General features: G+C 72.9%; 86 protein-coding genes, 1 tRNA gene and 1 riboswitch (1 of these 88 only partly in view). Of the genes, 32 read left to right on the top strand and 55 right to left on the bottom strand.

All coding sequences use genetic code 11. The features are described from left to right. Positions 1-125 precede the first annotated feature (125 nt). Complete coding sequence (locus AB0881_RS05065; protein WP_366614320.1) at positions 126-701, bottom strand: RNA polymerase sigma factor; 576 nt, start codon at positions 699-701, stop codon at positions 126-128. Positions 702-904: 203 nt separating this feature from the next. On the opposite strand from AB0881_RS05065, the gene AB0881_RS05060 reads away from it, so the two are divergent. Further along, complete coding sequence (locus tag AB0881_RS05060; RefSeq protein ID WP_366614318.1) at positions 905-2,488, top strand: GMC oxidoreductase; 1,584 nt, start codon at positions 905-907, stop codon at positions 2,486-2,488. A gap of 27 nt (positions 2,489-2,515) precedes the next feature. Then, a complete protein-coding gene (locus AB0881_RS05055) occupies positions 2,516-3,088 on the top strand; it encodes a TetR/AcrR family transcriptional regulator (RefSeq protein WP_366614317.1) in 573 nt (190 codons plus the stop codon). A 58-nt stretch (positions 3,089-3,146) separates the two neighbouring features. Here the strand turns inward: AB0881_RS05055 and AB0881_RS05050 are convergent, their stop codons facing one another. Next, complete coding sequence (locus tag AB0881_RS05050) at positions 3,147-6,716, bottom strand: protein kinase (RefSeq protein WP_366614316.1); 3,570 nt, start codon at positions 6,714-6,716, stop codon at positions 3,147-3,149. A gap of 500 nt (positions 6,717-7,216) precedes the next feature. On the opposite strand from AB0881_RS05050, the gene AB0881_RS05045 reads away from it, so the two are divergent. Further along, entirely contained in the window at positions 7,217-7,648 is a 432-nt protein-coding gene (locus AB0881_RS05045) for a Fur family transcriptional regulator (protein WP_366614314.1), read from the top strand. A gap of 28 nt (positions 7,649-7,676) precedes the next feature. Beyond that, a complete protein-coding gene (gene katG / locus AB0881_RS05040; protein ID WP_366614312.1) occupies positions 7,677-9,905 on the top strand; it encodes a catalase/peroxidase HPI in 2,229 nt (742 codons plus the stop codon). Between the two features lie 102 nt (positions 9,906-10,007). Here katG and AB0881_RS05035 read toward each other — a convergent pair whose 3' ends face one another. Together AB0881_RS05035 and AB0881_RS05030 are read right to left on the bottom strand one after the other, a co-directional pair. After that, positions 10,008-10,442 (bottom strand): Fur family transcriptional regulator, encoded by a 435-nt coding sequence (locus AB0881_RS05035; RefSeq protein WP_366614310.1) that lies wholly within the window; start codon positions 10,440-10,442, stop codon positions 10,008-10,010. 66 nt (positions 10,443-10,508) lie between these two features. Then, a complete protein-coding gene (locus AB0881_RS05030) occupies positions 10,509-10,844 on the bottom strand; it encodes a HEAT repeat domain-containing protein (protein ID WP_366614309.1) in 336 nt (111 codons plus the stop codon). 303 nt (positions 10,845-11,147) lie between these two features. Between AB0881_RS05030 and AB0881_RS05025 the strand changes: the two genes are divergently transcribed. Both AB0881_RS05025 and AB0881_RS05020 read left to right on the top strand, forming a co-directional pair. Beyond that, positions 11,148-11,516: an RNHCP domain-containing protein gene (locus AB0881_RS05025; protein ID WP_366614307.1), complete on the top strand. Its 369-nt coding sequence runs from the start codon at positions 11,148-11,150 to the stop codon at positions 11,514-11,516. 10 nt (positions 11,517-11,526) lie between these two features. Next, positions 11,527-11,934: an RNHCP domain-containing protein gene (locus AB0881_RS05020; protein ID WP_366614305.1), complete on the top strand. Its 408-nt coding sequence runs from the start codon at positions 11,527-11,529 to the stop codon at positions 11,932-11,934. Positions 11,935-11,985: 51 nt separating this feature from the next. Here the strand turns inward: AB0881_RS05020 and AB0881_RS05015 are convergent, their stop codons facing one another. From AB0881_RS05015 to AB0881_RS05005, 3 genes are all read right to left on the bottom strand, one after another. Continuing rightward, positions 11,986-12,795 carry a VOC family protein gene (locus tag AB0881_RS05015; RefSeq protein ID WP_366614303.1) on the bottom strand — a complete coding sequence of 270 codons (810 nt, stop codon included), beginning with the start codon at positions 12,793-12,795 and terminating at the stop codon, positions 11,986-11,988. Positions 12,796-12,928: 133 nt separating this feature from the next. Beyond that, the gene (locus tag AB0881_RS05010; RefSeq protein WP_366614301.1) at positions 12,929-13,900 is read right to left on the bottom strand and encodes an alpha/beta hydrolase; all 972 of its coding nucleotides are present in this window, start codon (positions 13,898-13,900) and stop codon (positions 12,929-12,931) included. 127 nt (positions 13,901-14,027) lie between these two features. Next, on the bottom strand, positions 14,028-14,948 hold the full coding sequence (locus AB0881_RS05005) for an NADP-dependent oxidoreductase (protein WP_366614299.1): 921 nt from the start codon (positions 14,946-14,948) through the stop codon (positions 14,028-14,030). A gap of 112 nt (positions 14,949-15,060) precedes the next feature. Here AB0881_RS05005 and AB0881_RS05000 point away from each other — a divergent pair, with 112 nt between their 5' ends. Continuing rightward, a complete protein-coding gene (locus AB0881_RS05000; RefSeq protein WP_366614298.1) occupies positions 15,061-15,642 on the top strand; it encodes a DUF1707 domain-containing protein in 582 nt (193 codons plus the stop codon). A gap of 62 nt (positions 15,643-15,704) precedes the next feature. On the opposite strand, the gene AB0881_RS04995 is transcribed toward AB0881_RS05000, so the two are convergent. After that, positions 15,705-16,817 carry an FAD-binding oxidoreductase gene (locus AB0881_RS04995; RefSeq protein WP_366614296.1) on the bottom strand — a complete coding sequence of 371 codons (1,113 nt, stop codon included), beginning with the start codon at positions 16,815-16,817 and terminating at the stop codon, positions 15,705-15,707. 166 nt (positions 16,818-16,983) lie between these two features. On the opposite strand from AB0881_RS04995, the gene AB0881_RS04990 reads away from it, so the two are divergent. Both AB0881_RS04990 and AB0881_RS04985 read left to right on the top strand, forming a co-directional pair. Continuing rightward, positions 16,984-17,190, top strand: coding sequence for a hypothetical protein (locus tag AB0881_RS04990; RefSeq protein WP_366614295.1), 207 nt, complete (start codon positions 16,984-16,986; stop codon positions 17,188-17,190). Positions 17,191-17,266: 76 nt separating this feature from the next. Continuing rightward, the gene (locus AB0881_RS04985) at positions 17,267-17,848 is read left to right on the top strand and encodes an AAA family ATPase (RefSeq protein WP_366614293.1); all 582 of its coding nucleotides are present in this window, start codon (positions 17,267-17,269) and stop codon (positions 17,846-17,848) included. Between the two features lie 60 nt (positions 17,849-17,908). On the opposite strand, the gene AB0881_RS04980 is transcribed toward AB0881_RS04985, so the two are convergent. From AB0881_RS04980 to AB0881_RS04960, 5 genes are all read right to left on the bottom strand, one after another. After that, complete coding sequence (locus tag AB0881_RS04980) at positions 17,909-18,799, bottom strand: M56 family metallopeptidase (protein ID WP_366614292.1); 891 nt, start codon at positions 18,797-18,799, stop codon at positions 17,909-17,911. Positions 18,800-18,801: 2 nt separating this feature from the next. Next, positions 18,802-19,158, bottom strand: coding sequence for a BlaI/MecI/CopY family transcriptional regulator (locus tag AB0881_RS04975; RefSeq protein WP_366614290.1), 357 nt, complete (start codon positions 19,156-19,158; stop codon positions 18,802-18,804). Between the two features lie 87 nt (positions 19,159-19,245). Beyond that, positions 19,246-20,694, bottom strand: a complete 1,449-nt coding sequence (gene argG, locus AB0881_RS04970) for an argininosuccinate synthase (protein WP_366614289.1) — start codon at positions 20,692-20,694, stop codon at positions 19,246-19,248. Between the two features lie 61 nt (positions 20,695-20,755). Further along, the gene (locus AB0881_RS04965; RefSeq protein ID WP_366614287.1) at positions 20,756-21,685 is read right to left on the bottom strand and encodes a LysR substrate-binding domain-containing protein; all 930 of its coding nucleotides are present in this window, start codon (positions 21,683-21,685) and stop codon (positions 20,756-20,758) included. A gap of 46 nt (positions 21,686-21,731) precedes the next feature. Then, positions 21,732-24,836 (bottom strand): BTAD domain-containing putative transcriptional regulator, encoded by a 3,105-nt coding sequence (locus AB0881_RS04960; protein ID WP_366614286.1) that lies wholly within the window; start codon positions 24,834-24,836, stop codon positions 21,732-21,734. Positions 24,837-24,950: 114 nt separating this feature from the next. On the opposite strand from AB0881_RS04960, the gene AB0881_RS04955 reads away from it, so the two are divergent. From AB0881_RS04955 to pepE, 3 genes are read left to right on the top strand one after another with little or no spacing between them, the layout of a single operon-like run. Beyond that, positions 24,951-25,361: a hypothetical protein gene (locus AB0881_RS04955; protein ID WP_366614284.1), complete on the top strand. Its 411-nt coding sequence runs from the start codon at positions 24,951-24,953 to the stop codon at positions 25,359-25,361. A gap of 47 nt (positions 25,362-25,408) precedes the next feature. After that, complete coding sequence (gene add / locus AB0881_RS04950; protein WP_366614282.1) at positions 25,409-26,413, top strand: adenosine deaminase; 1,005 nt, start codon at positions 25,409-25,411, stop codon at positions 26,411-26,413. 21 nt (positions 26,414-26,434) lie between these two features. Then, complete coding sequence (pepE, locus tag AB0881_RS04945) at positions 26,435-27,154, top strand: dipeptidase PepE (RefSeq protein ID WP_366614280.1); 720 nt, start codon at positions 26,435-26,437, stop codon at positions 27,152-27,154. A 42-nt stretch (positions 27,155-27,196) separates the two neighbouring features. Here pepE and AB0881_RS04940 read toward each other — a convergent pair whose 3' ends face one another. The 12 genes from AB0881_RS04940 to AB0881_RS04885 all read right to left on the bottom strand — a co-directional run bounded on the left by AB0881_RS04940 (position 27,197) and on the right by AB0881_RS04885 (position 40,423). Further along, entirely contained in the window at positions 27,197-28,129 is a 933-nt protein-coding gene (locus tag AB0881_RS04940; RefSeq protein ID WP_366614278.1) for a DUF1177 domain-containing protein, read from the bottom strand. A 37-nt stretch (positions 28,130-28,166) separates the two neighbouring features. Beyond that, complete coding sequence (locus tag AB0881_RS04935) at positions 28,167-28,844, bottom strand: AroM family protein (protein ID WP_366614277.1); 678 nt, start codon at positions 28,842-28,844, stop codon at positions 28,167-28,169. A 2-nt stretch (positions 28,845-28,846) separates the two neighbouring features. Next, positions 28,847-30,136, bottom strand: a complete 1,290-nt coding sequence (locus AB0881_RS04930; RefSeq protein ID WP_366614276.1) for an alpha/beta fold hydrolase — start codon at positions 30,134-30,136, stop codon at positions 28,847-28,849. Further along, on the bottom strand, positions 30,136-31,227 hold the full coding sequence (locus tag AB0881_RS04925) for a hypothetical protein (RefSeq protein ID WP_366614275.1): 1,092 nt from the start codon (positions 31,225-31,227) through the stop codon (positions 30,136-30,138). Before AB0881_RS04925 ends, AB0881_RS04930 begins: the two co-directional genes overlap by 1 nt. Positions 31,228-31,233: 6 nt before the next feature. Further along, the gene (locus AB0881_RS04920) at positions 31,234-32,889 is read right to left on the bottom strand and encodes an OPT/YSL family transporter (protein WP_366614273.1); all 1,656 of its coding nucleotides are present in this window, start codon (positions 32,887-32,889) and stop codon (positions 31,234-31,236) included. Positions 32,890-32,901: 12 nt separating this feature from the next. Beyond that, complete coding sequence (locus AB0881_RS04915; protein WP_366614272.1) at positions 32,902-33,672, bottom strand: IclR family transcriptional regulator; 771 nt, start codon at positions 33,670-33,672, stop codon at positions 32,902-32,904. Between the two features lie 229 nt (positions 33,673-33,901). After that, positions 33,902-34,954, bottom strand: a complete 1,053-nt coding sequence (locus AB0881_RS04910; protein ID WP_366614271.1) for an SUMF1/EgtB/PvdO family nonheme iron enzyme — start codon at positions 34,952-34,954, stop codon at positions 33,902-33,904. Beyond that, complete coding sequence (locus AB0881_RS04905; protein WP_366614270.1) at positions 34,951-36,285, bottom strand: radical SAM protein; 1,335 nt, start codon at positions 36,283-36,285, stop codon at positions 34,951-34,953. The genes AB0881_RS04910 and AB0881_RS04905 overlap by 4 nt, the downstream gene beginning before the upstream one ends. Beyond that, positions 36,278-36,934, bottom strand: a complete 657-nt coding sequence (locus AB0881_RS04900) for a hypothetical protein (protein WP_366614268.1) — start codon at positions 36,932-36,934, stop codon at positions 36,278-36,280. The genes AB0881_RS04905 and AB0881_RS04900 overlap by 8 nt, the downstream gene beginning before the upstream one ends. A gap of 33 nt (positions 36,935-36,967) precedes the next feature. After that, entirely contained in the window at positions 36,968-37,714 is a 747-nt protein-coding gene (locus AB0881_RS04895) for a hypothetical protein (RefSeq protein ID WP_366614267.1), read from the bottom strand. Positions 37,715-37,901: 187 nt separating this feature from the next. Beyond that, positions 37,902-39,515, bottom strand: coding sequence for an ABC transporter permease (locus tag AB0881_RS04890; RefSeq protein ID WP_366614266.1), 1,614 nt, complete (start codon positions 39,513-39,515; stop codon positions 37,902-37,904). After that, positions 39,512-40,423, bottom strand: coding sequence for an ABC transporter ATP-binding protein (locus AB0881_RS04885; RefSeq protein ID WP_366614265.1), 912 nt, complete (start codon positions 40,421-40,423; stop codon positions 39,512-39,514). The genes AB0881_RS04890 and AB0881_RS04885 overlap by 4 nt, the downstream gene beginning before the upstream one ends. Positions 40,424-40,565: 142 nt before the next feature. Between AB0881_RS04885 and AB0881_RS04880 the strand changes: the two genes are divergently transcribed. Next, the gene (locus tag AB0881_RS04880; protein WP_366614264.1) at positions 40,566-41,336 is read left to right on the top strand and encodes a TetR family transcriptional regulator; all 771 of its coding nucleotides are present in this window, start codon (positions 40,566-40,568) and stop codon (positions 41,334-41,336) included. Positions 41,337-41,399: 63 nt separating this feature from the next. On the opposite strand, the gene AB0881_RS04875 is transcribed toward AB0881_RS04880, so the two are convergent. Together AB0881_RS04875 and AB0881_RS04870 are read right to left on the bottom strand one after the other, a co-directional pair. Continuing rightward, on the bottom strand, positions 41,400-41,834 hold the full coding sequence (locus tag AB0881_RS04875; protein ID WP_366614262.1) for a hypothetical protein: 435 nt from the start codon (positions 41,832-41,834) through the stop codon (positions 41,400-41,402). A gap of 62 nt (positions 41,835-41,896) precedes the next feature. Continuing rightward, positions 41,897-43,264, bottom strand: coding sequence for an MBL fold metallo-hydrolase (locus AB0881_RS04870; RefSeq protein ID WP_366614260.1), 1,368 nt, complete (start codon positions 43,262-43,264; stop codon positions 41,897-41,899). A gap of 108 nt (positions 43,265-43,372) precedes the next feature. Between AB0881_RS04870 and AB0881_RS04865 the strand changes: the two genes are divergently transcribed. The 3 genes from AB0881_RS04865 to AB0881_RS04855 all read left to right on the top strand — a co-directional run bounded on the left by AB0881_RS04865 (position 43,373) and on the right by AB0881_RS04855 (position 46,531). Further along, positions 43,373-43,642, top strand: coding sequence for a metal-sensitive transcriptional regulator (locus AB0881_RS04865; protein ID WP_366614258.1), 270 nt, complete (start codon positions 43,373-43,375; stop codon positions 43,640-43,642). Between the two features lie 1,357 nt (positions 43,643-44,999). Further along, complete coding sequence (locus tag AB0881_RS04860) at positions 45,000-45,662, top strand: thioredoxin domain-containing protein (RefSeq protein ID WP_366614257.1); 663 nt, start codon at positions 45,000-45,002, stop codon at positions 45,660-45,662. Further along, positions 45,659-46,531, top strand: coding sequence for a cytochrome c biogenesis CcdA family protein (locus AB0881_RS04855; protein ID WP_366614255.1), 873 nt, complete (start codon positions 45,659-45,661; stop codon positions 46,529-46,531). The genes AB0881_RS04860 and AB0881_RS04855 overlap by 4 nt, the downstream gene beginning before the upstream one ends. Before the next feature lie 194 nt (positions 46,532-46,725). Here AB0881_RS04855 and AB0881_RS04850 read toward each other — a convergent pair whose 3' ends face one another. After that, positions 46,726-47,388 carry a response regulator transcription factor gene (locus tag AB0881_RS04850; protein ID WP_366614253.1) on the bottom strand — a complete coding sequence of 221 codons (663 nt, stop codon included), beginning with the start codon at positions 47,386-47,388 and terminating at the stop codon, positions 46,726-46,728. Then, positions 47,376-48,482: a histidine kinase gene (locus tag AB0881_RS04845; RefSeq protein WP_366614252.1), complete on the bottom strand. Its 1,107-nt coding sequence runs from the start codon at positions 48,480-48,482 to the stop codon at positions 47,376-47,378. Before AB0881_RS04845 ends, AB0881_RS04850 begins: the two co-directional genes overlap by 13 nt. 283 nt (positions 48,483-48,765) lie before the next feature. Here AB0881_RS04845 and AB0881_RS04840 point away from each other — a divergent pair, with 283 nt between their 5' ends. Together AB0881_RS04840 and AB0881_RS04835 are read left to right on the top strand one after the other, a co-directional pair. Beyond that, complete coding sequence (locus AB0881_RS04840; protein ID WP_366614251.1) at positions 48,766-49,953, top strand: alpha/beta hydrolase; 1,188 nt, start codon at positions 48,766-48,768, stop codon at positions 49,951-49,953. Between the two features lie 198 nt (positions 49,954-50,151). Further along, complete coding sequence (locus tag AB0881_RS04835; protein WP_366614250.1) at positions 50,152-51,909, top strand: hypothetical protein; 1,758 nt, start codon at positions 50,152-50,154, stop codon at positions 51,907-51,909. An 89-nt stretch (positions 51,910-51,998) separates the two neighbouring features. On the opposite strand, the gene AB0881_RS04830 is transcribed toward AB0881_RS04835, so the two are convergent. Together AB0881_RS04830 and AB0881_RS04825 are read right to left on the bottom strand one after the other, a co-directional pair. Continuing rightward, a complete protein-coding gene (locus tag AB0881_RS04830; RefSeq protein WP_366614248.1) occupies positions 51,999-53,393 on the bottom strand; it encodes a cytochrome in 1,395 nt (464 codons plus the stop codon). 159 nt (positions 53,394-53,552) lie between these two features. Then, a complete protein-coding gene (locus AB0881_RS04825; protein WP_366614247.1) occupies positions 53,553-54,104 on the bottom strand; it encodes an HXXEE domain-containing protein in 552 nt (183 codons plus the stop codon). 418 nt (positions 54,105-54,522) lie between these two features. Here AB0881_RS04825 and AB0881_RS04820 point away from each other — a divergent pair, with 418 nt between their 5' ends. Further along, positions 54,523-55,698 (top strand): FKBP-type peptidyl-prolyl cis-trans isomerase, encoded by a 1,176-nt coding sequence (locus AB0881_RS04820; protein ID WP_366614245.1) that lies wholly within the window; start codon positions 54,523-54,525, stop codon positions 55,696-55,698. 399 nt (positions 55,699-56,097) lie between these two features. Then, the gene (locus AB0881_RS04815; protein WP_366614244.1) at positions 56,098-59,052 is read left to right on the top strand and encodes a transglycosylase domain-containing protein; all 2,955 of its coding nucleotides are present in this window, start codon (positions 56,098-56,100) and stop codon (positions 59,050-59,052) included. A gap of 86 nt (positions 59,053-59,138) precedes the next feature. On the opposite strand, the gene AB0881_RS04810 is transcribed toward AB0881_RS04815, so the two are convergent. Then, positions 59,139-59,531, bottom strand: coding sequence for a hypothetical protein (locus AB0881_RS04810; RefSeq protein ID WP_366614243.1), 393 nt, complete (start codon positions 59,529-59,531; stop codon positions 59,139-59,141). A 50-nt stretch (positions 59,532-59,581) separates the two neighbouring features. Then, a riboswitch (SAM riboswitch) is annotated at positions 59,582-59,696 on the top strand. A gap of 60 nt (positions 59,697-59,756) precedes the next feature. Between AB0881_RS04810 and AB0881_RS04805 the strand changes: the two genes are divergently transcribed. The 4 genes from AB0881_RS04805 (at position 59,757) to AB0881_RS04790 (ending at position 66,916) form a co-directional block, all read left to right on the top strand. Beyond that, a complete protein-coding gene (locus AB0881_RS04805; protein ID WP_366614242.1) occupies positions 59,757-61,103 on the top strand; it encodes an aminotransferase class V-fold PLP-dependent enzyme in 1,347 nt (448 codons plus the stop codon). A gap of 179 nt (positions 61,104-61,282) precedes the next feature. Then, positions 61,283-65,416 (top strand): SseB family protein, encoded by a 4,134-nt coding sequence (locus tag AB0881_RS04800; RefSeq protein WP_366614240.1) that lies wholly within the window; start codon positions 61,283-61,285, stop codon positions 65,414-65,416. Then, complete coding sequence (locus AB0881_RS04795; RefSeq protein ID WP_366614238.1) at positions 65,413-65,781, top strand: hypothetical protein; 369 nt, start codon at positions 65,413-65,415, stop codon at positions 65,779-65,781. Before AB0881_RS04800 ends, AB0881_RS04795 begins: the two co-directional genes overlap by 4 nt. A gap of 133 nt (positions 65,782-65,914) precedes the next feature. Then, positions 65,915-66,916 carry a hypothetical protein gene (locus tag AB0881_RS04790; protein ID WP_366614236.1) on the top strand — a complete coding sequence of 334 codons (1,002 nt, stop codon included), beginning with the start codon at positions 65,915-65,917 and terminating at the stop codon, positions 66,914-66,916. A gap of 10 nt (positions 66,917-66,926) precedes the next feature. Here AB0881_RS04790 and AB0881_RS04785 read toward each other — a convergent pair whose 3' ends face one another. Both AB0881_RS04785 and AB0881_RS04780 read right to left on the bottom strand, forming a co-directional pair. Beyond that, a complete protein-coding gene (locus AB0881_RS04785; protein ID WP_366614234.1) occupies positions 66,927-67,745 on the bottom strand; it encodes an RNA methyltransferase in 819 nt (272 codons plus the stop codon). Positions 67,746-67,781: 36 nt separating this feature from the next. After that, the gene (locus tag AB0881_RS04780) at positions 67,782-68,873 is read right to left on the bottom strand and encodes an endonuclease/exonuclease/phosphatase family protein (protein ID WP_366614233.1); all 1,092 of its coding nucleotides are present in this window, start codon (positions 68,871-68,873) and stop codon (positions 67,782-67,784) included. 242 nt (positions 68,874-69,115) lie between these two features. Here AB0881_RS04780 and AB0881_RS04775 point away from each other — a divergent pair, with 242 nt between their 5' ends. From AB0881_RS04775 to AB0881_RS04765, 3 genes are all read left to right on the top strand, one after another. Further along, positions 69,116-71,521, top strand: a complete 2,406-nt coding sequence (locus AB0881_RS04775; RefSeq protein ID WP_366614231.1) for a substrate-binding domain-containing protein — start codon at positions 69,116-69,118, stop codon at positions 71,519-71,521. Between the two features lie 297 nt (positions 71,522-71,818). Next, positions 71,819-73,333: a sigma-70 family RNA polymerase sigma factor gene (locus AB0881_RS04770; RefSeq protein WP_366614229.1), complete on the top strand. Its 1,515-nt coding sequence runs from the start codon at positions 71,819-71,821 to the stop codon at positions 73,331-73,333. Between the two features lie 286 nt (positions 73,334-73,619). Beyond that, on the top strand, positions 73,620-75,050 hold the full coding sequence (locus tag AB0881_RS04765) for a sigma-70 family RNA polymerase sigma factor (protein ID WP_366614227.1): 1,431 nt from the start codon (positions 73,620-73,622) through the stop codon (positions 75,048-75,050). Positions 75,051-75,110: 60 nt separating this feature from the next. On the opposite strand, the gene AB0881_RS04760 is transcribed toward AB0881_RS04765, so the two are convergent. Further along, complete coding sequence (locus AB0881_RS04760) at positions 75,111-76,196, bottom strand: phosphotransferase family protein (protein WP_366614225.1); 1,086 nt, start codon at positions 76,194-76,196, stop codon at positions 75,111-75,113. 467 nt (positions 76,197-76,663) lie between these two features. On the opposite strand from AB0881_RS04760, the gene AB0881_RS04755 reads away from it, so the two are divergent. After that, complete coding sequence (locus tag AB0881_RS04755) at positions 76,664-77,440, top strand: hypothetical protein (RefSeq protein WP_366614223.1); 777 nt, start codon at positions 76,664-76,666, stop codon at positions 77,438-77,440. Here AB0881_RS04755 and AB0881_RS04750 read toward each other — a convergent pair. Beyond that, a complete protein-coding gene (locus AB0881_RS04750; protein WP_366614330.1) occupies positions 77,394-78,725 on the bottom strand; it encodes a PLP-dependent aminotransferase family protein in 1,332 nt (443 codons plus the stop codon). The two genes, AB0881_RS04755 and AB0881_RS04750, sit on opposite strands and share 47 nt — an antisense overlap. A 119-nt stretch (positions 78,726-78,844) precedes the next feature. On the opposite strand from AB0881_RS04750, the gene AB0881_RS04745 reads away from it, so the two are divergent. From AB0881_RS04745 to AB0881_RS04735, 3 genes are all read left to right on the top strand, one after another. Beyond that, the gene (locus AB0881_RS04745; RefSeq protein WP_366614221.1) at positions 78,845-79,498 is read left to right on the top strand and encodes a pyridoxamine 5'-phosphate oxidase family protein; all 654 of its coding nucleotides are present in this window, start codon (positions 78,845-78,847) and stop codon (positions 79,496-79,498) included. Positions 79,499-79,522: 24 nt separating this feature from the next. Further along, entirely contained in the window at positions 79,523-80,122 is a 600-nt protein-coding gene (gene orn / locus AB0881_RS04740; RefSeq protein ID WP_366614219.1) for an oligoribonuclease, read from the top strand. A 58-nt stretch (positions 80,123-80,180) separates the two neighbouring features. After that, positions 80,181-80,256, top strand: a tRNA-His gene (locus tag AB0881_RS04735). 161 nt (positions 80,257-80,417) lie between these two features. Here AB0881_RS04735 and AB0881_RS04730 read toward each other — a convergent pair. The 15 genes from AB0881_RS04730 to AB0881_RS04660 all read right to left on the bottom strand — a co-directional run bounded on the left by AB0881_RS04730 (position 80,418) and on the right by AB0881_RS04660 (position 93,783). Next, entirely contained in the window at positions 80,418-81,395 is a 978-nt protein-coding gene (locus AB0881_RS04730) for a restriction endonuclease (RefSeq protein ID WP_366614218.1), read from the bottom strand. Between the two features lie 157 nt (positions 81,396-81,552). After that, entirely contained in the window at positions 81,553-83,067 is a 1,515-nt protein-coding gene (locus AB0881_RS04725) for a site-specific integrase (RefSeq protein WP_366614216.1), read from the bottom strand. A 43-nt stretch (positions 83,068-83,110) separates the two neighbouring features. After that, positions 83,111-83,416 (bottom strand): hypothetical protein, encoded by a 306-nt coding sequence (locus tag AB0881_RS04720; RefSeq protein WP_366614214.1) that lies wholly within the window; start codon positions 83,414-83,416, stop codon positions 83,111-83,113. Between the two features lie 389 nt (positions 83,417-83,805). Next, the gene (locus AB0881_RS04715; RefSeq protein WP_366614212.1) at positions 83,806-85,386 is read right to left on the bottom strand and encodes a hypothetical protein; all 1,581 of its coding nucleotides are present in this window, start codon (positions 85,384-85,386) and stop codon (positions 83,806-83,808) included. Next, positions 85,383-86,294: a bifunctional DNA primase/polymerase gene (locus AB0881_RS04710; protein WP_366614210.1), complete on the bottom strand. Its 912-nt coding sequence runs from the start codon at positions 86,292-86,294 to the stop codon at positions 85,383-85,385. The genes AB0881_RS04715 and AB0881_RS04710 overlap by 4 nt, the downstream gene beginning before the upstream one ends. Then, positions 86,291-87,154 (bottom strand): hypothetical protein, encoded by an 864-nt coding sequence (locus AB0881_RS04705; RefSeq protein ID WP_366614208.1) that lies wholly within the window; start codon positions 87,152-87,154, stop codon positions 86,291-86,293. Before AB0881_RS04705 ends, AB0881_RS04710 begins: the two co-directional genes overlap by 4 nt. Further along, the gene (locus AB0881_RS04700; RefSeq protein ID WP_366614206.1) at positions 87,151-87,351 is read right to left on the bottom strand and encodes a hypothetical protein; all 201 of its coding nucleotides are present in this window, start codon (positions 87,349-87,351) and stop codon (positions 87,151-87,153) included. Before AB0881_RS04700 ends, AB0881_RS04705 begins: the two co-directional genes overlap by 4 nt. Further along, positions 87,348-87,695, bottom strand: coding sequence for a hypothetical protein (locus AB0881_RS04695; RefSeq protein ID WP_366614205.1), 348 nt, complete (start codon positions 87,693-87,695; stop codon positions 87,348-87,350). Before AB0881_RS04695 ends, AB0881_RS04700 begins: the two co-directional genes overlap by 4 nt. 83 nt (positions 87,696-87,778) lie before the next feature. Next, positions 87,779-88,096 carry a hypothetical protein gene (locus AB0881_RS04690; RefSeq protein WP_366614203.1) on the bottom strand — a complete coding sequence of 106 codons (318 nt, stop codon included), beginning with the start codon at positions 88,094-88,096 and terminating at the stop codon, positions 87,779-87,781. A gap of 217 nt (positions 88,097-88,313) precedes the next feature. Next, positions 88,314-90,560, bottom strand: coding sequence for a hypothetical protein (locus tag AB0881_RS04685; protein ID WP_366614201.1), 2,247 nt, complete (start codon positions 90,558-90,560; stop codon positions 88,314-88,316). Positions 90,561-90,666: 106 nt separating this feature from the next. After that, positions 90,667-91,008, bottom strand: a complete 342-nt coding sequence (locus tag AB0881_RS04680; RefSeq protein ID WP_366614200.1) for a hypothetical protein — start codon at positions 91,006-91,008, stop codon at positions 90,667-90,669. A gap of 35 nt (positions 91,009-91,043) precedes the next feature. Beyond that, a complete protein-coding gene (locus AB0881_RS04675) occupies positions 91,044-91,988 on the bottom strand; it encodes a hypothetical protein (protein WP_366614198.1) in 945 nt (314 codons plus the stop codon). Continuing rightward, on the bottom strand, positions 91,985-92,326 hold the full coding sequence (locus AB0881_RS04670; RefSeq protein WP_366614196.1) for a hypothetical protein: 342 nt from the start codon (positions 92,324-92,326) through the stop codon (positions 91,985-91,987). The genes AB0881_RS04675 and AB0881_RS04670 overlap by 4 nt, the downstream gene beginning before the upstream one ends. Continuing rightward, entirely contained in the window at positions 92,323-92,505 is a 183-nt protein-coding gene (locus tag AB0881_RS04665; RefSeq protein WP_366614194.1) for a hypothetical protein, read from the bottom strand. The genes AB0881_RS04670 and AB0881_RS04665 overlap by 4 nt, the downstream gene beginning before the upstream one ends. Positions 92,506-92,667: 162 nt before the next feature. Further along, complete coding sequence (locus AB0881_RS04660; RefSeq protein ID WP_366614192.1) at positions 92,668-93,783, bottom strand: DUF2637 domain-containing protein; 1,116 nt, start codon at positions 93,781-93,783, stop codon at positions 92,668-92,670. Between the two features lie 209 nt (positions 93,784-93,992). Between AB0881_RS04660 and tcmP the strand changes: the two genes are divergently transcribed. After that, positions 93,993-95,183 (top strand): three-Cys-motif partner protein TcmP, encoded by a 1,191-nt coding sequence (gene tcmP / locus AB0881_RS04655; protein WP_366614191.1) that lies wholly within the window; start codon positions 93,993-93,995, stop codon positions 95,181-95,183. 51 nt (positions 95,184-95,234) lie between these two features. Here tcmP and AB0881_RS04650 read toward each other — a convergent pair whose 3' ends face one another. The 4 genes from AB0881_RS04650 to AB0881_RS04635 form a co-directional block, all read right to left on the bottom strand. Continuing rightward, on the bottom strand, positions 95,235-95,984 hold the full coding sequence (locus AB0881_RS04650; protein WP_366614328.1) for a phage Gp37/Gp68 family protein: 750 nt from the start codon (positions 95,982-95,984) through the stop codon (positions 95,235-95,237). A gap of 226 nt (positions 95,985-96,210) precedes the next feature. Then, positions 96,211-96,396 (bottom strand): hypothetical protein, encoded by a 186-nt coding sequence (locus AB0881_RS04645; RefSeq protein ID WP_366614189.1) that lies wholly within the window; start codon positions 96,394-96,396, stop codon positions 96,211-96,213. Beyond that, entirely contained in the window at positions 96,396-96,965 is a 570-nt protein-coding gene (locus AB0881_RS04640) for a hypothetical protein (RefSeq protein WP_366614188.1), read from the bottom strand. The genes AB0881_RS04645 and AB0881_RS04640 overlap by 1 nt, the downstream gene beginning before the upstream one ends. Positions 96,966-97,096: 131 nt before the next feature. Continuing rightward, a protein-coding gene (locus tag AB0881_RS04635) for a hypothetical protein (protein WP_366614187.1) crosses the window boundary here: on the bottom strand, positions 97,097-97,185 show its 3' portion. It continues 250 nt past the right edge of the window; only the last 89 of its 339 coding nucleotides appear in the window; its start codon lies off the right edge, out of view; it ends in the stop codon at positions 97,097-97,099.

Here is a 97,185-nt window from a genome sequence, read left to right as displayed (position 1 = left end):
GCGGGGCGCGGGCGCCGCGCCGGGGCCGCTCGCCGGCGCGGGCCCGCCAGTCGGTCCGCAGGGCGAGCCGGTCGGGGTGCTCCTCCTCGGCGAGGGCGGTCCGCATCCCGCGCAGGGCGTCGATCTCATCCATCGTTCTTCTCCTCGGGAAGGTGCTTGCGAAGCTTCCTGCGGGCCCGGTGGATCTTGGCCTTGACGGTGCCGAGGGGGAGGTCGAGCGTCGCCGCGATCTCCGCGTACGACATCTCCCCCCAGGCCAGCAGCAGGACCGCGCTGCGCTCCTGCGCCCCCAGCGAGGCCAGCGCCCCGGCCAGCCGGGGGCCGAGCGCCGCGGCCGAGGCCCGGTCGGCCGCCGGGCCGGCGAAGTCCTGCTCCGCGGGGTCCACGCCGCTCCGGGCGAACGCCCGGTACATGCGGGTCTCCTGCCGGTGGTGCCTGGCGATCAGGTTGCTGGCGATGCCCCACAACCACGCGCCGACCTCCGCGCGACCGTCGAACCGCTCCCGCCTCCGGAAGGCGGTCGCGAACGTCTCCGCGACCAGGTCGTCGGCCAGGCCGGGGCCGAGGCGCCGCCTGATGTACGCGTGGAGCCGCGGCGAGTGGCGGCGGAACAGCTCGCCGAACGCCTCCGGGTCCGCCAGGGAGGCGGCGACGATCTGCGGATCGTCCATCCCCTCCCCGACCCGGCTCACCATCGCCATGGGCGACTCTTCATGCTGCGTCCTCCGTGACTAGGGGGGTGCTAGGGGGCTGACACCCTCCTCTATCCCGAAGGCGGTCCCCCGGTTGCGTTCCGGCGGGCGGCGGTTCCCGTGGGGTAGCCGATCGGCTACCTTTGCCCCGGCTCCACCGATCATGTTCCGGCCACGGTCCCTCCCCGCACCCCCCCGACGTTTGGAGAGTCATGACCGAGATCAGCCGCCGTTCCCTGCTCGCCGGCACCGCCGCGACGGGCGCCCTGTCGGTCCTTGGAGCGTCGCCCGCCAGGGCCGCCAGACGCGGATCGGTGCCGGTGAGCCGCGAGGAGCGGCGCCTCGTGATCATCGGCTCCGGCTTCGGCGGCGGTGTGGCGGCGCTGCGGTTCGCGCAGGCGGGGGTGCCCTCGCTCGTCCTGGAACGCGGCCTCTGGTGGCGTACGGGCCCGAACGCCGAGACGTTCCCGCACGCGACCAGCCCCGACAAGCGCGCGATGTGGATGGGCTTGGATCCGGAGCTGTTCGGGATCCCGATGCCGGTCCACGACCCGTACACCGGCCTCCTGGAGCTGGTGAAGGGCGACGGGATGAACATCATGTGCGCCGCGGGCGTCGGCGGCGGCTCCCTCGTCTACCAGGGCATGACCCTCCAGCCGTCGGCGGACGTCTTCGAGGCGACCATGCCCGCCGGTCTCGACTACGGCCGGATGGACTCCGTGTACTACCCGCGCGTCGCCGGGATGCTCAAGCTCCGCACCGCCCCGGACGAGCTGATCGCGAGCCGGACGTACCTGCCGTCCCGGATCTTCGCGCGCAACGTCGAGCGCGCCGGCTACGAGCTGTCGAAGATCCCGATGCCGATCGACTGGTCCTACGCGCTGCGCGAGCTCAAGGGCGAGATGAAGCCGTCGTACACCAACGGCGACTGCTCCCTCGGCGTGAACAACGGCGGCAAGCACTCGGTGGACGTCACCTACATCGCCGCCGCGCAGGCGACCGGCCTGGTGACGGTCGCGACCCAGCACAACGTGACGGACGTGGCGATGGCGGGCGACGGCCGGTGGCAGGTCTCCGTCGACCGCATCGCCACCGACGGCACGGTGCTGGAGAAGAAGATCATCACCACGAAGGGGCTGGTCATGGCGGCGGGCGCCGCCGGCACCACCCGGCTGCTGATGCGCGCGGCGGCCAAGGGCCAGATCCCGGACATGCCCGACGGGCTCGGCAGCAACTGGGGCACCAACGGCGACCGCATCTACGTCTGGACGAACTTCGCCGACGACTTCGGCGTCCCGCAGGGCGGGCCCGTCGTCTACGGCAGCAAGGAATGGGACGACCCCGCCATCGCGAACACCGTCATCCAGGCGTCGCTGCCGCCGCTGCCCGCCAACCTGCGCTCCACCATGCTCGTCGGGTACGGCGTGAGCGAGGGCCGGGGGCGCTTCGTCTACGACTCGAAGAAGGACGATGCCGTGCTGCACTGGCCCAAGGGCGGCGACGCGAAACTGTACGAGCGGCTCCAGCGGCGCGCCTCGAAGATCGCCGGGCCGAGCTCGGTCCTCCTCGACACCAACGCGGTGGTCCCGTCCACCTGGCACCCCCTGGGCGGCGCCTCGATGGGGACCGTCTGCGACCTCGCCGGCCGCGTCCGCGGGCACCGCGGCCTGTACGTCCTGGACGGGGCGCTCATGCCCGGCACCACCGCGGCCTGCAACCCGTCCATGACGATCGCCGCCGTCGCCGAGCGGGCGGCCGACGAGCTGGTCGCGCGCGACGCCGGTACGGTCTTCTGACCCTCGCGCCCGCCGTAGGCTGCTGGGATGGTCAGCGGGGGCCGGCGGCCGGGAGAGGCGCGGGAGCGGCTGCTGGCCGCGGCCCTGGAGCTGTTCGCCCGGCACGGCGTGAGCGGGACGTCCCTGCAGATGATCGCGGACGAGCTGGGCGTCACCAAGGCCGCGGTCTACCACCGGTTCCCGAGCAAGGAGGACATCGTCTGGGCGGTGATCGCCCCGGCGCTCGCCGAGCTGGAGGAGGTGGCCCGGCGCGCCGAGGCGCGGCGCCGCCGGTCCGACCGGGTGGCAACGGCGCTGGCGGGCGTGGTGGACCTGGTGGTGGACAACCGCCGGCTGATGGCCGTCATCCTGGCCGATCCGGCGGTCGGCCGCCTCATCCGCGAGCATCCGACGCTGCACGCGCTGGAAGGGCGCGTCAACGCGATCCTCACCGGCCCGGATCCGGCCCCCGGGACGCTCGTCGCCGCCGCCATGGTCAGCGGCGGGCTGCTGGCGGCCGGGCTGGATCCGCGGCTCGCCGGACTGGACGACGACGCCCTCCGCCACCACCTGCTGGACAACGCCCGCCGCCTGCTCGGCCTCCGGCCGCCGCCCCGCTGAACGGCGGTGCCGCGGAACCGGTGCGCGCCCGCTCACCGGTTCCGCGGCGCCGCCCGGGTCAGCAGGTCTCGCGGTACTCGATCCCGCTGGGCCCGCCCACGTACCGTTCCCACTCCTGGCGGGACAGCTGCCCGGTCTCCTTGCAGAGCGTCTCCTTCAGGAGCCGGGGGCCGACGATGTGGGTGACGAGCGCCGCGTCGTCCTGGCCCACGCTGTGGACGCGCGTGCTGTCAGGGCTGAACGCCAGCGCCTGGATCACCGTGTCGGTGCTCGTGGTGTGGCCGGTGAGCGCGAGCCCGAGATGGCGCTGGGTCGCCACGTCCCAGATGTCGATCTTGCCGCGGATGTCGGCGGTGGCGGCCAGCCGGCCGTCCGGCGAGATCGCCGTGATCGGGGTCTTGTTCTTCGGAAGCCGGATCGGGCCGCCCTTCTGCTTGAGCGTCGCGGCGTCCCAGAAGGCGAGCGTGCTCTGGTCGCCGGAGCCCTCGACGGTCGCCAGGACGCCCTGCGCGCTGAGGGCCTGCACCGTGCGGCCCACCACGGGCGGGCCCGGCTCGACCAGCGTCCTCCCGGACGGGAAGGCGACCACACCCAGGTCACCGGTCGAGATCACCCGGCGCCCGTCCTTGCTCCAGACGATCCGCAGGTCCGGGCCTTCCGAGACCGATGCCGGCTTCTTCGGGCGGGCCTCGCCGAGCTGCCGTCCCGTGCCGGTGTCGAAGAACCTCAGCACGTGCGGCTTGATGGACACCAGCACGGCCACCGCCTTGCCGTCGGGCGAGAACGAGGGCAGCGGCCGGCCGCCGAGCGGCGGCGGTCCGGCGCCGACCACGGTCCGCTTGGTGCGCGACCGCACGTCCCAGATCTCGATCGTGCCGTCGCTGACGGGCAGGGCGAGCAGCCGGCCGTCGGGAGACAGCGCCATCCCCGGTTCGAGGGGACGGCCGACGCCGACGTCCCCCCGGCGCGTCCGGGACGCGGTGTCCCAGATCTGGACCACGTCCGGGCTCACCCGCACGGCCAGCGTCCGGCCGTCCTGGCTGATCGTCGAGTGCACGCTCAGCTCGGAGAACCGGAGCCGGCGGGTGTAGCCGGACACGTCGATCGACCGGACGCGGTCCTGGGAGTCGACGCAGCGCAGGCTCGTCCCGTCGCGGCCGAAGCGGGTGCCGCTGCACATGGTGTCGGGCGTGTACCGCAGGTAGTGCCCCTCGTTGGTGCCGGGCTGGGTGCTCCACAGCGTCATGTCGGTGGCGAGGTAGTTCCCGTCCCGGCTGAAATCGAGGTCGACGGCGGTGGCGCCCTTCGGCACCGCCAGCGTCGTCCGGATCTCGCGGTCGTGCGCGTTCAGGACGACGATCGTCTCGCCGACGCGGGTCGCGAGGAAGCGCCCGTCCGGGCTGAACGTCGTCCCGGCGAACTGCCTGGCATCGGCGAACGGGTACTGGTTCGGCGCGCTGTGCCGGCCCGGGACCTCCTTGCCGGTGGTGAGGTCCCACCAGGCCAGCCGCATGCGCCGCTCGCCGGTCTCCAGCGGCATGACCAGGTAGCGCTCGTCCGGGGGCATCGCCGGTCCCCACACGGTCGTCTTCCCCTCGGCACGGAACAGCTCCCGCCCGGTGGCGGCCTCCAGCACGGTGATCCGGCCGTTCGCCGTCTTGATCAGCTTTCCGCCGGTGGGGCTGAGGAAGAGCCCGGACCCGACCGCGTGCTTGTACGGCAGCGGGCTCGCGGTCCCCTTCGCCACGTCCCAGAACGTCATCGTGCCGTCGGTCTGGAGGGTGAAGAGGCGGCGGCCGTCCAGGGTGAGGTCCATCCCGACGAGCGGCGCGCCCTTGGCGTCGATCGTGCGCACCACCTTCCGCGCCTCGGGATCCGCGACGATGATCCTGGGCTGGCCGCGCTTCCAGAAGACGAGCGGGCCGCCGCCGGCGGGGTAGAGGTCGTTCCACGTGCCGTCCGTGCCCGGCGGCCGCCAGATGTCCTTCTCCCACTGCGAGTGCACGGAGAGCAGGGCGTCGTGCGTCTCGGGGGTGCTCCCGGCGAGGGTCCCGGCCGCCACGGCGAGGCGCCGCGCGAGGGCCGGGTCGCTGCGCCGCGTCTGGACGGCCTGCGCGGCGAGCTGCTTGCCCACGGCCGAGTCGCGCTGCGCGGCGACCTCCGCGTTCGCCTGGCTGAGGTTCAGGCTCAGCACGCCCGCGCCGCCGCCGGCGAGCACGGCGACCAGCAGCAGGCCGGCCAGCGCGGCCGTGACGATCGTCCTGGTCCGGGCCCGGTGCCGGGTCTGCTCGACCGAGGCCTCCAGGAACGCGCGCTCGGCGAGGTTGAGCGTGATCTGGCGGCGGCCGGTGGACGCCCAGCCGAGCGCCTCCTCCAGGCCCGACCCCTGGAGGAGGTCGGCGGGCCTGCGGCCGTTGGAGTCCCAGCGGCGGGCGGCGTCGGCCAGGGCGTGGTGGCCGTTCAGGCCGCCGCGCTCGGCCTCCACCCAGTCGCGCATGCGGGGCCACGCGCGCAGCAGGGCGGGGGTGCCGATCCCGACGGTGGCGCCGTCGGGACTGCGGAGCAGGCCGGCGTCGCCGAACGCGTTGAGCACGCGCCGCACGGTCTCGTCGCCGGTCTCGCCGTCCGCGAAGTCGCTCAGCGGGACCGTGCGCAGGACGTCGCCGGCCTCGGGGCGCGCGAGGACCATGCGGAGCAGGATGCGCGGGACGGCCTGCTGCGTGTGCGGGTCGAGCCCGCCGTACACCTGCTCGGCGAGCTCGGCCAGGGACGGGGGGAGCGTCATCGACGGCTGCGCGCCCTCGGCGGCGGCCTGCTCGCCCGCTTCGAGCGGGTCGCGGGCCTCGCCGCCGATCAGCCCGACGAGGATCTCCTCGGGCGCGGGCCGGGCGGCCGGGTCCTGGTTCAGCGCGGCGTCGACGAGCCCGCGGAGCGGCTCGCCGAGCACTCCGGTGTCCGGCCGGGTGCCGGTGATCTGGTGCATCAGGACCGGCAGGGTCTCGCCCTCGAACGGCGCCCTCCCGGTCGCCGCGAACAGCACGGTCGCGGCCCACGCCCACACGTCGACGGCGGGCGTGGCGCGCTCGCCGCGGAACAGCTCGGGGGCCATCCAGCGCGGGGTGCCCTTGAGCTGGCCGGTGGCGCTGCGCGACATCTCCTCGGTCTTGGCGATGCCGAAGTCGATGACGCGCGGGCCGTCGGGGCCGAGCAGCACGTTCGCGGGCTTCAGGTCGCGGTGGACCACGCCCGCGCGGTGGATCGACGACAGCGCGGTCGCGATGCCGATCGCGAGCCGGTAGAGCTCGCCGGAGCCGTACGCGCCGTTGTGGTCGACCCAGCCCTGCAGGTCGGGGCCGGGCACGTACTCGCTGACGATGTACGGGGGAAGGTGGTCCAGGTCGGCCGTGATGATCCGGGCGGTGCAGAACGCGGCGACGCGCTGGAGCGTCGCGACCTCCTTGCGCAGCCCGTTGCGGTACGCCTCGGTGACCGCGTCCGCGTGCAGTGCCTTGACGGCGACCCGGCCGCCCTGGGCGTCGTAGCCCTCGTAGACGACCCCCTGGCCGCCGGCGCCCAGGCGCGCCGCCAGCCAGTAGCCGCCGAGCTGGCGAGGATCTCTCTCACGCAAGGGGGAGACCATGTGTTTCGCATCCTCGGGAGTAGGTCGGAGACCGGCCGGGGACCGCTGGGGCCCGCCCGGCCGGTCCGGCGTGGCGAATATATAGATGCCGGTGTTCTTCTGGCAGGGGGCCCGGGTCCGATGTGACCACGGCCACCGGCGCCTCCTCCGGCGGGAGGCGCGCCGCGAGCGTCAGACGTCGCGGTTCCGGTCCCGCCTGCGCCGCTGCCGGGCCTGCCCGGCCGCTCCGGCGAGACCGATCAGCGCACCGCCGAGCGCCGCCGCCACGAGCACGCGCACCAGCTCCTCCATGAACCCTCCTTCAAAAGAACATTGTTGTTCTGTCGAAGGGGTACGACGGGGCCCATCGAAGCGAAGTTCGGTGAACGTTCGGGAAACCGATCATCCGGCCGCGCGCGGCGGGGTGATCACCAACCCGCCAGCCTGCCGTGCCCGGCGGCTCCATTTCCAGTCTTGACTCATTCAAGTTTATGGGCCAGTCTGTGGCCGTGGTCACACCCATGGACTACCGGCGGATGCTGCGCGAGGCCGCGCTGCGCGTCACCCGCCCCCGGCTGGCGGTGCTCGGCGCGGTGCACGCGCATCCGCACGCGGACACGGAATCGATCATCGATGCCGTCCGCACGGAGCTGCCCAGGGTGTCCCACCAGGCCGTGTACGACTCGCTGCACGCGCTCACGGCGGCCGGCCTGGTACGGCGCATCCAGCCGTCCGGCTCCGTGGCGCGCTACGAGTCGCGGGTCGGGGACAACCACCACCACGTCGTCTGCCGGTCCTGCGGCACCATCGCCGACGTCGACTGCGCCGTCGGCGAGGTGCCGTGCCTGACCGCGTCCGACGACGGCGGCTTCACGATCGACGAGGCCGAGGTCATCTACTGGGGCCTGTGTCCCGGCTGCTCCACACCTGAAGATTCCTGATCGACCCCGCTCCCCTGGAGGGAAACGCATGTCCGAGAACAGCGAGACCGTCGCTCCGAGCCCGGCGGAAGGCGAAGGCGGCTGCCCGGTGGCGCACCGGCGCGCGCCCCACCCGACGCAGGGCGGCGGCAACCGCGGCTGGTGGCCGGACCGGCTCAACCTGAAGCTCCTGGCCAAGAACCCCGCGGTGACCAACCCGCTCGGCGAGGACTTCGACTACGCCGAGGCGTTCAACAGCCTCGACCTGCCCGCCGTGAAGGAGGACATCGCGCGCGTCCTCACGGACTCCCAGGACTGGTGGCCCGCCGACTTCGGAAACTACGGGCCGCTGATCATCCGGATGGCGTGGCACAGCGCGGGCACCTACCGCGTCAGCGACGGCCGCGGCGGCGCCGGCGCGGGCCAGCAGCGCTTCGCGCCGCTCAACAGCTGGCCGGACAACGCCAGCCTCGACAAGGCCCGCCGCGTCCTCTGGCCGGTCAAGAAGAAGTACGGCCGGAAGATCTCGTGGGCCGACCTGATGATCCTGGCGGGCAACGTCGCGCTGGAGACGATGGGCCTGAAGACCTTCGGCTTCGCCGGCGGCCGCGAGGACGCCTGGGAGGCCGAGGAGGACGTGTTCTGGGGCCCCGAGACCGCCTGGCTCGACGACGAGCGCTACAGCGGCGAACGCGACCTGGAGAAGCCCCTGGCCGCGGTGCAGATGGGCCTGATCTACGTCAACCCGGAGGGCCCGAACGGCAACCCGGACCCGATCGCCGCCGCGCGCGACATCCGCGAGACGTTCGGCCGCATGGCGATGAACGACGAGGAGACCGTCGCGCTGATCGCCGGCGGCCACACCTTCGGCAAGACCCACGGCGCCGCGCCGGACCCGGCCAGCATCGGCCCCGAGCCCGAGGGCGCCCCGCTGGAGGACCAGGGCCTGGGCTGGAAGAGCACCCACGGCAGCGGCAAGGGCCGCGACTCCCACACCAGCGGCCTCGAGGTCACCTGGACGCCCACCCCGACCAAGTGGGACAACAGCTTCTGGGACGTCCTGTTCGGCTACGAGTGGGAGCTGACCGAGAGCCCCGCCGGCGCGCACCAGTGGCGGCCGAAGGACGGCGCCGGCGCGAACACCGTCCCCGACCCCGAGGACGGCACGCTGAACCGCCAGCCGATGATGCTGACGACCGACCTCTCGCTGCGCTTCGACCCGATCTACGAGCCGATCTCGCGGCGCTTCAAGGACAACCCGGAGGAGTTCGCGGACGCCTTCGCCCGCGCCTGGTTCAAGCTGACGCACCGCGACATGGGCCCGGTCGCCCGCTACCTCGGCCCCGAGGTCCCGTCCGAGACGCTGGTCTGGCAGGACCCCGTGCCGGCCGTGGACCACGAGCTCGTCGGCCCCGAGGACGTCGCCGCGCTCAAGGCCCGGCTGCTGGACTCCGGCCTGTCGGTCTCCCAGCTGGCCGCCACCGCGTGGGCGTCGGCCGCCTCGTTCCGCGGCACCGACAAGCGCGGCGGCGCCAACGGCGCCCGCATCCGGCTGGAGCCGCAGCGGAACTGGGAGGTCAACAACCCCAACGAGCTGGCGACGGTGCTGCGCACCCTGGAGCAGGTCCAGGAGGCGTTCAACGCCGAGCAGACCGGCGGCAAGCGGATCTCCATCGCCGACCTGATCGTGCTCGGCGGCTGCGCCGCCGTCGAGAAGGCCGCGAAGGACGCCGGCTTCGACATCGAGGTGCCCTTCGCCCCGGGCCGCACCGACGCGTCGCAGGAGCAGACCGACGTCGAGTCGTTCGAGGTGATGGAGCCCACGCACGACGGGTTCCGCAACTACCTCGCGAAGGGCAACGTGCTCCCCGGCGAGTTCCTCCTCATCGACCGGGCGAACCTGCTCACCCTGAGCACGCCCGAGATGACGGTCCTGCTCGGCGGCCTGCGCGTGCTGGGCGTGAACCACGGGCAGTCGGACCTGGGCGTCCTCACCGACACCCCCGGGAGGCTGACCAACGACTTCTTCGTCAACCTGCTCGACATGGGCACGGTGTGGAAGCCGACGTCCGAGGAGTCGGAGACCTTCGAGGGCCGCGACGCCTCCGGCAAGGTCAAGTGGACCGGCAGCCGCGCCGACCTGGTGTTCGGCTCGAACTCCGAGCTGCGCGCGGTCGCGGAGGTCTACGCGTCCGACGACGCCAAGGAGAAGTTCGTCACCGACTTCGTCGCCGCGTGGGACAAGGTGATGAACCTGGACCGGTACGACCTCGCCTGATCCGGTGATGGTGTCCGGGCCGGCCCGCGCGGGCCGGTCCGGGCTCCCCCGGACCGGACTCCCCGAACCCGGACTTCCTCGGTCCGGGTCGCCGCCCGGCGGTCAGCCGTCCGCCGGGCGGCACTTGGGGCACAGCCCCCAGAACGTGACGTCGGCCTCATCGACCAGGTAGCCGGCCTCGTCCACCGGGTGCATGCACGGCGGCTGCCCGAGGGCGCAGTCGACGTCCTTGACCGCGCCGCAGTTCCGGCACACCAGGTGGTGGTGGTTGTCGCCCACCCGCCCCTCGAACCGGGCCGGGCTGCCCGCCGGCTCGATCCGGCGGACGAGCCCCGCCGCGGTGAGCGCGTGGACGGCCTCGTACACGGCCTGGAGCGAGATGTGGCCGACGCGCTCGCGCACCCCGGACGCGATCGCCTCCACGCCGAGGTGGTCGCCCGCCCGGACGGTCTCCAGCAGCGCCACGCGGGCGGCCGTCACCCGCAGGCCGGCACCGCGCAGCTCCTCGGCGGGGGTCGGGGTCTGGGATGCGGTCATGGCCCCCAAAGTACCCGCACGACGCCGAAGCCCCCAAGACGGCGGCCGGCGAGCAGGCATCGGGCGTCAGGCGAGGAGGCCGTCCGCGTCCGCCTGCTCGAGGAGCCGGAGGGCCGCCCGGCTGTCGAGCATCTCCAGGCCGCGCACCGCCCAGAACCGCAGCGGCTCGTCCGGGCTCTCCAGCTGGCCCCGGAACACCTCCAGCGCGCGCTCCGACCGCGCCTCCGCGATCAGCTCCAGCAGCCGGCAGCGCAGGTCCTGGTCGTCCCGTTCGGCCGCGAACTCCGCGATCAGCTCGTCGACGTAGGCGTCGGCGTGCTCCCGCAGGAAGTCGAACGCTCTCTCCCGCACCCGCGGGTCCCGGTCCCGCATCCGCTGCATGGCCTGATCGAATCGCGACATGCGCCGAGCCTACGAGCCGCGGCGCCCGCGGAAAATCGTTCGCCCGCGCCGGCACGTCCTTGCTAGCCTGCACGGGATCCTGTCAGTCGGAAACTCCCGGGCCCTGGGGCCCTAGAAAGGGGCAGGTCGATGTCCCGGTCAGCGCCGTGCGCGCTTTGCCATGCCCCGGGCCTCCCCCGCCGCTGACGGACTCCTTCTTTCTCCCGCCGGCCGGACGGCCCGGTCTTCGACGGCCTGCCCAGGCGCGTGCGGCGCTCTTCCCGCCGCCCGTCCAGTGACCGATCGGCAAGGAGAAACCCTGCTGTGTCCAGCAATAAGGACATCCCCCGCTCAGTACTGAGCACCGAAACCTTCCGCTGCGTCCGCTGCGGCCTCAGCGTGACCGCCCACTCCCCTGACGGCGCCCGGCGCAACCACTGCCCCGGCTGCCTGCACTCGCTGCACGTCCGCGACCGCGACGGCGGGCCGTCCGAGTGCCGGTCGCGCATGGCCCCGATCTCGATCGCGGTGCTGCGCGACGGCGACTGGATGATCGTCCACCGCTGCGCCCGCTGCGGCGTGCTCACGTCCAGCCCCATCAGCGGTGACGACAACCAGCTCATCCTGATGCGGATGGCCGTGCGCCCGCTGGCGCAGCCGCCGTTCCCGCTCGAACCGTTCGGCGATCTCTGAGGGGGCGGCCATGGCACGGCGGAAACAGCCGCGGCACCGGCCGCAGAAGCGCAAGGAGGCACGGCAGGGGTGGCCGGGGCGGCGGGACACGTTCCGCTGCGCCGGCTGCCGCCTCGACGTGCCGCTGGACGCGCCGGGCACCGCGCACCGCAACCACTGCCCGCACTGCCTGACCAGCCTGCACCTGGACGCCCGGGTGCCCGGCGACCGGCGGGCGGGCTGCCGGGGGCGGATGGTCCCGCTCAGCCTCACCGTGCGGCCGGACGGTGAATGGATGATCATCCATCACTGCCTGGCGTGCGGCGAGCTCGGCGCCAACCGCATCGCGGGTGACGACAACGCGCTCGCGCTGCTGCGCCTGGCCACCCGGCCGCTCGCCGGCACCCGCCTGCTGGCGGGCGCCCGGCGGGCCGGCTGACCGGCCGGCGCGCGGCCCGGCGGCCCTCCGGCCGCCGGGCCGTCCGGCCGGTCAGGGGCGGGTCCTGATCGCGGCGCGGTCGCCGGGTTCGGGCGTGACGATCGCCAGGCGGGCGCCGGTGGGATCGGTCATCATCGCGAAGCGGCCGGGCTTGATGTCGGTGGGCGGGATCCGGACGCGGGCGCCGAGCTCGGCGGCCCGCGCGGCGCTGGCGTCGCAGTCCTCGACCCAGAAGTACGGGATCCAGTGCGGCGGGAACCCGGCCGTCCGCAGCACGTCCAGGGAGACCATGCCCGCCACCGACCAGTCGCCGACCTTGAAGTTGGTGTAGTAGGGCGGGGAGTAGTCGCGCTCCACCGAGCGCCACCCGAAGACCTCGCCGTAGAAGCGGCGGGCCCCCTCGAGGTCGTGGCAGGCCAGCTCGACCCAGCACATCGTCGACGGCTCGTCGGCGACGCCCGCGCCCTTCAGGGTGCCGGGCAGCCAGAAGGCGAAGTCGGCGCCCTCGAGGTCGGAGCACAGCGCCATCCGCCCGAGGTTGGAGACGTCGGTGGGCGGCATGAGCGTCTGGCCGCCCAGGCGGGTGACGGTGTCCAGCGACTTCCGCAGGTCCTCGGTGCGGAAGTAGCACGTCCAGGACGCGGGCTGCGCGTCGTCGGCGAGCGCCAGCATCCCGGCCACCTCGGGGCCCTGGACGTCCCCAAGGGTGAAGATCTGGTAGTCGGCGAGCCCCGGGAACGTCACCGTGTAGGCGTACCAGCCGAACAGCCCGCAGTAGAAGTCGTTGGACGCCTGGATGTCGGGGCTGGCCAGTTCCGCCCACGTCGGCCACCCGGGTACGTACCCGTTCACCTCCGGCATCGGCGCATCTCCAGAGGGCTCATGCAGACCACGCTAGGCGCGGCCGCGTAATCGCCTTGGCTGCGGCGGCGGCGAAAACCGCCAAGCCCGCCCAAAGCTTCGCCAAGTCCGGCCGTTCAGCGGCGTCCCGGGGTCACGCGGCCCGCCGGCGGGCGCCCGCGCCGGTGACCTCGCGGGCGAACGCGCCGATCTCCGCGATCGCGGCCAGGCCCTCCCGGGAGATGTCGGCGAAGACCTGGAAGACGTGGACCTGCCCCTCCCAGATCTGCAGGGTGCAGGGCACGTCCGCGGCCCCCAGCCGCCCGGCCATCAGCTCCGCGTCGGAGAGCAGCACCTCGACCGAACCGGCCTGGATCAGCACCGGCGGCAGCCCGCCCAGGTCGGCGTGCACCGGGCTCAGCCACGGATCGGTCAGCTCGGCGCCGGGGAAGACGACATGGATCATGTCCCGCAGCCGCGGCGCGGGGATGAACGGGTCGAGCGCGGCGTTGGCGTGCGCGATCTTGGAGGCGGTGTCCAGCTCGGTGAGCGGCGACAGGGCGGCGATCCCGGCGGGCCGGGGCAGCCCGTCCCGGATCGCGTGCAGCGGCGCCATGAAGGCGAGGTAGCCGCCGGCGGAGTCGCCGCCGACCACGATGCCGCCGGGGTCGCACCCCTCGTCCAGCAGCCACCGGTACGCGTCCACGCAGTCCTGGACGGAGGTGGCGATGGGGACGCGGGGCTGCATGCGGTAGCCGACCGACAGCACCGGCATGCCGGCCGCCTGGGAGATCCTCGCGATCATCCGGCGGTGGGTGCGCAGGCCGCAGGCGACGAACCCGCCGCCGTGGAAGTACAGGACGGCCTTGCCGGAGCCGCCGGTGACGCCGGGGCCGCGGACCCATTCGGCGGCGCACGGCAGCCCGTTCACCCGGGCGACCTTCGTGCCGCGCGGCGGGACCAGCAGCGCGGCGCCGAGGTCGAGCAGGGGCGCGAGGCGCAGCGTGGCCGGGCTCCACGGCAGCAGCGCGACGAGCGGCCGCACGAACCGCCGCATCACCCGTGCCGCCAGCCGCGCCCGCCGGCCGCAGCCGGAACGTTCCTCCACCGTGGGCGTGATCGCCATCCGCCGCTCCTCCTACGCGTCCCGTTCACGTAGGGGCGAGCGTACAGACCAAGTAAGCGTTCGGGTACGGCACCCTCGGCCCGCCCTCGGCCTGCCCTGGGCCGAGCGCGCCCGTCTGCGGGGCCCGTCAGGGGACGATGACCAGCTTGCCGCTGGTGTGGCCGCCGCGGCTGGCGTCGAAGGCCTCGCCGACCCTCTCCAGCGGGAAGGAGCCGGCCACCTTCACCTGGAGGCGGTGCCGTTCGGCGAGGCCGGCGAGTTCGGCGAGCTTCGCGCCGTCCGGGCGCACCCAGATCCAGTGGCCGCCGCGCTTCTCGACGGAGTCGTCGGCGATCGACACGTGCCGGCCGCCGCCGGCGAGGACGGCGAGGGTGGTCTCCAGCTGGCCCCCGACGAAATCGGCGACCTTCGTGACGCCGCCGGGGGCCAGGTCGCGGACGCGGCCGGCGAGGCCGTCGCCGTACGCGACCGGCTCGGCGCCCAGTTCCCGCAGGTGGTCGTGGTTGCGTTCGGAGGCGGTGCCGATGACGCGGGCACCGCGGGCGCGGGCGATCTGGACCGCGAACGTCCCCACGCCGCCGGACGCGTTGTGGATCAGGAGCGTGTCGTCCGCGCCCGCCTCCAGGCGGTCCAGGGCGCGGAGGGCGGTCATCCCCGCCAGCGGCAGCCCGCCCGCCTCGTGCCAGCCGAGCGCGGCGGGCTTGCGCGCCACCGCGGCGGCGGACACCGCGACGTACTCGGCGAACGTCCCCTGCCACACGACGTCCTTGCGGGCGTACGCCATCACCTCGTCGCCGGGCGAGAACTCCGGCGTGTCCGGGCCGGTCGCCCGGACGACCCCGGCCACGTCCCAGCCGGGGACGACGGGGAACACGGCGTCCATCATCGCGTCCAGGCCGCCGGCCATGACCTTCCAGTCCACCGGGTTGACCCCGGCCGCCCGCACCTCGATCAGGACCTGGCCGGGCCCGACCTTGGGATCGGGGACGTCGCCGGCCGTCAGCCGGGAGTTGTCGGCGGCATAGGCATCGTAAGTGGCGGCGCGCACCGGCCGGCCTCCTTCCGTGGGTCCTCCCGTGCCCTCCCTCCGTTCCGGGGAACGTAAACCCCGTTCCCTGCCAAGGAAGGCCCGGGCGGCCGCTCGTCCGTATGATCGGGGTATGACCGCCGATGTCCCGAACCTTCGCGTCTCCCACGCCGAGCGGGAGGCGGTGGTGGAGCGGCTGCGCGAGGCCGCCGGCGAGGGCCGGCTGGAGATCGAGGAGCTGGAGGCGCGGCTGGACGCGGCGCTGACCGCGAAGACGCACGCCGACCTGGCGCCGCTCGTCGCCGACCTGCCGCCGGTGGTGCCGCCGAGCGAGACCCCGCCGCTGGTGGTCAAGGGCGGGCTGAACGGCGCCTCGCGGACCGGCCGCTGGACGGTGCCGCCGCACATCAAGGCGTACGGCGGCGCGGGCGGCCTCAAGCTCGACTTCACCCGGACCGGCTGCCGGCTGCCCGAGATCGAGATCGAGGCGCACGGCCAGATGGCCGGCGTCACCCTCGTCGTCCCGGACGGCTGGGCGGTGGACACCACCGGCATGGACCCGGGGATGGGCGGGCTGAAGGACAAGACGTCCCCGGACCGGCGGCCCGGCATGCCGCTGGTCCGCCTCACCGGCAACGGCGGCGCGGCGGGCGTGGTCGTCCGCCACCCCAACCGCTGGGAGCGCCGCAAGCTGGAGCGCAACCCGCCGGACTGACCGCGCCGGCTTCCGCGCGGCCGAGGCCGGGCCCGGCCGCCGGAGGCGCTTCGGAACGAGCCCTACGCCGCGGGTCCGTCGAGGAAGCGGGCGGGGCGGTACGGGCCGAGGACGGCCGATTCGGCGCCGAGCACTTCGGCGGGCACCTCGCCGTACAGCAGGGCGGAGAGCGTGACGCCGCTGTGCGTGGCGACGACGTAGATCCGCGCGTGCTCGTCGGCGAAGCCGGCGACGGTGAGGCCGTCGGCGGGCATCGCCCGCTGCCCGACCCTGACCTGCTCGATCCGCGCGCCGGCGGTGGACGCGAGGACGCCCGCGAGCCGCTCCAGCATCTCCGCGCCGATCGCGGGCGCCGGCTCGGCGGCGGGGTCGGCGGTGCCGTCCAGGTCGAGCGCCTGGAGCTGGATCCGGCCGGCGCCGTCGGGCCGCAGGTTGAGCCGCCCGGTGGTGACGACGCGGGACAGCCGGGCCGGCACGGCCGTCGTCACGCCCAGGTAGCCGTTGGTGGTACGCCCCGACACGCGCGGATCGAGCATCGGCACGGCCAGCCCGGCGGACGCGGCGAGCTCCTGCGTCCACCGGCCCGCGCAGGTCACGGCGGTGTCGGCGGTGATCGTGCGGCCGTCCGCGAGGGTCAGCGCGACACCGTCCGGCGCGGACGAGATCTCGCGCACCTCGGCGCCGGTCTCGACGCGGGCGCCGCGGTCGCGGGCCTCGCCGAGGAAGCGGCCGAGCAGCCGGATCGGGTGGACGTGCGCCTCCTCCTGGAAGTACGCGTACTCGGCCCCGGCGGGACGGATCAGGTCCGGCTCCAGGTCGCGGGCCTCGGCGGCGGTGACGCGCCGTACCGGGTAGTCGCGGGCCGCCAGCTTGGCGACCCGTTCGGCGAGCCGCGCGCGGTGCTCGTCCCCGGCGGCGCACTCCAGGTTGCCGGTGGGGAAGAACCAGTCCGCTCCCCCTTCGGCGAGGGCGTGGTGCGCCCGCACGGCGGCGTGGTTGAGCGCGAAGTAGTGCTCGGGGTCCTTGTTGTTGGCGTTGATCCACGCGACCGACGTCGCGGTGGTCCCGGCGCCCGGGACGTCCCGGTCGAGCAGGACGACCTCCGCGCCGCGCCGGGCCAGCCCGGCCGCGACGGCGGTCCCCACGACGCCGGCTCCGATGACCGCGACTCGCACTTGGACGGCTCCTCACTCCCGGCACTCCCGACCGCTCACCCCGCCGGTGCCGGTCGTCGTAGTAGTACCGCATCCGGCCGGCCAGGACGAACCGCGCCGCGGGTGTGAAGCCGTCCGGAGGCGGGCAGCCATCAGCCGTACCGGCTCATCGGCCCTGGAGGTTCTCATGCTGGTCAAGTCGCTGCTCGGGCTCGTCAAGGGGATGCTGGCCGTCGTGACGGCGCTGGTCCCGGCGTCCGTCCCGGCGGTCGCCGCCGTGGCCGTGGTCGGCTCCACCGCCATGGTCGCCGCGGGCTGCGCGGACGGTGACGACGACGGCGGCAACGACGACAACGACCAGAACGACAACGATGACGGCGGCAACGACGACTGAGCCCGCCGCCTCCTGACGGCGCCGCCGGAGGCCGCCCGCGGCGAACATGATCGCGGGACGGTCTACTGTCTATTACGTGTGTAATAGCAAGGTGGCGCCGGACGCCGCGGAGCTCGCGTTCGCGATCGGTGACGTGGTGATCGTCTCCGGGCTGCCCGGAAGCGGGAAGAGCACGCTGATCGAGCGGGCGGTGGCGGATCTCGACGCCGCCGGCGGGCTCGTGGCGCGGGTGGACTCCCAGCACGTCCGGGACGCCTGGGAGCGCGGGCTTCCCGGCCGGATGCCGTACGCCGTGCTCCGGCCGGCGGTCCGCGTCGCGCATTACGTCCGCCTGCATCGCCGGCTGCGTCCGGACGGCGGCGCCGTCGTGCACGACTGCGGCGCACACCCGTGGGTGCGGCGGCTGGCCGCGTACCACGCCCGCCGCCGGGGCCGCCGCGTCCACCTCGTGCTGCTGGACGTGCCGCCGCGGGTCGCGCTGGAGGGCCAGGCCCGCCGCCGGCGCCGGGTCTCCCGGCGCGCCTTCCGGCGGCACGTCCGGGCGTTCGGACGGCTCGTCGCGGACGCGAAGGCGGGGCGGCCGCCGGACGGATGCCGCTCGGCCGTCCTGCTGGACCGGGACGCGGCGGACGCCCTGAAGGCGATCCGGTTCAAGTGATCCCAGTGATCCCAGTGCTTCGGGTGCTTCGGGTGACCTGAACGGCCCCTGCCGGCCGGTTCAGAGGAACGGGATGCCGAGGGCGTGGTCGAGCTGCCAGGCGATGAGGGCCATGCCGCCGGTGGCGAGGCCGGCGCCGGTGAGCGTGACCGGGCCGGTGACGGGGTTCTTCGGGGGCGGCGTGGCCAGCAGCGCCTCCACCCGCTGGACGACGCCGGAGCCGCTGAACGCCGGGAACGGGTGCCGGGCCGCGGCCGGCCCGGCGGACGCGGTGGCGGCCAGCGCCACCTGGGCGATGGTACGGGCGACCAGAGCGCGGTCGCCGACCGCCTCGGCGGCGTCCTCGTCGGCCCAGCGCTCCAGGGTGAAGCGCAGCCGGGCGTTCAGCCGCCGCAGCACCGGAACGGTGCCGGCGGCCAGGGCGCCGAGCGCGAGGTAGCGGTGGTGGCGGTGGCGCAGGTGGGACGCCTCGTGCTGGAAGACCACCCGCAGCTGGTCCCGGTCGAGGGAGCGCAGCAGGCCGCGCGAGACCAGCACGCCGCCGCCGCGGCCGGGGACGGCCAGCGCCAGCGGCTCGTCGGAGTCCACGACGCGCCGGGCGGCCCGCCGCGCCGCCCGGGTCTCGCGAACCGAGCGGACCGCGAGCCGGCCGAGCCCGGCCGCGCAGGCGCAGGTCAGCAGGGTGGCCGGGACGCCGAGGCCCGAGTGGACGGGGCGGTCGTCGCCGAACAGGGCCCATTCGGGCAGGTGCTCGGCGGGGCCGGGCAGCAGGGTGGCGGCGTAGTTGACGGTGACGAAGACCAGGGTGCCGATCGCGGTGACGGCCGTGGTGCCGGCGACGGTGGCCAGCAGGCGCGCCGACCAGGCGGGATGCAGCGGCGTCCGGACCTCGCCCAGGACGGCGCCGAGCGCGATCGTCAGCACGGCGGGCAGGAACGTCAGCCAGACCACGGCTAGGCCTCGGGGCCGCGCAGCACGGCGCGCAGCGCCCGTTCCTCGTCGCTGCTCAGGTTCTGCACGAACCGGCTCAGCACCGTGGAGGGGTCGCTGGCCAGCCGCAGGTGGTCGTGCATGCGGTCGGCCACCAGCCGCGACTCGTCCACGGCCAGCCGGTACAGGAAGTGGCGGCCCTGGCGGTCCCGGGTCACCAGCTGCTTGGCGTGCAGCCGGAACAGGATGGTGTTGATCGTGGTGTAGGCGCAGTCGCCGGGGATGCGGGCCTGCAGCTCGGCCGTGCTGACCGGGCCGTCGGCGTCCGCGAGCGCGGCCAGCACCTCGGCCTCCAGCTGTCCCAAAGGTCGTCGCGGCACAGGTCCTCACCCCCAGCGTCCCGGATCTCAGGCTCCGAGCAGGATATCCGGCCCCGCCCCGTCCCCCGGGCGGGGCGGGGCCGGGCGTCAGTCGTTGCCGGACTCCATGGCGGCGTGGTCGAGGAGCTCGTCCTCGCCGGGGGCGGTGCCGCGGGAGGCGATCGCCTCGGCGCCGCCCTCGGGCATCGCGCCGATCAGCCCGGTCGCGGCCGCCTGCGCGGCGCCGATCAGCATCGGCTGCGCGCTGCCGACCAGGCCGAGCCCGGCGTACTGCTCCAGCTTGGCGCGGGAGTCGGCGATGTCCAGGTTCCGCATGGTCAGCTGGCCGATCCGGTCGACCGGGCCGAACGCCGAGTCCTCGGTGCGCTCCATCGACAGCTTGTCCGGGTGGTAGCTGAACGCCGGGCCGGCGGTGTCGAGGATGGAGTAGTCCTCGCCGCGCCGCAGCCGCAGCGTCACCTCGCCGGTCACGGCGGCGCCGACCCAGCGCTGGAGCGACTCGCGCAGCATGAGCGCCTGCGGGTCCAGCCAGCGGCCCTCGTACATCAGCCGGCCCAGCCGGCGGCCCTCGGCGTGGTAGCTGGCGATGGTGTCCTCGTTGTGGATGGCGTTGACCAGCCGCTCGTACGCGGCGTGCAGCAGCGCCATCCCGGGGGCCTCGTAGATGCCGCGGGACTTGGCCTCGATCACCCGGTTCTCGATCTGGTCGGACATGCCGAGCCCGTGCCGGCCGCCGATCGCGTTGGCCTCCAGGACCAGGTCCACGGCCGTGCCGAATCGCTTGCCGTTGATCGACACCGGCCGGCCCTGCTCGAACGCGATCGTGACGTCCTCGGCCGGGATCTCGACGGCCGGGTCCCAGAACCGCACGCCCATGATCGGGTCGACGATCTCGATCCCGGCGTCCAGGTGCTCCAGGGCCTTGGCCTCGTGGGTGGCGCCCCAGATGTTGGCGTCGGTGGAGTAGGCCTTCTCGACGCTGTCGCGGTAGGGCAGGCCGCGCTCCAGCAGCCACTCGGACATCTCCTTGCGGCCGCCCAGCTCGCCCACGAACGCCGCGTCCAGCCACGGCTTGTAGATCCGCAGCGACGGGTTGGCCAGCAGGCCGTACCGGTAGAACCGCTCGATGTCGTTGCCCTTGAACGTGGAGCCGTCGCCCCAGATCTGGACGTCGTCCTCCAGCATCGCCCGGACCAGCAGGGTGCCGGTCACGGCCCGCCCGAGCGGCGTGGTGTTGAAGTAGGCGCGGCCGCCCGAGCGGATGTGGAAGGCGCCGCAGGCCAGGGCCGCCAGCCCCTCCTCGACCAGCGCCGCCCGGCAGTCCACCAGGCGGGCGATCTCCGCGCCGTACGCGGTGGCGCGCCCCGGGACCGAGGCGATGTCGGGTTCGTCGTACTGGCCGATGTCGGCGGTGTAGGTGCACGGCACGGCACCCTTCTCGCGCATCCACGCGACCGCGACCGAAGTGTCGAGGCCGCCGGAGAAGGCGATCCCGACACGTTCACCGACAGGCAAGGAGGAGAGCATCTTGGACACAGTAGGAGTATATGCACACTGCTGCATGACTATGCAAACCGATCAACCCGCACCGGCCGCGTCACTCCTCCTGGGTGAGACCCTCGGCGGCTTCCTGGAGGGCGTCGATCAGGGACTGGGCGGCCGGGCTCAGGCGGCGGTGGGCGTTGAGGGTGAGGCCGACGCTGTGGCCCACCGGCTCCAGGGAGAAGCCGAGGGTGGTGAGGCGGGGGTCGTCCGCGCCGATCAGGCCGGGGAGGGCGCCGATCATGTCGGTCTCCATGAGGAGCTGCCGGACGGTCAGGTACGAGGTGGCCTCGACGCGGTTCTCGGGCAGGTCGGCGCCGTTGCGGACGAAGAAGCCCTCCAGCTCGCGGCGGAGGGTCGTCTCAACGCCGGGGAGGATCCAGGGGTAGCCGCGCAGCTCCTCCAGGCCGATGCCGTCGCGGCCGGCGAGCGGGTGGTGGACGCCGACGATCAGCCGGATGGACTCCTGGTAGAGGCTGCGGCGGACGGTGTCCTCGGTGCTGGGGCTGGAGAGGCGGCCGACGATCAGATCGACGCGGCCCGCGGTGAGCTCGACCATGAGGGCCTCGGGGGTGGCCTCGCGGACGATCACGTTGAGCAGCGGGCGGTCGGCCTTGAGGTGGGCGATGGCCCGGGGCAGGAGGAGGTTGGAGCCGGCCAGGTGGGTGCCGACGACGACCTCGCCCCGCGTGGCGTCGGCCAGCTCCTTCACGTGCCGGGCGGCCTGGGTGAGCTGGGCCAGGACGGCGCGCGCGTGCTCGGTGAACGCCGTGCCGAAGTCGGTCGGGGTGATGCCGCGCGGGCCCCGCTCGTAAAGGGTGACGCCCAGGATCGCCTCAAGGTCGTGCAGACCGCGGGTGACGACGGGCTGGGTGACGTGCAGCGCCGCGGCGGCGCCCACGACGCTGCCCCGTTCGGAGAGCGCGTCGACGAGGACCAGGTGGCGCAGCTTCAGGCGGCCGTCGAGCAGGCGCGGAGTCTCCATGGAACGAACCTACTCCGTAATGGGTATTGCTCGGCGGTGGATCACGTCACGCCGGGCATACCGGCGGTCGCAGGTGCGCGTCGATCAGGGCGAGGGCGGCGGCGCGGTCCAAGCCGGCGCCGCGCCGGTGGGCGGCGGTGAAGGCGCGCTCGCCCAGCGCCTCCGTGACCTCGCGGGTCACGGCGGCGACGTCCGGATCGGCCGGGCTCGGGCCGCCGCGCAGCGCGGTGGCGGCGCCGAGCGTCTCGGCGGCGGCCGCGTGGTCGCCGCGGGCCGCGAGCAGGCCGGCCGTGGCGACGGCGGCGAGGGCGACGGCGGCCATGTCGGGGACCTCGACGGCCAGGTCGAGCGCGGCGGCGAGATCCCGGCGCGCGGTCTCCATGTCGCCCGCGCGCAGCGGGAGCCAGGCGGCCGAGGCCCGCAGGAGGCCGTCGAACGGCGGCATCCGCTCCGGCAGCGACGCCAGGTCGGCGCGCGCCGCGCGGTAGTGGTGCGCGGCCCCGTCCGGATCGTCCTGCCAGCGGGCCAGGTCGCCGAGGCCGAGCCGCGCCATGATCCGCCTGCGGACGGCCGTCCACACGGTGCCCGGGGCGAGCAGCCCGGCCAGGAGGTCCCGGGCCCCGTCCAGATCACCGCGCTGGGCCCGTACGGTCGCGAGCATCACCCGCTGAAGAGTCGCGTCGTCGGTGCTGCCCAGCTCGTCCAGGAGGGCGACGGCCCGTTCCAGCGACGCGGCCGCGCCGCCGAGGTCGCCGAGTGCCGTCTGGTCGTACGACAGGAACGTCAGCGACATCGCCAGCCCCCACCGCTCGCCCGCCTCGGCGAACGCGCCCGCCGCGGCGCGCAGGTCCGCCGCGTCCGAGCGTTCGCTCTGCATCATCGCCCGCATCAGCAGCAGCATCCCGGACGTCCACGCGTCGGGGTGCGGCAGCCACCGCGCGAGCCCCTCCAGCGCCGCGCCCTCGCCGGCGCCGGTCAGCACGGCCAGGCCCGCCCGGGCCAGCGCGGCGGCGGGATCGGCGGCCTCGCCCAGCCGCTCCCGTACGGCGCGCGCCGCGCCGGGCTCCGCCGCGCCCGACAGGATCGCGTTGATCGCGTAGTAGGCGGCCGCGGCGGCGGTCGCGCGCGGCGCCGCCGGGGCGGGGACGCGCAGGGCGAGCAGGAGCCGTTCGGCGGCCTGGACGTGGTCGCCCTGGATCGTCCAGAAGTGCCCGAGCGAGGCGGCCAGCCGGACGGCGGTGCCGGCGTCGCCGCGGCCGGCGGCCAGCCGCAGCGCCGCCATCAGGTTGACGTGCTCGCGGCCGAGGACGTCCAGCCAGGGGAGCTGGCCCGCGCCCGCCAGCCGCGGCTTGGCGCGTTCGGCGAGGTCGAGGAAGCAGGCGGTGTACGCGGCCTCCGCCTCGTCGCGCTCGCCGCTCTCGTCCAGCCGGCCCAGCCCGTACTCGCGGATCGTCTCCAGCATCCGGTAGCGCGGCTCGTCGCCCTCGACCTGCTGGAGGAGCGACTTGTCGGCCAGGACGGACAGCGCGTCCAGCGCCCGCGCGGGCGGGAGCCCGCACACGTGCGCGGCGGCCTCGGGCGTGATCCCGGCCGGGAAGACCGCCAGCCGCCGGGCGAGCAGCCGCTCCTCCTCGTCCAGCAGGTCCCAGCTCCACGCGACGACCGCGCGCAGGGTGCGGTGGCGCGGCAGCGCCGTACGCCCGCCGCGCAGCATCGGCAGGCCGTCCTCCAGGCCGGCGGCCAGCGCCCGGACGGGCATCGACCGCAGCCGGGCGGCGGCCAGTTCCAGCGCGAGCGGCAGGCCGTCCAGGCGGCGGCAGATCGCGCCGACGTCCTCGGCGTTGTCCTCGGTGACCGCGAACCCGGGGCGTACGGCGGCGGCCCGTTCGGCGAACAGCCGGACGGCCTCGGGCGGTTCGAGCGGGCTGACCGGGCACAGCGTCTCGCCGCCGATCCCGAGCGCCTCGCGGCCGGTGGCGAGGACCGTGAGGAGCGGGCAGCGCCCGAGCAGCTCCTCGGCGAGCCGGGCCGCCGCGTCGATGACGTGCTCGCAGTTGTCCAGGACGAGCAGCGTGCGCCCGGACGACAGCGCCTCGGCCAGCCGGGCGATCACGTCGCGGGGGCCCGGCGCCTCCAGCGCGGCGCGGCCCAGCGGCCCCAGCGCGGCGACGACCGCGCGCGGGACGTCCGCCGGGTCGGCCACCGCGGCGAGCTCGGCCAGCCACACGCCGCCCGGCGCCCGTTCCGCGTGGTCGGCCGCGACCACGGTCGCCAGCCGCGTCTTGCCCGCCCCGCCGGGCCCGACCAGCGTGACCAGCCGGCCGGCCGCGAGCGCGGCGCGGGCCCGCTCCCGCTCCGCGGTACGGCCGACGAAGCTCGTCAGCGGCGCCGGCAGGTTCCCCCGCCGCGGCGCCTCGGGGACGGTCCCGCGCAGGACGGCGACGTGCAGGTCCCGCAGCGCCGGGCCGGGGTCGCCGCCGAGCTCCTCGGCCAGCAGCGTCCGGTAGGCGTCGTACGCCGCCAGCGCCTCCGCCGTCCGCCCGCCGGCGTGCAGCGCGCGGATCAGCAGCTCGCGCAGCCGCTCCCGCAGCGGGTGCGCGGCCACCAGCTCCGCCATCTCCGCGACCAGGTCCGGCGTCCCGCCCGGGGCGGCGAGATCGGCCTCCAGCCGGTCCTCGACCGCGGCCAGCCGCAGCTCGTCCAGCCTGCGCCGGTGCGGTTCGGCGAACGGCGCGCCGCCCGCGTCCGCGAGCGCCTCGCCCCGCCACAGCCCGAGCGCCTCCCGCAGCACGGCCGCGGCCCCGGCCGGATCGCCGTCGCGCAGCGCGCGCCGCCCGGCGAGCGCCAGCCGCTCGAACTCGGCGGCGTCCACGGCCTCCGGCGGCAGGACGAGCCGGTAGCCGCCGCCCGACCGCTCCACCAGCCCCGCCGGCAGCGACCGCCGCAGCCGCGACACGTGCGTCTGGAGCGCGTTCGCCGGATCGTCGGGGCCGTCGCCGTCCCACAGGTCGCGGACCAGCGTCCCCGCCGGGACGGGCCGCCCGGCGTCCAGCGCGAGCCGCGCCAGCAGCGCCCGCTGCCGGGCGCCGGCGATCCCGATGGCGCGCCCGCCCGCCACGGCTTCGAGCGGACCCAGGATGTGCACGCGCATACCCGCCACACTGCCAGAAAGGAGCGATGGCTACGTCCCGGGTAATCGTCGGGCCGCGGGTCCGCTCCGTAACGTCGTGGCCATCAGCCAGAGACCACCCGGAAGGGGACTCCGATGACCACCTCGCACACTCCCGCCCGCGCCCTGTTCGCCGACGGCGCCCGCCTGCTCCGCGTCGCGCTGCGCCTGGACGCCGCCGTGACGGGCGTCAACGGGCTGGCCTACCTCGCCCTGGCCGGGCCCCTGCACGACCTGCTCGGGCTGGAGGCCGCGCCCTCCCGCGCGCTGGGCGCGTTCCTCCTGCTGTACGCCGCCGCCGTGTGGGCCGTCTCGCTGCGTCCGCGCCCGCTCGCCGTGACCGCGGTCGTCGAGGCGAACGTCGTGTGGACCGTCCTGAGCCTCGCCACCGCCGCCATGGGCTGGCTGTCGCTGAACGCCGTGGGCGTCACGTGGGCCGTGCTCCAGGCGGCGGTCGTCGCGGGCTTCGCCGCGCTCCAGTACACCGCCCTGCGGCGAACCCGCTGATCAGGACCGATATCGTCGGTTCAAAACGATCGATCGGTGGGGGAAGAGTGGACGAGTTCATCGCGGGGCTGCCCAAGTGCGAGCTGCACCTGCACATCGAGGGCACCCTGGAGCCGGAGCTGAGCTTCGAGCTGGCGAAGCGCAACGGCCTCACGCTCCCCCACCGCACCGTCGAGGAGGCCCGCGCGGCGTTCTCCTTCGACAGCCTGACCACGTTCCTCGTCGGCTACTACGAGGGCATGAACGTCCTGCTGACCGAGCCGGACTTCTACGACCTCGCGTCGGCGTACCTCGCGAAGGCCGCCGCGCAGAACGTCCGGTACGCCGAGATCTTCTTCGACCCGCAGGCGCACACCTCGCGCGGCGTCCCGTTCGACGTGGTGATCCGCGGGCTGCGCCGCGCGATCCTGGACGCCGAGCGCCTGCACGGCGTCCGCGCCCAGCTCATCATGTGCTTCCTGCGCGACTTCTCCGCCGAGTACGCGATGGCGACGCTGCTGGAGTCGCTGCCGTACCGCGAGTGGATCGTCGGCGTCGGCCTGGACTCCGACGAGCGCGGCAACCCGCCGGCCAAGTTCGAGAAGGTCTTCGCCCGCGCCCGCCAGGAGGGCTACCTCCTGACCATGCACTGCGACGTCGACCAGGAGAACTCGACCGAGCACATCCGCCAGGTCCTCCAGGTGATCGGCGTCGACCGCATCGACCACGGCGTCAACGCCCTGGACGACCCGGCCCTCGTCGAGGAGATCAGGCGGCGCGGCCTCGGCCTGACCGTCTGCCCGGTCTCGAACGGCTTCGTCACCGACGGCTCCAAGGCGGACGCGATCCGCCGGATGCTCGACCTGGACCTGCGCGTCACGATCAACTCCGACGACCCGGCCTACTTCCGCGCGTACGTCGCCGAGAACCTCCAGCTCGTCCGCGACGAGCTGGACCTGTCCCGGGACGACCTCGTCCGCCTCGAACGCAACGCCTTCGAGATCGCCTGGCTCCCCCGCGCCGTCAAGGACGCCTACCTCGCCGAACTGGACGCCTACGCACGGACCGCCTGACCAGCCGTGTTGAATTGGGGCATGGAGCTTTTTCTGCTGTCGAACTCGCGGACCCACGGCCGGGCGTACCTGGAGCACGCGACGGAGGAGATCGAGGACTTCCTGGGCGGGCGGCGGCTGGTGTTCGTTCCGTTCGCGTTGCGCGACCATGACGGCTACACCGCGACCGTCGGCGCGGCGATGCGCCCGCTGGGGATCGAGGTCACGGGGGCGCACACGGCGGCCGATCCGCGCGACCTGGTACGGGACGCGGAGGTCGTGTTCGTCGGGGGCGGGAACTCGTTCCGGCTGCTGTCCACGCTCCAGCGGACGGGGCTGCGCGAGGTGATCCGGGAGCGTGTCGAGGCCGGGGAGCTGCGCTACATGGGTTCGAGCGCGGGGACCAACATGGCGTGCCCGACGCTCCGCACGACCAACGACATGCCGATCGTGCAGCCGGAGTCGTTCGAGGCGCTCGGGCTGGTGCCGTTCCAGATCAATCCGCATTTCCTGGACGCCGATCCGGGCAGCACGCACATGGGCGAGACCAGGGAGCAGCGCGTCACGGAGTTCCTGGAGGAGAACGACGTCCCGGTGCTCGGGATGCGCGAGGGCGCGTGGCTGCGGGTGAGCGGGCGGAAGGCGGCGCTCGGCGGGACGACCGGGGCGCGGCTGTTCGCGCGGGACTCCGAACCGCGCGAGCTGGCACCGGACGCCGACCTGTCGTTCCTGCTGGAGACGCGACCGAAGTTCGACGCCTGAGAAAAAGAGGGGGTGCCGCCGCGGCGGCACCCCCTCTTTCCGTTACTTGCCCTTGGTCTGGAGGGCGGTCATCGGGCCGTAGAGGCCGACCAGCCGGTCGAACTCGGCGGCGTCGTGGAAGCGGACGGCGCCGCGGCCGAAGTCCTTGGCGACCTCGACGCAGAAGCGCGCGGCGGCGTCGACGCTGTACAGGTCGGTGGCGCCGGTGGCCGAGCCCGCGACGGGCGCGTCGGTGGTGATCGCCACGCCGACGACCGGGGCCTTGGTGGCGGTGGCGGGCTGCAGGATCGAGTTCACGTGGTACACGCCGTTGCCGTACGGGGTGATGTCCTGCATCGACAGCGGCAGCACGACCGGGGACCGGCCGGTGACCCGCTGCTGGACGGCGAGGAGGTCCTCGCTGATCCGCAGGATCCAGCCCTCCTTGACGGTCGGCGAGATCGCGAAGCCGACGTGGTTGACGACCCGGTTGCCCTTGGTGGTGTCGACCGCCAGGATCGCGTCCGCCGTGGTGTCGACCTCGTGCACGTTCATGTCCTCGATCTCGACGGGCGAGTCCATGAACGGGACGGGGTCGTGCGGCTGGGTGGGCGCGTCCGGGCAGATGTGCGTGCCGATCACCACGTCGCCGTCCAGGACGTCGCCGCGCCGCCGCATCTGGGCGAGCTTGGCCGCGACGGTCACGGCGGTGAGCGCGCCGTCGCCGTCCGACACGAAGCCGATCTGCTCGGGCCGGGCGCCGAGGCCGCCGAGCCGGCCGACCACGCTGAGCGTCGGCGCGTCGCCGCCGGCGGTGCGGCCCCGGGAGCCGGGGATCACCGCGCGGACGAAGTCGGTCTTGCCCTTGTCGCCGGTCACCGGCGTGACGACCGGGTCCTCGACGCCGTGCCGGCGCAGGAACTCGGCGACGGCCGCGCCGTTCACCGACGGGTCGTCCAGCAGGTCGAACGCCTCCAGCACGTGGGGCCAGCTCATCTATGTGTCTCCTTCTCTAGGAACGCTCGGAAAGCGATCACCGGTGCACCTCGCCGGCGAGCCGGGCGACGACCGTCCGGGCGAGCAGGACGGGCACGCCCGCCGCCCGCGCCGCGGCCGCGCGCATGTCCTCCGTGTAGCCCATGCAGTCGAGGACGACCCACCGCGCGCCGCCCGCCGCGAGATCCCCCGCGGCCGCGGCCACGGCCTCCGCCGCTCCCGCGGCGTACGGGGTGGCGGCGGCGACGTTGATCTCTCCGGCGACGTTCGACCACTTCGTCCGGCTCATCTCCTCCTGCTCGGGCAGCGGGCACACGATCCCGACCGGGTCGGCCGGGTCGCACAGGCCCGCGACGCCGCGCGTGAGGAGGCGTTCGGCGAACAGCAGCGGGCGCCGGTGCCGCAGCGGCGGGAACTCCCCCGTGCACACGATCACCGTGGCGTCCACGCCGCGCTCTTCGAGCCACGCGACGGCCGCCTCGACGCGCCCGGCCGTGCGGTCGTGGTCGAGGACGACGGAGGACCCGTCGGCGAGCCGCGTCGTGAGGACGTGCGCGGCGCCCGGGGCCGGGGCCAGGGCGGCGATCGCGTCGCCGTCCAGCCCGTCCAGGGCGCCGCGCTCGATCACCGAGGCCGGTCCCGCGCCCAGATGGGGCAGCATCTCGGGCACCATGTCGTCGCGCGGCGACTGCCCGATCGTGACCAGACCCAGCACCGTCAGCTCCCGTCCCTCGCCGCCATGTCCAGGAGGCGGCCGAGGACGTCGGTGCCCTCCTTCAGCCCGTCGTGCTCGTACTCGTTGGTGATCCAGGGCGTGAGCCCGCGGACGGCCGCGGCCGTCTCCAGCGAGTACTCCCGGGGGACGAACATGTCGCCGTGGTAGACCGCCGCGTACACGGGCACCTCGTTGGACCGCAGCCGGCCGAGGTCGTACAGCAGCGGCCAGTCGTCCTTCTCCGCGAGGAGGTGCGCCGCCTCGCGGAGCGGGACGAGCGCCGGGTCCTCGTCGAAGTGGAACGGGAAGAACATCTCGCCCGTGAACGCGAACGGCACGTTTCCGTTCAGCGCGAACTCCGGCCGCTCCCGGTAGGCGCGCTCGGCCGCCCACCGGGTCGCGCCGCCCTGCGCGTAGATCAGCTCCTGGAACACCGCGTACAGCGGCCGCGGCGCGACGCCGACGGCGTCCTGCACGCCCGCGAGGAACGTATCGGACAGCTCCGGCCCGCTCGTCCCCGCCACGAACGCCTCCTCCAGGAGGAAGTGCAGGGAGTCGAACCCGGAACGGGTGCCGAGGCCGAGGCCGAGCGACTGGAAGCGGCGCGGGCTGAGCCGTTCGCCGGTCGGCAGCCGCACGTCGTGGTCGCGCAGGTGCTCGGCGATCCGCGCGCACAGCTCCCGGTCGCCGGGGTGGCGGGCGAAGTACGCCTCGTTCCTCTCCAGCGTCCGGTCGAACGTGAGCCGGTAGACGTCCTCGGCCGTGCCGGTGAGCGTCGGCAGCCCGCCGGTGACGAACGACCGCCGCAGGCCCTCGGGGGCCAGCGACAGGTACGTCATCGTGATGAAGCCGCCGTAGCTCTGCCCGAGCGTGCTCCACGGCCGGCCGCCGTTGATCTCGTGCCGGAGCGCCTCGGCGTCCCGGACGATCGAGTCCGCGCGGAAGTGCGCCAGGTACGCGGCCTGCTCGGCGGGGCCGCCGGCGGCGGCGAGCGTCTGCCGGTTCGCGGGCGTCGAACGGCCCGTACCGCGCTGGTCGAGCAGCACGACGCGGTGCTCGTCCAGCGCGCAGCCGATCCACCCGCTCTTCCCCGGCGGCCGCAGCGCCTTGCCGCCGGGCCCGCCCTGGAGGAACAGCAGCCGGGGCAGGTCGGCGTCCGCCTTGGCGGCGGTCACGACCTCGCGCGCGTACACCTCGATCCGCGGCCCGTCGGGACGGTCGTGGTCGAGCGGGACCTCGATGACGTGGTCGGTGTAGAGCAGGCCGCCCTGCCGGAACGTTCCAACGATCATCAGTAGCCCGGGATGCCGAGGCGGTGGCAGATCTCGACCAGCTCCGGATGCACGTACCGGCCCTCGATCTCGATCGCCTCGCCGTCCAGGTAGATGCTCGGGTTGAGCATGCTGCCGTCGGTGTGCGCGGGCGCGATGAACGGGGCGCCGCCGATCCAGGCGCCCTTGGTGCCGAGGCCCAGCTCAACGCAGCCGAAGATGCGCTCGTCCTCGACGATCCGGCCGGTCGGCTGGGTCACGCCGGGGTTGAACCCGAGCGACCAGTGCGCGATCCGGTACATGTTCCGGCCCTGCTCCTCGTCCTCGGCGTTGCGCGCCTGGTCCTCCATCCACCGGCGGAAGATCGTCGCGTCGGTGCCGTCGCCCTCGATCGAGGTGACGGTCCCCTCGCCGACCTCCATCCGGATCGGGTTGCGGATCAGGCCGAGGTCGTTCGGCGGCCAGACCGCGCCGTCGAAGACGAGCACGCCCTCCTGGGTCTCCTCCAGCGGGTTCCAGGAGATCTGGCCGGCCAGCATCACGGTCTCGCCGGGCTTCTCGGCCGGCTTGCCGCGCAGGTTGATCGGCCGGCCGCCGTTGCGGGCGCGCAGGTCGGTGCCCGCCGGGGTGGTGATCCGCACCTCGTCGGCCTGCTCCAGCAGCCGCACCAGAGCCTTGCCGAGGTCGATCGTGCCCTGGAAGTCGACCCGGGCGACGGTGTCGACGAGCATCTGCACGTCCATGCCGGTCAGGTTGGCGTAGCGGGTGCCCTGCGCCATCGCCGCGCGGAACGCGTCCGAGTGCATGATGTACGCCAGCGCGTACTCGATCCACACCTGCGACCGGGCCACCGCGCCCGCGACCGGGCCGGGCGGCTCCATCGCCGAGGACGGCCGGGTCGGGTACCAGACCACCGTCGGGGTCGCCCCGGCCGCCGCCACCGCCTGCGCGGTCAGCTCCACCACCCGGTGGTCGGTGGAGGTGTCACCGGTGATCACCACGTCCTCGCCCGGCTTGACGAGCATGATCTCCTCGACGAGCTTGCGGGCGCCGAGCGCCGCCTCGTACGAGAGGTATTCGGGCCGGGACTCGATCCGGCTGGTGACTTCCATTCTTGGCTATCCCTTCACTACGCGGCTGACATCGGTGAGCGAGCTCCCGGCGATGAGACCGGAGCCGATCAGGTTGAGCTCCCCGCTCGCCTCCGGCCCGCGGACCCGGCCCCAGATGATCCGGAAGGCCAGCGCGCCGAGCACGAACCAGCAGGCGTACGGGGTGAGGATCAACAGGCCGGTGGCCAGCAGGACGCCCATCTGGCGTTCCGGCCCGCCGATCAGCTGGATCAGCGCGCCGGGGATCGCCCAGATGAGGATGTTGGTGAGCGTCGAGGTGTCGGTGAGGCCCCCGGCGACGGTGTCGGCGTAGACCTTCGACACCGGCGGGATCTCGTTGCCCTCGAAGTACGACCGCCAGGTCAGCGCGACCACGGCGAGCGCGACGCCGAAGCCGACCAGCTGGGCGATGTACTGCTGCTTGCGGCCGGCCTTCTCGACCAGCTTGTACGGGGTGCCGCCCTGGCGCAGGATCCAGCCGGCCTTGAGGTCGTACCCCATGTCGGCGAACGCGGGGCCGGTCGAGGCGACGTACGCGACGAACAGCGCCAGCGGAACGGTCGGGATCCCGATGACCAGGCCCAGCACCATGAAGATCAGCGTGACGGCGAACGCCGGGAACCAGCCGGAGTGCATCGCGGCCAGGCCGACGATCAGCTGGTGGACCAGGGCCGCGAAGCCGGCCAGCACGCACCAGCCGATCAGCTGGACCACCGACAGCTCGCCGAGGATGCCGCCGACCAGGCCGACGGTCAGCGCGCCGAGGAAGAACAGCACGTACCCCTCGGTCAGCGCCCGGCGCAGCCCGCGCTCGTCGACGGTGCCCTCCATCGCCTCGGGCTGCTCGGCGCCCACGGCGGTCTCGCCGGCGGCGCTCTCCTTCTCCGGCGACCGGCGCAGCAGCAGGATGACCGCCTGCACCAGCGCGATCAGGCCGGCGCCGACCATGAAGCCGTGCGGGATGTACAGCTCGTTCAGGTCGACGTCGAACCATTCCTTGCCGTACTGGTTGACGCCCAGCCCGACGCCGAACATGGCCAGCGCCCAGATGTTGCCGATGAGCGCGACACCGGCGGCCGAGAACGGCAGCGCGTTGCCCGCGATCTTGACGAACGAGCCGAGGAAGCCGACCAGGCCGCCGATGCCGAGGACCACGGCCTTCCGGCCGCCCTCGTCGCCGGCCACGATCGTCTCGGCCGCGGCGACGCCGGGCGGCCAGGTGGACCGGGCCGGGAACAGCTTGGAGTCGAAGATCCGGTACAGCACCCAGGAGTCGACGAACAGGCCGATCGCCGCGCCGAGCAGCATCGGCCACACCAGGTCGGAGCGGCCCAGGACGAACGGCACCGCGATCGGCACCAGCAGCGAGTTCGCGGCGGCGAACGTCGCGCCGGAGATCGCGCTCTGCACGAGGTTCTGCCGGTGCACCGACCGCATCTCGCGCAGCTTGCGCGCGGGCACCCGCGCGACCAGCATCGCGATGAGCGCGCCGATGACCGAGGTGTTGGCGGAGATGCCGAGCGTCGTCACCAGATGCAGGCCGATGAACGCGCCGAGCACCGACAGCACGACGGTGAGGACGAGGGTGACCGGCTCGAACGCGCGCGGATGCGACTCCGCGCCGTGCAGCCCGGCCCCCTTCAGCGATGGCGTGATGGACAAGGTGTTTCCTCGCTACTCTTCGGCCCCGCCGTCGAGCAGGCGGCTCAGCGTTTCCGCTGCTCCCCGTACCCGCGAGACGGTGCTGTCGATCTTCTCGGTGACACTCTGGTGCGGGCCGATCACGACCAGCGAGCCGATCACCTGGCCGGCGGCGAACACCGGCGCCGCGACCGAGGTGACGTTGAGGTCGTACTCGCCGTGCGACACCGCGACCCGCTCCGCCCTGATCCGGGCGTACAGCGCGAACAGCTCAGCGGGGTCGACGATCGTCTCGTCGCTGAACCTCTCCAGCGGGCCGGCGCCGAGGAGGCGGCGGGCCTCCTCGTCCGGATAGAACGCGAAGATCGCGTGCCCGGCGGCGCCGCCGTGCGCCGGGATCGTCTCGCCGACGGTGGCGGAGTACCGCATCGGCCCGTCGGCGTCGATCGCCAGCGCCGTCCGGTACGCGGCGCCGTGCGGGACGTTCAGGATGGCGCTCTCGCCCAGCTCCTGCGCCAGGGCGGTGAGCAGCGGCCGCGCGGCCGCCTCCAGGGACCCGCCCCGCTCGGCGGACCGGGCGAGCACCCCGATCGTGGCGCCGAGCCGGTACCGGCGGGTCTGCGGGTCGGCCAGGACGAAGCCGCGGTGCGCGAGCGTCGTCAGCAGCCGGTGCGTGACGGCCTTGTCCAGCTCCAGCTCGCGGGCCAGCTCGCTGACCCCCCACTCGGACCGGCGCCGGAAGGCCAGCAGCACGAGCAGGCCCCGATCCAGCGTCTTGGCCGTACCGCGACCCGGCTCGCCCACAAGACCACCCCTTACGTTGCGATAATCGCAACACCGTTGCAATTTCTGAGCCGAGAATATCCCCCGCCATCCGAAATCGGTCAACCCTTACGGCGGTGGAAACCTGTTTTTTACACAGCGGACCTGCGGGATCTCGGCAGATGCGCGGCGTCCGGCGTCCGAAAACCGTGCGGGCGCCGGTCAGGCGGGGAGGGTGGGAAGCGTGGAGGAAGGGCTCCTCAGCGGCCCTTCATCGGGCCAGGCGGCACAGGCGGAAGCCGATGTTGGGCGTCTGGCGCCAGGTCGGCCCGCCGCCGCGGTAGTCGGTGGAGACCGGGCGCGACATGCGGAACGAGACGGTGACGGTCTCGGCGCAGTCGGCCCAGGAACCGCCGCGCAGCACCCGCTCGGATCCGGTGCCGGGCCCGGCCGGGTCGGCCTCCGGCGAGTGGCGGTAGTACTCGGCGTCGTACCGGTCGGCCGTCCACTCCCAGACGGAGCCCGCCATCGCGTACAGGCCGTACCCGTTGGGCGGCTTCTCCCGTACGGGCCGGATCGAGAAGTCGTCGAAGCGGCCGAAGTCGCACCGTTCGGGCGTCGGCGGCTCGTCGCCCCAGGGGTAGCGGCGGCCCGGCAGCCCGCCGCGCGCGGCCCGCTCCCACTCCGCCTCGGTCGGCAGGCGGTAGCGGACCTTCGAAGTGGACAGCTTCTCGCCTAGGGCCACGGCATCGTCCCAGGGGACGCTGACCATGGGTTTGCGGTCGTAGCCCCACGGGTCGTCGGACTCCCGGGGCGGCTCGCCGAAGCGCCGCTCCGGGCCCGGCCCCTCCCCCTCGCGCCGTCCCCAGAGGCGGGGGTCGTGCGCATGCCAGCCGATCGCGCGGGTCGTGGCGTCCTCGCAGTACTGGAGGCGGATCTTGTTCGTGTCGTACAGCCCGAACGCGTTCTCGGGCCGCTCCTCCGGCATGCCCACGGGAGGCGGGACCCAGCCCATGAGGGCGCAGTACGCCGACCAGCTGACCGGGGCGTCGGTGATCCAGTAGTCGCCGAGCCGGACGGGGTGCACGGGCCGCTCGTCCGGGTCGCCGGTCTCCGAGCCCATGAGGAACGTTCCGGCCGGAACGTAGCGGAACACCAGCCCGTGCTCGGTGATCGCCAGCCGGTCGAGGAGGGCGGCGCGGGCGGCGGCCAGTTCGGCGTCCTCGGGATCGAGGGCGTAGGCCCGGTCGTAGGCGGCCGCCGCCGCGCGGAGGTCCCCCGCGTTCTCCAGCTCGCTGGCGGTCCGGTACGCACCGCCGCTCACCGGCCGCACCCGCCGGCGTTGACGTCCAGGATGACCAGCGGGTTCCGGCCGTCGAGACCCGCGCCCGCACCGGCGTGCTCGCTGATCCACGGGTCGGGCGCGTTGATCGAGCCGTTGAACGCCTGCGCGCGGGCACGGCAGCCGCCCGCGAAGACGGCGTCGCCGGTCGGGTCGTCGGACGGCAGCGAACGGATCTCCTGGAAGCGCCGGCTGCGATGCCAGATCTCCGCGAGCGACCGTTCCCGCACGTTCGCCGCCACGAACTCCGGCCCCAGGAAGCTGCACGGGTTGACCTCGCCCGACACCGAGATCGAGCACACCGAGTTGCCGGCGCCGCAGCCGTGGTTCTTCTGGACGACCGACTGCGTCTCCCGGCGGGCGCGCGGGCTGAACGGGTCGATGTGGTGCAGCTCGACCGGCGCGTTCGCCTCCATGGAGGCCAGCTGGTTGAGCGCGGTGCTGTACTCGGCGAACGTCGGCATCAGCTCCCGGTGCCGTTCCGCGACGCCCACCGGGTACAGCGGGCGGAACACGGCGGTGTCGGCGCCGACCTCGTGCGCCAGCCGGGCGCAGTCCTCGATCTCGGCCAGATTGCTCCGCATGATCGTGAACGCGAGCGTGAAGCGGGAGTGCTCGCGCAGCACCGCGAGCCGGTCCATGACCTTGTCGAACGTGCCCGCGCCGCGGACCCGGTCGTTCACCTCGGCGGTGGCGCCCTCCAGGCTGACGTTCAGCCAGACCAGCTCGCGCTCGCCGAACGCCCGCGCGATCTCCTCGGTGATCAGCAGCCCGTTGGTGGTGACGCACGGCGCCAGCCCGTGCTCCAGCGCCAGATCGATGATCTGGAAGAGGTCCTTGCGCAGCAGCGGCTCGCCGCCGGTGAGGCCGAGCCGGAAGCTGCCGAGCGCGGCCATCTCGCCGAACAGCCGGTCGATCTCGGCCAGGCTCAGCCGCTTCTCCCGGCGCGGCAGGTCGCCCGCGAAGCAGTGCGTGCAGCCGAGGTTGCAGGCGGCCACGACCTCCAGGTGGACGGCCAGCGGCCCGGTGAGATGGTCGGCGGGCACCTCGACGCCGTCCAGGACGGTCCCGGCGAACCGGCCGTCCACCGTGAAGAAGCCCATCCCATAGAAGTGCTCGTAGAAGCGGACGAGCCGGTCGGCCTCGCCGTCGTCGGCGACGCCCGCGAGCACCCGGTCGACCGGGACGTCGCGGAGGCGGGTGAGCAGGGCGGTGGTCTCCGCGTCGAACGGCAGGTAGCGCGAGGTCCGGCGGTCGAAGACGAGGCAGCCGAAGAACTGCGGGACCAGGACGAGCGGGGCGTGTTCAGGCATCGCCGCCCTCCTCCTCCGCCGCCGGGCCGGGCACCTCGAACTCCGTCCGGATCCAGACCCGGGTGCCGTCCTCGATCCCGAGCGGCGCGGCGCCCAGCCGCTCCAGCCACTCGAACCGGTACCTGTCCATGTCGCGCTTCGGGTCCTCCGGCGGGCGCCGCCCCTCCCGCAGGTCCATCGGCGGCCAGCCCGCGTCGTCGAAGCCCGGCCGTCTCCAGGCGTCGTCCGCGGGCTCGTCGAGGGTGTACGTCCAGGACCCGTCCGCGACGGTCAGCAGCGAGAACGGCGCCTCCTCCGGCCCCCGCGGCGTCACGGGTCCCCGCTCCGCCGGCGGCGGGTGCAGCGCGGCGAAGCTCAGCACGGTGTACGCCGGGTCGGTGCCGGTCACGTCGAAGCTCAGGACGTGCTTCCCGAACGGCACCAGCGGCCGGGCCGACGGGAGCGGCGCGCCGTCCAGCCGGATGTCGCACTCGCCGTTCACGTACATGTTCATGTGGAGCGGGACGCCGGCGCGCGGATCGCGCCACCGGAGCACGACCCCGCCGCATCCGGCGGGGATCTCGCAGTGGCCGTACTCTTCGAGCACGTACAGCGGTGAGGTCTTGGAGTAGCGGGCCAGCGAATTCAGCTTGAGCTCGCGTTCGTCCACCCCGCCCACCCTAGCGGCGCCGTCCCCTCAAGATCAGGCGGATTCGGTACGGAGGAGGCGCAGGAACGCCTTGATCCCGGCGATCACCTCCTGGTTGTCGGTCAACTGGGAGACGGTGTCCTCGAAGCGGCGGCCGAGGGCGTCGATCCTGCGCTCCAGCTCGCGGGTCCCCTGGGACGCGGTGAGGTCCACGGCCTCCAGCCGCCGCTCCAGGTTCCGGTCGGCCTCGTGGAACTGCTCGCCCGCCAGGCGCATCGCTTCGACGTGGCCTTCCAGGAACCGGACGCGCGAGAGCAGTTCGAGGACGTCGTCACGGGGGTGCCGCGCCTCCCGGTCCATGACGCGCAGCCTGTCGCGGAGGTGGGCGAACCAGGCGTGGGAAGGCCGGAAGAGCGTGCTCAGCAGGTAGAAGCCGGCGAAGTAGTAGCCGGTCCACTCGCCCGAGAAGTAGGTGACCGCGGCGACGGCCGCGGCGGTGACCAGGTGGGCGCCGATGGCCGCGGTCCTTGCGCGGGACGCGATCCGCTGCGCCTCGGCCTCGTGGCCGTCCGGAACCTCAAGGCCCCGGTCCCGGCTGGTCCGGATGTCGTTGAGCACCCGCCGTGCCCGGAAGTGCACGTTCCACGGAACGGTCAGCAGGAGCAGCAGCCACGCCAGCCCCACCGCCACGGCGGCCACCGAGAGCAGCACCGCCGCCGGGACGTCGGCCACGACGACGAGCGCGGCCGCCCCGACGGCGGCCGCGGCGAGCAGGGCGAAGGCGAGCAGGTCACGGATCATGGGGCGGCTTCCTGTCCGGGGGAGTCGGATGGAACGTGTGTCCCATCGTCGATCCCGTCCCGGCACCGGCGGATGCGTACGGCTACTCGGTTCGGCGTGAGTACCCCTGCCCGGATTCCGCCGCGCCCGGCGGCACGGGCCGGCCCGGCAGGGATCCCGCCGGGCCGGCCGCGGTGGCCGCGCGGTGTCAGAAGGCGAGGTCGCGGCGGCGGAAGGCGGTCAGGCCCGCCGCCGTCAGGACGAGGGCGGCGGCGGCCAGCACCGTGATCGGGAGGAGGGCCAGGTCGGCGGCGGGGAGCGACGGGGTGTGGCTGAACGGCGAGAGGTTCGTGACCCACTGCGGGAGCTCCAGGATCGGGCCGAGCTGGCCGATCAGCAGGCAGATCCCGAGGGCGGCCCAGGAGATCGCGACCGAGCGGTCCGGCAGCAGGCCGATCATCGCGACCACGAAGCCCGCCAGGGACAGCGTCGCGGGCAGCTGGACGAGCGCGGCGCCGGTCAGCGCCCCCACGCGGTCCAGGGAGCCGGCCGCCGCCGCGTACGCCAGGGCGTTCGCCAGGCCGGTGACCAGCAGGACGGCGGCGGTGCCGAGCACGGCGCAGGTGATGTGGGCGAGCATCCAGCGGGGGCGGCTCACGGCACCGGCCAGCACCGCCTCCAGCGGGCCGGTCTCCTCGGCCCGCATCCGCAGCAGCGCCTGGACGGTGTACCCGGCGATGATCACGCCGGTCAGCCCCATCATGGCGGCGAAGAAGGCGTCGACCAGGTCCCCGCCCCCGCCCAGGCGGCCGACGACGTCCGCCAGCTCGGCGCTGCTGCCCAGCACCTCCTCGGCCTCCGCGCCGACGGCGCCCAGGGCCAGGCCCATGACCAGCATCCCGGCCGCCCAGCCGTACAGGACCCCGCGCTGCAGCCGCCAGGCCAGGCCGAGCGGGCCGAGCAGCGAGCGGGCGGCGGTGGCCGGGCCGCGGCGGACCGGCAGCATCCCGGTGCCCACGTCGCGGTGGTCGGTGAGCGCGAACGCGGCCCGTACCAGGACGGCCAGGAGCACGGCGTGCATGGCCAGCGGCCACAGGTCGTCGGCGGCGAACGGGCGCACCCGCTGCGCCCAGCCGATCGGCGACAGCCAGGACGGCCACAGGCTGGTGACGCTCCCGTCCTCCACCGGAGCGAGGCCGTCGCCCGCGGCGCGCAGCAGGAACGCCAGGCCGAGCACGGCGGCCGCGGTGCCGTTCGCGGCCCGCGCGCTCTCGGCGATCTGCGCGGTCACGGCCGCGACGCCCGCGAACACCGCGCCGGTCGCCCCGACGGCCGCGCCCAGGACCAGCGACCCGGCGAGCGGCACGCCCGCCGCGGCCGTACCGGCGGCGAGCAGCGCCGCCAGCAGCGCGTCCGCGCCCAGCGCGACCAGCAGCGCGGCGGTCAGGCCCGCGTGCCGGCCGACGACGGCGGAGCCGATCATCTCGGCGCGGCCGGTCTCCTCGTTCTGCCGGGTGTGCCGGACGACCGCCAGGATGCTCATCAGCGCGGCGAGCACGGCGAGGATGCTGAACGTCTCGGCGACCACGATGCCACCCGCGCTCGCCTCCGGGATGATCCCGTTGAAGACGCGGGAGACGGCGCTGGTGATGTTCGTCCGCGCGTACGCCGCCTGCTCGCGCTCGCTCGTGTAGAGGCCGGCGACGCTGGACGCCGACACGCCCGCGACCGCGGTCAGCCCGAGCAGCCAGAGCGGCAGCCGGACGCGGTCGCGGCGCAGCGCCAGCCGCGCCAGCCGGAGCGTCCCGGTGAACGTGCTCATCGCGCCGCCTCCACCGGCTCGCGCCCCGGCTCCCCGTAGTGGCGCATGAACAGCTCCTCCAGCGTCGGCGGATTGCTGGTCAGCGCGCGGACGCCGAACCCGGCCAGGTGCCGGTGCACCTCCGCCATCGCCGCCGCCTCGACCTCGAAGCTCGCCGCGGTCCCGTCGGCGCGCAGGCCGTGGACGCCCGCCAGGCCGTCCAGCCCGGTGACGGGACGCTCGGTCTCGACGGTCACCGCGGTCCGGGTCAGGTGGCGCAGCTCGTCCAGCGTGCCGGACTCGACCGTGTAGCCGTCCCGGATGATCGAGACCCGGTCGCAGAGCTTCTCCACCTCCGCGAGGATGTGGCTGGAGAGCAGCACCGTGCCGCCCTTCCGCCTGACCTCGGCGACGCAGTCCTGGAAGACCGACTCCATCAGGGGGTCGAGGCCGGACGTGGGCTCGTCCAGGACGTACAGGTCCACGTCGGACGCGAACGCCGCCACCAGCGCGACCTTCTGCCGGTTGCCCTTGGAGTAGGTGCGGCACCGCTTCGTCGGGTCGAGCCGGAAGCGGTCGAGGAGCTCGTCGCGGCGGGCGCGGTCGAGGCCGCCGCGCAGCGCGCCGAGCAGGTCGATCGCCTCGCCGCCGGACAGGTTGCCCCAGAGGTTGACCTCGCCCGGCACGTACGCCAGGTGCCGGTGCAGCGCCACGGCGTCCTTCCAGGGGTCGCCGCCGAGGAGGCGCACCGTCCCGGAGTCGCGGCGCAGCAGCCCCAGCAGGACGCGGATGGTGGTGGACTTGCCGGCGCCGTTCGGGCCGAGGAAGCCGTGCACCTCGCCGGTGCGGACGGTGAGGTCCAGCCGGTCGAGCGCCCGGACGTCGCCGAAGCTCTTGCTCAGATCGATGATTTGGATCGCGTCGGACATGGCGGTGGTCCCCGTTCGTCCTTCTCGCTCGTGCCCCGCCCCCCTGAGAGGCCCCTGCCCTGACCGTTGGTCAGGGCCTCGATCGTAGGACATGTCCGCCGTGCCGCCAAGGGCCCCGGCGCGGCCGGTCTAGGCTGGGCGGGTGGACGACAAGAGGTCCCCGGACACCCGCGCCCGCATCCTGGAGACGGCGCTGGACCTGTTCTCCGAGCGCGGCTACCAGGGCAGCTCGATGCGGGAGATCGCGCTCCGGCTGGAGATCACCAAGGCCACCGTCTTCTATCACTTCCCGTCCAAGCCGATACTGCTGGCGACGCTGTGCGAGCCGCTGTCGGAGGACCTGGAGGAGGTCGTCGAGGAGGCCGCGGCGCTGGACGACCTGGTCGCGGCCCGCCGCCGGCTGATCGAGGGGACGCTGGACGTCTACATCCGCCACCGCCGGGTGCTGCGCCTCCTGCTCCAGGACCTCACGGTGCTCGCGCACGAGCACGCGTTCCGGCAGCTGGTCAGCCTCGTGCGGCGGATCCACGAGGTGTTCGCGGGCCCCGAGCGGGACGTGAGCGTGCGGGTCAGGGCCGTGCAGATCTTCGCGATGCTGAGCGACCCGGTGGTGTTCTTCGAGGACCTGCCGGTCGAGCGGCTGCGCGCCGAGATCCTGGCGGGCGTGTGGGCGCTGCTCGACGACCCGGCAACGTCCGGCCTGGTCACCCGGGAGGAGGCGGGACTGGGCGAGCGCGGCGGGCGCGCCCCCCGGAGGGCGGGCCGGCCCAGCGTCATGGACGAGGCGAAGGCGGCCCGGGCCCGGCGGATGTACGCCGAGGGCACCCACAGCGTCGGCGCGATCGCCGAGCGCCTGGGCGTGTCCCGGGCCACCGTGTACCGCCACCTTCAGGACGGGCCCCGATCGCCCTGAGTTTCGCGACACTTCTGAGACGCATTATGAGACGGTTTTCGCGACACCCGGGCCGCGGGACGCTCAGACCGGCGAGGCCGCCGGAGGCCGGGCCGACCGCCGCTCGGACTTCCGCACGGTGAAGAATCCGGCCAGCGCGGCCAGCGCGGCGATGCCCTCGCCCACCAGGCTGATCGTCTTCTCCCCGTACCAGGCCGGATCGTGCATGGCCGGGATCGGCCCGATCTGCCCGGGATCGACGAAGTAGTAGAGCAGCAGCGCCCCGACGGCGCTCGCGGCGACCAGGAAGGCCACCGCGTACGTCCACCGGCGCGCCCAGAACAGCACCAGCAGGCCCGCGGCCGCCGCCACGATCGCCTGCGCCCGGAACAGGTCGTCCCCGGCGATGGTCCCCGGCGCGGCCCCGCCACCGGGCGCCATGTCGGGCGCGAACCGCCAGTGGACGATCGCGTCGGCCGCCAGCCCGGCGGCCACGAGCACACGAAGCAGAATCCCCATACTCCTTGCACGGACGTACGCCCCGAACGGATCAAAACGCCCGCGAGAAAGCATGGCCGGGTTCAGCCGTTCCCCGTGATCCCCGCCTCGACGGCCCGGTCGTAGGCGTCGTCGATGTGGACCACGGACCGGCCGGCCCGTGCCAGCAGGCTCGCCGCCGCCGCGGCACGGTAGCCGGAGCCGCAGTGCACCCAGACCGTTCCGTCCGGTACGTCCGCCAGGCGGTGCGGCAGCTCGGGCAGCGGGACGTGCGTGGCGCCGTCGATGTGGCCCGCGCGCCACTCGTTGCCCATCCGCACGTCCAGGACGACGTCGGCCTCCTCCCGCCGGGCGGCGAGATCGGCGAACGTGGCCGTCTCCAGCGCGCCCAGCCGGGCCTCGTCACGCCCGGCCCACTCCGCCGGCTCCCCGGCCGCGGCCGCCGCCGGACGGTCGACGCCGATCCGGGCCAGCTCCCGCTGCGCGGCCGCGATCTGCCCGGCCGACTCCCCCAGCAGCGTGATCGGCGCGTCCCGGGGCGCCAGCCAGCCGAGCCACGTCGCGAGCGGCCCGTCCAGGCCGAAGCTGAGCGTCCCGGCCAGATGCCTGCGGGCGAACGCCTTGCGCGAGCGCAGGTCCACCACCCACTCACCCGAATCGATCCGCTTCCGCAGCTCAACGGGGTCGGCCTCGCGTACCGGCGTCAGATCGATCAACCCGGCACCGGCGACATTGCGCGCACCCATATGGGCGTAATAGGCCGGGTATGCATCCAGCCCCTCCAGCACCTCGGTGACGAAGTCGTCCGCTTCCAGGCGCAGCGCCGGATTGGCCCGCCTCTCCTCGCCGATCGTGGACGCGGACGCGTCCGACTGCGCGGCCGAGCAGAAGCTCCCGAACCCGTGAGTGGGCCAGATCCGCGCCCCGTCCGGCAGCAGACCGGCCAGCCGCCGCACCGAGGCGTGCTGCCGATGAGCCAGGTCATGGGCGTGATCGGCACCGAGCAGGTCGGTGCGTCCGGTCGTCCCGAACAGCAGCGACCCGCCGGTGAACACCCCCGCGGGCCGCCCGCCCGGTCCGGTCAGCACGTACGACAGATGGTGGAACGTATGCCCGGGGGTGGCCACCGCCGACAGCCTCATCCGTTCCGACAGCACGATCTCGTCGCCGTCGGCGACCGGAACCCGCGCGAAGTCCACCTCGTCCGCCCCGGCCATCAGGTACTCCGCGCCGGTCACCTGCGCCAGCGCGAGCCCGCCGGACACGTAGTCGTTGTGCAGATGCGTCTCGGCGACATGCGTGATCCGCACCCCCAGCCGCCCCGCGAGGGCCAGTATCCGGTCGATGTCCCGCTGCGGATCCACGACCAGCGCGACCCGCCCGTCATGGGCCAGATAGCTGCGATCCCCCAGCGAGGACGTCTCCACCACTTCGACCTGCACGGCCGTCATCGTTCACACCTTTCCTCACCGCTCAACGCGTCCCTACCCAACGGAGATACCCCCAGGGGTATTTCGAGGATACCCCCCGGGGTATACTGCACCGAGGAGGTAGGCAACATGGAGATGGACCCGACCGTCATGAAGGACGCGGTGACCCGGCTGAAGCGCGCCCACGGCCAGCTGGGCGGAGTCATCGCCATGATCGAGAACGGCGAGGACTGCGAGCGCGTCATCACCCAGCTGGCGGCCGCCTCGCGCGCCCTCGACCGCGCCGGCTTCAAAATCATCTCGACCGGAATGCGGCAGTGCCAGCAGGCCCGCGAGCGCGGCGAGCAGCCCCCACTCGACGAGGAACAGCTGGAAAAGCTGTTCATGACGCTGTCCTGACCTCGCCCGGCCGGTCCTATAGTGGGCCGCGAATCCCGACCCGTGACCAGGAGCGCGCCCCATGCCAGTGCGAAAGAGGCCCCCACGGCCCTTCCTGCACCTGGCCCTGACCGCCTTGGCCCTCATCCTCGCCGCCGGCTGCCTCCCCCAGATAGGCAAGGCCGCAACCACCCTCGCGCCCCGCGGCCAACATCCCCCAACTGCCGCCCTAGTCACCACAGCCCCAAAGCCCCCCACGCCGGGCAAGGCAGCCGCGGATGCCGTTCCCACCAAACCGGACAACGGCGCGGGCGCGGGCCTCGTCCTGAAGGCACCGGACCGGCCGGACGGTCAACCTGGCGGCAAGAACGGCTCCGGGCACTGCCTCGCCAAGAAGGCTCTGGCAGAGGCACCAGGAGCGGTGACGCCGGCCACCGCGCCCCTCCCCGTCCCGCCCGTCGTGCTCCCCGCCTCCATCACCGACGGCTCAGCGATGCCGGCCGTGATCGTACGAGCGGCGGACTCCGAGCCCATCCCCTCCCCACCCGACCTCTCGGGACTCTGCGTCCTACGCATCTAGAAGCCGCCCAGGGCATGCCGATCCGGCCGACCGGACTACCTCCACGGCCTCTTCGCGCACCACAGCAGCCCACCACCGGCGTCCCACCTGGCGGCTCACACCTGAGGTCTGCCGCATAGCGGCTGCCCGGCAGATGCCTGGCGCCGAGCCGGAAAGCGGCTGGCAGTTGGCCGCCGACAGCGAACGGGTTAGGGCCCAGTACCTGACGTCCGCGCCCACTCCTGGCGGCTGGCGGCTGACGCCTGCTAGCAGAAGGCGGTTGCTCCCTGACAGCCGGCGGGGTTGGCGCCACCACGGGGCGTCCGCGTTCTGCACTGACGCCTAGTGGCTGGCGCTTGGCGCCTATCGCCATGGCGGAAGGCGGTTGCTCCCCGACAGCTAGCGGGGTTGGCGCCACTACCTGACGGCCACGCCTGGCGGCTGGCGGCTGGTGCTGACCAGCTGATGTCCACGCCTGGGGTCTAACGCCAATCGGCTGACGGCTGACGGCTGGCGTCCGAGCCTGCGCCGAACGGCTGGCGGCTGAAGGCAGAGGGCTGGTGGCTAGGGCTGGTTCTGGCGGCTGACGGCTGCTGTCCGACGTCCGGCACCCGATGGCTGGCGCCTGTGGCCTGGTGTCCGGTGCTTGGTGGACGACGCCGTGCTGCTCGTGGCTGGTGGGACTGGTGTGCGCGATCGGCTGCCCTGTCCGAGTCCGATCCCGTTTCTTTCGCAGAGAGGTACCTCAATATGCCCGCGTCCCCTACGAACTCCCGTGCGAGAACGTCCGGACGGCGCCGTCCGATCGTCATCGGCGCCGTGCTGCTGGTCCTCGCGCTTCTGCTCGGCCTCGCCGCGCTCGGAGGCGGCCGTGACCGTTCCGACCAGCGCACCTCCGCTCCCGCGTCGCCCTCGGCGTCCCCTTCACCCAGCGGCCCTGACCTGGCCCGTCGCAAGGAGGGTGATCCGTTCGCCCTGGGCCGCGCGGACGCCCCGGTCGTCATGATCGAGTACAGCGACTTCCAATGCCCGTTCTGCGGCAGGTTCGCCCGCGAGACCAAGCCTGAGCTGGTACGGAAGTATGTGGACACCGGCGTTCTCCGGATCGAGTGGCGCAACTTCCCGATCTTCGGGGACGAGTCCGAGTCCGCGGCCCAGGCGGCGTACGCCGCGGCACGGCAGGGGCGGTTCTGGCCGTTCCACGACCGGCTGTACGCCGAGCCCCGCCGCCGCAACTCCGGCGACTTCGCGGACGAGCACCTGCTCACCTGGGCCCGCGAGGCCGGTGTCCCGGACCTGGGGCGGTTCCGCGCGGACATGAAGAGCGGCGAGGCCGCGGACGCCGTCGTGAACGACCAGGTCGAGGGCTACCAGGTCGGGGCCGCCAGCACCCCGGCGTTCCTGATCAACGGCCGGCCGATACTGGGCGCGCAGCCGTTCACGGTCTTCGCGCAGGCCATCGAGGAGGCCCGGGGACGATGAACGGCATCGGCTACCTCGCGGCGCTCCTCGGCGGCGTCCTCACGCTGCTCAGTCCGTGCAGCGCCCTGCTGCTCCCGGCGTTCTTCGCCTACTCGTTCACCGAACGGACCCGGCTCGTCGGCCGAACGGCGGTCTTCTACCTGGGCCTATGCGCGACGCTCGTCCCGCTGGGCGCCACCGGCGCGTTCGCCGGCCGGCTGCTGTACGGGCATCGGGACCTGCTCATCGGCCTCGGCGGCTGGACGATCATCGCGTTCGGCGTGGCGCAGATCGCCGGCCTGGGCTTCGGCTCGCCCCGCCTCCAGCGGCTCGCCGGGCGCCGCGGCCGGACGGGCTCGAACCTGTCGGTCGCACTCCTGGGCGCCGTCTACGGGCTGTCCGGCTTCTGCGCCGGACCGCTGCTCGGCGGCATCCTCACCGTCTCGGCGGTCGGCGGAGACCCCGTCTACGGCGCGTCCCTGCTCGCCGTGTACGCCTTGGGCATGGCGGTACCGCTCTTCATGCTGGCGCTGCTGTGGGACCGGTTCGACCTGGGGCACCGCCGCTGGCTGCGGGGACGGCCGGTCCGGCTGGGACGGTTCCGTACCCACTCGACGTCGCTGGTCGGCGGGCTGTTCTTCATCGTCCTCGGAACGGTCTTCCTGCTCTTCGACGGCACCTCGGCGCTTCCCGGACTGCTCGGCCCGGACGCCGAGTTCGCCGCCGAGGAGTGGATCTCCCGGGTCGGCGGGGCCGTACCCGACGGCGTTCTCCTGGGAGCTCTCGCAGCAGTCGCCGCGGTCGTGGGCACCACCCTGCTCGTACGCTCCTTGAAGTCCACGCACGACCCGCGCCCTGACCACCAGGAACAATCCTCGACTCCGCTCTAGCCCCAACCGCCCCTGCCGCCCGCCTTGGGTGGCAGGGGCGAAACTTCGGGTCCCGCCGGTGCATGCCTGGATTCGAGAGGCGGACGCTACGCGGTGCCGGGCGAACGAAACCGAGGGCGCGTACCCCGTGCCGAGTGAGTCCGGAGGCGAGTGAGACCGGGGAAGGGTGCGGCTGGAGGCGGGTGCGGGTGGCGCTAGTCCAGTTCGGCGTCGTGGGCGAGTAAGGCGATCTGGGTTCGGTTGTCGAGGTGCAGCTTGTCCAGGATCGTGGAGACGTGGCCTTTGACCGTGGCCAGGCTCATGAAGAGGTCCGTTGCGATCTCTGCGTTGCTGCGGCCTCGCGCGACCGCGAGGACGACCTCGTGCTCGCGCGGGCTGAGGACGGCGAGGGCGTCACGGGCCCGCTGGTACGCGCCTGCCTGGTCGGCGGCGCGGTCCATGAGCCTGCGGGTGATCCGTGGTGACAGCATCGGGTCTCCCGACGCGACCCGGTGGATCGCCCGGACGATCTCCTCTGGCGGGGTGTCCTTCAGGAGGAACCCGCTGGCCCCCGCGCGCAGGGCCCGCAGGATGTTCTCGTCGGCGTCGAACGTGGTCAGGACGATGATCTCGGGAGGGTTGGGGCGGCTCCGCAGCCGGCGGGTCGCGGTGATGCCGTCCACGCGCGGCATCCGCAGGTCCATGAGCACCACGTCGGGCGCGTGGGCGTCGGCCGCCGCGGGAACCTCGTCGCCGTCAGCGGCGTCGCCCGCGACCGAGATGCCGTGGGCTCCGTCGAGCATCATGGTCAGCCCGGCCCGTACGAGGGCGTCGTCGTCCACGACGAGCACGCGAAGGGGACGGGTCACGACGGCCATGGTAGCGACGCGTGCAGCCGGAACTCGCCCGCCTCCGCCGCATGGTCGAGGCTCCCGCCGGCCAGCCGGACCCGTTCGGTCAAACCCACCAGTCCGGTGCCCGCTCCCTGGACGAGGGGCGGCCCGTGCCGCAGGCGGTTGCTGACCTCGACCTCCAGCCTGTCGCCGGGGCCGCCCGTGATCACGATGTCGACCGGCAAGCCCGCCGCGTGCTTGCGGGCGTTGGTCAGCGCCTCCTGGATCACCCGGTAGGCGGTACGGCCCGTCGCGTCCGGGAGCGCCGACGGATCGGCCACCTCGTCGCGCACCCGCACTTCCGTACCGGCGTCCCGGGACTCATCGACCAGCCAGCGAAGATCGGTCAGCACGGGCTGGGGCCGTTCGTCGGCGTCCTCCTCCTCTCGCAGGATGAGGATCACGTCGCGAAGTTCGTCCAGGGCCTGGTGCACACCTGCGCGGACCACGCCCGCCGCGCGGGCCAGCTGCTCGGGCGGGGCGTCCGGCCGGTACTCGAGCGCGCCCGCGTACGTGGCCAGCAGGGAGAGCCGGTGTGCGAGGACGTCGTGCATCTCGCCGGCGATGCGTCTCCGTTCGAGCATCCGCGCCTCGGCCACCCGCCGCCCCTGCTCCGCCTCGGCCCGGCGCGCCCGTTCCCGCAGGGATTCGAGAAGCGCGCGCCGCGCCCGCGCCATCGCGCCCCATCCCCAGAGGGCCCCGTACCCAACGACGGTCAGGAACAGCCACCAGCCGAAGCTGATCCCGTCGCTCGGCCGCCACAGCCCCCGGATCGCGTGGGCCGCGATCCCGGCCGCGGCGATCGCGGCCGCGACGGGAAAGTCGCGGCGCTGCGCGACCTGCAGGGCGCCCAGCGTCGCCGGCGGCGTCGCGGCGGGTGACAGCGCGGCCAGCACGGTCAGGCCGAGCGCCCCAGAGACGGGGCGCCAGAGCAGGAGCGGAGACAGCAGCCACCCGCCCACGGCGACCGCGAGGTCGAGAGCGAGCAGCCGCCCGTCTGGAGGACTCCAGAGCGTCAGCCCGATCAGCACCCCCATCACGGCGAGGACGGCGAGGGCCGCATGTCTGCGATCGTTCATCACCGGCGCAGGCTAACCTCGCGCCCCGCCGCTCCGGCACCTACCAAAGTCGGTGTCGACCCCGACCTCGGTCGGGGTCGATCCAGCCGCGCGGCCCATGTGCCCGCCATGCCTCGGCGGTCACACTCCGTGGCATGAAACGAAGCCCGCGTCCACAGCGGCTCCTCCGCCCCTCTCCGCCGGGTCCGCCGGGCGTCCCGCGACCGCGCCGAGCCGTCTCTCGCTCGTCGGCGACGCCCGTGGTGTTCACCTTTTCTCCGGCCATGACGCTTCAGGAGTACGCATGCCCATCGGATACCTGATCACCGCGGCGCTCGCCGCCGCTTTGGTCTTCGTTCCCTTGACACCACTGCGTTTCCAGGGCTTCCTCGGCGTGATGGCGCTCAGGCTCGGCTTGGTGAGCATCGAGCTGCCGCTTCTCCCCCTCTACTGGCTGACCGCCTCCACGCTCATAGCCGTCGCCCAGGACGACCTCGCCGGTCCGGTCGGCTGGACGGCGTTCGCTCTCGTCACCCTCACGGTGGCGATGCTCGTCGTCTTCCTCCGGCGGGGTCTCCAAGCCAGGGCACTGGTCGAGCGGTACGCGGGCGAGAAGCCGCCCTTGTCGATCGCGCGCCATCTGGCCGGGGGGCTCTACATGCGGCGCCGCGGTGTCGAGCGCGTCGCGAACATCCGCTACGGGGACGCCGGCGACCGCAATCTCCTGGACGTCTACCGGCACCGCTCCCACCCGGCCAATGCTCCAACGCTCGTCTACTGGCATGGAGGCGGCTATTACAGCGGGCGTAAGAACCGCGAAGCCCGCTCCCTTCTCCACCGGCTCGCGAGCCAAGGATGGGTGTGCGTCAGCGCGAACTACCGCCTGCGCCCGTCCGCGACGTTCACCGACCATCTCGTCGACGCGAAAAAGGCGATCGCCTGGGTGCGGGAGCACGGCCACGCGTACGGCGCCGACCCCGCCACCGTGTTCGTGGCGGGCGGCTCCGCCGGGGCCCACATGGCCTCCATCGCCGCCCTGACCCCGAACGAGCCCGCTCTCCAGCCCGGCTTCGATGACGCGGACACTTCTGTATCCGGCGCCATATGCCTCTACGGCTACTACGGCAATTACTACGGTCTCGACGAACACTCCTCACCCATGGCCCATATCCACAGAGACGCGCCGCCGTTCTTCCTCGCGCACGGTGACCGCGACTCGATGGTCCCGGTAGAGAGCGCCCGCCTCTTCGCGGACCGGCTCCGCGACGCCTCCGCCCAGCCGGTCGCCTACCTGGAGCTGCCCGGAGCGCAGCACTCCTTCGACCTCTTCCACTCACTCCGTTTCGAGGCGGTCATCCATGCGATCGAGACGTTCACCGCGCGGGTACGCGGCACACGGTCGCAGACCACCGAGCTGGGCGGCGACCAGACGACCACCGTCGCCCCGCAAGCCATTCACAGCACACGCCTACAGAAGAACGAGGCCCATTGACAACCGTATGACCAGCATTCACACCGTCGATCCACGCACACCACACACCCATGGAAACCGAACCCACCGATAACCCGACGACGATCACCCGTCCCTCGACACACCCGCACGACACGGCCACGGAAACAGCGAGACCAACCATCGGAGTGCGTCTGATGCCACAGACGGAATGGGCCACGGAAACGCATCCTGAGGCGGATGCGAAATCTGACGCGGCAGGAGCGAAGGCTGCGGGAGGCGTTCCTGGAGGGCCGCCGGCTCGTTCTCGGCGCCGAGAACGCCGAGCACGGGGCGAGCTGGGGACCCGAGCGCGTGATCCGGGCCGAGGTGATCCGGGATCTGCTGACCGGAACGCCGGCCGCGCACGACGGCGGGGTGCCCGCGGTACGGCTCGCCGGCGCGCGGGTCACCGGGCGGCTGGACCTGAGGTTCGCGACCGTCGTGCATCCGCTGAGCCTGCGGTCCTGCTACTTCGACTCCAAGCTGGACCTGCACGGCGTCCGCTGCCGCGAGATCGACCTGACCGGCTCGCATCTACCCGGCGGGCTGCGGCTGTCGACGGCCGAGATCGACGGGCATCTGCTGCTGGAGGAAACCAGGATCGACAGGTCCGTACGGATGATCGCCGCGCATGTGGCGGGTGCATTGTTTATGAACGGGGCGCGACTGCGCGGCGGCCGGTCGCGGTCGACCGCGCCGGCGTTCGAGGCGGACATGTTGCGGCTGGACGCCGACATGCTGTGCAAGAACGGCTTCCAGGCCCATGGGGAGGTGCGGCTGCCCGGAGCGACGATCGGCGACACGATCCACTTCGACGACGCGCGGCTCGGGAACGGCGACGACTGCGCGCTCAACCTCGCCCGGGTCACGGTCGGCGGCGACCTGCTCGGCCAGGGAACGTTCGACGCGAAGGGGGAGGTCAACCTCGAAGGCGCGGAGGTCCAGGGCCGCCTGTGCCTGGAGGGCGCGCGGATCCGGCGCCGCGGCGACCACGCCCTGGCCGCCGACCGGCTCGTCGTGCGGGGCGAGCTGCGGCTGGCCCGGCTCCGTACCGAAGGCGGGATACGGCTCCTCAACGCCCAGGTCAGCGGCCCGGTCAACCTCGACACGGCCGACATCAGGAATCCGGGCGGCGTGGCCGTCCACGCCAGCGGGATCACGGCCGACGGGATGTACTGCCGCATGGGCTTCACCACGGAGGGCGAGATCCGGCTCTCCGGCGCGCGCATCACCGGGCCGCTCGACTTCCGCGGCGCGATCCTGGACGACGGCGGCGGGCTGAGCCTCGGCTGCTGGTACGTGACCGCCCGCGAGCTGATCCTGCTGCTCGCGCGGCCGGTGAACGGCCGCGTCGATCTGCGCTACGCCGAACTTGGCCTGTTCAACTACTCCCCGGAGGCGCTGCCCGCCGAACTGCGGCTGGACGGGCTCGCGTACAACGCGATCGCGCCGGCCGGGAACGTACGGAACGGCCTCGGCCTGCTCGCCCTCGAACCCTCCGGTTTCCGCCCCCAGCCGTACGAGCAGCTCGCGAGGACGTACCGGGCGATGGGGCACGACGCGTTCGCCCGCGAGGTCCTGCTGGCCAAGGAGCGCCGCCGCCGTTCCGGGCTGCCGCGCCCGGCCAGGCTGTGGGGCCATCTGCAGGACGCCGTCATCGGCTACGGCTACAAGCCCGTCCGGGCCGCGGCCTGGCTCGCCGCGCTGGTCATTGTCGGCACGGTCCTCTTCCAGGCGTCGCCCCCTCGCGCGGTGGACCCCAACCGGGCCCCGGCGTTCAGCGCGTTCGTCTACACGATCGACCTGATGGTGCCGATCATCGATTTCGGCCAGCGCAAGGCGTACCTGTCCCCGAACGGCTGGCAGCAGGCCGTCACCTACTGCCTCGTGGCCCTCGGCTGGATCCTGGCCACCACCATCGCCGCCGGACTCACCCGCGCCCTGCGGCGCCAGTAAGCCCGTTCTGTTCCCGCCCTACCCGCCCCGACACAGCCGGGCACGGCACGGCACAACTTCACCCGGGCGGAACACACCGGCACAACTGGTCAGAGTTGTTCTTTTCGGAGGTTACGGAGAATGCGGCGGAGGCGGCCGGGTTGCTGGGGCCGAGGGTCGAGGGCGGGCTCGGCCGGAGAGTCGGCCGGGGCGGCGGTACGGGGCGGGGGCGGAGGACCGGCCAGCTCGTACTCCACCGGCAGGGAGCGCAGGCCGCGCATGAACGGAGAGGAGCGCCACGGGAGCTGATCGGTGGGCAGGGCCAGGCGCAGCCCGGAGAAGCGGTCGAAGAGGCGGCCGATGGCGATAGTGGTGAGGGTGGTGGCCAGCTCGCGGCCCATACAGCCGTGCGGGCCGGTGCTCCAGGCCAGGTGGGCGCGGGAGCTGGTGACGGAGTCGGCGTTCAGGTTGTCGGTGAAGATCGGGTCGGTGTGCGCGGCGGCGACGGAGACGCACACCGCGTCGCCGGACGCGATGGTGTACCGCCCCATCCGCACGTCGGAGCGCGCGAAGCGGAAGGAGAGGTTCGCCTCCGGCGGGTTCGCCATCGAGACGCGGTTGACGGTCTCCTGGAGCATCCCGGCCGAGAGGCTGTCGCGGGCGGCGGGATCCCCGGCGATCACCTCCGCGATGGTGCTGGCGATGAGCGTGCCGCAGAAGTCGCTGAGCATGGCGACCGCCAGCGTCAGCTCCTTGCACAGCTCCTCGACGGTCAGCGTGGGATCGGCGGCGATCATGTACGAGGTGAGGTCCTCGCCCGGATTCGCCTGCCGGGACGTGATCGTCTCCTCCAGCGCGGCATGGATCCGGACCATCGCCTCGGCCGAGTCCGGACCCGCGTCGACGATCCGCCACAGATCCATGAGGAGGTCGTCGCCCCGGCCGTCGTCGAAGCCGACCAGGCGGTTGAGGACCATCAGCGGCAGCGGCCGGGCGTACTGGGCGGCGAGGTCGGCGTGCCCCGTCCGGCTGGTGCCCTCCGCCAGCAGCGTGATCAGCTCGTCGGCATAGCCGGTGATCTCCTTCTCGAGCCGGCGGGCCTGCGGGGAGGTGCGGTTCTGGAACGGTTTGAGCCCGGTGGCCCAGGCGTTGCGCAGGCGGTCGGCGTGCCAGCCGTCCTGCATGAGGACGCAGTCGTTGGCGAACGCAGCCCGTACCGGCCAGTCGGCGGGGACCTTCCCGTCGGCCCAGGCCCGCCAGGAGGCGGTGTTCTTGTTCCACTGCCCCTGCCGGTCCCGGAGGATCTCCAGCGACTGCGGGTAGCCCACGACGAGCCAGACGGGAACGCCGAGCAGATCGACGGGCGCGACCGGGCCGTACTCCTCCCGCAGCCGCCGGTAGAAGTCGGCGGGCGCGGTCTCGAACTCCCTGGTGAGCATGGGCTCGGCCGCCAGGGACTCCAGGGACGGCTCGGTCGAGCCGGCGCCGGCCAGGCGCATGATCATCACTCCTCGCTGTCGGGGCGGAGCGGCGTTCCTGCGCCGTGGACGGTGCACGTGCACGATCCGTTCCAGGGTGGAACCTTAGGAGAGATCGCCTATGGATGTTAGGAATTGCCCAAGATCATCAAGCGCCGCCGCGGCCTCGACGCCCACCTCCTCTCCCTATCCGCCCTGGACGGACAGGTCGCTGCGGCGCCTGCGCGTCAGCCATCGCGCGAGCCCGTGGGTCGCGCCCAGTGCGGCGGCGGTGAAGGCGACGCCCGCGACGGCGTCGTACGGCCGTGCGGGCCGCAGCACACCGGCCCGCCGCAGCCTGCCGCGGGCCCACAGCGAGAACGGGATGACGATCAGTGGCGAGGTGGCGGCGCCGGGGGTGTAGCCGCGGACGGCGGCGGACTGGACGAGGTGCCCGACCCCGTGCAGCCCGAAGGCGAGCAGGACGCTCTGGTACGCGGCCGAGCGTCCGCCGGTGCGGTGGCCGTCGGCGGCGGCAGCGGCGACCAGGAGGCCCATCCCCGAGACGGCGATGGCGAACTCGCCCCCGCCGATCGACTCCAGCCGCCGCCAGACCGGCGCGGGGACCTGCGGGAAGCGTTCCCGGAGCTCGGGCACTCGAGCGCGGACCCAGCGCGGCACCATGATCACTTCTTCGGCGTCATGGACGGCCCAGGCGGCGAGCAGGCCATAGGTGACGCGGCGGTCGACATCGCTCATGATCGCGATTGTGCCAGTACCGGCCGGTAACTCCGGGGCGGCGGGCAGCCGCAGCCGCCTCGGGAGAGCCGGTCCTGCTCGCCGAACGACCGGGGGCCGGATGCCCAGTCGCCGAAGGTCCGGACGCCGGGCGGACGGACGCCGGACGGCCAGGCAGACGGACGGGCAGACGCCGGACGGACGGGCGGGCGGGCAGGCGGACGATCATCGGGTCTCTGGGGCCGGAGGCGCTGGTGCGGGGCGGGGCGGGGTGACAGGACGGGCCGGGTCGTCCACACTGGCTTGCCGGTGGGCGCCGCTGGACCGGTAGATTTCAGGGGCCGGTCTTCTTTGCCCTGTTTTTCACAGCCTCCTTAGGTCCGCAGTGGCAGGGTGTGACTTTTCGTGGTGTCGTCGAGCCCGGAGCGAGTGAGGAAACATGTCCGAGGATGACAAGCCCCGGGGTGAGCGCGCGGTCAAGGCCAAGCTCCCGGCCGCCAAGAACATCCGCAGCCCGGAGTTCAAGCCGCACGGGATCAGCGGTGGCAGTCGCAGCCGCGGTCCGCGCCCCTCGGGCAAGACCGCCGCGCAGGCCAAGAAGCAGCGGCGGATCGCGATCGCGCTGACGGTGGTCGCCGTGCTGGCGATCGCCGGGGGCACCACGTACTACCTGACCCGGCCCCGGCCCGTTCCGACGGCCACGGGGGCGCTCGGCCAGGCACCCAAGGTCACCTTCCCGGAGGACCTTGAGCCCACCGGCAAGCTCGAAGTGCACACCACGATCAGGGGCAAGGGCCCGAAGGTCGCCAACGGCGACACCGCGATGGTGAAGTTCGCCTTCTACAAGATGCCCCCGGCCGGCGACCAGTCCAGCGCCAGCCCGAGCGCCGAGCCCAGCGAGAGTCCCAAGGCCAAGAAGGACGGGGGCGCCGAGTCCCCGATCAACTCGTCCTACCAGCAGCCGGCCGGCCAGCAGGCGGTGCCGATGACCGTCGGCAAGACCGACCTCAAGGGCCTGGACAAGGCGCTGGTCGGGGCGGCCACCGGCAGCCGGCTGGTCGTGGAGATCCCGCCGAAGGAGGGCTTCGGCGACAAGGGCCAGCAGATCGGCCTCGGCCCGAACGACTCGATCGTCTTCGTCGTCGACGTCCTGGCCAACTACTCCAAGAACGCGCAGGCCCAGGGCACCGAGAAGAAGCCGGAAGGCAAGGACCTCCCGCAGGTCGGCGCGGTGGAGCCCGGCAAGGGCCCGAAGGTCACCATGCCGAAGGCCGACCCGCCGGAGAAGATGCGGGTCGAGACCCTGATCGAGGGCACCGGCCCGGAGACCACCAAGGACGACACCGCGATCGTCAAGTACAAGGGCCTGCTCTGGCGCAACGGCAAGGAGTTCGACTCGAACTGGAACTCCGGGCCCACGCCGTTCCCGCTCAACTCCACCGAGGGGATGACCGGTTTCTTCAAGGGTCTGCAGGGCAAGAAGATCGGCAGCCGGGTGATGCTGATCCTGCCGCCCAAGGACGGGTACGGCAAGGAGGGCAACCCGCAGGCCGGGATCAAGGGCGACGACTACACCGTCTTCGTGGTGGACATCCTCGGCACCATGCCCAAGTGACCGGTCACTGACGGCGTACGCGCGACCGCCGCGCGCGGCCCGGACGGCGGGGCATCCATCGGGATGGCCCGCCGTTCGGCATTCCGGCACGCGAACCGTTCACTTCGCGATATCGATGACGACAACCGTTCGGGCGTCCAGTTCGTCCTTCTAATGGGGAGCCATGGGAGTGTGCATTGACCCGCCGAAACCATCGAACCCCTCGGGTATCGTCGGTCACGGAACAATCACGGGGGGCATGTGAGCAGTAGCGACGACGACCCGGAGGGCCGCGCGCCCGACGGGCCACGGGAGGCCGGATCCGCGGCCGAGACCGGCGATGCGCCGCCCCCGCCAAATGAAACCACCCCAGATTCCGACAAATCCCATCAATCCGAGAATGACAGCAGCGCCGCGAACATGAACGAGAACGGCGTCCCGAGCGCCAGCGAAACCGACGACGAAACGCCCCGGACGGAGAACGCCGAGGCCGGCGGCATTGAGCCCGAAGGCGCCGAGCCCGGCGACACGGCCGCCGCAGGCAGCGGCCTCCCCGAGAACGCCGGCGACGCCGAGAACGAGAACGTCGAGGTCGAAGGCGTCGAGGGCGAGGACGTCAAGGTCGAAGACGTCGAGGTCGAAGACGCCCCGCCAGCGACCCCCGAGCCCGCCGACACCGAGCCCGCAGACACCGAGACAGCGGACATCGAGACAGCGGACATCGAGACAGCGGACATCGAGACAGCGGACATCGAGGGGGCAGGCGCCGAGCCCGGCGGCGGCGCGGAGGACGTGAGCGCCGACGCCGGACGGGCCGAGCCCACCAGCACCGCAGCGGCGGACGCCGAGCCCGCAGACACCGGGACGGCGGACGCCGAGGCCGCGCCCGCCTCCTCTCCCTCTGAATCCCCCTCCGAGACCGTCGCCGCCCGAACCGTCCCCTCCGAGACCATCCCCCCTGAGGCAGCTCCCTCCGAGAGCGCCCCCTCCGAGAGCGCCTCCGAAACGACCCGTTCCGAAGCGATCCTCCCCGACGACGACACCCCTGCCGCCGAACCCGACAAGGCCGGCGACACCGCCGCGCTCCCGGCGGACGCGGCAACAGCGGCCGCCGCAGCGGCGGCAGCCACCCCCGCGGCGGCCTCCGGCTCGCCCGCTACCCCCACACCCCCTACTCCCCCCGCTCCCCCGGCCGCCAAGACAGGTGGCGGCGGGAAGTCGTCCAACGGCAAGGGCAAGGGCAAGGTGAAGAAGGAGCGAAGCCGGCCCGCCCGGTACGCGCGGCGGGCGCTGTTCGTCCTGCTCGGGTTCATCGGGTTCTGCGTGGTCGGGTTCGGGGTGGCGTACCTCTTCACCCCGGTCCCCTCGCCGCAGGAGGAGGCCGTCGCGCAGGGGCCGACGTTCTACTACGCCGACGGCAAGACGGTGATCGCCAAGACCGGTGTCAACCGGGACGCGGTGCCGATCAAGCAGATCCCGGAGGGCGTCCGGGAGGCGGTGATCGCCGCCGAGAACAAGAGCTTCTACGAGGACCCGGGCGTCTCCGTACGCGGCACGATGCGGGCGTTCTGGTCCACGGCCACCGGTGAGCAGCTGCAGGGCGGCTCGACGATCACCCAGCAGATGGTCCGCAACTACTACGGCGGCATCGGCAAGGAGCGCTCGGTCACCCGCAAGCTCAAGGAGATCATGGTCTCCCTGAAGGTCGGCCGGGAGAAGCCCAAGGACTGGATCCTGGAGCAGTACCTCAACACGATCTACTTCGGCCGCGACGCGTACGGCGTCCAGGCCGCCGCGCGGGCGTACTACGGCCAGGACGTCAGCCAGCTGACCCCGGCGCAGGGCGCCTACCTGGCGGCCGCGATCCAGCAGCCGAGCAACTTCGCCGAGCCGAGCAGCGACAACCGCGCGTACGTCGAGCAGCGGTGGCGGTCGGTGGTCGGCAACATGGTCGAGAACGGCGCGATCACCCAGGCCGAGGCGTCGAAGATGGCGTTCCCGCTGCCCGCCAAGCAGAAGATCACCGATGTCCTCAAGGGCCAGAAGGGCTACATGGTCAATGTGGCCAAGAAGGAGCTGATCGAGCGCCGCGGCTACAGCGAGGACGAGATCAACCGCAGCGGGCTGAAGATCACCACGACGTTCGACAAGCGGTTGATGGACGCGGCCAAGGAGGCGGTCACCTCCAGCGTCCCGGCCGGGATGAGCAAGAAGATCCGTACCGGGATGGTGTCGGTCGATCCCAAGTCCGGGGAGGTGGTGGCCTTCTACGGCGGCCGCGACTACCTCAAGGAGGCGCTGAGCAGTACGTTCGGCGACTGGGCGCAGGCCGGGTCAGGGTTCAAGCCGATCGTGCTGGCCGCCGCGCTCGACGACGGCATGAAGCTGTACGACACCGTGGACGGCTCGTCGCCGCAGTACTACAACGGCGCGCGGGTGCCCAACGACGGCGGCCGCAGCTACGGCTACGTCAACCTGGTCGGCGCCACGCAGAACTCGGTCAACACCGCCTACGTCAACATCGGCCAGAAGATCGGCCTCGACAAGGTGTCGGCGATGGCCGAGAAGCTCGGCTACACCAAGAAGCAGCTCACGGCCAACGGCGCCAACACGGCGGTCACGTTCCCGCTGGGCGTCGTGTCGGCGCACCCGATCCAGCAGGCGGGCGTGTACGCGACGTTCGCGTCCGAGGGGATCTACCACGAGCCGTACGTGGTGAAGCAGGTCACCGACGGCGAGGACCACACCCGGAAGTTCAGCGAGAAGGGCGAGCGCGTCTTCAGCCCACAGGTGGCGCGGGACGCCTCGTACGCGATGTCGCAGGTGGTCCGCGCCGGCACCGGTACGGGCGCGCAGCTGCCCGACGGCCGCGACGTGGCCGGCAAGACCGGTACGACCGACGAGGGCCGCGCGATCTGGTTCAACGGGTTCATCCCGCAGATGGCGACGACGGTGGCGATGTTCCGCAGCGACGGCAAGCCGCTGAACATCCCCGGGTACGGCTCGTACGGCGGGCAGCTCCCGGCGCAGATGTGGCGCGGCTTCATGTCGCAGGCGGTCAACATCGAGAACCTGTCGCCGGAGTCGTTCGGGTCGCCGTCGTCCACTCCGGGCGGCTACGCCGGACGCCAGCCGGGCCAGACGGGGGACGCGACGCCGACGCGGCCAGGGCCGCAGCGGCCGCCGGACTCCGACCGGCCGGAGACGCCCAGCGACCCGCCACCCGGGGACGGGCCCGACGAGCCGGAGATCCCGCTGCCGCCGGACCCGGACGACCCCGGGCCCGGCGATCCGGGCGGCGGCGGAGGCGACGATGATCCGCCCGGCAACGGCGGTGGCGGCAACGGCGGAGGCGGAGGCGGAGGCAACGGCTGAGCCGCCGGCCGTGACGGAGGCGAGAAGGGAAAGGGGAAGGGCCCGGCGTGATCGCCGGGCCCTTCCCCTTCTTCAGCGGCCCGGCGTCAGGAGCAGGCCTTGCCGATGCGCTGCGGCGTCCCGGTCATCACGCCGTTCAGCTGGGCGGCGTCGCCCGTCCCGATGCCGGCGGCGGCCTTGCGCAGGCCGTCCGCCTCGGCCTTCAGCGCCTTCTTCAGCGCGGCGTCCTCGGCCTTGCCCGCCAGCCCGTCGACGCGGCCGGCCAGCTGCTCGGTCGGCTGCCTCCACTGCCCGGGCTCGGCCGCCGAGACGCTCCGCACCTGCGTCATGTACTGCTGGAACGCCTTCTTGGTGTCGGCGCAGATCTGGTCGGTGTTGTCCCCGCCCAGCAGCCCGCAGCCGGTCAGCAGCCCGGAGGCGCCGAGCACCAGCACACCCCCGGCGAGCACCCGAACCGCCCGGACGGCCCCGTGTCGCATCGCACCCTCCCATTTCGTCCCCGTCGGTCTTGGCATATGATTCCGCACTAGGTCATGAGCGCCAGCGTCAAGCCCCGGCTTGCTGGCCGGCAACCCTTCGTCCGCGATGGGGTGCCCCGGGTGAGGACCTGGCCGGGCGCGACCGCGTTCCGGCAAGCGCGGATCCCGCCTTCCTGCCGGCCACCGGCCGCACGGGATCCCTGGATCCCCGAGGAGGGCCACCGCATGTCTCCCGCCGGTACCGCAACGCTCACCACCACCCGTCCCGCGCCCGTCGCCGCATCGGCGGCCGCGCCCGTACGGCCGCGGCGGAACGCCGACGCTACCGCCCCGCGCGATCTTCCGCGCGTGATCGGCGCGGACGCCTCCGTCCCGCTCGACGGCGGCGGCAGCGTCGCGTACGCCAACTTCGACTACGCCGCGAGCGCGCCCTGTCTGGAGTCGGTGCAGGAAGCCGTCACGCGCGCGTTGCCGTACTACAGCAGCGTGCACCGCGGCGCCGGGTACGCCTCGCAGGTCACCACCGAGGCGTACGAGAACGCGCGCGAGACCGTACGCGGCTTCCTGGGCGCGTGGAAGCGCGACGCGGTCGTGTTCACCCGCAACACCACCGACGCGATGAACCTCCTCGCGCACGCCGCGCCGCCCGGCACCACCGTCGTCGTCTTCGAGACCGAGCACCACGCGTCCCTGCTGCCGTGGAAGCGCGCCGTACGGCTGCCCGCCCCCGCGAGCCCGCTGGAGGCCGTCGCCGCCGCGGACCGCGCGATCCGCGAGGCGCCGGCCGGGCCGCGGCTGCTGGTCGTCACCGCCGCGTCCAACGTCACCGGCGAGATCTGGCCGATCGCCGAGCTGGCCGCGACCGCCCGCGCGCACGGCGCCCGCATCGCCGTCGACGCCGCGCAGCTCGTCCCGCACCGGCCGCTGGACATGGGCGCGCTGGGCCTGGACTACGTCGCGTTCTCCGGGCACAAGCTGTACGCGCCGTTCGGGGCGGGCGTGCTCGCCGGCCGGTCCGACTGGCTGCGCGCGGCGGACCCGTACCTCAAGGGCGGCGGCGCGAGCGCGTCGGTCACCGGACGCGGCGACGCGACGCGCTGGTCCGCCGACGCGCAGCAGCGGCACGAGGCCGGGACCCCGAACGTGCTGGGCGCGCTGGCCGTCGCCGCCGCCTGCGAGACGCTGGCCGGAACCGGCTGGGACGCGCTCGTCCGGCACGAGGAGCGGCTGCTGGCCAGGCTGCGCGAAGGCGTCGCCGGCATCCCCGGAGTGCGCGAACTCACCCTCTGGGGCGAGGGTGTCCCCCGGGTGGGAATCCTGTCGTTCGTCGTGGACGGCTGGAACGCGCGGGACGCTGCCCTTACCCTGTCGGGGACCTATGGCATCGGCGTCCGGGACGGCAAGTTCTGTGCGCACCCCTTCGTCCGGCACCTGCTCGGCGGCGCCGGACGGGCGGCGGAGTCGGCGGTGCGCGCGAGCTTCGGCGTCGGGACGGAGGACGAGCACGTCGACCGGCTGCTGGACGCGCTCCGGCGGCTGGCCGCGACGGCGGGCGAGCGGCGGGCCGGGTAGGGGCCGCGATCCCGTGCCCCTCGTGGACGGGCCGCCGGTGGGGGCACTTTGGCCCTGTACGCCCATGTAGCGTAGGCGGGTCCGTAACTTGCAAGTCAAGAGCCCGGTCGCCGGGCCCGGGACGGGCAGGATGGGCTCCGCCGGGTTTCCCGGCGGACCCGGGATGAAGGCGGCACGGGATGAAACAGGGGGTGGCGACCGTGGCCGACGCGTGGCGACCCACGTCGGAACTCGAGCGCCGGCTGCAGGAGACGGTGCGGAGCGGAGACCAGGAGGCGTACTTCCGCCTCCTCGCCGGCAGCGAGCTGGTGATCCCCGTACCGCCCGCCCAGGCCGACGACGTCCTCGCCGACCAGGCGCGGCCGAGCTGGCCGGTCCAGGAGGAGGACGGCCGCACGCACGTGCTGGCCTACACCTCGGCGGCCGCGATGCGCGACTGCCTCGGCCCGGCGTACCGGCACTACCTGCGGCTCAGGTTCACCGACCTGGCCGAGACCTGGCCGGACGCCCGGTGGTGGCTGGCCGTCGACGTGCCCATGCCCGGCACCGACGGCGCCGTGCTGCCGATCGAGGCGCGCCTGCCGGCCTGGTTCGTCAGGCAGGTCGCGGACGGCGACGCCCGCCCCCCGCGGGCCGGCCGCCGCACCCCCGACACGCCGGACCACGGCGCTCTGCCGCCCGTTTCCACGCACCCGCAGCCCCAGGCCCCGGCGTACGGGGACGGGCCGCACCAACCGCTCGCGAACTCCACGGGCCCGCTCCCCGCCGGCCCTCCGCAGTCGTCGCCGAACGCGATGGGTGCGCTCCCCACCAGTGCCCCAGAACCGCCGCCTAACGTCACCGGCCCGCTGCCCGCCGGACCGCCGCAACCGGCGCCGGACGCCACGGGCTCCGTGCCCCCAGGCGCGCCTCAGCATCAGCATGAGGCGCCCGCACCCGGCGGCGCGCACTCGTACCAGGACGCGCCCCCCAACGCCGAGCCGCTCGCTCCGGGCACCCCGCCGTACGCCGCACCGCAGCATGCGCACGAGGCGCCCGCGATCCCGAACCCCACCCCGCCCGGCGACCCGCACCAGCCGCCCGCGCACCACCAGGGCCTCCCGCCCGCCGACCTCCAGGGCCCAGCGCCCACGGGCCCGTCCCCCGTACAGGGGACGCCCCCGAACGTCCCCGGGCATGGCGTCGGCGGCCCGCAGGTCCCCGCCGATCTCCAAGGACCGGCATCCACGGGACCGCAACCCGCGCAAGAAACACCGCCGAACGTCCCCGGCAGCCCGCAGGCGCCCGCGGACTTCCAGGGCCCGACGTCCACGGGACCGCAACCCGTACAGGAGACGCCGCCGCACGTCCCCGGCGGCCAGCAGGTCCCCGCAGACCTCCAAGGGGCAGCGTCCACCGGACCGCAGCCCGTCCAAGGGACGCCCCCGAACGTCCCCGGCGGCCCACAGGCGCCCGCCGACCTTCCAGGGTCAGCGTCCACGGGAGCGCAGCCCGTTCAGGGGACGCCCCCGCACGTCCCCGGGCATGGCACCGGCAGCCCGCAGGTCCCCGCAGACCTCCAAGGACCGGCATCCACGGGACCGCAACCCGCGCAAGAAACGCCCCCAAACGTCCCCAGCGGCCCGCAGGTCCCCGCGGACTTCCAGGGCCCGACGTCCACGGGACCGCAGCCCGTACAGGAGACGCCGCCGCACGTCGGCGGCCGTGAGCCGGGTGGTCCGCAGGCGTCCGTGAACGCGCAAGAGCCAGCCACTCCGGGCGTCCCCGCGGGGAGCGGGGCGGGCGATGGCGATCCCTCGGTGACCGTGAGCGACCTGCCCGCCGTGCCGGGTGCCCCGGACGGGCCGCCGCCGGACGCCGCGGACGCCACGCGCGGCATGCCGCTGCCGTCCGCGCCGCCCGACGCACGCCCCGGCAAGCACGCGGCATCGGCGCAGGCGCAGCCCGACACCGACGTGCCGGTCGCGCCGCGCCCGCCGGCCGACGGCGACTCGCAGCTGCCCGAGGGCGGGGTCGCCGCGGCGCTCGGAGCCGACACCTCGACACCGCCCAACGCCGACGTCACGCGCCTGGACAACCCGGCCGTACCGGACGAGCCGGCGCAGTGGGAGGAGCTCCACGACCAGCACAAGGAGCTGCCCCGCAAGGAGGAGCGCCGCCCCGAGTTCCAGCCGGCGAACGACGTCGAGCGCGCCCTCCTGCGCGCCGCCGCCAACAACGACCACGACCTCTTCCTCCAGTCGCTGGCCGACGCCGAGGTGCTGCTGCCGGTCCCCGAGGAGATGGACTACACGCTGCGTCCCGGCCGGCCCGGCTTCCCGTGGCAGACCCGGGAGGTGGACGGCACCACGGTGATCCCGGTGTTCACCTCGCCGGAACGCCTGGTCGAGGCCGCTGGCACCGCTGGCACCGCCGGCACCGGTGCCGGGAACGACTTCATCAAGCTGCCGTTCACCGTGGTACTGCGCTACTGGCCGGGCGACGGCCGCGCGCTGGCGATCAACTCCGGTTCGCCCGCGGGCGGCACGATCCTGGCCGAGCAGCTGCCCGGCCTGGCCGTCTGGGCCGACCAGCGCGCCGCCCGCCGGATGTCGGACGGCTTCGAGCCGCAGAACGACGTCGAGCAGCGCCTGTTCGAGGCGGCGCTGCGCCGCGACACCGACGCGTTCGCGCAGATCCTGCTGGGCTCCCAGGTCCTCGTTCCGGCCGAGCAGGAGACGCCGTGGGGCATCGCCCCCGACGACCCCGAGTTCCCGTGGCGCCCCGTCCCGGTGCAGGGCACCGTCGCGATCCAGCTGTTCACGTCGCTGAAGTGGATGAACGAGGCGATCGGATCGTCGCGGTTCGTCATGCCCAGCCTCCAGGAGATGGCGGCCGCCTGGCCGGACGCCGAGTGGACGCTGGTCCTCAACCCCGGCACGCCGATCGACGCCACCATGCCGGGCGAGCAGGTCCGGTCGCTCGCCGGCACGGCCCGTACCGAGCCCGTCGAGCCCGCCGAGCCCGCGGCTCCGGCCGCACCGGCCGCGCCGCCGACGCCCACGGAGCCGATCCGCGCCGAGGAGCCCGCCGCACCGGCCCCCGAACCAGCGCCCGAGCCCGCGCCGGAACGTCCCGCCGAGGCCGAGTTCGAGCCCGGCAACCGGATCGACCAGGAGCTGTACGAGGCGGCGCTCGCCGGCGACTCCGACGCGTTCCTGCGCGTGCTGCTCGCGGCGAACGTCCTGGTGCCCATCCCGGAGGACGCGCCGCTGGAGGTCACCCCGGTCCAGCGCGAGTTCCGCTGGGAGGCGGCGCTGCGCGGCGAGCACGCCGTGCAGGTCTTCACCTCGCTCGTTCGGCTCCGCGAGGTACTGCCGGAGTCGCGGTTCGTGTACGCGGACTTCCGCGAGCTCATCGGCTCCTGGCCGCACCGCGACTGGGCGATGCTGCTCAACCCCGGCACCCGCATCGGCGCCTCGCTGCGCGGCGACCAGGTGCTGGCGCTCAGCGAGTGGGCCGTCCGGGTCGGGCTGGTGCAGCCGCGCCCCGAGGTGCCGACACCGCCCCCGTCCCACAGCCCGGCACCGGCACCGGCACCCGACGCGACGGTCACCGACCTCCCGCCGGTCCCGCCGCGGACCGACCGGCCCGCTCCCGCGACGGAACCGCACCCGGAACCGGAGCCCGAGCCGGAGACCCGGCCCGAGTCCGCCGATCCGGCCGAGCCGCTCCGGCACATGCGCCCGCCCGGCCGCCCGGAACCGGTCGCGCCGCTGCCCGAACCCGACGGCGACCGGGTCCCGCAGCCCACGATCATGCAGAAGGTGATCGCGCACCACCACGTCGCCTGGTACCTGGAGCAGGGCTACGACCGCGTCGGCGGCTTCGTGCACCCGACGTCCGACGTCGCCGAACTGCAGACGCCGATCCAGCTGTACGAGACCCTCGGCCTGCTGTACGAGGACGCGCCGTTCCAGCCCGGCGACGAGGGCGTGCACGTGATCCGCTGGCCCGCGTACTGCCCGAGCCTCTACCGCGTGCCGTTCGGCGGCCAGACCGAGGAGGAGCTGGCCGCCTGGGGCGAGTCCGGCTGGGTGATCGAGCGCGCGCCGTTCCACGGCAGCGGCTTCGCGCCGGGCAGCGCCGGCTCGATCCGGGAGTACAAGGTCGACAGCGTCCGGCTCCCGTTCGGCGCCGAGATGTACTACCTCGCCCTCGACGGCACCGAGCACTTCGTGGCGATGTACGACCCGGACCGGCTCGCCTGGCTGCGCCCCGAGTCCGGAACCGGACGGCAGGACGACTGGGACGGTCAGGAGGTCGCGAAGTGATCCGGGACGGCTACGTGGCGCGCTGGCTCGGCCGCGATTTCGAGGCGTCCCCCGGGGCCGACGGCGAGATCCGGCTGTACACGCCGGAGCCGACCGACGGCTTCGAGGAACTGCGCCCGGACCGCTTCCGGCGCATCGTCCCCGCGTCCGAGGTGGAGAACCTCCGCTACATCCGTACGACGTGCACCTGGCGCGGCGAGCCGTTCGCCATCGTGGGCGAGCACGAAGGCTGGCTGCGCGTCGAGTACACCGGCGGCCGCGCCCCGGTCGCCGAACGCCTCGGCCTCGACCGCATCGACCAGGGAGTCTGGCAGACCTGGGCCCCGCGAACCGAGATCGAAGATCTGCAGGAACGCTTCATATGATCACGTAGGATCCTGCCGATGGGGTTGCTTTGCCCCACAGATCCGTGTTCGCATGACTTCTGCGACGATCCCGGGGTATACGTGCCCCGGCGCTCAACGATGACGCGAACGGCGCGACGGAGGTGCTGGGGCTGTGCTCTCCCGATCGGCAGGCAAACCGATCTTCATTGGTCTCAGCACGGCGGCGATCCTCGCCGCCGGAGCGGCCCAGGTCCAGGCCGCACCAGGGGAGCCTGGGGAAGAGGAACAGCTCAAACCTGCCCTGGAGCTGACCCTCCCGGCCTCCAAGACGGTCAAAGCCGGTACCCCGGTCGAGGTCGCTCCGAGCGTCAAGGCCATCAACGGCACCGTCAAGGCCGTGAAGGTGAAGGACATCAAGGTCACCGTCAGCCCGTCGGGCGCCAGCCTGCAGTTCTCCGGCAGTTGCCTGGAGGGCTGCACGCTTGACGAGGAGCTCGTCAAGGACGAGGTCGCGGCGGTACCCGTCACGAACGTGAAGGTCTCCGATGCGATCAAGGAGAAGGCCACGGTGACCGTGGAGCTCACGGTCGTTTCCGAGCTTCCCGAGCAGAAGGTCGCCACCAGCTCCGTCACCTACACCCCGTTGAAGACGGAGCCGTCTCCTACGCCGACCAAGCCCAAGCCGACGCCGACGCCGACGAAGTCGCCGGACAAGGGCAAGGACGACGACAAGAAGGAGAACGGCTCGGGTTCCGGGTCGTCCGGGAGCGGGTCGTCGAGCGGCGGCTCGTCCGGGTCGTCCGGCGGTTCGTACACGCCGCCGTCGCCGAACGGGTCGTTCAACCCGCCGACCACGGCGCAGAGTCCGCAGGTGGCGCTGCCGCCGATCGCGACGCCGTCGGTGGCGCCGCAGTCGCAGCCGACCCCGGAGAGCCGGTTGCGCAACAACAAGGCCCCGGTGGCGCAGGATCTGACGTTCGAGCGGATGGCCAGCACGCAGATCGCGTGGCTGGCGGCGCTGCTGGTGGCGTTCTCGCTACTGCTCACGCAGCTGCGGCTGGGCCGGCGCCCGGCGACGGTTCGGGGACGCGGGCAGGCGGCCGGCGCGGTCACCCGGACGGGGCGTCCCAAGGGCGAGCACCGCCGCCCGCGCAAGGGCCTGTTCAGCAAGTAAGAAGCAGAGGTCAGCCGCGCATCAGGCCGTGGCAGGCGATGGCAGCGGCGGCGACGACGTTCAGGGAGTCGACGCCGTTGGCCATGGCGCGGCCGCTCATCGGGATGCAGACCGGTTCGTCGGCCTCGTCCAGCCAGCGGGACGACAGGCCGTCGCCCTCGGCGCCGAGGAGGAGCGCGACGCGGTCGCCGAGGGTGGCCTTGTCCAGCGGTACGGCGGACTGGTCGGGGGTGAGGGCCAGCAGCGTGAAGCCGCCCTCGTCGCGGAGTTCGCCGAGTCCGGCGCGCCAGTCGGTCATGCGGGCGTACGGGATGGCGAAGACGGCGCCCATGGAGACCTTGATGGCCCTCCGGTAGAGGGGGTCGGCGCAGCGCGGGGAGAGGACGACGGCGTCGATGCCGAGGGCGGCGGCGCAGCGGAAGATCGAGCCGACGTTGGCGTGGTCGACGAGGTCCTCGAGGACGAGGATGCGGCGCGCGCCGGCGACGGTGTCCCGTACGGGCGGTACGGGCAGCCGCCGCATCGACGCGAGCGCGCCGCGGTGGACCTGGAATCCGGCGACGGCCTCCACGACGGCGTCGTCGGCGACGTACACGGGCGCGTCGACGGTGTCCAGGAGGTCCGCGAGCGGTTCGACCCAGCGCCGGGCCATCAGGAACGAGCGGGCCGGGTAGCCGGTGCCGGCGGCGCGGCGGATGACCTTCTCGCCCTCGGCGATGAACAGCCCGTGCTCGGCCTCCAGGCTCTTGCGCAGGTTGACCTCGCGCAGCCGGACGTAGTCGGCGAGGCGGGGGTCGCCGGGATCGGTGACGGGAACGATTCGGGCCATCCCCTGATTCTGCCGTGACCAGGGACGACCCGGGTGTCAGGGCAGCCGGATCTCCGCGAGCAGCGCCCGGTGGTCGGACCCGGCGAGGTCGTGGACGGCGTACGCGGTGACGGCGCCGCGCCGGTCGAACAGTACGTGGTCGATGGTGATGGGCGGGCCGGCGCCGCCGGCGCCCCAGGTCGGGACCAGGCCGTCGCCGGTGCGGTCGGCGGCGTCGGCGTAGCCGCGGCCGATCAGGTTCCGGAGGGTGGCGTGGTCGAGGGTGGCGTTGAAGTCGCCCGCCAGGATCCGGACGGGCGCGGCGCTTCCGGCCAGCGGCGCGGCGGCCGCGCGGGCGGACGGCAGCGCGGCGATGTCGTGCCGCCAGGCGTCGTACGCCGGGGACGCGATCGGCGGGGTGGGGTGAACGGCCGTCACCTCGACGCGGCGCCCGCCGGGAAGCGTGAACTCGGCCTGCGGTGTGGCCATCCGCATCCCGGCGAGCGGAGGGAGGCCGCGCAGGGGGAAGCGCGAGTAAAGGCCAGATCCGGCCGCGCCGGTTCGTGTGTCCAGGAACTTGTGGGGTAGCAGGTTCGTCAGCCCCGCCCGCTCGTACCTCCGCGCGCCCTCCGTCGTCAGTTCCTGGAGGCTGAGCACGTCGGGACGGGTGCGGCGGACCAGGGCGACGAGGTCGTCCGCGCCGACCTCACTGAAGAAGACGTTGGCGGTGAGCACCCGTACCGCCGGGCCGCGGGCCGCGGGCTGGTCGTCGCCGATCGCGCGCGGCACCACGGCGACCAGCAGTGACACCATGATCACAGCGGCCGCGGCGGCGGCGCGGCGGCGGCGCAGCAGGAGGGCGACGGCGAGCGGTACGGGCGCGGCGGCGGCGACGTACGGGGTCAGCGCGAGCAGCGGCGCGCCGAGCGGGCCGATCCCGGGGAGCCGGTCGCCGCCGGCCAGCCGCAGCGCGGCCCACGCGCCCCAGCCGGCGACGCCCGCCCACGCCAGTACGGAGCGGCCGCGGCCGGTCGCGCGCGCCTCGTCGTCCGGCCGGTACGGCTCGGGCACGACCTGGCCGGCCGTATCCTCGGGCCTGTTTTCGGCATCGGCTCCGGCCTTGTCCGGCGGCGCTTCCTCGTCGCTCACGGCATCCCCTCGCAGGCCCCGATGTCCCCTGCTCTACAGACGATCGATGGGGGTGGCGAGTTGCCGCACCGGCGCGTAACGCCACGAGCACGGACCGCGACGAAGTACGCCACAGCCGCCGGATCCTACCGCCGCAAGCGGATGACCTGCAGCATTAACCGAAATGAGGCCTTTGTAACCTCTCGTTCGTACTACTACAGTGCCGGGGAACATCGTGGGTTTCTGGTGAATCGAGGGCAGTCGTGAGCGGTCGTCATCGCAATGACATCCCGGAGGGCTCGCCGGGTGACGGTGGGTACGACCCTTCGAGACCCGTCTTCGGGCCGGCGAACGACGGTTCCTCCGACTGGTTCGGGCCGAGGCAGGGCCAGGGGTCCCCGCCCCAGCCCGGCGCGGGCTCCCCGCAGCAAGGGCCAGAGGCGGCCGAGGGCGCCGGCGCGCCCGAATGGCTCGTGCCGCGGCCGCAGTCGCCGTCCTCCCCCTCCCCCTCCGCCTCTCCCGCGCCCGAAGAGCCCGCGTACGGCGCGGGCGGATTCACCGGCGCGTCCGACGCGGGCGGCTACGGCCTCGGCCGGTCCGCCGGCGCCGCGGGCGCGGGCGCCGGTGCCGGTCTCGGCTCCGGCTCCACGCCGCTCGGCGCGCCCACGCCCGGCGAGTCGCCCGGCGCGGGCGGCCCCGGCCGGTACGGCGCCGCGTCCAGCCCGGGTTCCGGGTACGGCGAGTACGACTCGATCCGCAGTTCCGACGGCGGCGCCGTCGGCCCGTACCGCGGCGGCTCCGGCTCGTACGGCGCGGGCGGCTCCGGCGGTTACGGCGGCGGCTCCGGCGGATCGGGCGGCTCCGGCCCGTATGGTGGCGGCGGCTCCGGCGACTACGGCTCGGGCGACTACGGCAGCGGCGGGTACGGCTCGCGCCGCAAGAAGAAGCGCAGCGCGACCGCGCTCATCGGCCCGATGGCGGGCGCCGTGGGCCTGGCGGTGCTGCTGGGCGTCGGCGTGTACGCGTTCGCCGGCACGGGCGGCGGCTGCGGCGGCGACGACGCGGTCACACTGAACGTCGCGACGGCCCCCGACATCCACCCGGCCATCGTCAAGGCCGCGACCCGCTTCAACGACTCCAAGCAGGAGTCGGACGGCAAGTGCGTCAAGGCCAACATCACCAAGTCCGAGCCCGCGTCGGTGGCGACGCTGCTGTCCGGGCAGGGCGTGGCGACGGGCGGGAACCAGCGGCCGGACGTGTGGATCCCGGACACCTCGCTGTGGACGTCCATGGTCACCAGCTCCGACAAGGGCGGCCAGGCGATCCAGGCCACCAAGACGTCGGTGGCCAGCAGCCCGATCGTGGTGGGCCTGCCGCAGACGCTGGCCGGCCAGCTCAAGCGGCAGGGCGTCACGGCCACGCCGTCCTGGGACAACCTCCTGAAGGCGGCCGGCGGCACCGCGGGCGGCGGCGTCACCAAGAACCAGATGATCTCGCCGGGGACGGTCCGGCTGATGACCCCGGACCCGGCCCGCAACGGCGCCGGCATGGGCGCGCTGATGGTCACCAGCACGCTGCTGACCAACGACCCCAACCGCGAGTCGATCTTCACCGGGATCGTCCGGACCGTGCGGGAGAGCACGACGCCGACGGTCGAGGCGCAGTTCGACCTGTTCCGCAAGGGCCGTACCGGCAAGCAGCCGATCTCGCTGTCGTCGGAGCAGGCGCTGTGGTCGTACAACAAGCGGAGCCCGGCCGAGCCGGCGGTGGCGCTGTACCCGATCGAGGGCACGATCTCGATGGACTACCCGGTGAACATCACCACCGACGACGCCGCCAAGAAGAAGGCCGCCCGCCTGTTCGAGCGGGCGATGAGCACCGAGGCGACGCGCAACGACGTGCGCGCCCAGGGCTTCCGCACGCCCGACGGCAGGGCGCCGGACGGGTTCAACGCGAAGCTCGGGGTGAGCGCCTCGCGGCCGCGGCAGCTGCCCGCGCCGAAGTCCACCGAGGTCGAGCAGGTCATGCAGTCGTGGGCGAAGCTGTCGCTCGGCCTGCGCATCCTGACCCTGATCGACGTGTCCGGCTCCATGGCCGAGCAGGTCGGCCCGAACACCAACCGGCTCCAGGCGATCGCGCAGGTGTCGCAGGGCGGGCTGAGCATGATGTCGGACGACACCGAGCTCGGCCAGTGGCTGTTCTCCACGAAGATGCAGGGCAACGTGGACTACCGGGAGTCGGTGTCGATCGGCCCGCTCGGCGAGCGGATCGGCTCCATCACCCGCCGCAACCTGGTCCTGTCCCAGCTGCAGCGGATGCAGCCGAAGATGGACGGCGACACCGGCCTGTACGACGTCACGCTGGCCGCGTACAAGAAGATGAGCGACACCTACAAGCCCGAGTTCGTCAACTCGATCCTGCTGCTCACCGACGGCAAGAACGACGACACGAACGGCCCGACGCTGCGGCAGACGCTGGCCCGGTTGAAGCGGATGCAGGACCCGAACAAGCCGATCCAGATCAACATGATCGGGTTCGGCCCCGGCGTCGACCGCAACGAGCTGGAGCAGATCGGCAAGGCGACCGGCGGCGGCACCGCGGTCGCGCAGACCCCGCAGGAGATTTCCAAGATCTTCCTGCAGATGCTGTCGCGGCGCATCGCCAACTAGCCCGTTCCGGGCCGCCGGCACCCTTCTGACCTGCGTCTTCGCAGCTCACACCGGCGGCCCGGAAAACTCTGAGAATTCTTGTCCCATCCGTGTCAACCGGACGCGGGGGTGGATCGTCTTTCTTGTGGAGGCCCGACGGGGAGCGGGGCCGTCGGGCCTCCGATCCCACCCCCGGAGATCCGTTCCGGGGCAGTCCCCGATCAGGGGCACGGCAGTACGGGGAACCCGCGGCACTCTCCCGGTTCCTCGCTCCCCTCGGCCGGTGAACGGCCGCGTCCCAGCCCGCAGGAGGACCATGTGTCCGGTTGGTCCAGTTCCGGTTGGCCCAGTCCCGACCGCGCGGACGACGAGCGCCTGGCCAGGTCGCTGACCGCGGGCGACGACACCGAGGCGCTCATCCAGCTCCTCGACCGCTACGCGGCACGGCTGTACGACTACTGCCACGCCCTGCTCCGCGACCAGGAGCAGGCCGCCGGGGCGCTGCACGACGCGATGCTCGCCGCGTACCTCCACGCCGGCCGGCTGCGCGAGCAGGACCGCTTCCGCTCGTGGCTGTACGCGCTCGTCCGCAACGAATGCATGCGCCGGCTGCGCGACCCGGACCGCCCGGCCGAGCGCTACGAGGCGCCCGAGGTCGAGGACGCCTTCACCGGCGCCGCGGAGCGGGAGCGGCGGCTGGAGACCCGGCAGCTGGTCCACAACGCCCTCGCGGGGCTGCGCGGCCGCGAGCGCGAGACCCTCGACCTGCTCCTGCGGCACGGGCTGGACGCCGGCGAGATCGCCGGGGTGTTCGGGATCGACGCGCAGGCGGCGACCGAACTGGCCGGCGAGTCCCGGCGGCGGCTGGACGGCGCGCTCGCGGCCGTCGTCATCGCCCGTACCGGACGGGACGGCTGCGCGCACGTGGCCGAGATCGCCCCCGACGGCGACGCGCCGCTCCCGCCCGCGACCGCCCGCCGCCTGCTGCACCACATCGAGACGTGCGCGATCTGCACCGAGCGCCGCCACCGGACGGTCTCCACCGCGGGCCTCCTCCAGGCGCTGCCGGTCGCGCTGATGCCCGCCGACCTGCGCGGCCACATCCTCGCCACCGTCTCCGACCCCGCCTACGCCGACGACCTCGTCGCGATCGCCCGTGCCGCCGAGCCGTTCGACACCTGGGGCTGGCCCGTCCCGGTGGACCGCCAGGGCGGCGGCGCCTCCGGGGACGGCGGGGGACGCCGCCGTACGGGCTCGCCGCGCCTGTGGCCGGCCGTCGCGGCCGCGGCGGCCGTGATACTGCTCGCGCTGGGCGCGTTCCTCATCGTGCCCGGCGACGGCGAGCGCACGGGCGCCCAGGGCCCGCCCGGCACCAGTTCCGCGCCCGACCCGTCCGCGGACCCGAGCGAACCGGCCGACCCCAGCGAGACGCCGACGCCCACCGCCACGCGTACCACCGCGACGCCCACGCCGACCCCGACGCCGACGCGAACGCGCGCGACCCGTACGCCCAAGCCGACGAAGACGACGAAGCGTCCGGCGCGCGGCACCCTGTCGGTCGGCAGTTGCACCATCAGTGAAGGCGCGTCCTCCTGCTCCCTTCCCATCCAGGCCGTGGGCGGGTCGGTGACCTGGGCCGTCACCGGCAGCGGCGGGCTCGGCGTCGCGCCGCGGGCCGGACGGCTCGGGCGCGGGGCCGCGGGCAGCGTCACGGTGACGCGGCCGGACGCGTGCCCGCCGGGCGACACTGGCAACCGCACGGTCAGCTTCACTCCGAGCGGCGCCGGCAGGGTCACCTGGACATGCCCCGAGGGCGACGAATCGGGCGGCTGACCCGGTTTCATGCCATCAATGTGACATTCATCCCCTTCCAAAGTTTTTGACTACCAAAACCCGTAATGACGTGCCGTTATGTGATCACGTCCTGTACCTCACCGGTCACACGAATCCCGTAAGACCCAGCGATGGTCGGTCTTTGGTGGCAAGATCTGGCAACCGGAGCGCTCCAATGTGCGTCGGACGCTCCATGGGGGCAGCCACGATCACGACTCCAGGGAGGTTCCACGTGTCCGCTGGGCCAGGTCCCGGTCAGTTCGACGATCCTCGGCTGGCGGATGCGTTGCGTGCAGGCGACGTCATCGCGCTCACCGAGGTGTACGACACCTACGCCCCGTTCCTCTTCGACTACTGCCACGGTCTGCTCCGCGACCGGGTGGAGGCGGCGGGGGCGCTGCGCAACACCCTCATCATGGCGCGCGAGCACGTCGACAGGCTCGGCGAGCCGGAACGGCTGCGCGGCTGGCTGTACGCGCTGGCCCGCAAGGAGTGCATGCGCCGGCGGGAGAGCCCGAACCGGCACACCGGGCAGGAGGCGCCCGAGGCCGGCGACGGCGAGCTGTCCGAGGAGCAGCACGCCCGGCGCGAGGAGCGCCGCGCGCTGGCGCTGAGCACGCTGGCCGCGCTGAGCGGCCGCCAGCGCGAGGCGATCGACCTGGCGGCCCGGCACGAGCTGGACGCGGTCGACCTGGCCGGGCTGTTCGGCGTCCCGCCGGACGAGGCCGCCCGGCTGCTGGACGAGACCGACGAGGACCTCGCCATCGCGCTGAACGCGGCGCTGATCGCCCAGAACCACTGGGAGGACTGCCCCAGCGTCTCCGCGCTGACCGAGTCCTGGCCGCTGACCACGCAGTCGGCGCGCACCCTCACCCGGCACGTGGCGAACTGCGCGATCTGCGGCTCCCGCGACACCCCGCCGCTGCCCGCCGACCGGCTGCTGGCCGTGCTGCCCATCGCGGCGATCCCCAACGACCTGCGGCTGGACGTGCTCACCGCCGCCACCGCCGCCGACCGGGCCGACAACCGGCACGCGATCGCCGCGTACGCCGAGCCGTTCACCGCGCGCGGCTGGCCCGTGCCCTACGAGTCGGGCTCGCCGCGCAGCCGGGAGCGCGCGGCGCCCAAGAAGCGCAAGGGCGGGCTGCTCGTCGCCGTCGGCGGCGCAGCCGCGGCCATCGCGCTCGCGGCGGTGGGGATGACGGTCATCGGCGGCTCCGGCGACGAGAGCAGCGCCGTCGTCGCCCCGGAGAGCCCGACCGCGGCCGGCGACCCGTCCGGCAGCGGCACGCAGGGGCCGCCGCCGATCAGCGACTCGCCGAGCGCGTCGCCCTCGGCGTCCAAGTCGCCGTCCAAGAGCCCGTCGCCGTCCAAGACGCCGACGACCAGGCGTCCGACGTCCGAGCCGCCCAGGGACGATGACGACGACCGGCCGCGCCCGCCGCGGCCGCAGGACCCGGGCAGGCTGCAGATCGGCGGCTGCGACATGGGCCGGGGCGACTCCTGCACCATCACGATCACCGCGGTGGGCGGCCCGGTGAGCTGGCGGGTCACCGGCGCGTCCGACGGGCTGCGGGCGCGCGGGTCCGGCCGGCTCGGCTCCGGCCAGTCGACGGGGGTCAGGGTCAGCCGTCCCGACGGCAGCTGCTGGCTGATCAACCAGGAGGGTTCGGTGTCGATCTCGCCCGGCGGGGCGGCGCAGGTCGAGTACTGCTGAGCGCGCTCCCCGCCCCGGCGCCTTCCCCGGGCGCCGGGACGGGGACGAGCGGTCCCGCTCCTACCAGACGGATCCGGCGTCGAGCGTGCGGTGCGCGCGCTCCAGCAGCACCGGGACGCCGGCGCCGACGCTCTCGAAGCCCTCGCCGACGGTGGCCTTCTGCAGGAACCGGGCGTGGATGCCCTCCAGGATCACCGCGAGCTTGAAGCAGGCGAACGCCACATAGAAGTCGAGATCGGCGAGGTCGAAGCCGGTCAGCTCGGCGTACCGCTCGGCGAACTCGCGGCGGCTGTGGAAGCCGGGCGCCGCGGTGATCGTCGCGCCGACCGGGAGCTTGTCGCCGTCGGTGGCCTCGGCCCAGTAGACGAGGGTGAGGCCGAGGTCCGACAGCGGGTCGCCGAGGGTGGACATCTCCCAGTCGACGACGGCCGCGATCTCGGGTTCCGGCTCGATCCTGGCCAGCGCGTTGTCGAGCCGGAAGTCGCCGTGCACGAGCCGGGCCGGGCCGTCCGCGGGGAGCCGCTCGCCCAGCCGGGCCGCGAGCCGGTCGTACTCGGGGAGGTCGCGCTCGGCGCCGGTGGCGAGGATCGCCTCCCGGGAGCTGTCCCACTGCTTGCCCCAGCGCTTGAGCTGGCGCGCCATGTAGCCGGCCGGGCGGCCGAAGTCGCCCAGCCCGGCCGCCTCGACGTCGGTCAGGTGGATCGCGGCGAGCGCCCGGGCCAGCGCCTCGCTGAGGCCGCGCGCCTGCTCGGCGGTGAGCCCGGCGGCGTCCTCGGTCGTGCGGAGCACCCGCCCTTCGACGAAGTCCATCAGGTAGAAGCGCGCCCCGATGACCTCCTCGTCGTCGCAGAACGCGAGGGTCGTGGGCACCGGGACGTCGCCGCCCTTGCCCAGGGCCGACAGCACCCGGTACTCGCGGCCCATGTCGTGCGCCGTGGGCAGCACGTGGCCGAGCGGCGGGCGGCGCAGCACGACGCGCCTGCCGCCGTCGAGCGTGATCCCGTACGTGAGGTTGGAGCGGCCGCCCGAGATCACGTCGATCGCGGTGATCCGGCCGGAACCGGGCAGCGCTCGGGCCAGCCAGTCCGCCAGGCGGGGGACGTCGATGCCGGGTACCCCGGCCGGAAGTTCAGCGTCAACGGTCATGACCCATTATTAGAACGCGGCTCGGTAGGCCGCGTGAACCCCACCCCCTCCTAGCCGTACATCTCATAACGAACGCTGGCAGAGCGTAACAACTCGGCCACAACTGGCCGTTTGACCGACCTGCCCCACCCGCCGGTGAGACCCGCCACGACCTGCGAGAAGGCGGCCCGCGCCGGTCAAGATACTCAGTCCCCGAAGGGGCAATCGGGTGTCGGCAGGGTGATTCGGCATGCTCGGAGGGTACGCATCCCCGGCGACCGTAGATCAGAATGAGGACCGCCGGTCGGAACCACCTGGAGCCGCCACCGCAGCCCTCGGCGGCAGGCTGGACTTATCGGTTCGGCTGGGCTACGAACGAGGAACTGACACCATTCGGGGCCAGACCGCCCGATTGGGGGGGACACACCGTGGCAGACGCATGGCTGCCGGGAGTCGGCCGCATGCCGGTAGGACGGGACGGTGGAGCGTTGCGAGGGGGTGCTCCCCGCGTCGTCTGGTTCAGCAGCGAATCCGACCCGCACATCTTCTCGGCCCGTTCCGTGGCCGCCGATCTCGTCCGGGAAGGGAATCCGGCCCACCTGGTCTGGAACCCGTGCTCCGGCGAGATCGTCCAGCTGATCCCGATCACCAGGGCGGGCGGGCTGCTCGACGGCCCCGCCCGGCACGAAGGACGCACGTGCGTGCAGGTGATGGTCGTGGGGCACGCCCGCGACCCGTTCACCGGCACCCTGCTCACCGGGCTGGAGGTGATCATGGCCTGGCTGGACGCCTGGGGCATCGGCCGGCGCTGGCCCGCCGGCCCGCCGCTGCCGCCGCCGCAGTCGTACGCCGCGGCCCGCGCGCGCCGCGACTGGGCGCGCGGCGGCCACTTCGGCGCCTCCCAGGTGCCCGGACCGCTCCGGTTCGACCCCGGCGGCATCGACATCCGGCGGATCACCGGGCCCGACACCCCGGTCACCGCCGTACCGCGGCAGCGCCCCATCCCGGCCCAGGAGACCGGCCCGGGCCCGGACGCCCCGCGGGAGGCGCCGCGCACCGTACCGGCCGATCCGCTCCCGCTCCAGCCGGCCATGGAACCGGCCGCCGCGGGAGCGGGCGCCGGCGGCGCCCGGCTGGCGGTACCGCTGCCGCGCGCCGCCGACCCGGACGGGTACCGCGCCGGCAACGGCCGGCCCGCCGCGCCTCCCGCGCCCCCGCCTACCCCGCAGCGACCAGTTCCCGAACCAGCGAGCTTGCGGTCCTGAGCGCTCCCAGGCTCGGGGCCGCCCCATAGCCGATCACGAGACCGGAGACGCGCGGCGGGCCGGCGTGGTGCCGTTCCACGGTGTCCAGCAGCACGCCGCGCCGCGCGGCCTCCCGTTCGGCCCGCGCGGCGTGCCCGGGCGGCGTCTCGACGACGAGATGCAGCCCGGCGGTGTCGCCGCGCAGGGGCAGCCCCTCCAGCGCCCCGGCGACCGTGGCGCGGCGCCGGGCGTACTCGCCGCGCATCCGCCGCACGTACCGGTCGAGGTCGCCGCGTTCCAGCAGCAGCCGCATGGCCTCCTGGGGGACGACGGCCGTACGGTCGCTGAGATCGGCCCGGCGCGCCGCGACCGCCTCCGCGACATCCGGGCGGGCCACCAGCCAGCCGACGCCCACGTCCGCGGTCAGGATCTTCGCCGCCGTGCCCAGGTAGACGACGACGTCGGGGTCCAGTCCGTACAGGGCCGGGAGCGGGGCGACGTCGTACCGGAACTCCCCGTCGTAGTCGTCCTCGGCGATCAGCGCGCCCGCCCGCCGCGCCCACGCCAGCAGCGCCTGCCGCCGAGGTACGGGCAGCACGCCGCCGAGCGGGTACTGGTGCGACGGCGTCGTGTAGACCAGGCGCAGGTCACCGGGGAGCGCGTCCACCACGAGCCCGTGCTCGTCGACGGGGCACGGCACCAGCTCCATCCCGCGCGCCGCCAGGATGTTGCGGGCCTTGCCGTATCCCGGCTCCTCGACGCCGACCCTGTCGCCGGGGCGCAGCACGGCCGCGGCGAGCAGGTCGAGCCCGTTCGTGGCGCCGCGCGTCACCAGGAGCCTCTCCGGCGGGCACGCCACCCCGCGGCTGCGCCGCACGTAGTCGGCCAGCTCCGCGCGCAGCCCCGGCAGCCCGCGCGGATCGGGCCGCGCCGCGGGGGTGACGGTCGCCGCCAGCCGCCAGGCGCGCCGCCACGCGGGCGTGTCCAGGCGGCCGATGAACGGGACGCCGGGACGCAGGTCGATCGCCCCCGCCGCCTCCTCGGGCGGCGCCGCGACGGCCGTCCCGCCCCCGCGGACCTCCGGCGCGGGGGCGATATCGGTGGCGATGTCGGTCACGTAGGTGCCGGAGCCGTGCCTGCCCTCCAGCCAGCCCTCCGCGTAGAGCTGCTCGTACGCCTCCGTCACGACCGTACGGCTCACCCCGAGGGACGCGGCCAGCGTCCGCCCGGCGGGAAGCCGCTCCCCCGCGACCAGCCGCCCCTCCCGCATCGCGGCACGGAGCTGCGCCGCCAGCTGCTCGTTCATCGGCTCGCCCGACCTGGTGACCGTCAGGGGCAGATCGAACGACGCGCGCAAAGTGGTCTCCAGGTATCGACTCCAAGTGGCCCTACGGACCAGGCCACTTTCTCCCTAGCGTAATCCCCATGAACAGCACGTCCCTGTCCCCGACCGCCCGCACCCGCCTCAACCGGGGCAAGAACCGCGCCGTCACCGACCGTTCCGCCCTCTACGAGATCCTGGACGACGGCCGCATCTGCCACCTCGGCGTGATCGTCGACGGCTCCCCCATGGTCGTCCCGACCGGCTACGGGCGCTCCGGCGACACCCTCTACCTGCACGGATCGACCGGGGCCCGCAGCCTCCAGGCCGCCTCCCAGGAGGTGTGCGTCACCGTCACGCACCTGGACGGCATCGTCCTCGCCCGCTCGGTCTTCCACCACTCGGTGAACTACCGCAGCGCCGTCATCTACGGCACCCCCCGCACGGTCACCGGCGACGAGGAGAAGCTCGCCGGCCTGGAGGCCATCACCGAACGGCTCGCGCCCGGCCAGTGGAGCGTCGCGCGCCAACCCACCCGCAAGGAGCTGGCCGCCACGGCCGTCCTGGCCCTCTCCCTGGAGGAGGCGTCCGTCAAGGTACGCCAGGGCCCGCCGGCGGACGACGAGGAGGACTACGCCATGAGCGTCTGGGCGGGCGTGCTCCCCGTACGGCAGACGTTCGGCGACCCCGTACCCGACCCGCGCCTCCACCCCGGCACCCCCGTACCCGCGCACGTACGGGCCCAGGTCCCCGAGTGACCCGCATGGTCGTAGGGTGAACCCATGAACGAGCGCCTGGTCTGGATTGATTGCGAGATGACGGGTCTCGATCTGCGCAACGACGCGCTGATCGAGATAGCCGCGCTGGTGACCGACAGCGAGCTGAACATCCTGGACGCGGGCGTCGATATCGTGATCAAACCCCCGGAAGAGGCCCTGACCCAGATGTCGGACGTGGTCCGCGACATGCACACCACCTCCGGGCTGCTGGAGGTGCTGGCCGGCGGGATCACCCTGGCCGAGGCCGAGGAGACCGTCCTCGCCTACATCCGCGGCCACGTCAAGGACGCCAAGAAGGCGCCGCTGTGCGGCAACTCGATCGCCACGGACCGCTCGTTCCTGGCCCGCGACATGCCCGCCCTGGACGCCCACCTGCACTACCGCATGGTGGACGTCTCCAGCATCAAGGAACTGGCCCGCCGCTGGTACCCCCGGGTCTACTTCGCGAGCCCGGAGAAGAAGGGCGGCCACCGCGCCCTGGCCGACATCACCGAGAGCATCCAGGAGCTGCGCTACTACCGCGCCGCCCTCTTCGTCCCCCAGCCCGGCCCCGACTCCGAGACGGCCCGCGCCCTGGCCGCCGAGATCGCCGGAAACGGGTGACCGAGCACCCTCCGGAAACCGCTACACTTCTTGGAGCCGGGACCACGTCCCGGCCATGGTGGGTGTAGCTCAGTCGGCAGAGCACCAGGTTGTGGTCCTGGGTGTCGGGGGTTCAAGTCCCCTCACTCACCCCAAGGTAGAAACGAAAAAGGGCCTGGTCATCGGGGACGATGACCAGGCCCTGATCTTTGCGCCACGCGCTCCCACTCCCGGATGTCCGATTCTGGGAGCGATTTGGGAGTGATCTTGCTCTCTGAGGCTAGTTCCGGCGACCGCTACGCGACTGCGTCACGCTCTAGCGGCGGGAGAGAGGGCCAGCCCACGACTGCTTCTCCTGGGAGTCGCCAGCCTCCTGGTCGGATAGACGTTCCCACCCCTGTTCGCGCGGCCAGATGATGTCGATGGCCAACTCCCGGCAGAGCTCCACCAGGTCACGTCGGGGCTCAGACGGGAGCAGGAGCGCCAGCCGCTGCGCAACGACGTAGCGGCGGTAGTCCAGGAGTTGGCCGATGGCCATTCGGATCCCCTCTCGCGTGACGGTGCCTTTGGCCTCGATGAGCTCTTTGGCGTCCTGGTCGTACAGGTCGGTGTAGAGGGGCTTGGCTTCACCAGGTGGGTTGATCTGGTGACGAACGACCTGGTGCCCAAGCGCGCTGAGATAGTCCCGGTAGGCCCGAACTAGGGTCGCCTCCCGCCGTTCCGCCTCGTACGGTTCGCGGGACGGGTCAACGTGGCTGCGCTCCGTACGCTGCTCCTCGGGCGGGATCTCCGTGGTGGTCGCCTTCGGAGCCGGCGTCTTGGGGATGTGGGCCCCCTCGCGCTTGACGTCACCCACTGGGCGAAGCCGGAACATGATGACGCTGCGGACGGGGCCGTCACCGGTCTCTGGCGCGTCGGTCAGGTAGTAGGGCTGTTCCGGATCGACTTCGAACTCGCCGAGGTACTCCATCCCGTCCGGGACCGCACGGAACAGCCGCAACGCACGGCCGTCGTCCTGGTGGTTAAGGACAGCGAGGTTGCCTTGCACCATCCTCTGGTCACCGATCTGCCCCTCGCCGGCGTAGTGGTAGCAGCCGTCGTCTCCCCACCCGTCGAAGTAGCCGTGCTGGTGCCCCTTCAAGGGGTCGGTGAACAGCAGGACGTTGGGCGTGACCCGAGACGGACCGATCCCACCCTGCCGGCGTCCCCCGTACTGCTCGTGTAGCTCCCGACGAACAACCACGTCCCCCGGCTGCGGAGTCCACTCCATGCTTACCTCCAGATTTTTACCCATGATTCTAGGGTAAAAATCGTGGACGCGCGCCACTGGTAGTGATCTAGTCTCGGCGTCCCTCTTCCGACGTAACGGCGCGTCGAGGCAACGCTGGCGACAGAAGGGCCTGCCTGCAACAAGCAACAAACAGGCCCTTCATCAGGTGGAATGCCTTCCCTCAACGCCCCCTGTAAGCGGAGAGCAGAGTGTCCAGCATCGCCACCCCGGACCGTGGCGCCAACCGTGCGCGAGCGGCCAGAGACTCGTCCCAGAACTGCTGGAGCGCCTTCACTAGGGCGATCCGCATGTCTGGCGTGGGGTGCGCGTAGGTGCCCCTCATCCCGGGGACCTCGTGGCCCATCCGCTCGGATTGGAGCACGTACGGGATGCGCGTGTCGTCCATCCACGGCTGGTGGCCGTGGCGGAGCCGGTGCGGCGTCAGGCCCGGGCTCAGCGGCAGCCAGCTGGCCAGCGCCACGTCCTCGGCCGGCGGCTTGCCCCCACCCGGGCAACGCCCGCCGTCGCTGTTGTGGCCGATCAGCGTGCCATCGATGCGGAGCAGCTGCGTCCGGCGGCATTCCGAGCACCGGCCGCGTTCCTCGTCACTGACGAGCCGGGTGACTCCTCGGCCGGTCGGCGGGGTGAACGGCTCCCCGGCCTCGGCCGGCGGCCAGGGCGGAACGGGCTTGCCCGGCCAGGGCTCCCCCATGTCCACCAGCACCGGCATGGCCGGCCTGCCGTGCTTGCCGTTCCGCTTGGGATGCCACCCGTCGGCGGCGGGCCGGAAGAGCCGCTCGCTGTAGTTGGACCGCCGGAAGTGCGCCCCGGTCGGGCTGAGGAAGACGTATCGCCCTCCCGGGCACCACGGCTCTTCGGTCCCCCGGCACGTACATGAACCGGCCTTTCGCCCCGCCATCTGGTGGGCCAGCAGCTCATCCAGGAACGGCGGCGTGTCGATCGTGCGCATGGAGCCGTCCTTGGGCCGGCCGCGATAGAACCGGCCGTTCAGCTCGTACAGCTTCCAGTGGATATCGATCGCGCCCGGGCGCACGCGGTCGGGCGGCAGGCCCAGCAACTCGCCCCACCGCGCGCCGGTGTAGGCCGCGGTGATGTTCATGACGAAGTCGGTGTCCTCACCCGACAGCAGGGCGCACCGCTCGGCCAGCAGCAGCGATTGCAGCGGCGTGGCCCACACCTTTTGCTTGCGCTCGGCCTCGGCGATGCGGCGCTGCCCTTTGCGCCCCTTGCCTCGGCGCCGGGCGGCCGGGTTGGTTTGGAGGTAGCGCGGGATCGCGTCGTTCAGCAGGTTGGTGAAGGTCGATCGGGCTTCCCTGGCCGTCCGTCGCGACAGGCGTAGCCGTTTCTCCCAGGTGGCGATCTCCTCACGCTCCAGCGAACGAAGCTCGCGGTCACCAAACGCGGGAAGGATGTGGACCTCTATGAAGTACCGGTAGTTGTCCAGGGTGTTGGGCTCCAGGTCTAGGGCCGGGAACCACAGGTTCACCCATTCCGTCACCGTAATCTTTCCGGCGCGGGGGTCAACGTAGGAGTTGTTCCGGATGGCCGCCTCCTGATCGCGGCCGTAGTTCTCGGCATCCGTCTTCTTCTGGAATCCCGACTGCGATTCCGTGTGGCCGTCCGGCCCCTTCCATCGGGCCCGCCACAGGTTGCCGCGCTTCTCGGCGTACGCCAATCTCGTCTCCCTTCATGAGGCGCTGTTCCAGTGCGCCGGTCGGCTACGCGCTGGCCTTGGGCCGCGGACGCAGCGGGATGAAGCCATCGGGCCGCTTGCGCGCGTCGGTGCGCGCACGCTGGCGCCGGCGGTTGATCGGGGTGGCGGGCGGCGAGATCATGCCCTGTTCGTTTATGCGCACGATCTCGGCCAGGTGCGCATCGGTGAACCGGTACGAACCGCTGAGCATGGTGAACGGGATCTGCCGGGCAGCCGCGCGCCGTTCCAGCCAGCTCACCTTTACGCGGAGGATCTTTGCAGCCTCTTCCTTCGTGTAGACCTTCAGCCCGTCACTTGCCTGTTCGGGCATGGTGGGGTGACCTCCGTTGTGAGGGAGGCCCCGGCGGGATTGCGTGGTGGTGAGCCCGCCGGGGCCGTTGGTGTCCGTTCGTGGGTGAGTGAGGGCAGCACGGCGGCTTACTTGGGCGTGCAGGGTGCTGCTATGCGGGAGAGGGCTGAAACATCTCCGCATCTCCGCATCTCCGCAAACGCGCCTTTGACCTGCGGTGATGGGTGCGGAGATGGGAGCGGCGGGGTTCGGTCCATCTCCGCAATCAGGGGTCATCTCCGCACCAGGTGCGGAGATGCGGAGATGGGTGTTCGGCGACCGGTCTCATCTCCGCACGTGTTTGTGCAGGTAGGCGGCCGGTGTGCGGCGTTGCGGAGATGCGGAGATGTTTCAGCGCCCTTCGGGTCGGGTCAGGCATCGCGCTCTGCCTCGTGCCGCTCGACCCAGAACACGTTGCGGTCGCCGCGGTGGTTCTTGGATGAGCGGATGACGTAGTCGCCGCGCCACCGGCCGACCTGCCCGGTGAGCAGGCGGCCGAGGGCGAGCACGTTGGGTGGGCGGCCGGTGTGGGTGGTGATGAACTGCCCTTCCCACCGGTCGTCGTCCTCGAAGCCGATCCGGTCGGGTTCTCCCGAGGCGCGCAGTTGAGCGGCGGTCTTGGGTTCGGAGCCGTGCAGGTGGTGCCAGCAGGCCAGGAACGCGCGCCAGCGGGTCTCGTCCTCATCGATCCCGCGCACGTCGGCGGCGTTGGCCAGGAACCCGTCGATGCCGTGGTGGGCCAGGAAGCCGCCGAGGGCTTGCGCCCACGGGGTGAACTGCCGCATCGACATCGTGTCGGCGCGCGGGGCGCCGTTGCGGGTCCAGTCCAGGACCAGCACCAGCAGGTGCCACAGCACGGTCAGCTGATTGGTCGGGCTGGTGATCCACTGGTCCAGGTGCGGGATGCCGAAGCGGGACTGGTCGCGTTGTTCGGGGCGGGGCATGTTGGGGTCCAGGTGCACCCGCACCGTCCGCGAGGCCATGTCGCCGCCGACTTGGAGGTTGTTGCCGGTGGCCATCCACAGCCGGTCGTTGACGGTGGCGATGTTGCGCGAGGCGCCCAACTGGCGGTCCGACCACACGCCGGCGGTGACCAGCAGGGCAAGGGTGGCGGAGTCGATGACGGTGCCTTCGGCGAGGTTGTCCCACACCACCACCCCGACCTGTTCGGCCAGCACCGCGGTGATGGACTTGCGGAGTTCTTCCTCGGTGTAGGCCCACGGGATGACGCGCTGGCCATACAGCATGCCGGGCCCGCCGGTCAGGATGCTCTTGCCGGAGGCGGGCATGGTGGCGTCGATCAGCGCGAACGGGGTCAGCGAGCGGGTGAAGTGCCGCAGGATCGGGGTGACCAGCAGCGCGACGTAGTTGGCGCGGTCGGCCGGGCTGGCCCACGGGAAGTCGCGCAGGAACCGCTCCAGCAGGAACTCGCGCGCCTCGGCCACCTGCTGGCCGGTGGGCTCGTCCGGAACGGGCGGGAGATCGACCTTGGCGGCCAGGTAGAGGCCGGTGGCCGGGTCGTAGCCGGGCCGTTGCAGCAGGGTGCCGTCTCGGCGGAGTACCGGCGCGCCGATCACTCCGCGCAGCGGGAGCAGGCCGGGCCAGGTCTTGCCGGCCAGTACCGAGGCCAGGATGTCGCGGGGCGGGGTGAACTCCTCTTCGTAGTGCTCGACGCTGCCGTTGCCGGTCTTGCGGGACCGCATCCGGTAGACGTAGGCGTGTTCGGCCAGCAGCCCGGCCAGGGTGGCCGGGGTGATCGGGCTGGCCGAGTGCGGCAGCGGGGAGTCTTCGTCGGCGGCCGGGCTGGTCTGCCCGCCGGAGATGGTCTCCATGTGCACCAGGGAGCCGGCCGACACGTAGGTGTCGGGCAGCAGGTTGTCGGCCAGCGCGGCCTTGAGCGCCCTAATGGTCTCGGGGCCGGATCCGGCTTGCAGGCTCGGCTTAGCGGTCATGCGGGCACCCTCCTGGGGCGTTTGGTGCCGGCGCCGAACCCGGACCGGATGGTCCGGCGGGCGGGCAGCTCGGCCAGCCCGGCGCGCACGGCGGCAGCGGTCAGCAGTTGCTCGGTGTCATCGGGGTTCAGGGCGCCGCCGGCCACCAGCTGGCCGAGAGCGACCGCGGCGCCGTACAGGGTCGCGTTGCGGCGCCCGTTCGGGGCGGCGGCGATCGCGTCCAGGCTGGCGGCGATCGCGGCGTCCAGGTAGGCGCCGCGGCGCCCGGTGTGGTTCAGCTCCACCACCACGGGCCGCTGTTGGGGCAGCGGGGACGGTTGAAGACGTTCGGCCAGCCAGCCGGGCAGCGGCGCCGGGGCCGGGGTGTGGACGGCCTCGTACGGGCCGGTGCCGTCGGGCAGGTCCACGAAGCTGCCCGGGCCGACGACGTATCCGCCCTCGGCGCGCGTGTCGATCTTCCAGCCCAGGCCGTTGCCGTGCTCGTCGGAGGTGTTGGTCAGCCGTATCCCGGCGGGGGCGGTGAAGTACAGATGCATGCCGCCGCGCCGGGTGGTCACGGTGAAGGTGTCGCAGGGGAAGGGCTGGCCGTGCCGCTCGCACAGCACGGCCAGCACATCGGCGCCCTCGTTGACCCCTGGCATCGCCCACTCATCAGGCGGGATCTGGCCGGGCTTGGGAACGTCCAGGTCGATCACCACCAGCCCGGACGGGCCGCACGCGATTCCCACGTTGTAGGGGCGGTGCGCCCACATCCGCCGGATTACGTCCGGGTCGGTGGTGGCCACTCGCGTCCACCGCACCCCCCGCGGCGGCTCCTTGCTCCCGACGGCGAGGGGGAAGACGTGCCAGCCGCGGCGCGCGGCGGCTAGCGCGGCGGCGCCGGGGTGCGGGCGGGTGGGTGTGGTCATGCGGCGTGGCTCCCTTCGGGGTCCAGGGCGTCGAACAGTTCGCCTTGCGTCGGGCCGGTGGCGCGGGCGGTCAGGTTGGTGTGCAGGCGGGTCAGCAGGCGATCGCGCCATCCCAGGGCCCAGGGCAGGCAGTTGGCACAGTTCTTGTGCTTGTGGCCGGCCGTGGGCGGTTCCCATTTGGCTGCTTCGCTCCAGGCCAGCGAGTCCGCGGAGCCGATCTGTTCGCTGTACAGGTCCAAGCCGAGGGTCTTGACGCCGAAGGCGTGCAGGGTGAGGCCGCGGCGGGCGAAGACAGTGACGATGTCGCGGATCTCGGTGGTGGATTGGCGGCGGCACACCGAGCCCAGTCCCACCAGCGGCAGCGCGGCCAGGTCCACCCCGGCATCGGCGTACATGGCCGCACACCGCAGGTACTCATCCAGCGTCCAGCCCTGAAGCACCGGGATCCACGGCAGGTCGGGCGCCATCTGGCGCAACTCCAGATAGTTGGCCACGGTGCGGCGCTGATGTTCGAGCACCGACAGGCCGGTGCCGACGAAGTACAGCCGCCCCCGCCATCCACCCGCGATGACCTCGGGTTCACACATCCAGTCTTGGGGCGCGGCGAAGTCGAGGCGGCCGATGTGGTCGCGGTAGCGGCGCACCGCCGCGGCGTACTCGCCCGCCGAGACGGGCCAGTGACCGTAGTCCTTGAGGTAGGTGAAGCCGCCCGAATCCAGCGCCCACCGCGGCACGGTGGCCGGGTACAGGCGCCGGTTCGGGCGCCGCGACAACCGCCGGTAGGACACAAACAACGGCACCTCAGCGGTCCACAACCAGTGCGGTTCGTGGGTGCCCAGGTAGAACAGCGGCCCGGTCATGCCGCGCCTTCGGTGAGGTCATGGGCAGCCTGTTCGGCGCGGCTGGCCGAGACGGCCTCGGCGCATGTCTTGTGGCAGGGGCGGCCGTGGTCGTCGCGGCAGAACGCGCCCCGCCGGCAGTGGATGCAGGGCAGGTGCCGGCCGCCGCCCCAGTGTGCAGCGTTGCGCCAGTTCAGGGAGCCGTGCGGGCCGGTCATGCGGCCTCGCCCCCGGGCGGCACGATCAGCCCTTCGGGGGTCAGCACGAACTCGTGGCCGTAGCCGCACAGCCAAAGGTCGCCCATCCGGTCGGGCTCGATCGCGGCCCAGGTGGTGGCGTCGGTGCCGCAGTACGGGCAGTCGGGGCCCTCGGTGACCGGCCAGCGAGTGGCCAGAATGGCGAAGTCGGTGGAGCAGGGGCGGCAGTGCCAGACGGTGGCCTGGCCGCCGTCGAGCCGGTCGGCCAGGCCGGTGTAGACCACTTCGGTGTGGGTCTGGCAGGTGGGGCAGTCGGGGGCAGACAGCACCGGCCAGTGGTGGACCGGCGGGAACGGGTCGGTCATGACGTGTCCCTTGGTGAGGGCGGGCAGCAGAACGCCCCGGGGACCGGTGTCGGCCGGTTCCCGGGGCGCGGGGTGGTTTCGGGTCAGCGGTCGCGGCGGCCGAGGTTGCGGGCGCCGGGCCGTGGTTCGCGGCGTGTGCCGCCGCAGCGGCGGCACACTCGCATGGAGCTGGTGAAGATGCCGCCGCGGTTCAGGCCGGTGCCGTCACAGGTGCGGCAGGTGCGCAGCGGGTGCAGCTGGACGGAGATGGCGTAGCCGATGACGTAGACGAAGGCGGCGAGGATCAGCAGCAGCCCGAGCCCGCCCCCGCCGTCGTCGCGGTGGCCGGGCGGTGGCGTCAAGGTCGGGGCGGGTGAGGGAGTCAGGGTGAGGGTGCCGGTGGGGCTGGGTGAGAGCAGCATGGCGCCTCCGCTTGACGGTTCGAGGAAGAGCACGCGAGCCCCGGCCGGGCGGGCCGGGGTGACTCAGCGTGTAGGGGGTGAACTGTCCGGGCGGGAACTGTCCAACTGTCCGGCGCGGGCGGGTGCACGCGTCCACGTGCGCGCGTTGGGGCCGGGTGGACAGTTGGCGCCGGACAGTTCACCGGACAGTTCGGGTGGACGGTTCACCCCGGGGCGATCACGCGGCGTGATCGTCGGGGGTGTGGTCGGGCAGGTAGTAGCGGGCGGCCTTGCCGTTGCCGGCGCTGGTGATGATCCTGTCGCGGCGCAGCGCACCGAGGTGCTCGGCGGCGCGGGACTTGCCCAGCTTCAGCAGCGTCACCAACTCGTCGCGGCGGGCGCCCTTGGGGCCCCGCTCGGCCAGGAAGTCGGTGACGGCCCGCACGATCGGTTCGGGCACGGTGGCGTGCTCGATCTGTTCGCGGGCGGCGGTCAGGTCCTCCAGCGAGGTGGCCTGTTCGGGCGGCGGCACGGTCTCGGCGATGAACTCATCCAGCCGTTCCACCAGCCCCTTGGCCGCCTCCTCCACCGCCGCCTCGTCGCCGGGGTCGAATCCCCAGCCACGATCGCGGCCGTCCGGCCGGTCGCCGGTCCCGGCCGCGGTGCCCGGGGCTGGTTCCGCCGGGGCACCGGTCGCCTGCTCCCCGCCTCGGCCGGTGGCGGGGTCGGCGGGCCGCTCGGCCTGCTTGCGGGCGGACATGGTGGCGTGGATGGGGTGGCGGTCGGTGTAGCCGGGCAGGCTCTCGGCGATGTGGGGTTCCAGGTGCGCATCGGCGGGCCCGTAGGCGTCGGCCAGCGCTTGCACCTGCTTGGGGTCGTACAGGGCGCGGGTGCGCCCGGCCTGCCAGGTGCCGCCCTGCTTGACCAGCAGCACCACGCCGGCGGCGCCGGATCCGTAGGTGGACATGTCCGGGCAGCCGAGGGTCTCCCAGTCCGGGACGGCCTTGGCCATCTCCCGGGTGTCGGACACCCGCCCCACGATCTTGGTGAAGGTGTTGGCGCTGCCTTCCTTGGTGCCGGTGTGCTGCACCACGTTGCGCTGCTTGGCGGTGATGCCGACCACGCCACCGGAGCGGCCGCGGCGGTGCACCTTGTCCAGAACCGGCTTGACCCGGTCGGCGATGGCCGAGTGGAAGCCGGTCGCGGTGTCCTGCTCATCGATGGCCAGCAGGACCGCCGGCGCCTCGGCCGTGGGCTGGTGGGTGCCGCCCGCGCACGCGATCGCCCGCTCGTCCACGATCGTGTCGATCCAGTCCAGGATCTCCACGGCCTTGGCCTCCTCTCCGACGCCGGCGGCCTCGTGCAGGTGGCCGCGCCACAGCGTGGTGATGACGCCCTTGCCCAGGTCGATGACGATGGTCAGCACGTCGTAGCACTCGGCGCCCTGCTGGACGATGTTGGACAGGGTGTTGGTCTTGGCGCCGCCGTTGGTCGCCACGATCTCCACATGGCGGGCGCCGCCGTCGTCGTAGACCACCAGTTCGAGGTCGTCGCCGGTCTCGGGGTCGATGCCGAGGATGAACGGGCCGTCCAGGATCGAACGGCTGCCCTTGGCGGGCGCCGAGGCGGGGTCGGCCACGGCGGGGTGCGGGATCTCCTGGTGCCACAGGTCCACCAGCTGGATCGAGATCCACGCGATCCGGGCGTTCTTGCGGTTGCTGGTGATCCGGACGGCGTCAGCGCCGATGCCGTAGCAGCGGGCGATCTGCTCGGCCAGGTCGCCGCGCTCCAGCCGCGACGCGGTCGGCCCCTCCACTCCCAGGTCGATTTTGAACTTGACGCCGGTGCGGGTGCGTTCGGTGCGCAGCAGCCGCGAGCCCTCCAGCCCGGCCAGCCCGGCGATGGTCTCCCACTTGGCTTGCGCCTCGGCGAAACGGCGGCGCTCTTTGAGCACGTCGGACCAGGTGTAGGCCGACCACGCGGCCGAGGCGGTGGCGGTGTAGCCCAGCAGGGTGGGCAGGTTGGTGATGCCGGTGACGGCCGCGGTGGCGAACCAGGTCGGGACCCCGGCGGCGATCGCGGCGATGGCGCCGGAGTAGCGCGGGGAGCCGTGGGTCTTGTAGGTGGCGACCCAGGCGGCCAGCGCGGCCGGCGGCGCGAACGCCCCCAAAAGCAGCCAGTCCCCCGCCGCGTACTCGTGCGCCAGATGCCCGGCGGGGTAGAGCGCGGCCAGGCCGGTGCCCAGCCCGCGGGTGTCGGGCGAGGCGGCCACCCAGCGGATGTAGCCGCGGGCGGCGGCGCGGGCCAGCGGCCCGGCCACCGACCGCCGCGGCGCGGCGTAGTGGTCCATCACGGCCGGGTACAGCGGGTCGAACATCTCGGCCTCGGCGTAGCCGCGGCGGCGGCCACCGATGCGGCCCCGGCCACGGGACGGGGTACGGCGCGGCGGGCGACCGAAGCCCCGCCGGGCAGGACGATTCAGCATGGCGAAAGGACTCCCTTGCAGGTCAGGAGACGAGAAACGGCCGTGCCGCCATCCCGGGGAAGGGAGATGGCGGCACGGCCGTTTCGGCGCGGAAGGGCGGGCGGGGTTAGGCGGCGCGGCGGCCGCGGCGCGGGGTGCCGATGATGCGGATGCCGCGGGCGGCGATGGTGCGCTCGTCCTCGAAGTAGTCGGCGAAGTTGGCCGCGGCGCGGCGGGCGGCGTGCTCGGCGTCGGCCAGGTCGTCGGCCACCTGCTGGAACTGGAGCACGATCGCGGGCGGCATGCCGCGGCGGGTCAGTTCCTCGCTCCAGGTGTCCACGGCGTCGGCCATGCCGCCCATCAGGGCGGAGATGGCCAGGGCGGTGGCGATGAACTCGCCATCGGTGTCGGGGGCCTCGAACTCGACGGTGTAGCGGCCGGGACGCCGGCCGCGGGGACGCGGAAGCATCCTCGGATCTCCTCATGGGTCAGGGAGTAGGTGGGCTATTCGGGGTCGTCGCCGGTGAATTCGATTCCGGCTGCGGCGATCTCGCGGGCCTCGGCGAACCAGTTCTCGAACAGGCTCGTGGCCAGCGCGGTGCACGCGGCGCCGTCCACCAGCCCCTCGTGCACCTGCTCCAGCGGGCCGGTGACCAGGGTGGGCAGACGGCGAACGGTGAGTTCATCGGTCCAGTCCTGCACCGCCACCCCGATCCCGCGGAGCATCTGCTGAAGGTCGGCGCAGGCGTCCAGGAACTCCACATCGGTGTGCGGGGCGTCCAGGTTCAGCGGCACCGCCACCCGCATCCGCGACCGCGCCCGACGACGGGCCGGAGACCTGCCACCACCGGGCGACCGGCCACGGGAAGCAGCCCGGCGCGAAGTACGGCCGGTCGAGGCGCCGGCGGGGCCGGGCGGCATCGGGATCGGCGAGCGCGGCACATTGGGACGGGCACCGGGCGGCAGCGGCGGCGCGTCGGCCGCATCACGTGCGGGGATGCTCATCGGGGTGGTCCGGGGGACGGCGATGGTTCGCACCGTCCCCGTGCGCCGGCTCGCGGTGTAGGGGGCTGCACCGTCCGGCTGGCCGGTCTTGCTGCCTGTGCCGCGGTTGCGGCGGCGGAAGAACGTCACCGTACGGTCCTCCTGGAGGCGGCGCTGCCAGCGCCTCTCGGCACCGCTCCGGATCTTCTGGCGGCGGTCGCGCACCCGCGGGGCGGTGCGGCGGTAGGTGCGGCCGATCGCGCGACCGCCGAGGTCGGCCAGCGCGTCACCGAGCATGGTCTCCTCGGTGTGCGGGGCGCCGGCCGAGTTCCACGCCTTGACCAGCAGCGAATGCTGCCGGACGGGCCGCGGCTGCCGGTAGGGCTGGTGGCGGGTGCGGGACTGGCGCACGGCGTGCGCGCCGCCGGCGAACGCGCCCGCCCCCAGGAACAGCAGCTCGATCACTGGCCGTCCTCCTCACCGGTCGCGGCGCGGGGCCCGGTGCCCAGGTGGGACGGCACCTTGTGCCCGTCCCGGGTGTCCTCGGCGGTCAGGGATGTGGGGCGGCGGGCCTCGGTGATCGACACCGTGACCAGCAGTAGCGCCCACAGGCCCCACTGTGCGGCGGCGGCCGGCCACAGCGGCCAGCCCAGCACCACGTTGGCGATGCCGGGACCGGCCAGCAGGCACGCCAGCGCACCCAAGGATGGGCGGTTGGCCCACAGCCGCGCGGCCAGCCGCCGGGCCGGGCCCGGCGGCCGGGCGGCCGGGCGGGACGAGTCGGGGCGGTTTCGGGCGGTCATGTGAACAGCCCGCCCAGCATCCCGGACAGCGAGTTCAGGCCCTCCACCAGCTTGGCGCCGGGCGGGGTGGAGGCGGCCAGCAGCCCCCACGAGCACAGGATGAACAGCATGAAGTAGGTGACCTGACGCGACCACGCAATGATGATGATCGCCCCGGTCAGCAGGGCCAGCAGGATCACGGGAATCGTCCCTTCGGTCGGGGAACAGCGGGATGGGGCATCGGCGGTCCGTACCGCCGACCCCGCCCACACAGCCGTCCGCCCCGCACAGCGCCGAGGCGGTACGGGGTGGGGTGTGGGCGAGATCCGAGAGACGGACCAGCAGGGCGCGCGGTGCGCGGGTCAGGTGCCGTGCGGGAGTTCGACCAGAGCCCGCGGCCCACCGGGGCGGTGGCCGTTGGGGTGGGTGTCGCGGAGTTCCTGGTAGCGGCCCGACACCCAGCCGACCGACCAGCCGCACCGCTGCGCGGCGGCGCGCACCGACAGCCCGGCCAGGAACGCCGCGGTCACGATCTGCCGGGCCTGAGCCTCGGGCAGCTTGCCCGGAGCCGGCCCGGCCGCCAGCAGCTCCCGGCGCTGCCGTTCGGCACGCTCGGCCTGTTCACGCTCGGCGCGCTCGCGGGCCCGTTCACGGTCGCGTTCACGCGCCTCGGCCTCGGCCCGTTCACGGGCGCGTTCACGCTCGCGCCGTTCACGCTCACGCTCGGCCCGTTCATGCTCGGCCCGCTCGGCGCGTTCAGCCTCGGCCACGCGGCGGCGTTCCTCGGCCTTGGCGCGCTCGCGGCGGTCGGCCTCCTGGCGGGCCATCTCGGCCTCGTGCTCGCGTTGCTCTCGCGCCAGCTTCGCCTGATGCTCGCGCTCTTCGCGGGCGCGGCGTTCGGCGGCCTCGGCCCGCTCCCGCTCGGCCTGCCGGCGGGCGTCGGCCTCGGTGCGCTGGCGTTCCTGTTCGGCTTTCAGGGCGGCGGTGATGGCGCGGCGGTAGGCCAGCCCGGTTTCGGCAGTGGCGATCAGCAGCAGCGGCGCCACCGCGTGCACCGCCACCCCCACCAGGTCGCCCTTGAGCGCCGAGTCGGCGGTGTTTAGGGCCAGGGTCATGGTGCCGGTCATCCACCGCAGCACCACCGGCCAGCGGCCGCCGTCGTGACCGAGGCGGGCCAGCAGCGAGTCCAGCCGGACCACGATCACCACCGCGGCGTCCACCACGATCGGCAGGATCGGCGCGGTCCAGTCCCACCGGTCGGGGGTGTGCTCGCGCATCAGCGGGGTGACGGTCAGCACCGAGTACAGCATCGCGCCGAACACGATCAGCCACGTGCCGGCCGACAGCATCCACTCGGCTGAACGGATCTCGTCCTCGTTCATGCCGGTGTTCACCGAAGGCGCCTCGGCCGTGAACGCGGTGAACGCCTCGGGCGGCCGAGGTGAACGCTCACCGGCGGGCGCGGGGTGGGTGTTCATCAGGACTCTCCTTCAAAGGGGCGGCACCCCGTCCCGGGGCCGTCTGGCCGGGGACGAGGTGCCGCGTCGGTGAACACGAACGGAGGGTTGTGGAAGTCGGCGGTAGGAACTGCCCGGAGGGTGAGGGTTTGACGAGAATGTTGACTCGCTGGGAGGGGTGACGTAGATCTCGGTAGAGAAGCCGGTGCGGGTCGTCTTGGAGGCGGGCAATGGCGACGGGGACCAAAGGCGGCCTTCTAGGAGATGGTGACCAGCACGCCCAGTCGGTGTTCAAGCACCACGTCCTGCAGGCCTACTTGCGGATGTTCGTGGCGATGACCGGCAGCACGGCCCGGGACAAGCGAGTGGTGGTGCTGGACGGGTTCGCCGGCCGGGGTCGCTACGACAGCGGGCAACCCGCGTCGGCAGAGCTGATCCTGCAGACGATCGCCGAACTGAAGACCAGCCGAAAGGTCACGTCGTTCTTCGTGGAGAAGAACCGCGCCGACCATCAGGTGCTGGCCGGAGTTATAGCCGAATATGCGGCCGTCGGGATGGACGCGTCGGCGCTCCCCGGCAAAGTGGAAGAGCACCTGGAGCAGGTGGTCACGGCTGCTGCCGGCGTGCCGCTGTTCTTGTTTCTGGACCCGTGCGGCGCCGGAGTCAGCTTCGAGCGGCTGAAGGGACTACTAACTGGCCCACGGCAGCCTCACAAGCCACAGACCGAAGTGTTGCTCAACTTCAGTGCCGATCTGTCGCGCCGGATCGCCGGAGCGCTGGAACGCGGGCGCACCGACCAGCAGGCGATGGACACCGCGTGCGGTGGGGTTTGGTGGCGGGAGGTCGCAGAACAGGCCCGGCGGAAGGCGCCAACAGGCAACTTCGAGCCTGTGGTGCATGCGATCGCTGCTGAGTATGCCCGCCGGGTCGGGGCCGCGTGCAGGATGAACGCGGTGCCCATCCCGGTCTACCGCGAGATCGGACACCAACCCATCTACCACCTGGTGTTCTTCACACGCAGCCCGTTCGGGCTGTGGGTCTTCGGCGATGCCGTCGGCCAAGCACGCCAGGCATGGTTTCGTCACCTTGGGCAGCAACGGGACACCAAGCTGGCAATGCAGGGCCTCGCAGGGCTCTGGAGTTACGGCGACGACATGCAGCAACAAATCGACCGAGAGGCCAAATGGGCCATGGCGCACGTCATGGACAACCTACGGCGCGAGGTGAGCCAGAGCGGACGCGCTGGCTTCCAACTGGTCGACCGCCCTCGCCAATTGTTCGGCAGTGCTTACGGAATCGCTACCGAACAGACCATCACCCGGGCGGCGCGCACCTTGGAGGCTGCCGGCGAAGTAGAGATCGTGGCCCCTGGCCATCGCCCTCGCCAGATGCGTATCCGCAAGCCCCACTCTGGCCGCTGAGCAGCACGTGGTCTTGGACCGCCAAGCGCGAGAAGCCATCCTTCATCAGGTCTAGGCAACACCGACCCGGGCCGGCATCTGGTCCCACTGCTGCCCGTCGAGCTCGCGTCCCTGAGCTTTCGGGGTGGTGCCGCCCCACTGCTTGAAGAAGAACGCCACACCGTCACGGGCGCACTGGTCACGCAGACCACGGACCCACGCCGGGTCCATGGTGCGGTGGCCAGGGCCGCTCTCGCCCCCGGCAATCACCCACCCAATCTTGTCCAGGCTCAAGCCGTCCAACGCCCCCAGCAGCGGCTCACAGGACAGGAAACGCACCGCCGCTGGCGTACGACGCAGATCGTCTACGCGGTACAGGTGATCGGCGTCCTCCACCGAGACGCCCATCCACAGGTTCGCAGGCCAGTGAAGCCGGTGGGCCAGCCGATGCAGCCGCGTCGAGCGCTTGGTGAGGATTTGATAGGTGTGCTGGGGCGTGTCAGCGATCACGGCGAACACCTGCTGAATGAACTCCAGCGGTACCCGGGCGTGGAACAGGTCCGACATGGAGTTGACGAACACCATCCGTGGGCTGCGCCACCTGTAGGGCTGCATCAGCGTGTCGGGGTGCAGCGTCAGCGCGAACCCGGGGCCTGAGGTACGCGGGTCCCCGTCAACCTGGTACTTGGCGGTGCCCATGGCTTTCAGGCGCCGTGCCAGGGTCAATGCATAGCAGTGATCGCATCCGGATGAGATGCGGTCACATCCGGTGGTGGGGTTCCAGGTCATCTCGGTCCACTCGATCGCAGTCGATGCGGCCATGGTGGTCAAACCCCTTCTTCGGTGGCGGACACCTTCAGCAGTACCGCCTCTAAGCGATCAGAACCAGTGTTCGACTAGAAAAACCCCAGCATCTCCACCAGCCACAGGGCATACGAACCGGTTGCACCTTTTGTGCTCGGCGTGGGCCACCGCGTTCGCTGACCAACGGGTTGGGTCGGGCACCGTAGGCACCCGACCCATTGACCAGACATCTACATGGAACGGGTCAGGGGCGCCGGTGGCGGGCCAGCGCACCGAACACGGTGACGGCGGCCAGCACCGCCAGCAGCACGGCGGCGGGCGGACGCATGGCGGTCAGGTGCGTGCACGCCAGCCACACCGCGCCAGCGGCGGAACCGGTCAGCATCAGCACGTCGATCAGGGCCAGGTGGGCCCACCAGCGGGCCCACATCAGCGCGCACCGCCGATCGGCTCGGCGGCCGGCGCGGGCGCGGTGGGTGAGGTGGGGGTCAGGTCGGTCAGCGGCAGCCATTCGGCGCTGCCGCCGGCCATCAGCGGGGTGCCGTCGTAGACCAGCGCCCACGGCTCCCGGCAGGCCGGATCGGCGACCCAGGCCAGCACCGTCAACGGCCCGGTGCCGGCCGCGGGGTCGGCGTGCCAGACGGTGGCCTCGGGGGCGTACCAGCGGCGGATGATCCGCCACCGCCACACCTGCGACGGGTGCGGGCGAGCCAGCTCGTACAGCCCGGTCAGCCAGTTGACCGAGGCGGTGAGCAGCACGGCGGCACCGACCGCGGCCAGCGCCACCAGCGCTACGGCGGCCAGCAGCCCGGCCGGGACGGTCACCAGCACCGGCCCGGCCAGCCCGGTGCCGATCAGGGCGAACCCGGCGGCGATCGCGGTCCGGGTGCGGCGGTCGGTGCGCGCGCGGCGGTCGATCTCGGCCAGGTCCGCGGCCAGCGCGGCATCCGGGCCGGCGGCCGAGGCGGCGGACGGTCGGGAGGTCAGGGAAGGGGACATGGGCAGCTCTCCTTGCCACCAGGGGAATCGGACAGGAACGGTGACCTTTCGCGGGTCGCGGGGAAGGTCTGGCGTCCTGCCCCGTCCCGGGGCGCAGTGGTCCCGGGGCGAGGCAGGGCGGCAGCGCCTTGTCAGGCGGCGGGAGTGTCGGCGGGCGGGTAGGCCAGTAGCCACAGGTCGGGGACGGGCAGCAGGCCGAGGCGGCGCACCTGCGCGGCCA

The organism is Spirillospora sp. NPDC029432 (genome assembly GCF_040703975.1).
Taxonomy (GTDB): Bacteria; Actinomycetota; Actinomycetes; order Streptosporangiales; family Streptosporangiaceae; genus Spirillospora.
Note: the sequence above shows the minus strand (reverse complement) of the source record. Positions and strands in the feature narration are given on the sequence as shown.

Bases quoted from the DNA above. Each gene is read 5' to 3' on its own strand.
- AB0881_RS05065 (WP_366614320.1), bottom strand. From the start codon at position 701: ATGGCGATGGTGAGCCGGGTCGGGGAGGGGATGGACGATCCGCAGATC.
- AB0881_RS05060 (WP_366614318.1), top strand. From the start codon at position 905: ATGACCGAGATCAGCCGCCGTTCCCTGCTCGCCGGCACCGCCGCGACG.
- AB0881_RS05055 (WP_366614317.1), top strand. From the start codon at position 2,516: ATGGTCAGCGGGGGCCGGCGGCCGGGAGAGGCGCGGGAGCGGCTGCTG.
- katG (WP_366614312.1), top strand. From the start codon at position 7,677: ATGTCCGAGAACAGCGAGACCGTCGCTCCGAGCCCGGCGGAAGGCGAA.
- AB0881_RS05035 (WP_366614310.1), bottom strand. From the start codon at position 10,442: ATGACCGCATCCCAGACCCCGACCCCCGCCGAGGAGCTGCGCGGTGCC.
- AB0881_RS05030 (WP_366614309.1), bottom strand. From the start codon at position 10,844: ATGTCGCGATTCGATCAGGCCATGCAGCGGATGCGGGACCGGGACCCG.
- AB0881_RS05020 (WP_366614305.1), top strand. From the start codon at position 11,527: ATGGCACGGCGGAAACAGCCGCGGCACCGGCCGCAGAAGCGCAAGGAG.
- AB0881_RS05015 (WP_366614303.1), bottom strand. From the start codon at position 12,795: ATGCCGGAGGTGAACGGGTACGTACCCGGGTGGCCGACGTGGGCGGAA.
- AB0881_RS05010 (WP_366614301.1), bottom strand. From the start codon at position 13,900: ATGGCGATCACGCCCACGGTGGAGGAACGTTCCGGCTGCGGCCGGCGG.
- AB0881_RS05000 (WP_366614298.1), top strand. From the start codon at position 15,061: ATGACCGCCGATGTCCCGAACCTTCGCGTCTCCCACGCCGAGCGGGAG.
- AB0881_RS04990 (WP_366614295.1), top strand. From the start codon at position 16,984: ATGCTGGTCAAGTCGCTGCTCGGGCTCGTCAAGGGGATGCTGGCCGTC.
- AB0881_RS04965 (WP_366614287.1), bottom strand. From the start codon at position 21,685: ATGGAGACTCCGCGCCTGCTCGACGGCCGCCTGAAGCTGCGCCACCTG.
- AB0881_RS04960 (WP_366614286.1), bottom strand. From the start codon at position 24,836: ATGCGCGTGCACATCCTGGGTCCGCTCGAAGCCGTGGCGGGCGGGCGC.
- AB0881_RS04955 (WP_366614284.1), top strand. From the start codon at position 24,951: ATGACCACCTCGCACACTCCCGCCCGCGCCCTGTTCGCCGACGGCGCC.
- pepE (WP_366614280.1), top strand. From the start codon at position 26,435: ATGGAGCTTTTTCTGCTGTCGAACTCGCGGACCCACGGCCGGGCGTAC.
- AB0881_RS04940 (WP_366614278.1), bottom strand. From the start codon at position 28,129: ATGAGCTGGCCCCACGTGCTGGAGGCGTTCGACCTGCTGGACGACCCG.
- AB0881_RS04930 (WP_366614276.1), bottom strand. From the start codon at position 30,136: ATGATCGTTGGAACGTTCCGGCAGGGCGGCCTGCTCTACACCGACCAC.
- AB0881_RS04925 (WP_366614275.1), bottom strand. From the start codon at position 31,227: ATGGAAGTCACCAGCCGGATCGAGTCCCGGCCCGAATACCTCTCGTAC.
- AB0881_RS04905 (WP_366614270.1), bottom strand. From the start codon at position 36,285: ATGCCTGAACACGCCCCGCTCGTCCTGGTCCCGCAGTTCTTCGGCTGC.
- AB0881_RS04895 (WP_366614267.1), bottom strand. From the start codon at position 37,714: ATGATCCGTGACCTGCTCGCCTTCGCCCTGCTCGCCGCGGCCGCCGTC.
- AB0881_RS04890 (WP_366614266.1), bottom strand. From the start codon at position 39,515: ATGAGCACGTTCACCGGGACGCTCCGGCTGGCGCGGCTGGCGCTGCGC.
- AB0881_RS04885 (WP_366614265.1), bottom strand. From the start codon at position 40,423: ATGTCCGACGCGATCCAAATCATCGATCTGAGCAAGAGCTTCGGCGAC.
- AB0881_RS04875 (WP_366614262.1), bottom strand. From the start codon at position 41,834: ATGGGGATTCTGCTTCGTGTGCTCGTGGCCGCCGGGCTGGCGGCCGAC.
- AB0881_RS04870 (WP_366614260.1), bottom strand. From the start codon at position 43,264: ATGACGGCCGTGCAGGTCGAAGTGGTGGAGACGTCCTCGCTGGGGGAT.
- AB0881_RS04865 (WP_366614258.1), top strand. From the start codon at position 43,373: ATGGAGATGGACCCGACCGTCATGAAGGACGCGGTGACCCGGCTGAAG.
- AB0881_RS04855 (WP_366614255.1), top strand. From the start codon at position 45,659: ATGAACGGCATCGGCTACCTCGCGGCGCTCCTCGGCGGCGTCCTCACG.
- AB0881_RS04850 (WP_366614253.1), bottom strand. From the start codon at position 47,388: ATGGCCGTCGTGACCCGTCCCCTTCGCGTGCTCGTCGTGGACGACGAC.
- AB0881_RS04845 (WP_366614252.1), bottom strand. From the start codon at position 48,482: ATGAACGATCGCAGACATGCGGCCCTCGCCGTCCTCGCCGTGATGGGG.
- AB0881_RS04840 (WP_366614251.1), top strand. From the start codon at position 48,766: ATGCCCATCGGATACCTGATCACCGCGGCGCTCGCCGCCGCTTTGGTC.
- AB0881_RS04835 (WP_366614250.1), top strand. From the start codon at position 50,152: ATGCGAAATCTGACGCGGCAGGAGCGAAGGCTGCGGGAGGCGTTCCTG.
- AB0881_RS04830 (WP_366614248.1), bottom strand. From the start codon at position 53,393: ATGATCATGCGCCTGGCCGGCGCCGGCTCGACCGAGCCGTCCCTGGAG.
- AB0881_RS04825 (WP_366614247.1), bottom strand. From the start codon at position 54,104: ATGAGCGATGTCGACCGCCGCGTCACCTATGGCCTGCTCGCCGCCTGG.
- AB0881_RS04820 (WP_366614245.1), top strand. From the start codon at position 54,523: ATGTCCGAGGATGACAAGCCCCGGGGTGAGCGCGCGGTCAAGGCCAAG.
- AB0881_RS04815 (WP_366614244.1), top strand. From the start codon at position 56,098: ATGAACGAGAACGGCGTCCCGAGCGCCAGCGAAACCGACGACGAAACG.
- AB0881_RS04810 (WP_366614243.1), bottom strand. From the start codon at position 59,531: ATGCGACACGGGGCCGTCCGGGCGGTTCGGGTGCTCGCCGGGGGTGTG.
- AB0881_RS04805 (WP_366614242.1), top strand. From the start codon at position 59,757: ATGTCTCCCGCCGGTACCGCAACGCTCACCACCACCCGTCCCGCGCCC.
- AB0881_RS04800 (WP_366614240.1), top strand. From the start codon at position 61,283: ATGAAACAGGGGGTGGCGACCGTGGCCGACGCGTGGCGACCCACGTCG.
- AB0881_RS04785 (WP_366614234.1), bottom strand. From the start codon at position 67,745: ATGGCCCGAATCGTTCCCGTCACCGATCCCGGCGACCCCCGCCTCGCC.
- AB0881_RS04760 (WP_366614225.1), bottom strand. From the start codon at position 76,196: ATGACCGTTGACGCTGAACTTCCGGCCGGGGTACCCGGCATCGACGTC.
- AB0881_RS04750 (WP_366614330.1), bottom strand. From the start codon at position 78,725: ATGAACGAGCAGCTGGCGGCGCAGCTCCGTGCCGCGATGCGGGAGGGG.
- AB0881_RS04745 (WP_366614221.1), top strand. From the start codon at position 78,845: ATGAACAGCACGTCCCTGTCCCCGACCGCCCGCACCCGCCTCAACCGG.
- orn (WP_366614219.1), top strand. From the start codon at position 79,523: ATGAACGAGCGCCTGGTCTGGATTGATTGCGAGATGACGGGTCTCGAT.
- AB0881_RS04730 (WP_366614218.1), bottom strand. From the start codon at position 81,395: ATGGGTAAAAATCTGGAGGTAAGCATGGAGTGGACTCCGCAGCCGGGG.
- AB0881_RS04720 (WP_366614214.1), bottom strand. From the start codon at position 83,416: ATGCCCGAACAGGCAAGTGACGGGCTGAAGGTCTACACGAAGGAAGAG.
- AB0881_RS04715 (WP_366614212.1), bottom strand. From the start codon at position 85,386: ATGACCGCTAAGCCGAGCCTGCAAGCCGGATCCGGCCCCGAGACCATT.
- AB0881_RS04710 (WP_366614210.1), bottom strand. From the start codon at position 86,294: ATGACCACACCCACCCGCCCGCACCCCGGCGCCGCCGCGCTAGCCGCC.
- AB0881_RS04705 (WP_366614208.1), bottom strand. From the start codon at position 87,154: ATGACCGGGCCGCTGTTCTACCTGGGCACCCACGAACCGCACTGGTTG.
- AB0881_RS04700 (WP_366614206.1), bottom strand. From the start codon at position 87,351: ATGACCGGCCCGCACGGCTCCCTGAACTGGCGCAACGCTGCACACTGG.
- AB0881_RS04695 (WP_366614205.1), bottom strand. From the start codon at position 87,695: ATGACCGACCCGTTCCCGCCGGTCCACCACTGGCCGGTGCTGTCTGCC.
- AB0881_RS04690 (WP_366614203.1), bottom strand. From the start codon at position 88,096: ATGCTGCTCTCACCCAGCCCCACCGGCACCCTCACCCTGACTCCCTCA.
- AB0881_RS04685 (WP_366614201.1), bottom strand. From the start codon at position 90,560: ATGCTGAATCGTCCTGCCCGGCGGGGCTTCGGTCGCCCGCCGCGCCGT.
- AB0881_RS04680 (WP_366614200.1), bottom strand. From the start codon at position 91,008: ATGCTTCCGCGTCCCCGCGGCCGGCGTCCCGGCCGCTACACCGTCGAG.
- AB0881_RS04670 (WP_366614196.1), bottom strand. From the start codon at position 92,326: ATGACCGCCCGAAACCGCCCCGACTCGTCCCGCCCGGCCGCCCGGCCG.
- AB0881_RS04660 (WP_366614192.1), bottom strand. From the start codon at position 93,783: ATGAACACCCACCCCGCGCCCGCCGGTGAGCGTTCACCTCGGCCGCCC.
- tcmP (WP_366614191.1), top strand. From the start codon at position 93,993: ATGGCGACGGGGACCAAAGGCGGCCTTCTAGGAGATGGTGACCAGCAC.
- AB0881_RS04650 (WP_366614328.1), bottom strand. From the start codon at position 95,984: ATGGCCGCATCGACTGCGATCGAGTGGACCGAGATGACCTGGAACCCC.
- AB0881_RS04645 (WP_366614189.1), bottom strand. From the start codon at position 96,396: ATGTGGGCCCGCTGGTGGGCCCACCTGGCCCTGATCGACGTGCTGATG.
- AB0881_RS04640 (WP_366614188.1), bottom strand. From the start codon at position 96,965: ATGTCCCCTTCCCTGACCTCCCGACCGTCCGCCGCCTCGGCCGCCGGC.